The organism is Daejeonella sp., assembly GCF_030695525.1.
In the GTDB taxonomy this organism is placed as follows: Bacteria; Bacteroidota; Bacteroidia; order Sphingobacteriales; family Sphingobacteriaceae; genus Daejeonella.
This window is the reverse complement of the sequence record NZ_JAUYSS010000048.1, coordinates 1-81,295: the sequence shown is the minus strand read 5'-3', so window position 1 is coordinate 81,295 and position 81,295 is coordinate 1. Positions and strand designations below refer to the sequence as shown.

Here is an 81,295-nt window from a genome sequence, read left to right as displayed (position 1 = left end):
CTTTAAGCTTGAGGGGGGGGGGGACTTAACTGAAAAGAAAATTTCAAAGGACCATTTGAAGAGGAGGGTTCTTCCCACCGGACTCTGGTGTTGGAGAAAATTCATCAAAACCCTCCTATCCTACATCGCTACTATTAAAATTTCGGTGGTATAAAACCTGCCGGCCCTGACCTTCCATCCCGACAACTTTTAGCAGAAAAATTTAGAAAAAAATTCTGCTTTTTTGTAAATTTAATCCTGGTGTTCCGAAGATCAAAAACAGGGAGCTATTTTACGATTTCAGGCTAAAATAAGGCCGCCAGAAACAAGATCTCAGCGCCTACGTCAATCTGTTCAGTTAGAGCCCGAAAATTCAATAGAATCCTTTATTCAAGTCTTAAATCAAAACATTGCGTTTCCAGCGAGTTTCTTCGAGAAACTTTAGTATTTGTTCATGCAGTCTACTTAAAAACACATTTTTTCTTCATTTTCTTCGGAAAAATATTCAATTCCTTCGAGTCCGATTCGACTAGCCTTCGACTGTTGTTCGACTGGCCTTCGACTCGGATTCGAGACAGATTCCGGACAGAATCGGGACAGATTCCTGACAGATTCGGGACTTGTTCGGAAACTGTTTGACAGGGCTTCGGCGGCAAGCGAACAGCTCCCGAAGAACTGCCGAAGTACTGCCGAATCAGGTAGGACTCTGTCTCCTTTCTGTTATCCAGCAGAGTGGCAGGAGACCCTAATTCAGGCAAAATTGCGCGGAAATTTTCGTTTTAGTTAAATTATGGATAATGAAGAGTCCAACATATGCTGTTGTCTGAACTATGATTAAAATGATTTATTTGATTATTTTGAATCAATAAATCATGCTAATCAAAAAAATCAGAGTTCAGACAAAATGCTGAAAGCTGCGTTTACCAAAATTGACTTTTTAACATCTCATCATGACAAATGGTATATTAAAAAGGAGGTCGTGGCCTACGCCACGATGACCTATCGATTTTAAGAAAACAGGAGAATACGGCTCGGAGGCCGGAATCGGATTGTAATAAATGCTAACAGAAAAAATGGTTTACTAAATCAATTCAGCAGTGTTGTCAGATTCCGGCCTTGAGCCGGAATCTGCTTTCGCCCACCAATCGGCTGTCATGGCGGGCTTGAACCGCCACCTACCAAATCTCTGCCCGTACAGTTTCCTTCAATTACCAAAATTAATTTTTCCTGTACAACTTAAACCGCTATTGTACAGTTTAAGACATCACACTAGTGCGGTCGGTCAATAGGCTCCAGCTTTAGCTGGAGCTAAGATTTTGCTCGTTCTGGGGCTTCAGCCCAACATTTAGAAAGCTAGGAGGAAAATTACATGGGGCTTTAGCCCGATAATTGGAACTTCTCAACTGTCCTTAGAGTTTCCAGCGTTTACCTAAATTAATATTATAACACAACATCAATTAACTGTTGTACACGCTGTCCATTAATTACCCCCGTATCTCCCGCCTCATAAACAGGTAATAAGCCAGGGCAAAGCAGGCTATAGTTGATGCCAGTAAACCACTTATCTGGGGCCAGACAATCATTAAACTCTCTTTAAAAGGGAGCGGCGAAGGAATAGCTCCTGCCATTTGTTCCATGGTGATCGGGCCAAGGCTGCGCACAGATGGCATCAGCAAGGTGGTTATTCCATCTGTAAACAACTGGTTAGGAGCAATGCGCGACAGGTTTAAAATAAGTTCATTGTAATAAATCACCTGGGCCTGAGAGAGAAAATTCGGATCAGGCAAAATGGATTTTATGAACAGATTGATCACAATCTGGTAGAATATGGTGAAGAATAGCCATATACCAATTGCTACAAGGGCAGAAGTTGCGGCTTGCTTAAAACGAACGGACAAAGTAATAGATAGGCTTAACCAGAAGGCGACATAGGCGATACTTAAGGCAATAAAGCCTAAGATCCGGAGGACCTCCTGTGGTTCAATGCGGACACCTGTTAAAATCAGTCCGCCCCCTATCATTAGCAGGGCCAGGGCGACAAACAAGCTGCTGACAATAACCATAGCACTTGTAAATTTTGCCAGCAAGAGGTTATCCCGATATACGGGCTGAGCCATTAAGCGGATTAAGGTGCCGTTATTCTGCTCAGAATTAATCGCATCAAATCCTAAACTGATGCCCAGCAATGGCGCCAGAAAGCTCAGAAATACATGGAATGGAGGAATAGAATTATCGGTGGTTGTAAGCAGCTTAAGGTATAAAAATATATGGTCCGGGTCATTCGTATTGCCTGTTGCCGGTTTGATATTTGAAAGCGACACATACATGGAGGCAATAAAAGTCAGTACAATCAGGGCAATAAGAACAGCAAAGCGCCAGCTGCGGATATGATCAGCAATTTCCTTGTGTACCATCACGCCAAAAGGCTTCCGTAAAGCAGGTTGACTTTTCATGGTTTTTTGTGGTTTATGCTATTGGATTCAAAATACTTTTGATAGATATCATCCAGTCCGTAGCTTTTCTGTTGTACCCCCAGAATGTCATAGCCCTTTTGAACTAAAAAGCGAACTAAAGGGGCGGTAAACTCAGAACTGCATGTAAATTCTAATTCTTTATCGTTGATCATGATATCCTTTATGGCATCGAATTGCTTTAATTCGGCTTCAAGCGGCCATGGTTGCGGAACAGTCTGTGCTAAATTGACAGTGGTGATGAAAGCATCACTACCAAATAAACTCTCCGAAAGTGTATTAATATTCCCTTGCGCGAGCAATTTCCCATTGACGAAAATCCCCACCCGATCACAAACCTGCTGTACCTGATGCAGATGATGCGATGAAAGGAGTACAGTAAGTCCATGTTGTTTACTTAACTGTTTGATTAATGCGAGAAAATCCCTTACCCCGGCAGGATCAATACCCAGGGTAGGCTCATCCAGAATAATCACTTCCGGTTCTTTAATCAGCACATCGGCCAGGCCAAGGCGTTGCTTCATCCCCCTGGAGAAGGTGCCGGTTTTTTTATGCATCGCATCCGCCAGACCAAGCAGCTCCAGAAGTTCGATGGCACGTGCTTTAACTTTAGTCTCGGCCAGGCCATTCAGCCGGCCTATGTAAACCAGGTTTTCGAGTGCCGACATCTGGTCGTAGAAGCCAAGGTTATCCGGCATGTACCCCACTTTTCTCTTAACCGCAATCGGGTTATTCGTTGCGATATATCCACAAACCCAGGCTGTTCCACTGCTTGGCTCGGTAAGTCCCAGCATCATTAAAATACTGGTGGTTTTCCCGGCCCCGTTCGGACCGAGCAAGCCGAAGATCTCAGCTTTTTGGACATCAAGATTCAGATCATCGACCGCTTTAAGGGAACCATAGTGTTTGGTTAAACCCTTGAGGCTTATGATAGGACTGCTCATACCGATACTTATCTTCTGCCGTATTTTCGAATCAGATAATAAACTAAGCCTATGGAAAGCAGGATGACCAAAACCCCTATCCAACCCGCAAGCAAGGAAGTTTTTACAACAAGCCGGAAAGCGGCAGCAGAATTTGTATTCGTATTTGCTGCTGTAAATGTAGCTGCATAATCTCCGGCTATGGTCTTGTCGGGAACCTTTAATGCAGCGCTCACTTCGATCGATTTTCCGGGTTCCAGTTGCTTGATCTTTGCCGGTTCATAAGATGCTTCCCAGCCGGAAGGCATTTGGGAGGTCATCTCCACATCGTTTAAGGGAAGTGTCCCGGTGTTTTTCAGGATAAAATTCAATTTCTTCTGGCTGCCTGAAGTTACTTCATCACTTAACCTTCCGCTAGGGGTACTTAAGCTTAAGCCATAAGAGCCTTTTACGACCGCTTCAATAGTTGTTGATAAGGTTTCGGAAGCGGAGATGGCCTTTAGAGGGATGATGTATTTTTTGGGAGCTGCAGTTGCGGTTGTATTAATTTCGATGGCAATGTCCTGCACTTTACCGGCATCCAGGCTAAGTGAACCAACCTGACTGCCCTCTACCCGGTAAGTGATTATCCAGCCTGCCGGTAAATCTGCCTTCAATTCGTAGACACGATTCTCTGCCGAAGCGTTATAAAGGCTGGTGGTGTACCTGAAGGTTTCGTTTGCCGCTGCTTCAATATTCATGAGCTTGGCCGTAAAACTTGATTTAGCACCTTTCCTGGTCGCCGCCGGTTGGGCATGTAAGATCTGGTTCGAAGCCAGCAGGCATAATAAAAGAATTGTCAATTTGCGCATTGCGCTAAAACGGGGAGCTAATACTTGAGACAACATAATCTAACCACTAAAATTTTAAATAATAGCTTTCAAAAAATGTCTGAATTAAATGTTTTTAAGTTTCTAAAATGATGGTTCAAATAAAAAAAGTTGGATAAAAATTTCAAAAAATTTTAACATTTTTTAACAAATTAAACTGTTGGGTATGATGAGATGGGTTTGCAGGGATTGGGAAGGTGGGGGTGGGGATTATTTGTATGGGACTGGAGGAGGTTATTAGAAATAAAGTTTTTAGCTTATTAATTATAAACGAGTCTGTCCCGTATGTACGGGAGAACATTTAATAATCCGCAGAGACGCTGCAGTAACCGTAAAGGCAGATGAGCTAAATATTATAATAGAATCAAATTTTTTAGCCATTTTTATGCATCAAACAGTTCAATATGTGGGTCAATAAACTGGGCATATTCTTTTTTGTGATTAGTAGCTTTTTAATGACAGAAATTGGGTTTTCCGCACTGTCCGTAGAGTTTAGCGAAGCGCCTCTACGGATTGTCCAATGATTAGGAGTCTTCTGACTCCTCAAAATATCAAATCATAAAACTAAATCAGTTAATAAAACATAATTGTATAAGTACTATTAGAATCTCACAATTCGTACTTTTTGATACTAAAAAAATCACACAGATTAGAAATAATGTCTCAACATGATTATTTAATTTTCAATGAATTTAAAGACTCCTGATATTGTAATAATCCACAAGGCACAACACTAAATTACGGACGATGTGGGATAATGCCAGTTTTTTTGTAAACGAGTCTTAAGACTCTTGGCCATTTATTAATCCGTAGAACGCTGCGCTAACTCTACGGACAGTTGAGCAATAGCTACAGGCTTTGAGCTTTCGGCTTTAAGCTTTAAACTTAATCCACCTATCGCTGAATTCAGGGTCTATTTGGTATATTTGCCCTGAATTAATTAAAGATGCCCGAATTAATTATCCTTGTCCTCGCGCCAATTGTTTTCCTGCCCCAAATTGCAGCAGCCGTGCTGGCTAAACAGATGGGCCGCAAGCCAAAATTCTGGTTTTGGATTTCTTTTCTGATCCCTATGATTTCCCTGATTATTTTGCTTTGCCTGGAGGATAAGAACAAAGAAAGCAGCAGAAATTATATTGATCTGAACAAAGGTTAGTTAAAATACTAAACTCTCTCTAAGACGTTTCCATTGATTGGCCCCCATAATGGAATATGCACCCTTTATAAGTATCTTAGTGTTACACTTATTATGAAACGACTACTGATATTACTCTTCGTTTTTGGCCCATTATCTTCCTTCGCTTGTTCCTGCGCGACATCTCCCTTAACTGCAGATGGTCTGAGAAATCAGGCTTATGTAGCTCTTGTCAGGATAAAGGAGCAATTGCCCTTTAATGAAGCGAACTATAGAAGTGGGGATCCAAATTTCCCAATTCAATATGAAGTATTGGTTGATGAAATCGTCCTTTTAAAAGGCACTTCCTTACAAAAAATTACAGTAAGTGGTGCACCTCCAAAGTCCACTACAGTCCATACATCCTGTGATATTGACGTTTCTGCCGGTCAGGAGTGGCTGATAATTGCGAATGCAGGATCTGAGGGCACAGTGGGTATCGGCATGTGTGGGTACAGCATGCTTTACCGTAATAAGGATGGGTTTAGAAACTTGCAATATGCTTCGGCGACAAAAAGGCTTATTTGGGTTAATGAGAACTTAGGCAATGCTCCATTAGCTCAGGTATTAGATACTGAGAAGCCTGTTATATATTACGCCAACGGTCAAATCGAACGTACTGTATCCTACAAGAATAATAAAAAGCATGGCATTTCAATGTATTATTATCCGGATGGTACGATCTATGGACGTATAGAATATAAGAAGGATAGTCTCAATGGCAAAAGTATTTGGTATGATAAAAAGGGGCAAATCCAGACAAAAGCTAATTATCGCATGGGAGTTCCTGTCGACTCGATGATATCTTATATGTATCCGAATGCGCCTATGTTTGTGAGTATCCGCTCAAAAAAAGGGATCATGCAAAAATTTCAGGAATACCAGAGTAATATAGCCAGCAGAACTTTCAGTTATCTGTACAGCGAATCTGTTTATAAAAAAGGCGAAAGAATCTCTAGCACCTATTTCCACGACAATGGAAAAGTAAAGTTTAGTGTAAATTATCATGATCGGGGAACGACAGATCTTCAATACAATGAGTCAGGAACCTTAATTCGAAAAAGGGAATTTGACAAGGAGGGGAAACTTTACTAATTGATATAATTTAATCAACTGATTTACTCTCTGTATCTTTTCTCAAGCAATGAAGGTCAAAAAACATATTTATGAAAGCATTTGAAATACATTTAAACGATATTAAAGTCTGCACAGCCGGACTGAAATCCGGAAAAGGAGTACTGAGTACAATCATTAATTTGATTGAGGGCCTGGATAATCAACCGGACACAATCAGCATTTCCGTAAGCGGTTTAAATTCCGCAAGTAGTGAAAGTATGAAATGGGTACAGGAAGATTTGAAAATTGGAGACAGGATACTCTTAGAAGTCGTGGACACGAAAGATTCGGATGCACCGCAGACTACTAAATCGCACCGGGAAGAACTATCTGTTGAATATAAATTAAAAATGTACCATAGGCTTAAAGGGGAGTTATCAGAACATCTTGATCCAAAACATCGGTAAACTTATTATTAACTGCCTGAGCTTAGAACATATTCAATGTGATTTGGTGTCCTTTTTTTACCCATGACATGTTATAGAGGTTTATTAATTCTCTCCTCTAGAACTTCTCAAAATTTTTACTCTCGCAGAGACGCCAAGACGCAAGGGATACAGATTATATAATCATTCAATTAGGTATATTTCGCGTCTCTGCGTCTTAGCAAGATCCTTTGTAGGCTGAGGGCTTGTAATGATAAATATTTGTAATTTTAATTATGAAAAGACCTGCAAAAGATCGAAGACACTATAGATGCTGGGGATTGATTTACTATAATCCTGATGACCCTTCATTATTTGTGGACAAACAGTTCGGATATGGGCAAACTATGAATTTCGCTCATCGCTCGTCCTGGTACCTTATGTTATTCGTAATCTTGTTTCCTCTTTTAGCTGTGCTTATACCCGTTTTTTTGATTTAATAATCAAGGCTAACCTTTGCCTGCTAAGGTCCGCACCTATTACTCTCATCCCAGTCTCCTTCAGTAATTGATAATCCAAAAGACAAATAATTTAATTCCTTTGTTTTGGTAACTCTGAACATTATGGGATAGGTTCCATCAGATTTTTTCCATCTGGTGTCTAAAATGATTTTTAATTAAACAATAATTTGGAAATTATGGTCATGCTGTGGTTTTTGCTCAAACTATGCTCAAACCAAATAGCTTAAAAAGGAAGGAATTCTATTGAAGAAGAAAAATCTCTAAAATAAAAAAGCCCCACCAGGACATTGGTGGGGCATTACTAGTCATTCAACTAGCTCCCGAAGCTGGGCTCGAACCAGCGACCCTCTGATTAACAGTCAGATGCTCTAACCAGCTGAGCTATTCGGGAATTTCTGGTTATAAAACTTGTTTAAAGTTCCCCCCTTTCGGGAGTGCAATATTCGGGATTTTAAATTATTAATGCAATATTTGTATCAAAATTTTTTAAAATAAATATGAGTCTAGTTATTATTGGTTCCGTTGCCTTCGATGCAATTGAAACTCCTTTCGGGAAAACAGATAAAATAGTGGGCGGAGCAGCCACCTACGCAAGTTTAGCCGCATCCTATTTCTATAAGAATGTAAAAATCGTTGGTGTGGTTGGTGAAGACTTTCACCAGGAAGATATCCAAAATTTCAATGATCATGGCATCGATACCGAAGGACTTCAGATAAAAAAGGGAGAAAAATCCTTTTTCTGGTCGGGAAAATATCATAATGACATGAATAGTCGCGATACTTTAATCACTGAACTGAATGTTCTTGGTGATTTTGATCCGATTATTCCGGAAAGCTATCAGGACTGTCAGTTCCTGATGCTGGGTAACCTTACTCCGCAGGTTCAGCAGACTGTGATCAACCGTTTAAATAAGCGTCCAGCACTGATTGTTTTGGATACGATGAACTTCTGGATGGATATCGCCCTGGAAGATCTTTTAGCGGTAATCAAAAATGTGGATGTTTTAACCATTAACGATGCTGAAGCAAGACAATTGTCGGGTGAGTATTCATTGGTTAAAGCCGCAAATAAAATTCTGGCCATGGGACCGAAATACCTGATCATTAAAAAAGGTGAACATGGTGCTTTATTATTCCATGAAGATCTGATCTTCTCTGCCCCTGCTTTACCGCTTGCCGATGTATTCGATCCAACCGGTGCCGGTGATACCTTTGCCGGTGGTTTCATCGGGTATCTTGCCCAGGTAGGAACGATCAATTTCAATAATATGAAGAATGCAATTATCTTCGGTTCTGCGCTAGCCTCCTTCTGCGTTGAGAAATTTGGTATCGAGCGTATCAAAAACTTAAGTCAGGAAGAAATTAAGGCGAGAGTACAGCAATTTGTGAGGTTGAGTAGTTTTGTTATTGAGAAGTAGTAAGTTATAAGTTGTAGGTTATAAGTTTTAAGGGTGCTCCAGATGAATGGGGTGCCCTTTTTGTTTGGGGGAATTGATCTGCTATTACCCGGGAAAGCCTGTCTTTGGGAATGATTCTACTCTGCTCTAAAATTAAATGAGAAAAGATTAAGCCTAACATTCTGCTTAAAAATATTTTGATCTAAAAGGAACAGGCCCATTTTTAATTGCACTGTCAGCTGGACTTAAACCTGATTGGAGCGGATACCGGCCTGTGCATAAGGCCTGTGGAGTATGAGCGAAAAGCAGGACTTACAATAAAATATACACAACAGCATATTTCCAAAACCTAATTAAACTATTATATAGAACTCAGTAAACAGTTTGAAAGTACTGATGTGTATAATTAAATTCCTATTAACCTTCTGGGCAGCCGTTCTATTCTAAAAATTCCACAAGCCCAAGCTATTCCCATACCTCAGAATTCTTAATCCCCAAAGCTTTGGCGTCAAAAACCGGCTCTTTGCTGCCTTGTTTTCGCTGTGCCTGGTAATCTTTCAATGCTAACAGTGCAGGCTTGCGCAATAGAATTATGGCAATCACATTTAACCATGCCATAATACCTACCCCGATATCTCCGAGTGTCCAGGCAGATTCTGCAGTTTTTATTGTTCCATAGAAAGCCGCAAAAAGCAGTAAAAAACGAAGTGCCCATAAAGCCCACTTACTGCCTTTTTTATCCAGGTAGCTTAAATTGGTTTCGGCAATATAATAATAGGCCATAATGGTGGTGAAGGCAAAGAACAAAAGCGAAAAAGCTACGAAACCTGCTCCTAAGGTCGGAAATTCGGAGTTTACTGCATTCTGCGTATATTCTGCACCAATTTGTGCTCCCGGAATATTCTCCATCAGGAAGCCACCTTCCGGATTTATGACATTGTATTGTCCGGTAATCAATATCATAAATGCAGTAGCGCTACATACAAAAAGTGTATCTACATAAACAGAAAAAGCCTGCACAAGGCCCTGACTAACCGGATGCTTTACCTCTGCAGCTGCTGCAGCATGTGGTGCTGTACCCTGGCCCGCCTCATTGGAATAAATCCCTCGTTTAACGCCCCATGCGATTGCCAATCCAAATACACCGCCAAAGAGCGGCTCCAAATCAAAAGCTGAACTAAAAATCAGGCTGAACATAGCAGGCACTTGCTCAATATTCAGGGCAATAATGCTAATAGCAACAAGAATATAAGCCCCGGCCATAAAGGGAACTACGATCTCAGCAACCTTCCCAATACGCCTAACACCCCCAAAAATAATCATGGCAAGCAGAACAACTATAACTATGCCGGTATAAGCAACGGGCACATTAAATGCATTTTGCATACTTAAGGCTATACTATTACTCTGAACTCCCGGCAAAAAGAAAGCCGTACTTAATATTGTAGCCACTGAAAAAACAATAGCATACCATCTGATGCCCAAACCCTTTTCAATATAAAAAGCCGGTCCACCGCGGTACTGCCCATTATTTACCTGCTTGTAAATTTGGCCAAGGGTAGCTTCAATAAAGGCGGATGCACTTCCCAGAAAGGCGATTAACCACATCCAGAATATGGCCCCGGGGCCTCCCATAGCTATTGCGGTAGCTACTCCGGCAATATTTCCGGTACCTACCCGCCCAGATATAGCTATTGAAAAAGCCTGGAATGAACTGACTCCTTTATCTGATGATTTACCCTGAAAAAGCAGCTGGATCATATGCTTAAAATACCTGAGCTGTACAAAGCGGGTAACCACTGAAAAATAAATTCCTGCACCCATACATAATACGATGAGTGCATTACTCCAAACTAAATCATTAACGTAACTGATAACACTTTCCATAAACAAGGTGAATTTCTACTCTTTTCTTTTGTTAAATATTAGCCTTTTGAAGAATGCAAAATCAGTAAAAAAAACGCTAATCACTAATGAAGCTTAAAAAAGATCTGATTATTTAAGTTGAGTTCAACCCTGCCGATTGCTTTTTAGATTCGAAATTTTCTCTGCCGCCCCCCGAAGAAGGCCGCATATTTAGAGATGACCCAGAATGGGTCACATGTTTATAGAACAATTTTCAACGAAAAAATCCCGACCCCGAAATTGGGGGTATGTCTACAATTAGCACATACGACCACCGGGGTCGGCTAACCTATGACATGTGGACTCTACAGCGCAAATGGGCAAAGCGGTGCCAAACAGAAATCTTGAATGCTTAAATAATGACATTGCGCGCGCAGCAGCAGCGCCGGGGCTGCCAGTCCCAATGAAAAACAGCTGAGAGTAAAATAAACCTTGCCGGAGGAGGTATCTTCCGGCAGTTTCCCTGTGTTTGGTGTTATCACCACTTGATATGATCGTGCTTGGTACGTTGAGAACACCGACCAGAGGGGAATGCGATTTCTTGCCGGAAATACTCCGGAGGAAAGGGCTGAACCAGCCTATAACACACAGGAATTGGTTTCCAAAATCAAATCACTTGGCCCCAAAGCCTTATCTGGATAATTATATCCCTATAATTTAACCTTTCTTATATCCAAATCAGGTTATTTAAGCTTTCCAATAGCATTAAATTTCAAAAATACTCCTTCAGCGTGTGGTGCATCCTTCAATTCATCCGTCAAATCCTGCCCGGCCCAATGTTCATAATGCTTCCCGTTTTTCCATAGGCGGCTATCAGTGACATCATAAATAATGCCTTTGAATGCGATCCATATCTGAGGCTTATCCTGTCCGTTTCTCAGGGCGAGGTAAGATTTACTGTATTCCGGAAGCTTATCCATGGACTTTCTTTGCCCGATTGCGGAAGTACTCGAAGAACATGATATTAAGCAGGAGCATCGCCATTGAATAAAAATGATCCTCAAATGGAATCGTCCCTACCCTGAATGACATATTCTCTTCATTATTATACATCACCACCGGAATTGAAGTCAGTAGTCCGTTAACGATATAAAATGGAATTAAAGAAACCAGGTAAGCAAGGTAAAACCTGCTTAAATAGGATGATTTGAATACAAATTGAGCAAGCATTAAAATCACGAGCAGCAAGCCGAAAGTGATCAAAGAATAAACTTTATCGTAAAACAGAATTAATAAAACTGCACATAAACCCATCAGGAAGTATGTGATATAAATAGATATCTGTTTTAACAGATCGCGCTTTATATAATAATTAAGGCATTCATATATAAAAATACAAGCGAATGGAACTGTTATAAAAAAGAGTATTTCCTCAAGCGGCAGATTCAGAAAATAGATGCCTCTTACATAATCAGGATTGAAAGACCATACCCCGTAAATGGTAAACAGATAATCCCAAAACAGGAACAGTAAACCACTGAGAAAAAGACCCGGAAATATATACTTCCAGTTCTGGTAAAATCTAACACGCTTATCAAAGGAAAGTATGACCGGAAACAAGACAGTCAGGAAATTGATCAGCAGATAGGTGTTCTCCATAAACAAATATCAGATATACTTTTTAAATAAGATCAGCTCCTCTTTCAAACATCTGTCAGAATCGATCATAAAGGCGGCCATATTCCTGATCAAGGCGGCATCGGCCAGGCCAAACTTCCTGTTCTTGAATTGTCTGACAATTGCTTTCCGGTCTTCCTCAAGATCCTTGCTAAAGCCCAAAAAGGATGGTGTATGATGCTGTATAGAAAAGCGCATGAAGCGGATTTCCAGATTAGAAGGTTCCTGTTCTACAGCTTTCTTCATCGTCTTTTGGGATAAGGATACATACCTGATCTTATTGTATGGATTCCAGCTATGTTTTGCTTTCAAAGCTTCCAGAGTGCCTATATATGCTACAATGAGTGGACTTTCGGTTTTACCCGACTTAAGGGCACGATACAATGAATCGGTTACAGATGAACTTTCAATTGCCCGGTAGACGGCTATTTTGATATTTTTGACATCTTCCTTCACAACAGGTTCTGCCCGGGACTGAACAAATAAGAATATGAATAATAATAAAAATCTGAATTTCATCTGTTTAATATGGTTTGCAAAATTAAGAAAAATGAGCGGGGTAGAGCTATAATTTTCATATAACAAAGCTGCTCTAAGCTTTAAACATGAAATAGAAAAAGATATTGCAATTAGCATAAATAATCATAACTTAATATAATATAAAGCACTAACTATGAAAGCATTACGAATTATTGGTGGTATTCTGCTCATACTGCTGGCCATTTTCTTTATCGGGGGCACTTTACTCCCCAAAACCTATACTATACACCGATCGACTCTTATCAATGCTACAGACAGTGTGGTTTATATGAATGTGGCCGATTTGAATAATTTTCTGAAATGGAACCCATGGACTAAAATGGAACCTTCTGCAAAAGTCACAATCAGCGGAACTACAGCACAACCGGGGCATTTATGGGAATGGTTGGGTAAAGAAACAGGACAGGGTCAAATGGAGCTAATCACGGCAAAACCTTATTCTTTACTTGAATTTGAACTCAAATTTTTTGAACCATTTGAAAGTTCAGCCATCTCCTTTTTTAACTTTGAACAAACTAACGAGGGAACGAAGGTAACCTGGGGATTACAGGGAGAAGCCAAAAATATGGGTGACCGCTGGATGGGATTATTCATGGATATGATGATGGATAAGGATTTCAACAACGGGCTGCAATCGTTGAAAGAACTTTCAGAAAAATAATTGAGTGATTAACCTGAGATAATATTAACCTCCCGTTCCAGTTGGATACCGAATTTGGCATTCACACTTTCAATAATTGATTCTGAGAATTCAAAAATCTCTTTTCCTGTCGCATTGCCATGGTTTACCAATACCAGAGCCTGATTTTTCCATGTTCCGGTATTGCCAACAACTTTGCCTTTCCAACCACAATGCTCAATCAGCCACCCTGCTGAAATCTTGATATGACCCGTTTGTGCCGGGAAGTGAACCAGTTCAGGGAAATCAGCTTTCAATTTTAGAAACTGATCTTGCGGGATTACCGGATTTTTAAAAAAACTACCGGCATTGCCGATTGTTGCAGGATCGGGTAATTTGCTTACTCGGATATGAGAAACTACAGTAGAAAGATCTTTAATTCCGGGATTACTGATCCCCCTTTTAAGAAGTTCATCGCTGATAGCCCCGTAGGTAAGCTCAGGCTTAAATATTTTTGAAAGTTTAAAACTTACTTCCGTGATGATATAAAGTCCCTTCAGGGCCGACTTAAATACGCTGTCGCGATAACTAAATCCGCAATCTTCCTTATCAAACACCCTGATTTTGCCACTTGCAATCTCAAAAGCCCTGCATGAATGGAAAAAGTCCTGCAGTTCAACCCCATAGGCACCGATATTCTGTACCGGTGCTGCACCTACCGAACCGGGAATCAGACTCAGGTTTTCGATGCCTGCAAATCCATTATCTACACAATAATTAACCAGATCATTCCACACAACACCTCCACCGGCGGTCACTAAAATATCATCCTCTATTACCTCATATCTGATACCCTGAATTTTGACATGAATAACAAGGCCGGTAAAATCGGAAGTAAAAAGCATATTGCTGCCTCCTCCCAAAACCAAACGCGGGCTATTTTTCCATCGATCCTGTTCAAAAAGAGCCTTCAAATCATCCTCATGTTTTATTTCAACATACCAGGATGCATGGGCTGCAACTCCAAAAGTATTCAGGTTCTTAAGAGGGAAGTTTTCGATTACCTGCATTTGCAATAATTTATAGGGAAAATAGCATTTATTTCTGTCTGAAATACTTTTTGGATGCAAGCAGCAGACCAAATTCTTCGGAAGGATTCTTTTCGGTTGATTTGTGATGGATCTTATGCGCCCTTCTGATCCCTAAAAGGTATCGGTTGCCTGATTTAAAACTCTTCAAACGGTTGTGTATGAACCAATCATGAAAAATGAAATAGATCATTCCATAGACCGAAATTCCAAGCCCGATCCAAAAGCTATAATTTAAATCCAGCCTTCCCTCCCACATCAGATAAAGGGAAATTATTGCAAAAAACAGACTAAACACATCATTAAATTCAAACCAACCATGCCGCTCAGTGTGATGGCTTTTATGAATAAACCATAAGGGACCGTGAAACAGATACTTATGAATAAACCATGAAAAAGCCTCCATAGCTGCAATGGTGAGTAGGATTATTGCAATATGGAGCAGAATTTGCATTTCTGTTGTCAGTTGTCAGTTACCTGTTGTCAGTAATAACTAATTAAGAAAAAGATCTCTTCATTGGGCTTTTGGCTTTGAGCTTTGAGCTTTCTGCTTTGAGCTTTGAGCTTTCAGCTCAAATATGTATTGCCCTATTCTCCGTAGCCGCCATACTTGCCTCCTTAAATGCCTCAGTATAGGTTGGATGTGCGTGAGATATTCTTGCAATATCTTCTGCAGATGCCCTGAATTCCATCGCCACAACTGCTTCTGCAATCATATCAGCAGCTCTTGGCCCGATCATGTGTACTCCCAAAATTTCGTCAGTAGCTTCATCTGCAAGCACTTTCACAAATCCATCTGAATCATTACTCGCACGGGCTCTTCCGCTGGCTTTGAAGGGGAAGGACCCACTCTTGTATTTAGTGCCGCTTTCTTTCAACTGCTCTTCGGTATAGCCTACACTTGCCACTTCAGGCCAGGTATAAACTACTCCTGGAATTAAATTATAATTGATATGAGGTTTTTGTCCGGCTATAACTTCGGCCACAAAAGTTCCTTCATCTTCGGCCTTATGAGCCAGCATAGCACCTTTGATCACGTCACCAATCGCATAAACTCCCGGAACGGATGTTTCAAGCTGCTCATTAACCGGAATCTTTTTACCACGCTCATCCAAAGTGATTCCAATGTTTTCAAGACCCAGGTTCTCAGTATAAGCTACACGACCTACAGCTACGAGGCAATAATCACCTTCCAGGGTAACTTTTTCACCTTTCGGATTATCCGCCGTCACAGTTACCTTGTTTCCTTTTACACTTGCTCCGGTAACTTTATGGCTCAATAAGAATTCCATTCCCTGTTTAGCCAAAACTTTGTGCAGCTCTTTACCCAGACTCTTGTCCATTGTGCCGATAATAGAATCCATAAATTCTACAACCGTAACTTTCGATCCCAGACGGGCATATACAGAACCCAGCTCGAGTCCGATAACGCCACCACCGATCAGGATGAGGTGTTTTGGAATTTCGGTTAAATTCAATGCCTCTGTTGAAGTAATGATCCGTTTACCATCAGTTTTAAGGAAAGGAAGCTGAGTTGGCTTTGAGCCTGTTGCGATGATCACATTTTTACCTGTCAGGGTTTCTGATGTTCCATCAGCCTTACTAACCTTTACTGTATTTTTATCAACCATTGATCCCATACCCTGATAGGCAGTGATCTTATTTTTCTTAAAAAGAAATGCAATGCCACCGGTAGTATGTGCTACCACCTCATTCTTACGCTTAACCATTTGCTTCAGGTCGGGCTTAAGGTCCTTCAGATTGATACCATGTTCCTTAAATGTATGAAGGGCATTATGATAGTGTTCTGAAGAATCTAACAAAGCCTTTGATGGAATACAACCCACATTTAGGCAGGTGCCACCATAAGTACTATATTTCTCAACAACTGCTGTTTTTAAACCCAGCTGGGAACAACGAATGGCGGCAACATAACCACCCGGACCACTACCTATAACTATTACGTCGAATTGCATTTTGGATATTTTTAAATTTCAATCAAAGTTAATAAATATTAGGATTATTAGGATTATTAGGATTAATAGGATGATAGGATGATAGGATGAAAGGATTTTAGGATTTGGAAAGCTGCTATAACGAAATCTATTATGCAGTATGAATCACGCTAATCATAGAATAGGATTGATAGGATTGATAGGAATGATAGGATGATAGGATTAGAAAGGCTGCTTTAAGAAAAACTAACACGAATTATAAATCAATAGCATCAAATATGAATCAAACAACCATCCTAATCCTATTAATCCTTTCATCCTATTAATCCTAATTAATCCTAATTAATTACATTTGATATTCTTTGCCCAATTATTACAAGCTATATTCAAGATTAAGCAGCATGTTCAAATTAAAGACTCTGATCCTCCTAATTCTATCCCTGACTATCTTCATTACAGGCAGCCAGGGCCAAAGCAATACCTTTACAAGGGCAGATACGCTAAGAGGAACATTAAGCCCTTTAAGAAGCTCATATGATATCAATTACTATCATCTGAATATCAAACTCGATATCGAAAACAAGAAAATCAGCGGATCAAATCTATTCAGATTCACGGCGGTACAGGATCTTAACCGACTTCAGTTTGATCTTTTTGAAAATATGAACGTCGAAAAAGTGAGCTATAGGGGAAAAGAAATACCATTTAGCAGGGAATTCAATGCAGTTTTCATTGATTTCCCAGAAAGTATAAAAAAAGGGAGCAAGGCTGAATTCACCGTTCATTACAATGGAAATCCAACGATTGCGATAAATGCACCCTGGGATGGAGGATTCACTTTCTCTGCTGACCAAAACGGTAAACCATGGGTTAGCGTAGCCTGCCAGGGCTTTGGAGCAAGTTCCTGGTGGCCTAATAAAGATCATCAATCGGATGAGGTAGACAGCATCCTTATCAGTATTGCAGTCCCCAAAGGATTAATGAATGTAAGCAATGGCCGACTTCTCTCTGTAAAAGACCTTAAAGATAGTTATACCCAATACAACTGGTTCGTTTCTTATCCGATAAACAATTACAATGTAAGCCTCAACGTGGCCGATTATGTCCACTTTGATGATATTTACGAGGGAGAAAATGGGAAATTAAGCCTTGATTATTATGTTTTGAGGGAGAATCTTGAGAAAGCAAAAAAGCAATTTAACGCCAATGTAAAGCCCATGCTCAGTGTCTTTGAAAACTGGTTTGGCCCCTACCCATTTTACCGCGATGGCTATAAACTGATTGAAACCCCCTATTTGGGCATGGAGCACCAGAGTGCAATTGCCTATGGCAATAAATACCTTAACGGATACAGGGGGCGGGATCTTTCGGGTACCGGGCTAGGTTTAAAGTGGGATTATATCATCATACATGAGACAGGCCATGAATGGTTTGGGAATAATATTACCGCTCAGGATATTGCAGATATGTGGATTCATGAAGGGTTTACGATGTACTCAGAAGCCTTATATGTTGAAAGCAGAGAAGGAAAGGCTGCCGGTGCGAAGTACATTGCCGGTATCAGGTCAAATATCATGAACAACAAACCTTTGATCGGCCCCTACAATGTCAATAAGGAGGGATCAGGGGATATGTATTATAAAGGTGCCAACCTGATTCATATGACCCGGGTATTGCTGGATGATGATAAAAAATGGCGGGAATTATTGAGAGGGATGAATAAGGAATTTGGCCTTAAAACCACTAATACAGAGGAAATTGTGAATTATATCAACCGGATTACAGGAAAAAATATGAGCAAAATTTATGATCAGTACCTCCGGTTTGCCCAAATTCCTATTCTTGAGTATAAACAGCAAGGAAATCAGGTTTCATATCGCTGGCAGGCTGATGTGAAAGATTTTGACATGCCAATCCGGATTAAACGCGGAAATAAAATGGAATGGATAAACCCGGAAACTGAATGGAAAAAGATAAAAATGAATGCTGCCTTTAGCCCTGACACCCTGAATTTCTATATCAGGCTTAAGCAAATTGAAACAGAAATCAGCCAATCAGAATAAAATCTGAAAATATATTTATAACCATGCAACTTTATTTGTAAACCTGCGTCTCATCTTAATAAATAAAAATTAAAAGACCGGTACACCTTACCGGTAAATAATTAAAAAATATTTAAGATGAAGCACCTTAGAATATATCTCATAATGGCATTATTTATTGCCATTGGATCAGAATACACAACAGCTAAGATCCCAACAACAGCAGTAAACAGTAAAATGCACCTGAGAGACGATGAACGTCAGGTATCAGGATTCTCGGGGATTACTGTTTCCGGAAGACACCATGTCTACATCACGATGAGTAATACCGAGAGTTTACGTTTGGAAGGCGATTCCGATGTGATTAATGAGATCGAAACCAAAGTGGAGAATGGTATTTTAAAAATACGCGACAAAAAGCAACTCAACAAGCGCAGCTGGAATAATAGTGGAAAAGTTAATATTTATATACAAGCCAAAAGCCTCAACAATCTTGTGCTTAGCGGTTCAGGAAATGTAGAGTTGAAGGGCAAAGTGAAGTCGGCTAACCTAAATAATACCATCAGCGGTTCAGGTAGTATGACAGTGAATATTGAGGTGGAGAATTACATTGCTGTTATCAGCGGTTCAGGAAAAATCAGTTCAAAAGGCTATGCAAAAAATGCCAGAATCACTGTTGCAGGTTCAGGTGATTTTGATGGCCGAAATTTGAAAACTACCAATACCAGTGCAAAAGTAAGCGGCTCAGGAGAAATTTCAATTATTGCAGATAAAGAACTGGAAGCCGTGATGAGTGGCTCAGGAGATATCAGATACGGTGGTAACGCCACGGTGAACAGCAAGAAAAGTGGTTCAGGCAATATCTCAAAAGGACTGTAATTACAGCAGCCAACACTATATTTTAAACATTAAAAAGGGTACTTCATTTAAAATGAACTACCCTTTTTACTTACAACGTATAACTTACAACTTATAACTCCAAAGCTAAACCCCCAGCAACAACCTCGCCGGATCCTCCAGCAATTGTTTTACCCTTACCAGGAAGCCTACCGACTCACGTCCGTCAATAATTCTGTGATCGTATGACAATGCAACATACATAATTGGTCTGATCACTACCTGACCATTCAGGGCAACTGGTCGTTCCACAATATTATGCATACCCAAAATTGCCGATTGAGGTGCATTTATGATCGGAGTTGACATCATGGAGCCAAATACACCACCATTGGTGATGGTAAATGTTCCACCGGTCATCTCTTCGATAGTTAATTTACTGTCGCGGGCCTTAACAGCTAATTCCATTACAGAAGCTTCAATTTCTGCAAGAGATTTTGATTCAGCATTTCGGATTACCGGGACCACTAATCCCTTGGGCGCTGAAACAGCAATGGAAATATCTGCAAAATTATTAAATACGACCTCTTCCCCTTCAATTCGGGCATTCACTGATGGGAAATCTTTCAGGGCTTCACATACAGCTTTGGTAAAGAATGACATGAAGCCTAAACCCACACCAAATTTTTCTTTAAACTTATCTTTGTATTTGGAACGCAGTTCCATAATTGGCTGCATATCTACTTCATTAAAAGTAGTAAGCATTGCTGTCTCGTTCTTAACAGTAACCAATCTTTTAGCAACTGTTTTACGTAATGAAGACATCTTTTCACGTCTTTCATCCCTTGAACCTGCGGCTGCTTTTACTACAGGAGCGCTGCTGGCAGGTTTTGAAGCAGTACTTTCAGTTTTAGCGGCTGGTGCTGCCTTCAAAGCATCTTCCTTGGTCAATCTACCTCCCACTCCGCTGCCATTCACATCAGCGGGGTTAACACCCTTTTCGGCTAAAATCTTAGCGGCAGATGGTGATGGAGCTCCTGAAGCATAAGTACTTGCTTTGGCAGCTTCTACTTTTACAGCAGGACTTTGTTGTTCATTTGGAGCCTCTGCAGCAGGTTTTGCGGCGGCGGGACTACCGCCTTCCTCAATGCTGCATACAGCTGCGCCGATCTCAAGTGTATCACCTTCCTTTGCAATGGTTTTTAAAGTTCCGGCTTTCTCTGCTGTAAGTTCAAATGTTGCTTTATCAGATTCTAACTCCGCAATAATTTCATCCATTTCAACATAATCGCCGTCTTTTTTGATCCACTGGGACAATGTAACTTCGGAAATAGATTCGCCTACAGGCGGAACTTTGATCACTAAACTCATAATGGTTTTTCTTAATTCTATTAGTCAATATCAACAACTTTCTTCGTTGTTCTTTCTATCCGTTTTTTTACCTCAGAACCTGCAGCTTTCGCTTCAAATGCAGTGGCAATAACATATAATTGTTGGGCAATATGCTGCTTAGCATAACCTGTTGCTGTACTACTGCTTTCTTTACGTGAAACCAAATCAAAATTAATTGATGAATTCCGGTATTTTCTGGAAATGTATGGCCATGGACCCATATTTTCAGGTTCTTCCTGTACCCATACATGCTCTTTGGCATGTTTGTATTTGCTTCTGATGGCTTCAATCTGGTCAAAAGGTAATGGATATAATTGTTCCAGACGAACAATCGCTGTATCCTTTATTTTGTCGGTCTGTTGCTTTTCAAGAAGATCATAATAAATCTTACCACTACAGAATAACACCCTTTTTACATCAGCAGCCTTAACATAGGTATCATCAATCAGTTCCCTGAACCGTCCATCAGTAAATTCATCCAGCTTGCTTACACATTGTGCGCTTCTCAACAGGCTCTTTGGTGTAAATACAACCAGAGGCTTGCGGAAATCCCGTTTCATTTGCCTGCGCAAAACATGGAAGAAGTTTGCAGGTGTGGTACAATTGGCAACTTGTATATTGTCTTCAGCACAGGCTTCCAGGAACCGCTCAATCCTTCCCGAAGAATGCTCAGGACCCTGTCCCTCAAAACCATGAGGAAGAAGCATCACCAAACCATTGGATCGCTGCCATTTCGTTTCAGCACTGGTTATAAATTGATCAATTACAATCTGAGCGCCATTCACAAAATCACCAAACTGAGCTTCCCATATCGTAAGTGCCATTGGATTTGCCAATGCGTAACCATATTCAAAACCCAAAACTCCATACTCAGATAAGTGTGAATTATAAATTTCGAATTTGGCTGCTCCATTGTCAAGCATTGCCAATGGGATATATTCCTCTGCCGAATCCTCCAGGGTAATTACGGCATGTCTGTGAGAGAAGGTACCGCGCTCTACGTCCTGTCCGCTCACACGTACTCTGAAACCCTCCTGAAGCAAGGTTCCATAGGCAATCAACTCAGCCATAGCCCAGTCGAATATTTTGGTCTCAGACATCTTACTACGCTCTTCAAAAAGCTTTTCAATTTTCTTGAAAAACTTCTTATCTCCCGGCAGAGTGCTTATTTCCTTTGCAATGGACAGAATATTCTCTGCTGGCAGGGCTGTATTAACCGGCTCATATAAGGCACCTGCCTTTGCAAGCCGCAAACCTTTCCATGAACCACCGAATATTTGATGAACAGCCGAATAACTTTGATCTTCTTTAGCCTCATTCAACCTTTCCTGAAGCAAGGCACGGAAGTTCTTTTCCATCTCCTTCGCGAGATTGGCGTCAACGCTACCCTGCTCCATTAATTTCTTATTATAGATCTCGCGTGGATTCGGGTGTTTCTCAATCGCTTTATATAAAAGTGGTTGTGTGAATTTTGGTTCATCCGCTTCGTTATGACCGTAACGGCGATAACATAAAATATCAATAAATACATCATTATGATATTTCTGACGGTATTCTACTGCCATATTGATCGCATAGATAATGGCCTCCACATCATCTCCATTCACATGAAATACCGGAGATAGTGTCACCTTAGCCAGATCGGTACAATAGGTGGAAGACCTTGCATCCTTATAATTCGTTGTAAAACCTACCTGGTTATTGATCACAAGGTGAATACTTCCACCTGTTTTATACCCATCAAGTTTCGCCATTTGCAGGACTTCATAGGCTATACCTTGCCCGGCAAGTGATGCATCACCATGAATCAGAATTGGGGCAATACGCTTATAATCACCATCATATTTGAAATCAATCTTGGAGCGAACCATGCCCTGAACAACTGAATCTACTGTTTCGAGGTGTGATGGATTAGGACATAAGCTTAGATGAACCTTTTTACCCGATCCGGTTTCAACATCAGTTGAATATCCCAAATGATATTTTACATCCCCGCCATAGGGTGTATTTGCATCAAAACCTTTACCCTCAAACTCGGAAAAGATATCTTTATAGGTTTTCTGCATAATATTGGCAAGAACGTTCAAACGTCCACGATGTGCCATACCGATCACAAACTCATCGATACCAAGATCAGCTCCTTTACCGATGACAAAATCCAAAGCCGGAATAACTGTTTCTGCCCCTTCAAGTGAAAATCGTTTCTGGCCTAAGAATTTAGTTCCCAGAAAGTTCTCGAAAACAACGGCTTCATTCAGTTTCTTCAGAATTCCTTTTTTGGTCTCAATGCTGAAATTTGGCGTATTACGCTCAGATTCCATTCTTAACTCAAACCATTTCAGTTTTTCAGGATTCCTTACGTATTTATATTCAACCCCTATCGATTGACAATAGGTTTGCTCAACAAGAGCCACGATATCTTTTAATTTGGCAGGGCCGATACCTACTTCAACACCTGCATTGAATACTGTTTCCAGATCCCCATTATCCAAACCGAAGGTTGAAAGTTCCTTACCGGGAAAATATGCCCTTCGTTCCTGAACAGGATTGGTTTTAGTAAATAAATGACCCCGCTGTCTGTAACCGTTGATAAGATTTAATACTTTAATCTCTTTAAAGAAATGATCAGGAGTTTCAGTGCTAACAACTCCTGCATCAGAGCTTCGGCCAAAATCGAATCCTTCAAAGAATTTCTGCCAGCCAAACTCAACCGAAGCCGGATCTTCTTTATATAGCTGATATAGAGAATCGATATAAGCAGAATTAGCGTTATTGAGGTATGATAAATTTTTCATTAGTATATTATTGCTCTATAATGGCCATGAAGCTTGCATGAGCTTAAATTCTTTATATTTATGTGAGCGGTAAGCTCATGCAGGTTTCATTTAAAACTAAGTGTTTGCGACACAAAAATAAGATTTTAAGGATAGAATCGTGTAAAAGTGTATGCTAAATTGATTTTTGGGGCATACAGGAACGCACGTAATATCCACGCCGGAAAATTAAAAAAAATATTCAGTAAAACTGTCGAAATATGCTTTAAAAGCCATTAATTAACGTTTTTATTTATTTGATTTTTTCACAATTTCCAATTCAGGTGCATATGGAGGTGCAGCAAGATAGTTTATCAATTGATATTCAGCACGTTCAGTTTGCGACAAATTCCAGGGCTGATGAACATTCAATCCATATACCTTGGAAAGTTCGGGGATCCATAACCTCACATATTCTCCATGCGGATCATATTCCATCGCCTGTTTGAGTACATTAAAATACCTGTATTCTTTTGGATCATTTCCGACACCGGCAACATAAGCCCAATTTCCCCAATTATTGGCAGGACAATAGTCAATTAATTTTTCTTCAAAATAGGAGGCTCCCCACATCCAGTTAACCTTCAAATCCTTCACCAGGAAACTAGCCACGTTCTGACGCCCCCTGTTACTCATGAATCCGGTTGTATTCAATTCAGTCATATTAGCATCGATAAAAGGAATACCCGTTTGGGCATTTTTCCATAGTTCGAAAAGCTCTTGCTGATTTTCGCCTTCTTCAGGAGCCACCCCCTTGAATCCAATTTTCTGAAAAAATTTATTCCCGTATTTTTTGAACATGAAGCGGAAATAATCACGCCATAACAGCTCCAGAAAAAAACTGTAAGTCGAATCACCTGTACCATGTACCTGCTCATACTTTTTTATTTCCCAGTAAACCTCCCTTGGTGAGAGACATCCCAAAGCTATCCAGGCAGAAAACTTGGATGAATAATCAGAACCTAAAAGACCATTACGTGTTTGCTTATAATTCTGAATGGCATTTTTCTCCCAGAAATAATCCTGAATCCGCTTCAAGGCCTCGGTCTCTCCACCATGGAAATTCATCACGGATCTCACATCAGCAGGTTCATTCTCATCAAACCCGAAGTCAGAAAGATCCGGAAGAATACTTGTTTCCAGATTCTCAGGAAAACTCATACTATGCGGAGTTTCATGACAAGTTCTAACCGAACCGTCACGCTCAACTTTCTTTCTAAAACTGGTAAAGATGTCGGGGATACTATTAATTGGAAAAGGCAAGTCCTCTTTGTGATAGAGTGTATGCCCAATAAAATGCTTCAGATTAATTTTCAGCTTCCAAAGTGCATTCTCTACATCCGCTGAGACCCTTGTTTCTTCAGATGCTACTTCACGGTGGTGATAAACTTCAGTTATCTGGTACTTTGCAACAAGCTCAGGAATGACAATTTCAGGCCGCCCAAATTTAATAACAAGATCTCCTCCTGCCTTTTTAAAGGAGTCGCGTAGATCAGCCACACTTTCCAATAAAAAACGGGTACGAATCAGACCGGTTTTCCGGGTTTGAAATGAGGTCATTTCAAACTGTCGCGGATCAAAACAATATACAGGAACAATCCTGCCACCTTTTCGAACCGCTTCCGCTAAAATCTCATTATCGTGAATCCGTAAATCTTTTCTAAACCAAACTAAAATGGTTTTACCGCTCATATTTATTTAAGGCTCCCCCATAATACCTTCACACTAGTAAATATTAATTATAACTAGCAAATTGAGGCAAATTACGGGCATAAGATTGACTTTATTGATCATTTTCATGTAAGATTTTAAATAGATAAGGATTTTTACAGGAACAATGAGAATTTTTAATTCAAACATTCTTATATATAGCCCTTAATCAATCAGGTCTTCCGAAAAAATCCTAATCATTTTCAATGATCAAAATTCCAGGATAATATCAATTGAATAATTAACTATATTTAATAGATAAACCATCTGTAATGAAAAGAGTAAGTAATATTTTCCAGACTAAATCCAATTCAATTTATTTTGTTAACCCGGATGCCTCTGTACTGGATGCGCTGCAAATTATGATGGATAAAAATATCAGCGCTTTGCTGGTAATGGAGGGGCCTGAATTAAAAGGGATTTTTACAGAACGGGATTATGCCCGGAAGATTATTTTGCAGGGTAAATCATCAAAAGAAACAAAAATCAAAGATGTAATGACGGCCAAACTGGAAGTTATCAATCTGAATTCCAGTATTGATCAATGTATGCAGATTATGACTGATAAGCACATCCGCCACTTACCGGTAATAGATAACGGAAAGGTTACAGGAATGATTTCTATTGGCGATCTGGTTAAATTTGTAATTGAAGATCAAAAACAGACGATTGAGCAGTTGCAGAATTATATTAGTGGTTGAGTCCGGGTCAAGCCCGGACTGACAGGTCAGGTCAATCCCAATGTCATTAATTAAAGTGAGTTCGATAGAAAATCATTCTGAGGGTAAATTTAGATTGAAGATTTTTTATTGTTTTAGAAAGCAGGGTCAGATTCTCTTCGGTCCTGCTTACCCGTGTTCTGCCATAGTTTTTGCCTGGAAATTCCTCTGAAGTATAACAATCTGCCTGGGCAAAAAGGTACAGCTGCCACCCGGGTTTATTTCAAAAGGCAAATGGTCCTTCTGCCGGGCTGCCCGTCCCAATGAAATACAGAACCGGGTAAAATAAACCTTGCCGTAGGAGGTATCTTCCGGCTATTCCTAATTTGAAGTAGAACGCGATTTCTTGCCGGAAATACTCCGAAGGAAAGGGCTGAATTAACCTATAACACACAGGTATTGCTTTCCAAAATCAATTATTGTGGCTCCAGAGCTTTATCAGATCAAATATAAAGTATTTTGTGCCCTTACTTATACCGAACTCAGGTTAAATTAAGGAATTTTGTCATTCAGAGCGTAGCGAAAAATCTAATTTACACTTCAAAATAGTTGCCTCAATCCTTCGGCATGACAGATTGCCAACGTAAATAAAGCTAATAACATTGGGCTCAAGCCCGGACTCATAAGGCAGGAAATGTAGAGGTTAGATGTTTACTTTTCAATTATTTGTAAGCGGCTGACAATTCTGTCATTTTCCAGGTGTTCGAAAACGATTTCTTCGACATCGCTTAGCTGTACTTTACCGTAGAACACTCCTTCAGGATAAATTGCAACAGTTGGTCCTTGCTCACAAATATCAAAACAGCCTGTCCGCTGTGCTCTCATCTCAACATCAAGTCCCTTGTTCTTTATCAATTTTTTAAATTCTGCGACAAGCGCTGAACCATGCTCCTCTCCGCAACAAATTCTTGCACCGGATGGGCGCTGATTTGTGCAAATGAAAATATGCTTCTTATAAATCATCCTAATGGAAAGATTTGATTTCTGAAGAGTATCAGCTTCTCAGGAAATTGCAAGAAAACTACTTGACATCAGTAACATTGACCTCAAAATCAAGACAGGAAAATGGTGGAATAGATGGCGAACTGCCCTCCATACCATAGCCGAGTGTTGAAGGAATGATCATACGAATATTTCCGCCCTGATTAATCAGGGGTATTGCCTGCTGCCAGCCTTTTATAACTGAAGTCAGACTAAAAGTAGCCTCACTTCCGGGTAATACCCGATCAAACAAGGTGCCATTTAGCAATTTTCCCGTATAATTTGCAACCACCGTGGAATCAATTGTAATCGGGCTTCCTGTGCCCGGCTGACCAATTTTATAATAAATACCGCTGGGAGTTTTAGAAAATCCTGTCAAGGCATTCTTTTCCAGATATTTGGTTATGGTATAATCATCATATTGTGGAATTTTATCCTTTTCCATAACCTTCACAACAATATCGAGCGAAGAATTTCCGGGTATTTGTGCAGTACCATTCCTTCCAAATGCCAGGCGTGAAGGTACAATTATCCTGAGCGTTCCATTTGATTTTTTCAGCACCTCCTTAATTCCAACACGAACTGCTTCCGGACTGAAATATCCAAGGTAGTTATAATATCTGCTCACACTGCTGAACGTATCAACAGCTACATATTTACCATCCAATGAGCGGATCGTAATTATTGCGGGAGTAAGTTCTGAGTACTGTACTTCTGCTCCAAGACCCGGACTCACTACCTGATAATAAACACCTGTACCATTGTACTCCTGAACAGATAAATTATTTTTCTGTATGTATTCCTTAACATTACGGTCATCAATTACTTCGATTGACTCGTATTCCTTTACACAAGAAACAAGGATACCTGCCAAAAATATAACCGCTAAAGTGTATTTAAAAAATTGTTTCATTTTGTGTTTTTATTATTGAACATCCACCAATTCGATATCAAAATCGAGTACCGAATTTGGGGGAATCGGGCCTGAACCCTGAGGTCCATATCCATAACCAGAAGGAATGAATAATCTGATCTTACCTCCCTTTTGGATCAGGGGAACACCGATCTGCCAGCCTACAATAACCTGACCCAGCTTAAAAGCGAGTGGTTGAGTGGTTGATTTATCAAAAACCTGGCCCGATAATAATCTTCCGGTATAATTAGAGGTGACGGTTGTATTAACAGTATAAGTGATATTGCCGGAACCTGATTGAATAATCTGATAATACAAGCCACTGGAATGTTTTATTGCAGATATATTATTGTCAGTCAAAAATTTGACAATGATTGCATCATCTTTTTGTGACTGAACAGTTGGGTCAACATAGTCATCTTTAAGGCACGAGCTTAATCCAAGCACCATGACAATAGAGAACAGTAATAGGTGAATTTTCATATTGCAGCAAATTTATCCTTTTAAACGTTAAAAAGTAAGGATTAACATTTTTTAACAAAATATTTTAATTTATAAAGCTTTTATTGAAGGCGATGAAGACACAAGGCTTTGATTAATTTGATTTAAACAGCAATCTCTAAATGCGGATACCAGGTATCAGTTCTCACAATTGCACCCAGATCATGAAGCATGTTATATAGGCCAAAGTTTGTCCGGTTTACATAAATAAAATGCTTAACACCCCGGGCCTGTTTGAATTCAGGCATTCGGGAAATCTTCTCACCATAGGAATAAAGCTTATCAAAAAATTCAGATTTGCTAAAATCAAAGGTATTCGACATGTATGGTTGTGCAAACAATTCAATCATTTCCTTATAAATACGGTAATAAAATTCGATTTGCGTCGCATCATCATTCTCTCGAATCATTTCCAGTTGACGAAATGCCTTGATAGTCCGGGCCTTATCCTTTAGCATATCTGTAGAAGTAAGCGAAAAGAAAGGATAGTAGAAGTCGTCTGGCATTTCTTTAATACATCCAAAATCAATAATCCCCAGTTTTCCTTCTGAGGTGATCAGAAAATTTCCGGGATGTGGATCTGCATGTACTGCTCTTAATTCATGCTGCTGGAAATTATAAAAATCCCACAGAGCCTGGCCAATTTTATTCCTGAGTTCCTGTGAAGGATTCGTCTTCATAAATTCCTTCATGTGCTGGCCTTCAAGCCAATCCATGGTGATAATTCTTTTTGAGGAAAGTTCAGGATAATAGGCAGGGAAAACCACATTCGGTATGTTTTTACAAGCATCCGAAAACTCAATGGATCGCTTAATTTCGAGATCATAATCTGTTTCTTCAAGAAGCCGTTCTTCTACTTCCGTCATGTAAACTTCCAGTTCTTTCTGACTCATTCCCAACAAGCGGAATGCAAATGGCTTTACCATTTTTAGGTCTGAAGATATACTGTCGCCAACCCCAGGATATTGAATTTTAACTGCTAACTTTTTGCCATTTAAGCTCGCCTGATGTACCTGTCCGATAGAAGCGGCATTGGTTGACCTGATGTTAAATTCATCGTAAATCTCGGAGGGGGTTTTACCAAAATATTTACTGAAGGTTCTTACTATGAGCGGCCCCGATAATGGTGGGGCATTATACTGAGAGAGTGAAAACTGATCGACATATGCTTTAGGTAATATGTTCTTATCCATACTAAGCATCTGGGCTACCTTGAGGGCACTACCCTTCAACTCACTCAATGATGCATAGATATCTGTTGCATTATCGAGATTTAACTCATCATTGTTAAGTGAGGGATTGAATAACTTTTTAGAGTAATGCTTTATATAGTTGCCGCCAACCTTAAGACCAGTTTTTACAAATTTTGCAGAGCGTTCTGTTTTTGATGTGGGAATACTGTCTTGTTCTTTCATTTAGCAATCGAAGTTCTATTTGTATGAATGGCTATTTAAAACTTGACATTTGGTTTCATGCCGCCATTATTCATCATGAACTTCCCATAATCAAACAAGCTATCTAAAGGTGATTTACCAAAAAGATCGAAAGTAACATTAATTCCTTTTTCAATTGCTTCATCAGTTTTTTCAAACCCTGGGCTGTTATCCTTAGCCCAAAAATTCAAAATGACACCAAACTGAATCCAAAGTGCGTCCTTATATTTCGAGGTTAGAAAGCGCCTGTTTGCCAGTTCACCCGACTCCACTCCCTGTTCCACCAGCCCTGAAGCAAATCCTTCAAAAAGCACTTTTACTCCTTTTAGTATTGCAGGTGTCCCGATGCTTTGCCCCGATTGCTTTAAACTATATAAGACAAAACTTCTTTTACTTTTCAACAACTCAATAAAGGCATAAAAAAATGCAAGAGTTTTCTCCCTTGATGAGTATTGCTGCCAGATTTCCTGATTTTGTACTTCAGTCAATGCTTTATTGAATAGCTCAGTCCAGATAGAATCTTCAATCCCTTCAAAAGAAGCGTAGAAATTATAGAACTCCTCTTCCGTTAGATTATTCTCTTTTGCAAATACATAAACAGACGCAGGTTTAATGCCCTTTGTCAGGACATAATCTATATAAGCATTTTGAATTTCTTCGGCAGTATACATAACATTGTTCATTTTGGAATTTTAATTGTCATTAAGACTTTTTCCTGGTCTTGTCCTGGTCAGAAACACGCAGAGGAATATAGATCAATTGCTTTTTATTTGATTCCTGAGGATTAAGATCAGGAAGAAAATCCTGTAGCTTCTCCTTCAGGGCCTTTAATTTGTCCATCAGTCCGGACATTTCAAGGATTGCTATGGTGATTACATTAACTAAGTTCATACACTTTAACATTAATAACCTTTTTCTAACTAGAATATACGATATTTCCATTCAAAGAGTTTGCCAGAAATCTTCCGAATAGTTTACATTTTGTCATATTTTCTAATAACAATACTTATTTGCTTCAATCAATTGCTTAGCGACACGTTGTCTGGTTTCTTTAATATTGAAAGGCTCTGATTTTGTAAAACGTCTCAGCCCAACCAGCATCATTCTTAGTTCATCACCTTCAGCGAATGAATAAAGTGCTTCTTTACCTGCTACAGAGACCTTATCAACAGTCTGATAGAGGTAGATCCGCATCATATCAAGCTGTCCTGAACATGCTTCTTCACCTCTTAATTTCACCAGTTTTTCAACTCTAAGAATAGTTGATTCGGCTACATAGATATAACCGATGATGTCTGCAATATTCATCAGAATCTCCTGCTCTTTTGACAGGGTCATCATCAATTTCTGAACTGCGGCACCAGCTATCATCAAACCGGCCTTTTTCAGGTTAGCTAAAAGTCGCTTTTCTGCCGCGAAGAGTGAATTATCTTCCTCCCCAAAGTCAGGGATTGACATTAATTCAGCCGCAACGGCCTGTGCCGGAGTCATCAGATCGAGTTCACCCTTCATGGCACGTTTCAGGAGCATGTCAAGGATAAGCATCCTGTTGATCTCATTAGTACCCTCGAATATCCTGTTGATCCTGCTATCGCGATAAGCGCGCTCCATGGGTGCTTCTGCAGAATAACCCATACCACCATAGATTTGCAGACCTTCGTCTACGATATAATCCAAAACTTCAGATCCCCAAACCTTGATAATTGCACATTCCACAGCGAATTGCTCTGTAGATTTCAATTTAGCCTGTGAAGGGTCCATACCTTCTGCTACCAAAGCATCATATGCATCATCGATATTCTGTCCGGCACGGTAAGATGCACTTTCAAGAGCAAAATTACGGGTAGCCATTTCGGCAAGTTTATAGCGAATAGCACCGAACTTTGAAATTGGCAAATTGAACTGTATACGTTCATTTGAATAATTTATCGCCTGGTTCAAGACCATACGTGAAGAACCGATAGCCGCAACACCAAGTTTAATCCGGCCGATATTCAGAATATTTACGGCTATTTTAAAGCCATTTTCACGCTCTGAAAGCAGATTTTCGACAGGAACCGGACAGTCGTTAAAGAACACCTGTCTTGTTGAAGATCCTTTAATACCCAGTTTATGTTCCTCAGGGTTCATCGTAATTCCGCCAAAATCCTTTTCAACAATAAATGCAGATAGGTTTTTATCGTCATCGATTTTTGCAAAAACAATAAATATATCTGCAAAACCACCATTGGTGATCCACATTTTCTGACCAGTGATCAGGTAGTGAGTACCCTCTGCATTCAGTACCGCTTTTGTTCTTCCTGAATTAGCATCAGAACCTGAATTGGGTTCGGTAAGGCAATAAGATGCTTTCCACTCGCCGGTAGCCAGTTTGGGGATGTATTTATCCTTTTGCTCTTTATTACCATAATAAAGTATAGGCAAGGTACCGATTCCAGTATGTGCCGAAAGTGCAACAGCGAATGAACATCCTGCCCCTACTGAATCTGCCACCAGCATGGAGGTATTGAAGTTTTTTCCAAAGCCCCCATACTCTTCAGGGATAGAAACAGCCAATAAACCCAGTTCACCTGCCTTATCCATCAGGTTTACCATTAATCCTTCTTCCTGGTTATCGATCCTGTCGAGATTAGGAAAAACTTCTGCCACCAAAAAATCCTCACAGGTTTTTTTGATCATCAACTGCTCTTCATCAAACTCCTCCGGGATAAAAATATCCTCACATGCCGTTTCGCGGATAATAAATTCTCCGCCTTTGATTGATTTGGTTTTTGCTGTGCTCATGTTATTAATTGATTAAGGAATAAGGAGCAAAGAATTGCTCTTTATCTTTTATTCTGTTATCAGTTATGTGTTGTCTGCTGTCTGTTGTCTGCCGGTAATTTATACCTACATTTTAAAATTAGTAGTAATTATTTAGCTGTTTTTGCTGCCTATCAACTTTCTCCACTTTCAATTCCATTCTGGCTGTCATCCCTGCCTGCCGGCAGGCAAGGCCGACGCAGGAGGGACCTTAGAACATATTGACCTCTATTCTCAATATCAAACTCCTCATTCCCTTTCGCTAAGTTCCTTCGTTACACTCAGGATGACATCCTGCTAAAATTTAAATACTAGTAGTATCCATTATCCCTATTCCATTCTCAATTCTAAATTCTCCACTCTCCACACTCCACTCTCCATAGCTACATCAACTCAAATATCCCCGCTGCTCCCTGACCTGTTCCAACACACATGGTCACCATTCCAAATTTCTTATCCCTTCTTTTCAGTTCATTGAAAAGCTGAACGGATAGTTTTGATCCTGTACAACCAAGAGGATGGCCAAGTGCTATTGCCCCTCCGTTAACATTTACTTTTCCCTGATCTAAGTCAAGTGCTCTGATTACAGCAAGAGATTGAGATGCAAAGGCTTCGTTCAGCTCAATAAGATCAAGATCCTGCTGCTTCATCCCTGCTTTTTTTAATGCCAAGGGAATAGCTTCTATCGGACCGATGCCCATGATTCTTGGTGGAACTCCGGCAACACCGTAACTTACCAGTCGGGCAATGGGTTGTACATTTAATTTTTTCAACATTTTTTCAGAGACCACCAATACAAATGCCGCTCCATCAGATGTTTGAGATGAATTTCCGGCAGTTACCGAGCCTCCGGCGGCAAACACCGGCTTAAGTTTTGCGAGCTTGTCAAGGGCGGTGTCGGCACGCGGACCTTCATCTGTATCCACAACAAATTCCCTTGTTTTCTGCTTTAAATTTTCATCCAGATAAGTCTCTTTAATGGTAATCGGAATCAGCCCGTCTTTGAGGTGACCATTCTTAATTGCCGCAATAGCTTTTTGATGCGAGTTGAATGAAAACTCATCCTGATCTTCCCTGCTTACCTTAAATTCTTTTGCAACGGCTTCGGCTGTAAGACCCATACCCCAATACCATTCAGGATTATTTTTCGCCACATCTGCATTAGGAACCAGTTTCCAACCTCCGAATGGCATGCCCGACATCACCTCAACACCGCCGGCTACGATACAATCGGCCATACCCGACCTGATTTTGGCAGTCGCGATGGCTATGGTCTCCAATCCTGAAGCACAGTAACGATTTACTGTAACACCCGGAACTTTATCCGTATCCAGTCCCATCAAAGAGATCATACGGGCAATATTCAGTCCCTGTTCTGCCTCAGGGGTAGCATTACCGACAATCACATCATCAATTTGATTCTTGTCCAGATCAGGTACCGAGGCCACCAGATGTCTGACCACTTCAGCTGCCAGATCATCAGCCCTGGTAAAACGAAATACACCACGGGGTGCCTTTCCAATTGCGGTTCTGTATGCGGCTATGATATATGCTTCTTCCATTCCTATAGTATTGAGTAGAGAGTATTGAGTATTGAGACCCAACCCAACTACAATTTAAGTCTTATTGATTTTTGAAGATTAAAATTCATTTTTTGAAGTTCATCTATGCATTCGAGTAATTCATTACATATTTTAGTATCAACAAATCCAAGACGTTCTGTTATCACCAATTGAGTTTGCAGTTCATATGATGATCCATTCGCAATACCCAAGAATTGCAAAAATTCTTTATTGGAGTTTCTTCCGGCTCCCTCCGAAATATTGGATGGTATAGATACTGCACACCGGCGAATTTGAGATATCAAACCATAACGCTCATCTGCCGGAAATTTTGCGGAAACATCATAAACCTTTATTGCCAGGTCTATACTCTTATTCCATATTTTCAGATCTTTAATATTATGCATTTCCGCCTTGATATCTCAATACTCAATACTCAATACTCAATACTCAATACTAATTCCTCAACGGCTTACCCTTAGTCAGTATACTCTGTATTCGTTCAAGTGTTTTCTTCTCTGCGCAAAGCGAAAGGAACACTTCACGCTCCAGGTCAAGCAGATATTGTTCAGAAACTAATGTTGGAGCTGAAAGATTACCACCGCAGAGCACATAGCCCAATTTTTCGGATATCTTTTTATCGTGTTCTGAGATAAAGTTCCCGGCGAACATGGAATTTGCTCCTGCATAAACAATACCCATCCCCTGCTTACCTAATACCCTGATATCCTTGCGTTGAACCGGCTTTGTATATCCTCCATCTGCAAGTTCAATTGCTTTTTCTTTTGCGTCAATGATTAATCTGTTACGGTTCATGCTCATACCGAACTTCTCCTTTTGCAGGTAGCCTAGTTCAACTGCTTCAACAGCCGAGGTCGAAACTTTAGCCTGCCCGATAGTTAAAAAACGCTCCCGGAGTGCTGCCTGCTCTATTTGACCCTCTTTAAACTCATCTGATAAACGAAGGGCAAATTCTTTTGAACCTCCTCCTCCCGGAATCAATCCCACGCCAAATTCAACCAATCCCATATAGGTTTCGGCATTAGCCTGAACAAAATCAGCATGAAGACACAATTCACAGCCGCCTCCAAGGGTAAGATTATGCGGAGCGGCCACAACCGGAATACTTGAATAACGCATCCGCATCATTGTATTCTGAAACATCTTAATGGCTATGTTGATCTCATCCCAATCCTGTTCAACGGCAGCCATAAATATCATTCCGATATTTGCGCCCGCCGAAAAGTTGGCTCCATCATTCCCAACAACCAGACCCCGGTAATCTTTTTCAGCCAGATCAATCGCTTTATTTAATCCCTGAATCACTTCACCACCAATGGTGTTCATTTTGGTGTGAAATTCAAGATTCAGTATTCCATCGCCCAGATCGGTAATTGTAGTTCCTGAATTTTTCCAAACTGTATTTGTTGAACGAATATTGTCCAGAATAATGAAAGATTCGGTTCCTGGAACCGCTTTATACGACTTTGATGGAATATCGTAATACTTCTTAACCCCGTTTTCTACCTTATAGAATGACTCATTTCCGGCCTGAACCATCTCATGAACCCATGCTGATGCCTCATTACCATATTTCTTCATTCCTTCGAGCGCGTTTTTCAGTCCGACAGCATCCCATACCTCAAAAGGACCCAGTTCCCATCCAAAACCAGCCCTCATTGCATCATCAATACGGTATAGTTCATCAGAAATTTCAGGAATACGGTCTGAAACATATTCAAAAAGCCCGAAAAAAGAATGGCGGAAGAAATCACCGGCCTTATCAGTCCCATTAGCGAATACTTTCATCCGCTCAGGTAAATTTTCGATTAGTTTAGTCGCCTCAAGTGTTGAAGATTTTATTTTCTGCTGAGGTTTATATTCTAATGTTTTGAGATCAAGAGCAAGGATTTCTGAATTCCCATCAGCACCTTTTACCTTTTTATAAAAGCCCTGCTGTGTTTTATCCCCAAGCCACTTATTCTCCTGCATTTTCTTGACATATGCAGGGAGTTCAAACAGATCATGCGCTTTATCTTCAGGAAGATTGCTATACAAGCCTCCCGCAACATTGATCATTGTGTCCAGTCCGACAACATCCGTAGTACGGAAGGTCGCCGACTTAGGTCTGCCCAAAGCGGGCCCGGTATATTTATCAACCTCTTCAACCGAGAGATCCATCTTCTCAACCAGATGAAGGAGTGCCATGATGGAATAAACACCAACACGATTTGCGATAAAGGCGGGGGTATCTTTACATAATACAGTGGTTTTTCCAAGAAATTTATCACCGTAGTACATCAGGAAATCAACAATCTCAGGTTTTGTCTGAGTAGTGGGGATGATTTCAAGTAAACGAAGGTATCGCGGTGGATTAAAGAAGTGGGTACCGCAAAAATGGGATCGAAAATCTTCTGAACGTCCTTCAGCCATCAAATGAATCGGAATTCCGGAAGTATTTGAACTAATCAGAGTTCCCGGAGTTCTGTATAATTCAACCTGATCAAAGATCAGCTTTTTAATTTCCAGCCTTTCAACAACAACCTCAATCACCCAATCGCAGGCTGCAATATCTTTCAAATTGTCATCGAAATTGCCTGTACTTATATTGCCTATAACTTTTTTGGAGTAAACCGGGGAGGGATTGGCCTTTAAAGCACTTTCAAGTGCAAGATTTACAATTCTATTTCTAACTGCTTTAGAATTAAGATCAGCACCTTTTGACTGCTCCTCAGCGGTCAGTTCCTTTGGAACGATATCCAGCAGCAGCACTTCAACTCCAACATTGGCAAAATGGCATGCAATACGGGAACCCATGATGCCCGAACCCAATACCGCTACTTTTCTGATGACTCGTTTCATCTGTTTATTTTTATTTATTATCCCGCAGTTGCCGGATGTAAGCTAAGATGATTAAATACCGAAATCGGATTTGTACTAATTTTTTCAAGTTTTACTACCCGGAATTTCCGGGTAGCAAAACTGAGGTTTATAATCAGTGGTTAGTTGATTTATTTTGTTTAACGTATTAATCAGCTTAAGCCGATCCTTGTCAGAAATATGTGCATTGAGATACTCATTAAATTTCCTCACTACATCTTTTGCAATCTGACGCTTTTCAATACCTGATGGAGTTAAAAATATCTTTACAGAACGCTTATCATTCGGATCTGTCTCCCTGTAAATGAGACCAAGTTCTTCCATATTCTTAAGCATTCTGGACAGACTTGTGGATTTCACACCTGACAATGACGCAATTTGTGAAACCGCAGTACCCTCCTCATGTATATTAATAAGCATATAGCCCAGAGCCTGTGTTATACCATAATCTGCAGCAATCTGATTATATTTATTTGCTACTGTTTGCCAAACGATTTTTAAAAAATAATCTACTGTTTCTTCTGGCTTCATTCAAATTTACTATGCTTGCATAGCAAATGTATAAAATAGATAAATATAAAACAAGAGTAATTTTGCTTTTATTTTGATGAGTCATAAACCATCATTTGCATATTAAAGCTTAGATTTGGTAAGAAAATGAAAAAATATAAAGTCTACATCCTTATTTTATCTGTTTTGATAATCACTGCGATAATATGGAACACGATTGCAGAAACGGGAATAAAAGACCTGAAAAGTGACTTTAAAGAAGTGGCATTTATTCGCAATGAACAGAACACAGGTCCGGTAATCAGAATTTATGCGGTAAGCGTTAATACTGAAAATTGGGAGGAAATGGAACAATATGGTCGTTACATGCCTCATACCAAATACGGCACAACGAAAATTTACTTTTTTCTGAACAAGGCTGAACTTCCTAAAGAATTGAATTTCGGCGAAGTAAATATTGCAGAGCAATACAAGGAACATTGTATAGCAATATATGAAAAAGACGGAATGAGTCAGAGCTCAATCCGTAAGTATCCCTTTAAAAATTGAATCAAAAATATATAAACCGATGAAAAATAAAGGATTAAGATTCACTATTCTATTACTGATCGCTTTGGGATGGATTATCCTGATGCGTAATATGACTACACCCCTAAATCAAAGCAGCATTCTCTCATTTGAATTTATTGGAACAGCCGCAAATGCAGAAATATTTCTTAATAACCTGGAAACATTAGGCCATACAGAATTGATGAAACTCAGTATCTACCTTGATTTCATTTTCCCGCTTCTGTATGGAGCCGCCTTCTTTTATGGCAGTGCATGGGCTTGTGGAAGGCTGGCTAATGATCATCCTTTAAACAAGTTCAGAATTTTGAGTAACATGGCTGTGATTGCAGTTGCCTGTGATTTTCTGGAAAACCTTGCCTTGCTTCAACTAATCAATTCAGGTCCAGACGACACCTATGCCGGGGCAGCTTTCATCTTTGCAGGAATAAAATTTTTACTGTTAACAATAATATTGCTCCACTTTCTGGTCACAGTTATTATTACGGCTAAAGAGAAGCAAAAAGCTGAACCTGAGCTTTAAACACGGGTATTTCATTTCAGAACATCACCATCCCATCTTCGTATCATCTCCACGGGGGTCGGCACCCCCCTCATAATAACCCCATTGGGTTTTAAGGATTGCATCAACACGACCAATTGCTTTACGTTCTTTAAAAATGTATCCCTTCTTCTCCAGCTTATTCCTGACCAGGGTATCCAATCCACCCTGTTCAACAGTAACAACATCCGGATACCATTGATGATGGAATTTCTTCGCATTTACAGCGGCCTGCATTCCCATATCAAATTCAATCACATTTAATATAGTTTGAAAGACAGAGGTAATTATGGTTGAGCCACCGGGGGTTCCAACAACCATAAACAGTTCTCCGCCTTTTTCAAGGATGGTTGGAGTCATTGAACTGAGCATTCGCTTTCCTGGAACAATGGAATTAGCTTCGCCTCCAAGCAGTCCGTACATATTAGGAGTGCCCGGCTTAACTGAAAAATCATCCATCTCATTGTTCAAGAGGAATCCCGCACCTTTCACAAATACCATTGAGCCATAACCCCCATTCAGGGTTGTAGTCACTGAAACAGCATTTCCCTCACGATCAACGATTGAAAAATGCGTAGTTTCTTCATTTTCTTTTGGCACTTCACCTGCTTTAATATCAGTACTGAGTGTTGCTTTCTCCCAGTTAAAGTCTTTCATTCTGTACTTTGAATAAATCGGATTAACCAGGTATTTCTGCGGAACTTTATAAAAATCCGGATCGCCAAGATGGCTTGCCCGGTCGGCATATACCCTTCGCTCAGCTTCAACTACCACCTGGACTGTTGAGTCGGAGTTATGCCCCCACTTACTGAGCGGAAACTCTTCAACAGAATTCAAAAGTTGTAGTAATGCAATTCCACCGCTGGAAGTTGGCGGCATAGTGATTACCTTGTAATCCTTATAATTACCAATTAGGGGTTCGCGCCATTGTGACTGATAATTTTTCAGGTCCTCCTTGCTGATCAAACCACCTCCACTAATCATCTCCGCTTCTATATGATCAGCCACTTCACCGGCGTAAAATCCATCCCGGCCTTTATCCCTGATCAATTCCAAGGTTTTAGCGAGATCCTCCTGAATCCAGGAATCACCTTTCGCCCATTTCTCTTTAATAAAATAAGATTTTCCGGGATTATATTTTTTAATATTTTCCTGTAATTCTGTAAATTCTTCTACCTGACTATCTGTAATGGGAAATCCCTTTCTGGCAAGATCCAGTGCTGGCTGTACTACTTCAGCCCAACTCAGTTTACCAAACTTTTCATGAGCCTTAACCATACCGTCAACACTTCCGGGTACACCGGCCGCGAGATGCCCGAATAAACTCATTTCCGTAACGGCATTGCCGGAAGAGTCCAAATACATATCACGACTTGCCTTTCCGGGCGCCTTTTCACGAAAATCGAGTGTCGCGAGTTCTCCGCTTGCAGAACGGTAAACCATAAATCCTCCTCCTCCTAAATTGCCTGCACCGGGATAAACCACCGCCAGTGCAAATTGAACCGCGACTGCAGCATCAACTGCATTTCCGCCCTTTTTGAGAATATCCAAACCTACTTTTGATGAGGATGGATGTGCAGAAACAACCATCCCTTTTTTATACTCACCGGAATTATTTTTGGAAAGACTTCCGCGAAGACATCCTGAAAACAGGACACTTAAAACAATTAAAACTACTTTGCCTTTGATAAAACCCGTGGCTGTGATACTATGCATTTTTATATATATTTTCAACCTTCTCTTTGTATTTCTGCAAAATTGCCTTCCTTCTCAAACTCAGTTTTGGCGTAAGTTCCCCACCGTCAATACTCCAATCTTCTGTCAGCAGTTCAAATTTTTTAATTTGCTCCCAATGCCCGAAATCTTTGTTGAAATGATCAATTACTGACTGTATTTTATCTATTACCCTTTGATCCAAAATCATTTCCGGATTATTAGTATAAGCTATTCCAGATCGTGTACACCAGGCTGATAGTGCCGGATAGTTGGGCAGGATCAATGCTGCCGGGAATCGCTCATTTTCCCCGATTACTATCATTTGCTCGATATATGGCGATTCCTTGAATTTATTTTCAAGAATCTGCGGGGCAATATATTTTCCGCCGGCTGTTTTAAATATCTCCTTTTTACGGTCGGTTATTCTGAGGTACTGACCATCTACCCATTCACCGATATCGCCGGTATGGAAGAAACCATCCTTATCAATTACCTCATCACTTAGATCGGGGCGATTATAATAGCCTTTCATTACATTTGGGCCTTTACATAAAATTTCTCCATCTTCTGCAATTTTTACTTCCACATCCCGGATAGCTTTACCAACAGTCGTAAATTTTGCTGCACCTAAATCAAGTCCGTTTACTGCAATTACAGGCGAAGTTTCTGTAAGTCCATATCCCTCCAGAACAGGCATGCCAGCAGCCCAAAATACCCTTGCAAGTCGCGATTGCAAAGCAGCACCACCCGAAACCACAGCCAAAATATTACCACCCAAAGCATCACGCCATTTATTGAAAATGAGCTTATTAGCTAGTTTAAGCTGAATTTCATACCATAATCCATTCGCTCCATTCATTTCATATCTAAGTCCGAGGTTCAATGCCCAAAAGAATAAAGATTTTTTTACCCCTGTCAACTCAGAGCCTTTAGCCACTATCCTGTCATATACTTTTTCCAGTAGGCGTGGAACTGTGGTAAATCCATGTGGTTTTACTTCTACCAGATCAGCAGCAATGGTTTCCATACTTTGGGCATAATACACTGATACTCCGAGGTAGAAATACATATAGAGCACCATGCGCTCAAAAATATGTGAGAGAGGAAGAAAACTCAGTGCTTTTTTGAAACCAACCGGGTACAATCCAGAAGAGGACATTACATTACTGACCAGATTACTATGAGTCAGCATAACCCCTTTTGGTGTTCCGGTAGTACCTGAAGTATATATCAGGGTTAGCAGGTCATCCGGGAGGATCCGATCACGATAAACCTGCAGATTAACAGGTTCGGCCCTTTCTCCAATCTCAATCAGTTCCTGCCAGTGTGGTACCCCTTCAATAGTGTCAAAACTGAATATCTTAAAGTCAATTCCCTCTGTTTTTCTGACATTGTTAAGTTTTTCATAAAGTGCCAGATCAGAGACAAAAACAATTTTTACTTCTGCATCCCGAAGTATAAACTTGATATCATTTTCGGAGAGAGTTGGATACATAGGCACCTGTGTAGCCCCGATTTGCATGATTCCAAAATCACAAATATTCCATTCAGGACGGTTCGGCGACATAATTGCAACCTTGTTATCCTTAATTATTCCCGAAGCGATCAAGCCCTGACTTACTGAATTTACCTGGGCTACAAATTTTTCTGTAGAATATTTATTCCAGATACCATTCTGCTTTGCTGCCACCATATCTTCTTTCCGGTGTTTTTCAAGGGAGTGCTCTAAAAGATCAAATACACGAGTAATTGCTGCCATATCTTCTTTTCATTAAAACTGTAATTTAGCAAAATAGCTAAATATAAAAAGGGTATGATTAAGAATAAATACATTGTCATGTAAAAAATGTCAACTTCATGAAATTTCCAATGTTGTAGTTGAAATTTATCTGACAGTATTGAATTTCTGTCAGATAAACGTTTCTATGGCATTATATTTGAAATGTCCACCTGATAAATATTATGATTATGAAAAAGCTATTACTACTTTGTTTAACTGCAGGATTTGTTTTTCTTGCCAATTCGAACTCACAAGCACAGACTTATGAGAATGCCGTCGGGGTAAGACTTGGGTCTTATAATGGCTTAAACTACAAAACATTTTTGAACTCAAACAAGGCCTTAGACCTTAATTTATCATTCAGAAATAATAATGATCTTCAACGGTTTCTGTTCACCGGACTTTATGAAGTCCACCATCCAATTGAAGGAGCATCCGGCCTGTTATGGTATTATGGTGGTGGCGGTAGTATCGGTTCTTATAAAAGAAAAGATTTTGATGGTGATCTTTGGTTAAGCGCCGATGGTGTACTGGGTCTAGATTATAAAATCGAAGGTGCCCCCCTAAACCTTGCCCTCGATTGGAGGCCCCGCTTCGAATTAACTCCGAACACAAATTTACGTACAGGTGATGTTGGTCTGGCAATAAGACTTACTTTCTAAACATAAAGATTTCCCAGTAATAATCTGTTGCTGTCCCGTCGGCATTTTGCAATAACCCTGCTTTTGCTTCTCTGTCGGGGTACTTTAACAAGAACCTGAGCTTCTGCTTCTATTGCTTTAAACTTAATGTATTGAACTTAAGACAAAACATTCTGTTTTTTAACAGCTTAAAAATGAAAATTATAAGACTTAGACAGGGGACTTAGCCAGGCTTTAGGACAGCTAGTTGTATAGTATTTTACGTTCAGTAGTATTAGAATGGAGGTTTTAGGTGACGAAATTGAGAACTTGGGTACCGGCCTTCTCAAATCTCATATCTCAATTCTCATATCTCATATCTCATATCTCAATTGTCAAAGTTTCAACCACCTCTTCCTTACCGCAAGCTGTTCTTGGGTAAGATTTGGAACAGAGGCGATTCTAAATCTATGATTCGGATTCCTGACCAGTGTTAACTCAGTTTTTCGGAAAATACCATCACGACTGAATGAGATTTCAATTTTTTCACCTGGCTTTTTACTTGAAATAAATTTCTCAACTTCTGATAGTCTGGGATCTGATACATTATTTATCCGAGATCCATCTATAGCTATTATCTCATCGTTTACATTTAAGCCACTCTTCCAGGCAGGGCTTTGCCGACTTACATTTGTCACTATAATCTTACCATCTTTTAGCGCAGTTACTGCACCCAGATATGCGTCATTACCTTTAGCCGCATCATCAATCAGTGTAAAACCGGCATACCCAAAATATTTATTGTAATCTATGGTCTTTACCCCGTTGACATAATCCCTGTAAACATCATCAAAAGATTTTCCTGCCACCTTTTCCAGCATTGACTTGAACTCGGCATCAGTAAACCCACGGTCCTTTTTTGTATAATACTCATCATACATTGCCTTCATAAGCTCATCCAATCCTGCTTTGGACTGAGTTGAATGAATAATTTCAAGATCAATGATCAGAGCCAGCAAAGCGCCCTTACTGTAATATGAAATAGTAGAATTAGCAGAGTTTTCATTTGGACGATATTGCTTAATCCAGGCATCAAAACTTGCATCGCTCAGTGCCTCAACCCGGTTCCCGGGCTGATTTTCCACAGAGCTAATTGAAGCAGCAAGGGTCATCAGATAACGTTCAGGGCTTTGTAAACCAGCCCTCTTAGTATAGATATCCTGATAATATGCAGTGAAGCCTTCAGCAATCCATAGGTTTCTGGAATAGTTTTCCTGTTCATAATTAAATGGCCCTAATGCTATCGGACGTAAACGCTTTACGTTCCACAGGTGAAAATACTCATGAGAAACAAGTCCAAGGAACCTCAAAAGGCCTGCTTCTGTATTGTATGAATTGCGGCTGGCTCCTAAAACAGTTGAATTCAAGTGCTCAAGTCCGCCACCACCTGAATTAAAATTATGAACTATAAAAACATATCGCTTGTTGGGATTAATGCCAAAAGTTTTGGTTTGCTCTATGACGATCTTTGACATATCCCGCTTAAGGATTTCTTTATCATAATTTCCTCCTCCATACATCGCAACTTCATGCTGTACTCCCTCAGCAACAAATTCAAAAATATCCTGATTCCCAACTTCAAAAGGCGAATCATAAAGCACATCGAAGTTCGGAGCATAAAAAGTGTTGGGCTTTGAACTGACTTTCTCAAGACCAGTTGAAATTTTAGACCATGTTTCATGAGGGTTAATTGTTATCTCGGATGCTTCATTTAGCTGGCCATCGGGGTACATAAAAATTCCAGTTGGAGATAAAAAAGCATGTGATTCGTCTACAAAACTTGTCCTGACAGATATTTCGAATGAATATATCCTATAACTTACTTTTACTTTCCCAGAATTTGCAGTACTAATTCTCCAGGTATTTTTACTGATCTTTTCAAATGGAAGTTCTTTGCCTCCCTGGTCAAATGCTTTAAATCCTTCCACATTTTTGGAAAATTCCCTGATCAGATAAGATCCAGGTGTCCAAACAGGCATTTTTAAATCAATATGAGCCGATTTAACTCCGGAAATATTCATCTGCACCTCTGCATAATGAGCCTGAGGCTCAGTAAAAGAAAGCTCAAAGGCGATTTTATTTTGGGCAAGAAGAGAGCTGGACATAAAGACAACAATAATTAAAGAGATCAAATATTTCATTTTCCTATATATAATCGTTCACTGCAAAAGTAAGTTTTCGATTCAATTTAATTAGGGCTTGCAGTCAATGTCCGGTAAAATAGTTGCTACATCAAACTAATTTCAAAGTTTAAAAATAGATTTGTACTACTAATATGATTGAACCACTTGCTAATCCATTTATTGCTGTTTCTAAGAAATATCTGAGCGCCCTTTCAAAAATGGTCCCTCAGTTACCAATTGATAGGTATCATTATGTTCTGCTATTAATCGATTCACATGATCGCATTTTAACACAAAAGGCACTTTCAGAAATTTTGCATATCGACAAATCCTATATGGTCACTATTTTGGATTATCTGGAAGAAAAAGGCTATGTGAAGCGAGAAAAAAATCCACAGGACCGCAGGGAGCAGCTAATCAGATTAACCTCCTCTGCTAAAAGCAGTCTTCCAATCATTAGAGCGGCCATAAAAGAACTCAATGCGATAGCATTTCAGAATATTTGTGATTCAAACAAGCTTTTATTTACGGAATTACTGACTACCATTCAACAGAATCTATTAGATATTTCAGCTGATTCGCTGGAAAAAACACATCCCATATTAAAAAATTATAATTAATTACATGAAAACAAAATATATCGTTTACACAATTCTTGTAATCCTGCTGGCTGTATTTGTGGCTTACCGTATCAACAAGAATAAGGTTCAAAAGGCAGGTGCTGCTGCAGGTCGTGGACCCGGAGGCCCGGCTTCTGTGTTAACTGTTAACGGTATAGTAACAAAGGCTGAGAATTTTTCGAACTCCCTGGCCATCGCCGGGACGATAGAGGCGAACGAACAGGTTGATATACGCAGTGAGGTTTCCGGTCTTGTTACTCAGATCCTGTTCAACGAAGGAACTACAGTGCCCAAGGGAAAGGTATTATTAAAAATCAATGATCTTGAATTACAGGCTCAGCTTTCTCAAGCTTTAACCAAACAAAAATTAGCACAGGAAACGGAATTTCGTGCCGGTAAGTTGCTTGAAAAAGAGGCAATCAGTAAAGAAGAGTATGATGTGGCCTTGTCTGAACTGCGATCATTAGAATCTCAAACACAACTTATACGTGCTCAATTGGCCAAAACCCTGATCCGCGCGCCATTTAGTGGTAAAATTGGTTTAAGAACTATTTCTGCCGGAGAATATATTACCCCTTCAAGTAATATTGCACGATTAGTCAGTACTGACCCTGTTAAGATTTTATTTTCAATACCTGAAAAGTATTCAGGCACTATAAAACTAAATACGAAAATCTCATTTACAGTAGCCGGATCAAATAACTCCTACACCGGTTCAATTTATGCAATTGAACCAGGAATAGATATGTCCACCAGAACATTACAATTAAAAGCCAAAGCTTCCAATTCAAATGGGATACTGCTTCCGGGATCTTTCGCTAAGATTGACCTGCCTCTAAGCAATATAAATGATGCGATTTTGATACCAACAGAATCGATAGTCCCGGTACTTCAGGGTAAAAAAGTATATGTCAGTTCAAATGGAAAAGCCAGGGAGGTTATGGTTGAGACAGGGACCCGAACTGAGAAATCAGTTTTAATTCTTTCCGGATTAAGTATTGGAGATACTGTATTAACTACCGGCATTATGTCATTAAAAGATGATATGCCTGTTAAGGTGACGATTACAAATTAATTCAAGATTATTCGAATAATTTACCCGATTAAATAATCAAAAAATTGTCCTATGAGTTTATCAACCACCAGCATAAAAAGGCCAGTACTTGCAATCGTAATGAATCTGCTTTTGGTTCTTTTCGGTGTCATTGGCTTTAGTTTTTTAGGGGTTAGGGAATTCCCCTCTATTGACCCACCGATAGTTTCGGTACGAACAAGTTATCCTGGTGCAAACTCAGACATCATTGAGTCTCAGATAACTGAACCTCTTGAGAAGGCAATAAATAGTATAGAGGGGATTAAAAACATGTCTTCTTCGAGTAATCAGGGCACGAGTAATATAAATATTGAATTCAACCTTGACAAAGAGCTTGAAGAAGCTGCCAATGATGTCAGAGACAAGGTTTCTCAGGCAGTAAGATCATTGCCAAAAGATATTGATGGCCTGCCGGTAGTATCAAAAGCAGATGCAAATTCGGAAGCAATTTTATCAATGACTATACAGAGTGAAAGCAGAAACCAGCTTGAACTTAGTGATTATGCAGAAAACGTAATTTCACAGCGCCTTCAGACCATTCCCGGAGTAAGCGGTATACAGATCTGGGGACAAAAACGCTATGCCATGCGTATCTGGATTGACCCGGCTAAGTTGGCCGCATACAAGCTTACTGCACTGGATGTAAAGAATGCCCTCGACAGGGAAAATGTGGAACTTCCTTCGGGAAAGATTACCGGAAATTCAACCGAATTGTCGGTGAAAACTCTTGGTAATCTTACCAATGAAGAACAATTTAACAATCTGATTATTCAAAGTTCAGGAGACAATATTGTTCGGCTGAGGGATATTGGTACTGCGATGCTTGGGCCTGAAAATGAAGAAACTATGCTTCGTTCATCAGGAAAACCTATGATAGGAATGGGCTTAATCCCACAACCGGGGGCCAATTACCTGGAAATATCCAATGAGTTCTACAAACGCTATGAACAATTAAAGAAAGAGCTTCCGGAGGACTTAAAGCTTGATATTGCGCTCGACACTACAGTATTCATCCAAAGATCAGTAACAGAGGTTGCTGAAACGATTTTAATCGCTCTAATTCTGGTAATTCTGATCATATTTCTTTTCTTCCGCGACTGGAGTATTGCATTCAGACCATTAATCGATATACCGGTATCACTGATATCCACATTTTTCATTATGTACCTTTTTGGATTTTCTATTAATGTACTTACCCTTCTCGCAATTGTACTGGCTACCGGTTTGGTTGTGGATGACGGGATTGTTGTAACGGAAAATATTTTCAAGAAGCTCGAAGAGGGTTACAGTCCGATTGAGGCCGCCATAAAAGGGTCGAATGAAATATTTTTTGCTGTAATTTCAATATCAGTAACCCTTGCTGCAGTATTCCTTCCTGTGATCTTTCTGGAGGGATTTGTTGGCCGGCTATTCAGGGAATTCGGGGTAGTTATTGGTGCGGCTGTTTTAATCTCAGCATTTGTCTCTCTTTCATTAACACCGATGCTGAATGCCTACATGATGAAGGCAAATAAAAAGAAAACCCGATTCTATAATTGGTCTGAACCTTATTTTGAGAAAATGACTTCCGGTTATTCAGAATCCCTGACCAGTTTTATGAAAAAACGCTGGATCGCTTTTCCGATCATCTTTATCTGTATCGGCCTTATCGCGCTATTCTGGGCTATTCTTCAAAAAGAAACTGCTCCATATGATGACCGTGCTGCAGTAAACATGCAAGTCACAGCTCCTGAGGGCTCCTCATTCGATTATACAGATAACTTCATACTTGAACTTACCAAACTGGTAGAGGATTCTATTCCTGAAAAAGAATTTCTCCTGACAGTTACTTCTCCGGGCTTTAGTGGTTCAGGAGCGGCAAATACCGGCTTTTTAAGATTACGTTTAAGTGACCCATCGAAAAGGGAGACTTCACAGGCACAGGTTGCTGAGAAGTTAACAAGAATTACCAAACCTTATACAGAAGGCAGGGTATTTGTTATTCAACAGCCTACAATTTCAGTTACCAGACGAGGAGGCTTACCGGTAAATTATATCATTCAGGCTCCTAACTTTGAAAAACTCCGTGAAAAGCTTCCGTTGTTCATTGATGAAATCAGTCAGGATCCAACCTTTACAGCTGTCGATGCAAACCTGAAATTCAATAAGCCTGAAATAAATGTCACTATTGACAGGGAAAAATCCAGAAATCTGGGCGTTTCGGTATTGGATGTCGCACAAACCTTACAATTTGCACTCAGTGGACAACGCTTTGCGTACTTCCAGATGAACGGCAGGCAATATCAGGTCATTGGTCAATATGACCGTCCCGATCGAAATGATCCGCTGGATTTAACCTCAATTTTTGTACGAAATAACAAGGGTGAGCTCATTCAGCTCGACAACCTGGTTGCAGTACAGGAAACAAGTACTCCTCCACAGTTGTACCATAATAATCGTTTTATGTCAGCTACTGTATCTGCTGGTTTAGCCCCCGGAAAAAGTATTGGTGACGGAATCGAGGTTATGGATCAGGCTGCGGCAAAAATTCTGGATGATACATTTTCTACTGATCTGGGAGGAGAATCACGTGATTACCGGGAAAGTTCTGCAAATACACTTTTTGCATTTGCTCTCGCTTTGTTACTGGTCTACCTAATCCTGGCAGCGCAGTTCGAGAGTTTCATCGATCCATTTATTATTATTCTAACGGTGCCAATGGCGGTGGCAGGTGCCTTCCTTTCACTCTGGCTTTTCGGACAAACATGGAATATCTTTAGCCAGATCGGAACAATCATGCTCATTGGGCTAGTCACGAAGAACGGTATATTAATTGTAGAATTCGCAAACCAATTGAAAGAGCAGGGAATGCCCTTAGGTGATGCAATAATCGAAGCATCGGTAGCACGACTAAGACCAATCCTGATGACAAGTCTGGCGATTGCTTTAGGTGCATTACCAATTGCTATGGCACTGGGTGCGGCTGCAAAAAGCCGGATGAGCATGGGGATTGTAATTATTGGAGGAACACTCTTCTCATTGATTCTTACACTTTACGTAATTCCTGCTGTTTATTCCATGTGGTCGAAGAAACACAAGCCGCTTCCGGAGATAACAGGAAAAGCAGAACCGGTTCTTGAAGCAGAATTGATTAACGGCTAATAAATACACTAAGATCAGGCCGGATAAAGAGGCTCTATCATTAGGTTATTAATATATATGAACAGAAAAAAAGTTAAATTCAGTATTCTTCTCTTTTTTGCCTGCCTGGTGCATATCTCAAGTATCCAAGCTCAGGAACGACTTAGTCTAGAACAGGCAGTACAGACTGCATTGGAAAACAACTATGATATCAAGTTGAATAAAAACGAAGTTGAACAGGCAAAAAACAATGTAAACAGGGCTAATGCGGGAATGCTTCCTATAATTACGGGAAATTTGAGCACGAACAATACAGTTTCAAATACGAAACAAACATTGTCGAGCGGAGTATCACAGGAACGAAACGGAGCTAAAAACACCAACCTTGTTTATGGCCCGGTACTTAATTGGCAGGTGTTTGACGGTTTTCAAATGTTCGCCCGATATGACAGACTTAAGGAACTCGAAAACCTTGGTGAAGCCAACTTTAAACTGTCAATTCAGACCACCCTGGCTGATGTCATTAATAATTATTATGATCTGGTGCAACAACAGCAACAAATCGAAGCACTTAGTGGTGCACTGGAGATATCCAGAATCAGACTACGGAATTCTGAAAGCAGATATACCATTGGCAAAGCTGCGAAACTTGAAGTGCTTGCCGCTTCAGTAGACCTGAATACGGATACCACCAATCTTTTGAGGCAAATTGACCTTTATCGCAACACAAAAATTAAGCTAAATGAAATTCTGGCGAGAGATATTAATACCGATTTCTCCGTCTCGGATACCATTATTATAGGCAACAGTCTGATGCTTCCCGAATTGCTAAGCTCTGCCGCTCAACTAAATCCAGCCCTACAAACGGCCCTGATCAATAAACGAATTTCAGAAATCAATCTCAGGGAAGTTAAGGCAAACCGATATCCCGGAATTAACCTGAATACTGGCTACAACTTCAATAAATCAACATCTGAACTTGGTTTTGCCAGAAACTCGGTAGGCAGAGGTCTCAATTATGGCCTAACAGCCTCAGTAAATATTTTTAATGGACATTTGCAGAAAAGGGCAGAGAAGAACGCAAGTCTTCAAATAGAGAACAATCAATTACAATATGAAAGGCTGAATCAGTCAATCACTTCACAATTAAGCTCTTTGTACCAAACCTTTCAGACTAATCTGCAGTTGGTTAAGCTTGAACGTCAGAACCTGGAAGTAGCAAGGCAAAATATGAATATCACACTCGAAAAATTCAGGCTGGGAAGTGTTGCGCCACTTGAGTTCAGGGAAGCCCAGCGAAACTATATTGACGCAAATGCTCGTTATACCAATGCACAATTTGAAGCCAAACTGGGAGAAGTAGCATTAATGCAGCTTTCCGGCAGACTTAATCTGCAATAAAATTCCTATAATTCTAATTCGCTTGCTTAAGTGTAAAGAATTAGTAATTTTGATTTGATGATTTCCTTCAAATACAAAAGTGTATTACTGGTAGATGATAGCTACATAGACAATCTGATCAATCGAAAGATATTAGATAATAGCGATTTCGCAGAGTCTATTACCGTAATAGAATCTCCAAAAGAAGCATTTAACTATATAAGGGATTTATACCTTGAAGGAAAAGAACTTCCCGAAGTAATATTTTTGGATCTGAGAATGCCCATAATGAATGGATTTGAATTTCTTAAAGCATTAATGGAACTGCCTGATCTGGGACCCGATAAAGTTAAAATTTATGTCCTCACCTCATCTTTGGATCCAAAGGACATCAGAAGGGTAAAAGAAAATCACCTGGTATCCAAGTTTATTGGTAAACCACTTACAAGTCAAATTCTTCAGGAACTTTAATTATGTTATTAGTAGCAGACAGCGGCTCAAGCAAAGCCGACTGGATATTAACACTCTCAGATACTGAAAATATATCATTCAGAACCAGTGGTATCAACCCATTTTTCCTATCCGAAAAAGATATTGTCAAAATATTCCAGAATACCCCGGAAATACAGCCCTACAAAGATCTGGTAACGGAGATATACTTTTTCGGAGCAGGCTGTTCAAGTCCCGATCGACGTGAGCACATATCCAATGCATTATCTAAAATATTTAAAAATGCATTTGTCAGTGTTGATATAGATATCATTGCATCCATTTATGCCACTTCAGGCAATTCTAAGGGAATCTGTTGTATTATAGGTACAGGTTCTAACATCACTTATTTTGACGGAACAAAAATTCATCAAAGTAAACATGGTCTGGGCTATATTCTCGGAGACGAAGGCTCGGGGTCATGGCTTGGTAAACAATTAATAACCAGTTTTTTATATGGGACCATGCCCCCGGACCTTTCAGAAAGATTTTATGCAAAGTACAAAATCGATAAAGAGTCGGTTATAAAACATGTCTATCAGGAACCTTCGCCGAATTTCTATCTGGCCTCATTCGCTCCTTTTCTAAGCGAACATATCAGTCATCCGTTTATCATTGAAATCATAAAAAAAAGCTTCAGTGAATTTATAGAGACAAATATCAAATCGTACCCTGATTTCAGGGAGCAAACCTGTCATTTTGTTGGCTCAATTGCATATCACTTCTCTGACATACTGAAGGAACTATGTATTGTAAATGGTATTAGAATAGGTAAAATTCTGAAACATCCCATCGAAGAACTATCCAGATTTATCTTAAAGAACGGCATTTAAAATTTGTACAATGACCGGATAGTTCAATACCTAAATCGGCATTTCGGGGCTGAAGGATTTAGAATCCTGATAAGCATCTATCAAATCTTTAAGGGAGCTTACTTCAAAATCAACTCCCCAGGGATTCCAGGAAATAAATCGCAGTTTAGGCTCCTTTGTGCTTCCAGCCAATTTTTTAATTGATATTTCCTCATAAATACCAAAATTACCTAAACTGTAGTAGTTAATCTTAACTTCTTCGCCACTCAAATTATGTGATTTTACTAATTCAAATCCCATGGTTTTGATCCAGTCCTTTATCGCGGCTATTTTACTTTTTACCATTTTGCTATAATTAAAACAGATTCATTACTTATACTCGAAAATCAGACCAAATGTTCTTAATCAAATTGAGCTTAATAACATAGGGAGCTTTGCTTATTAAAATGGCTCTAAAAAGCATTAGGCAGGAGCATAATCTCAGTTTATTTCAAGCTAATAACTTAAACCATAAGATCTTAGCATGAATTTCCTTAGAAAGAATGTAGAAAATAAAGGACATACAAGTGTACTATTTTGCACAATATTCATTAAAGCAAACTATTTCCCTAAAAGGTTTGTGACTAATGTTACAAATACCCATCGCTAGGCATGCTAACTTGCAGAAATCATAAAAGAGAAACAATGGAATTGTTAAAATCTGTCAAATCAAATATCAGCAATATTCTATTTGTGCTTTTAGCGGGTATTATGTTCTTTAGTGCAGATGCGAGAACACTATTGATTCAGGGGCTTATGAAGACCGGGCTTTATAATGCCGATGCTCCAAGTTCAGGCCTTGAAATCAGTAAAACAATTCCAGCTGATTTGACTTTCAGATCAGAGGATGGAGAACTGCTTACACTGTCAGATAATAAAGGCGAAGTTTACTTTATAAATTTTTGGGCAACCTGGTGCCCACCTTGTCGTGCTGAAATGCCTTCAATAAATTCATTATATTCAAAAATTAAGAATAAGGATAAAGTCAATTTTATTATGGTAGATGTTGACAATAAAATTGCATCTTCTGTCAAATACATGAAAAAACACGCTTACCAGCTAAAAGTCTATTCGAGTGAGTCGGCCATTCCTGAAAATATTTTTAACGGAACCCTCCCCACAACAGTGATCATAGGGCCAAAGGGTAATATTGTTTTTCAGCATAGCGGAATGGCAGATTATGATAATGCTGAAATGCTTAACTTTTTAAATGAACTTAGCCGATAAAACACCATTAAATTAAGTTTTTAGAACTCCGGTGTAAAGAATTACCTATTTTTACAATTATAATAAGCTGAAAAATCATGAGAATCCTACTTTACATCATACTTATTTCCCTATCAAGTACAAGCATTAGTCTGTCCCAAACTACAGTCAAAGCCAATCAGGCATTAGACAAAAAAGATAACTGGACTCAAAAAGACCTGATAGCCCCCTCCGAATTGGCAGCAATTATCGCCAATCCTAAAGCTAATCAACCTAAAATATTTAACATTGGAGTAGTTGAAAATATCAAAGGTTCAATAAATCTTGGTGGAGTTAGTGAACAAGCGAATCTCCTGAAGTTGAAGAGTGCTTTATCAAAATTGCCTAAAAATACCTTTGTGGTCGTTTACTGTGGATGTTGTCCATTTGAAAGATGCCCAAATATCCGTCCTGCAGTTAATATGTTAAAAACCATGGGCTTTACTAAGGGCAAACTGCTTAATCTGCCAACTAATTTGAAGCAGAACTGGATTGATAAGGGATATCCATTAGAAGCGAAATAAATCTATTTATTCTGTTGCCTGTTATCGGTTGCCTGTTTCAGATTCTGATAAAAGGGGAATTTTGTTTTTAGTTGATGTACTATTAATGAATCATTTTCCAATTCTCAACTTCCAATTCCAATTACCCGAATATCCTTAAAAGGATTACACAAAGCCACCTCATGGGAATTTCGGTTAAAATTTTGCCATAATTGTGGAATTTATTCTACACTACTTTGGCAATAATTTCCCCAATACCATTGTTATCCACTGATAAGCAGATTATCCCGATTGGCACTTTCATTGTAAAGTTAGAGGTTAGATATTTATTAATTTTGCTTAAATGGCAATATATTTTCAATAAATAAGTACTTTTAATACCTGAGATAAAAACTTGAATTACCTGTTAAACAGGTAATTATTGATTGTTTACCTATTCAGGTTGAATCAGGCAATTTGAACTATGAAGAAACAAATTCTGGTTGTGGATGATGAGTTGAGTATCCTCAAGCTGCTCAATTTCATACTGTCAAAAGACTACGACCTTGTGATTAAACAAAATGGTGCTGATGCTATAAGCTGGCTTGAAGATGGCAATGATCCTGCACTGATTATATCGGATTTGGAGATGCCTTATATAGATGGAGGATCATTTATTAGAAACCTGAAAATCAGTGGATATTACCGAGACACTCCGGTGATTCTTTTATCAGGTGCAGATAATCTTGAAAAGAGAGTTGAGCAAATGCCATTCAGGGCCGATTGTTATTTTAAAAAGCCATTCAACCCTACTGAATTAAAATTGTCAATAACTGAAATACTACTAAAGAATAATGTCGCAATTAACTAGGCACAGGGACGCAATTTATTCCGTGCATCATTTAAGCATTGCTTATATGGGCACTGATTCTACTGCCTGGCTTTTAAAGGAATTACCAAGCGAATTTCATATAAATAAACATCAGAATCTGGAAGAGCTTCAGGATTTTCTTGATAATCAGTCTATTTTAACTTTACCAGATGTAATACTGATCGAAACTGATTCAGAGGGTAAATGTTTTAAATATATTGAAAAGATTAAAAAGAATCCACTTTACCGTGAATTGATCATTGTGCTGATTGCATCCCAGGAAGATAAAGCGTGGAAAGCGAGTGCATTAAAATCAAAGGTGCATGACTTTTATGTAATGCCCTTTCCTATAGAACATCTGATCGAGAGACTCCATTTTTTAGTTAAATTCAAGCTTATAAAACCACAGCTTTCTGTACTGGCAAACTCAGATGTAATTTACAAATTGCCTCAGATGAAGCGCATTTTTGATGTAGTTGTTTCCGCAATATGCATCCTGCTTTTCTCTCCGGTTCTAATTTTAACTGCAATAATAATACGTTTGGATTCGAAGGGCCCAATTATCTATAAAAGCAAAAGAGTAGGAACGGGTTACAATATTTTTGATTTCTACAAATTCAGATCTATGCATATAGGAGCCGAAAGCCAGTTGGAAGATTTATCTGACCGTAATCTATATAAGAGCGATGAACAGTCAGACGTTGAGGTTGATGATTCAAAAAAACGAACAACTTTTGTAAAATTGATTAATGATCCACGAATTACCCGATTCGGATCCTTTATCAGAAGGACCAGTATAGATGAACTGCCCCAGCTTTTCAATGTATTAAAAGGAGATATGTCATTGGTTGGAAACCGGCCATTACCACTTTATGAAGCTGAAATGCTGACATCAAATGATTGGTCACAGCGTTTTATGGGTCCGGCAGGTGTTACAGGATTGTGGCAAATAAAAAGCAGAGGAAAAAAAGATATTTCCGAGCGGGAACGAAAAAAATTTGATAACTTCTACGCGTCAAAATATTCGTTCTGGTTCGATTTTGAAATATTAATTAAAACATTGCCGGTAATATTGCACAAGGAAAAATTTTAAAATATGTTCAGGAAATTCTTTTTTTTAACAACGTTTGTTTTACTTCTAATAAATAATTCTGTTAAGTCGCAGGAAACTATGATGACAGACATTTCATATGTTTTCCTTGAAAAACTTATTGCTACAGCCAAAGAAAATTATCCCAGGATGAATAGTTTTGAGGGTCGTATCAAGGTTGCTAAAACAACGGTAGGTCAGGAACAACTATCCTGGCTCGACGCGTTTTCCTTCTCTTATATTTATAATCCTAACAATACATTAGACATTGCAGTTCCCAGATTTTTTAACGGATATCAGGTTGCCTTCAATTTCAACCTTAGTTCAATACTCCAGAAACCAGGAAATGTAAAACAGGCTAGAGAAAGTGTAAAACTCGCACAACATGATCTTGACGAATACCATTTAACTCTCGAAACTGAAGTAAAACGACGATATTTTACCTATGTCCAGGCACTTTCAAATTTGCGACTCCAAACAAAATTGAGTTCAGATGCCCTAAATGTCAGTAATGATGTCAAAACCAAATTTGAAAAAAGCGAGATCACATTTGAACAATATACATTAATGCAAATGTCCTACTCAGGAGCATTACAATCTAAAATTGCAGCGGAATCAAATTTTCTGATCGCCAAGGCATCTCTGGAAGAATTATTGACTAAAAAGATCGAAGAAATTCAGTAGCCGATACTATGGAAGAATTAAAAAAATTCATCGATTTATTATTACGCTATAAAATAGTTTTAATTACTGTGCCGCTAATTACGGTAATGGTAACTTATTATATTGTAAGAAATCTTCCTGATGTTTATCCTGCCCAAGCCCAGATTGCAACAGGGATTGTTGACGAAACTCAGCAAATGGCACTTTCGGAGGCCAGTGTTTTACAGGAGTCAAGAATCAATCAGAAATTCGTCAATATGGTGCAGGTCATGAATTCAAAAAGCATGATTGACCTTGTTTCTTACAGGCTTATCATTCATGACCTAACTACCAAGCCTTTCAGAGAACCCAGTGAACTTCTGAAAACATTGAATCTTGAGGCTAAAAAACATGCATTAAGTGTGTTCAAAGAAAAATTGAGTAAAAAAGAGGGTCTGAACCTTAGGGAGCAGGATGAAGAAGGATTGCATCGGATACTGGGATCGATGGGTTATGATTATCAATCTTTATTGTATGATTTACTGATTTACCGTGCCGGAACGACAGATTTTATTTTTATTGATTTTCAATCTGAAAATTCAGAATTATCTGCTTTTGTGGTCAACACCTTATCTAACATTTTTACCGACTATTATACCGTTCTGGTAAAAGAAAATCAGCGTTCTTCTGTAAACTTTCTAAAGAACCTTTTGAAAATAAAATCTGACACTCTTCAAGCCCGAATCAACGGTTTGCGTGAATATAAAATTCAGAATAGAATACTTAATCTGAATGAGCAATCATCACAGATCTATACCCAAACTGCAGATTATGAGTTGAGAATGCAGCAGGCTGAGAAAGATATTGTGGCTATTAAAGGAACCATTGCCAACATTGATAAACGTTTCGATCCGGTTGACCGCCGCTACATGGAAGCGACCTTTACGGATATTAACCAAAGGATAATTGGTACAAAGGCTCAAATGAATGCCTTGCAGGATAAGTATATTCAGAGTGATTTTGATGAGCGATACAAGACTTCAATAGATTCGCTGCAAAAGATTGTAAGTGCCCAAATCAATACAATGTCGGATAAATACACAGATAATCCCCTGAGTTCAAAAACCGCACTTATCCAAAAGAAGCTTGACCTTCAGATTGAACTTGACCGGACTGTTTATGGTTTGAATTCGCTGAAAAATCAGCTTGCCATCATGAGTAAAAAATTCGAGCAACTGGTTCCTCATGAAGCTGTTATTCAAAGCTATGAACGGGATATACAAACAGGAAGTGAAGAGTACCAGGATTTACTGGCACAATACAATAAAGTAACGATGGAAGCTGAGTTTCCTGTCAAACTCAGACAAGCGCAGGTAGCTATGCCTGGTCTACCTCTCCCATCTAAAAAAATGCTCTTGGTAATTATCAGTGGCATACTAAGTGGGGTGTTTTGTGTAATTATCCTGTTCATCATGTTCTTCCTGGATAACCGCATCCGCCGCCCGGCAGACCTTGTATTACTTACCAAATCTCCGGTACTTGGGTACCTCAACCTCGTGGGCAAGTCGACACTTGATTTGAAGGGTATCTGGAAAAATCTGCATGGAACCGCAGAAATGCGTGAGTTCAAAAAGCAATTACGTTCTACACGCTTCGAAGTGAACCGTGAACTCGCCCGAACATCAGACCGTGGCCAGGTCTTAAGTATTACAAGTATCAGTGAAGGAGAAGGGAAAACACTAATTTCTGCCTGCATCGCCTATACTTATGTTATGGTGAATAAGAAAGTTTTGCTTATTGACGGAAACTTCGACAATCCTTCTATTACCAAAAACTCCAATACTAAATTGTTTCTCGAAGATTTTCTGCACTCAGGTGATCTGGGTGGGATTAATTTCAATTCCGGGATAATGGTCATGGGAAACCGGGGTGGTGATAAATCATTGCTGGAAGTAAGCGACGAAGAAACTATTCTGGAAAGACTGGAACAATTGCGTTCACACTTCGATGTTATTCTTGTTGAAACCCCTCCACTTGAAGCCCTAAACAAAGCAAAAGAATGGATTTTATTGACCGACAAAACTTTAAGCGTATTTGAAGCCGACCAAACTTTAAATGAAGTAAAAAATCAGCATATTAATTACCTGACTACACTCAATGGCCAGTTTATTGGCTGGATACTGAATAAAGTCAAGCAACAGGGAAAACCTGAAGAACACATTGACCATGCAAATGTATTAGAATGATATGCTGTATCATATCACATTGTATTTTTGGATAATAATCCAGGCATTAATAGGATATAATCTTCTTTTACCACTAATTTTTCTATTTTTTTACAAAATTACGAGCTTACTTAAAAAACAGTCATTAGAAGTTAAGCCGGAGGATGAAATTGATTATGCCGTAATAGTCACTGCATATGAACAGACTGATCTTATTCCGGCGGCCGTAAATTCAATCCTGAAATTAAATTACAGCAAATTTCTTGTCTATGTTGTTGCAGATAAATGCGATATATCCAATCTGCATTTCAACGATGATCGGGTGATTCTGCTCAGGCCTGAGCAAACCCTGGCAAGTAATACCAGTTCACATTTCTATGCGATCAGAAATTTTAGAAGGGAACACACTCATCTAACCATAATTGATAGTGATAATATTGTCGACAGGAATTACTTAATTGAGCTCAATGAATATTTCAATATGGGTTTTCACGCAGTACAAGGAAAAAGAAAAGCCAAGAATCTGGACACCAATATAGCGGCTCTTGATGCTGCAAGAGATCTTTTCTATCACTTTTACGATGGAAAAGTTTTATTTAGTCTGGGCTCATCTGCAACGCTTTCCGGATCGGGGATGGCATTTACAATCGGGCTTTTTCGCGACTGTCTGGAAAACAAGGAAATACAGGGTGCAGGATTTGACAAAGTTCTCCAATATGCCATTGTAAAACGCAGACAAAGAATTGCCTTTGCAGAAAAAGCAATCGTTTATGATGAAAAGACCTCTGAATCAGATCAACTGGTCAAGCAAAGGTCAAGATGGATAAATTCCTGGTTTAAATACTTTTCAAATGGATTTAAGCTACTGGCAAGTGGCCTTCAGAATTTCAGTCTTAATCAGTTCCTGTTTGGATTAATATTAATCAGACCACCCCTTTTTATCTTCCTTATTCTCTCATTGATTTGTTTGATATTCAATATCTTTCTGAATCCAATCTTAGCTTTTGCATGGTTCGGGGCATTTTTTTGCTTCTTGGCCAGTTTCGGTATTGCATTATACCAAAAAAATACAGATCCGAGAATTTATAAAGCCTTAATAAACATTCCTGAATTCATGTTCCTTCAGGTGTTGTCATTACTTAAAATAAAGTCGGCAAACAAAATTTCAGTAGCTACTAAACATCTTCCAAAAAAATATCCTGAAGATTAGCATTTGATGACTTTAATATAATTAGTTAATATTGATCATAACGTTTTAAATATGAGATATAACCACATAAAGGATAGAAAAACAAGCAAAGAAATATTCCTTCTTTTCAGTAAATATGGCTCCATGGCGCTGGCATTTATTACTGTGTTTTTCTTTTTCTTAAAAATCCTTTTTCTCTAATTTTAATAAAAACCTGATTTAATTGATACGATCTGGACTAAATAGCATAACATCATTCGCAAAAACCCTGGGTAAACCTGCGGGCTTTATCGTCTTGCTTGCTATTTCTATATTGTTTGCATATATCATAAATGTTGCCCAAATCAAAGGTGCGGCTATTATATTAATTCTTTTAATAGGCCCGATCATAGCCTTTGCTGTAATATCCAAACCCAAATTTGGGATTACGGCCCTATTAATCGCTGCTTATTTAATCATGTTAATACTAAGGCTTAATCTGGTTAAGTTCCCAATGGGTACTTTGATGGATGGCCTTCTGGCCTTATTAATTATTGGACTGTTTATTCAACTTAAATACCATCCCGACTGGTCGTTCCTAAGTAGCCCGATCAGCCTGATGATATCTATTTGGATTATTTATAATTTCATACTGGTTGCAAATCCGGTAGCTCAATCCAAAATGGCCTGGCTCTATACCATAAGAAGTATGGCTATTGTCATGCTGACTTATTTTATATTCAGTTATCATATCCGGGATTTAAAGTTTATCAGATTCATAATTAAGCTATGGTTGGGCTTAAGTATTTTTGCAGGAATCAATGGATACAGACAACAATTTATAGGTTTTGCGGGATATGAAGAGGCTTACCTGTATTCTGACCCATTAATCAGAGATCTGCTATTTATTAATGGAGTTTGGCGAAAATTCTCCATTTTCTCTGACCCAACAGTATTCTCTTATAACATGATCCTTAGCAGTCTGCTTTGTATCGGTATGATGTTCGGAAAGATATCAATGAGAAAAAAGATATTCTTGTCGGTCTTGGCAATGTTTTTTATATCAAACATGCTCTTTTCCGGGACCCGAAGTGCCTATGTTTTATTACCGGCGGCTATGGTAATGCTGACCATATTGGTTTTCAACCGGCAGATTATGCTGATTACCACCGGGGCAGCCCTTTTTATGGCCTTTATTATTTTCGTGCCAACAAGTAATCCCGTTTTATACCGGTTTCAATCGGCATTTAAACCATCTAATGATGCATCCTTCAATGTAAGGGCGCAGAATCAAAAGATGATCCAACCTTATATCTGGTCGCATCCTATTGGGGGGGGGCTTGGCTCCACCGGAGTGTGGGGGGCAAAGTTTTCCCCCGGTTCTTTTTTGGCATCATTTCCACCTGATAGTGGTTATGTCAGGGTAGCTGTTGAAACCGGCTGGATCGGCCTGTTTATTTTCTGTGCTCTGCTATTTATCATTCTGCAAAAGGGTATCTCGAATTACTTTAAAATGGAGGATCCGGAACTCAAAAGCTACTGCCTTGCGATGGTATTGATGGTGTATGCTATTACCATCGGTAATTACCCACAGGAAGCTATTACACAGTACCCTCTTAATGTTTATTTTTTCCTTGTAGCAGCATTGATTGATGCAACCTATAACCTGGATAAGGAAAAGAAAGAAGAAAATCAGAAGATATTGAATGTCTAAAAAAAAATGACAGAAATGAATATGGATTGGATTGAAATCTTAAAATGTCCGCTTAGCGGACAAGACCTTCGATTATTGACGGACGAAGAAATTGTGATGCTCAAGGCCGATGCAGCCAGCCAAAAGCTTTGGCAAGCTGATGGCGAATTGGTGAACAAGGAATTGGAACAGGGTCTGATTGCAACTGATCAATCCTACATCTATCCTATCATAAATGGCATTGTGATTTTATTGAAAGAGCTTGCATTGACTCGTTCCGCTGATAAATTCATTAAGGAAGAAAAAGATAAGGACAAACAATTAGTTCAAAATTTTTATAACCAGAAGGGTTGGTTTGTAAATGAAGAAGGCAATTATGAGGATGCGGTTATTTACGAAGACCTGAGGGAGGTTTCTAAGGAATATTTAAAAAAATGCCATGACCGTGTTTCCCGCTATCTGAATCCATCAGGAACCTTTATGCTGGATGCCGCTTCCGGGGCATTGCAATATGCCGATTATCTGCAGTATTCTGCAAATTACACGTATAGGGTATGTGTAGATTTTTCATTTCAGGCATTGTCAGAAGCAAGAAAAAAATTAGGGGAAAAAGGAATCTATGTTCTTGCCGATATGTGTAATATGCCTTTTAAGGATAATGTAATGGATGGTTTTGTATCCCTGAATACCATTTATCATATCCCCAAAGATGAGCAGTCACTTGCAATCCGGGAATTATACAGATTACTGGCAAAGGGAGGTAAAGGGGTGGTAGTTTACGACTGGTATAAACATTCAGCCTGGATGAACCTCTTTCTGCTTCCATTTCGTGGCTTTGTTTTTATAAAGAATCGTTTATTAGGCCTGATCGGTAAGCTTCTCGGAAAGGGTGAACCTGCAAAAAGACTTTATTTCTATGCTCATACGTACAATTATTTCCGGGACAATCTGCCTCCTTTTAAACTTGCTGTCTGGAGATCCCTGAGTGTACCCTTCATGCGTTACTATATACATCCAGCCCTTTATGGAAAGCAGATTTTAAACTGGGTTTATTCTAAAGAGGAAAAAGAGCCGGAACTTTGCGGTAGAAAAGGGGAATATCCAATGTTTATATTTGAGAAATAAAAATCCATAAAATGTCGCTCACATCCCTGATCAGATCTAATGATTCATTGAAGAAAGTTGCCCGCTGGGCACTTATTTCACCCAATCAATATCGTCCTCGTTTATGGGTAAGAATGTTTCTCAACCCATTCAAACATACCAGGGGTAAAGGCTCTATCATACGTTGGAGGACCAAAATGGATTTGTTTCCATATAAAAACTTTGAATTGGGTGCTTATTCAGTTATCGAGGATTTTACAACAATCAATAACGGTGTTGGGGATGTGTTGATTGGTAGCAGGTCATTTATTGGGGTTTCAAACGTTATTATCGGACCTGTAGAGATCGAAGATCATGTGATGACGGCTCAAAATGTAGTCATTTCAGGAATGAATCATAGCTATGAGGATATTGAGACCCCTCCTACTATGCAAAAGGTTAGTACTTCTAAGATCAGCATTGCAGAAAATGTGTGGGTAGGTGCAAATTCTGTGATCACCGCCGGAGTCAGTATCGGCCGGCATACCATTATTGGTGCAGGAAGTATTGTAACCAAGGATCTTCCGGCATATTGTGTTGCCGTTGGGAATCCCGCCAGAATCGTGAAACAGTACAACCCTGAAACGAGGGTATGGGAAAAAGTTAAACCATGATTCTGAAAGGTAAACACATTTTTATTCTGGGTGCGACAAAATTTGATGGTCCTGATCAGTCAACAAGTTTTAATATTGCAAGAGAACTTTCCAAAAACAATTTTGTTTATTACATAGACTACCCCATCACCTGGAAAGATTATTTCAACAAGAAGAACAGTAAACTGATAGAGGCACGCAAAAAATACTTTTCTCCATTTTCAGATGGCATCATTTCAGACAAGGATGAAAATCTAAAAATCATCATCAGTCCGCCTTTAATTAGCATAAATTTCCTTCCCGAAGGAAAAATATACCGCTCGATTCTTCGATTTAATGAATTTCTTATCCGGAAGCGGATGAAAATGGCCATCAGAAAAAACAAGATCAGGGATTATATATATATCAATTCATTCAACTTCCATTATCCGGGAATTGCTGATCCACTCAAACCGGCACTTAGTGTATATCACTGTGTAGATCCGATGATCATCCCCTATGATATGAAGCACGGAATTATCTCCGAGAATGAACTTGTATTAAAAAGTGATCTGGTCATTTGTACAAGCAGAATGCTCTATGACGACAAGAAACAACAGAACCCCAACACCTATTTCATACCCAATGCGGCCGATATTGAGCATAGTTCAAAAGCCCTGGACGATGGCCTTAAAATAAATCATCATTTAGATAGAATAAAAAGACCAGTAATTGGATACGCAGGAAGCATTGAAAGACGATTTAATTATGATCTGATCAAGCAAGTTATTGATGCTAACCCTGACAAGAGCTTTGTATTTGCTGGTCCGCTGATGCCAGAATTTGTGCCTGAATGGTTCCTTAAAACTCCAAATTTGCATTACATCGGGCGATTGCCTTTTCAGGATATGCCCGGATTAATTAAGGGATTCGATATAGCCATTATCCCCTTCAAAAAAGATGAAGTCAGCAGGACAATTTTCCCGTTAAAATTATTTGAATATCTGGGAGCCGGAAAACCTGTCATTGCTACTGATTTCAATCCTGATCTTGAAGAATTCACACATGGTATGGTTTCATTTTGCAGGGATTCTATTTCATTTTCCAATGCCATTGAAGATACCCTTAAAACAGATAACCTTCATTTAAAACAGGCCAGAATTACTGTTGCAAAAGAGAACACCTGGGAGAAACGGGGAGAGGAGATTGCGGAACTGATGTATAATGCACTTAAAAACAGAAAATCCTAAGCCGCATTATCTTCGAAGCACCTTGCTTTTAAATACCGAGCGGCATATATCAAGAAATGCTGAAAAACTCGACAGAGCTTCCTTACCTAAAGTCCGCTTGTATAAAAACCTGTTGCAAGCTTCTTCGTCCCATGGCTTGGTGAAAAAATCGCGGTAATAAGAACTGTCGGGGTTCACCAGAATTTCAAGATCATCTTGCCATTCATATTTCATCATGGTCAACTCGCTATGAGTTTGCTGCATGATTTTGAACCCTAAAGAATTTTTTGGCAGAAACTCCTGAAACACGTAGCCAAAATCCATGATTGGTCTAAATCCGATCTGCTCTTTATCGTACATTACGATCTTATTATCAATTTCCTGCAAAATCCAGCGATGGGATTCCTTTGGGATTAAAAATTCGCCGATAATGGAAGGGGTTTCCATATAGCCCATTGAAGAAACCCTAACCTGCTCCTTTACAAAACGGATTGGATCATCGACATGTTCCAGCACCTGGGCACATATTACGTAGTCAAAGGACTTATCTTCAAATGGTAGCTCCTCACCATCAGCACTTAGAAATTGCTGGTGGATTAAGACTTTTATATCGCCACTGCGGTGATAATTGGAATCAACAAATTTATCAACAACAACATTCGCACGGGGATGAGGATTGTGCCCCCCACCAACTTCAAGTACCCTGTCTGTAGGTTTTATGGAGAGGTCAAATCTTGAACTGGGATTCCTTAATTTCATCGTGATATTATCTCATAAAGATACGTTAATTAATAAATTTAAAAAATAAATAAAGCGTCACAGGGGATTGTAATACTCCATAAACTACTTGGTGTCAGCCACTGAAGCTGCCCTCTGATAAAGATCAAGTAATTTTGGCCTGATCACATCCGGATGAAATTGTTCCTCATAACAACGTCTTGCATTTCTGGCCATTTGCAGGTACTCCTGATCCGAAAGCGCAAAAATAAAAGCAATAGCATCTGCGATTTCTGTCAGACTATCTACCACAATACCAGCCTTATAATCTCTTATAACATCCGAAGTCGGAACCTGTTTAGAAACTATCACAGGCTTAAATGCCGATAATGCCTGAATTACACTCAATCCAAAACCTTCAAATCTTGAAAGATGAATATATACCTTCGATATGCTAAGAATCCTGTTCCGCTCTACTTCCTGAACTTTACCTGCAAACACAACCTGCCTGCCTATTTCAAGCTCAAGATCCCTGCAAAGTTCCTGTCTTAATTGATCTGATTCAGGATCAGCCGGTCCAACAATTGTTAAACTAATCGATGAAGCGACATTTTGTGACTTAACAAACAGGCTGAACCCTGCCAAAACCCGGTCAATTCCCTTCTGGTAAATATCAGACCGGCCAATAAAACATATCCGGTCTTCCATGATATTCATGTCCAAAGTAAGGTGCATATCTTTCACCTGATTACCAACCGCCATAATCGGACGGGAAGTAAGCAATCGTAAACAAGGAATACATTGATTAGTTAATGCATGAATATAAGATGCATGATCAAATACATATTTATCGATGAAGTATACAAAAAGATCCCGATATAACCTTTTGACTAAAGGCCGATTCGATCTGAAAACTTTACAATAAACATAAGCATCATGAGGTGTTATCAGGTAAGGAATCTTATAATGAACTAATAATCTGGCAACCAAATAGTTATTAAAATTATAAATATGATTGAGATGAAAAACTGAATTTTTCACAGTCAGTTCACTTAGCCATCTCTTAAACTCACCGGAGAGCTTCAGGGCAAGAAATCCTTTTGAGCCAAATCGATGAATCCGGATCTGATCAATAGTGCTTGAATCGTAAAAGCCAATCTCTACTGAATCATCAAATTCTACAAAATGAAAATCAATGCTATCTTTCAGCGCATTAACGTTTTGGAAATTGAATTCGGCCAGTCCATCGGCCATGCCAGGCCTGTAATTACCTAAAATATAAACTGAAAGATTTGGCAACATAACATATTTTTCTCTTTGAACTATAGGACCAATTGAAAAACAAAATAAACTTTTTAGATTGAAAACTCTTAATTGAATAAAATATTTATAGATTAACAATATATGTGAATAAAATATTTCAGAAATTAATGAGTTATTGGTCTTATCAATAAAATTATCTTTATAGGTAAATTTTACAATGCAAGATGGTAAGGTTTTTGCAGGTAATAAGAGCCGGATTTTTTGAATCAATGAAGAAATTACACCTAAGAATGTTATTTCTTTGGTTTCAGTTTAGGATAAGGTACCAGCTTTTGATAGCTATTCAACATAAACCCTATTAAATGGATGTAGATAATGAATTTTTTTAAGAATCCAGATTGGTTAAATCAGTTTCAATACTCTTTTGCGACTTTTAATGAAATACCCGCTGATGTATTTGAATCTGTGAACATTGATCTTGACAGAATTCAAAGTAAATCCCCTTTAGTTAGTATAGTAATTGCCGCATGGAATGAGGAAGTAAATATCCTTAGATGTATCGCAAGTCTTTCAAAATTAAAAAGTACTATTCCTTTCGAAATCATTGTAGTTAATAATAATTCCACTGATCAGACACAAAAAACCCTCGATCAATTACATATAAAATCATTTTTTGAAGAAGTACAGGGTTGCGGACCCGCAAGGCAACTCGGACAGGAAAATGCATTGGGTAAGTATATCTTAATGGGTGATGCCGACTGTCTGTATCCTGATAGCTGGCTTGATGAAATGATCAGCGTTCTATCGCAGCCTGAAGTGGTGTGTGTATATGGCCGGTATTCCTTTATTAGTGAACCAGGGTATCCGCGCTGGAAACTGAGCATTTTCGAATTGATGAAAGATATCATTGCAGAATTCAGGCATGTTAACAGACCCTATTTCAATGCTTACGGAATGAGCATGGGATATCTTAAAGAGTATGGCCTGAAGGTTGGTTTTATAAAAATTAACCGGAGAGGTGAAGACGGGCAACTCTGCCTTGACCTGATGAAATACGGAAAGATCAAACAGGTAAAAGCAAAAAAAGCCAGAACCTGGACAGGGATCCGAACCCTTCGGCTTGATGGAAGTATCTCTGGCGCGCTTATTATTCGCTTCTTCAAAGAACTTAAACGTTTTTTTTATAATTTGCATTCAAGATTACCAGATAATAAAAAATCCTAAGGAAACTCCTGATCTGCAGATACTATGACTTCAGACTACTTTTTTAAAGACGTCAGTTTACTCATTACCCATTATAATCGCAGCAGCTCACTCGAGCGTCTACTGCAAACCTGCAGAGACCTTAAATACAATTTTGAAGAAATTATTGTTTCAGATGATGGAAGTTTAGACGAACATTTGGATGCTATCAAAGAACTTCAAAGCCACTTTGATTTTAAACTGGTTACAACTGAAGTTAATAGTGGGCTGGGGAATAATATCAATAAAGGGCAAGCTGCGGTTACATTACCCTATACACTCTACGTTCAGGAAGATTTCGTACCTCTACCCACTTTTGGGGAGCCGTTTAAAGATGCACTGGAAATCATAGAGAAAAATAAAGATCTGGATATCATCCGCTTTTATTCCTATATCAAATACCCGCATCTCGTTCCGTTTGAAAAAGGTTTTTCTCAAATGCACTATAAACCCTGGTCATTAAATTACCGTAAAATCTATTTTTACAGTGACCATCCACACTTGAGAAGATCAAATTTTATTGAAAAATTCGGTCCTTACACTGAGCAGGTGAGTGTTGACCGTTCTGAGTACCGAATGTGTATAGCCTTTCTCCAGCAGAGGGGCAAAGGACTTTTCTATAACGAATACAAGAGCCTGTTCAAACAAATAAATCCGGAGGAAGAGCCAAGTACAACAATTCGGGGGACATTGACGCTGAGCAAAAATCCCCTGATAAAATTTGTCAGAGATATCTATCGCCAATTCAGGTATAATTATGACCTCCGTTTTCTTAGAACCAGCCATGGTTTTGCTATCCAATCAGATATTGCAAAACTCAGAAAAGAAAGCAACAGTTTTATTGACCTTTCCAAGGCAGTACTAAATAAGTTTTTGAGTCTTTATGTCAGAATCAGGTATTCAGGTGTTTCCAGAGAGTACATGCAATTTTATAAGGATACTTATTATTGTCAGATTGTCCAACTAAGGTATTTGGTCAAGGATTTTTTTATCCGCAAGAACTATAAAACCATTTCGTTCAATGGCGAATTTGCTCCTGAATTACAGTTCGTCCTTCCATTCGCTTACTGGCATTTTAAAAATGGCACACTGGATAAAACACGTTCATCAAAATATTCTAAAGAGTTATACTTTTTTTCAAGGGATCATGAAGAGGCATTTGAAGAACGCTCAAATGAAGGAAATTACAATTTCGAAATCCCCCGTATACTCTACAGCCAGGATTACAATATTAAAAAATGGGAAAAGGTGCCATTTAAACAAACCTATCAGAATACAATTTACGTGTATGATAAACCAATCCTGATTATTGCAAACCGTTATAATATGGAATGGGATGATGTTCCTGTCAGCTTCCTCAGTATTCCTGTACTGGACAAAATCATTAAAAGGCTAAGAGACCAATATACAATCATCTATAATCGCCCGAGATCACAAAATATTACAGTCGATGATAGTGTAATTTATGACCTTCATGAATTTGAATGGCTTGAGGAGGAACATCCGGAGGTCATCCTTATGGAAACTTTATTTAACGAAAATAAGGCCAATGCAACTAACTTCAATCATCTGCAACTGATGGTTTATGCAAATGCCAGCCATTTTATTTCAACCCATGGGGGAACAGCAACTCTGGCAAGTTATTTTGGAGGTATAAACCTGATCCTTTCAAAAAAAGGCCCTGAACATCATTTTAAATGTTATCAGAAACTATACCCAAAACTTTCAGGTGCAATAATCTACCATGCAAAAAGCGATGATGAACTGTTCAAGCATATTGATACTTACCTGTATGTTGAAAAACCCCAATCCCGGTAATGAAGATCTTCAATAAGGATCTTTACTGGATCAGAGCAGGTTTTTTTTCACTGCTACAGAATCTATCCGGCGTTTTTTTTAGTATAGGAAGTTTTTATATACTACTTAGAATTCTGGGGCCAAATGATTACGGGGTTTGGGTACTATTCATGGTAACTACCACGATCATAGAGACCGTCAGAGGAGGACTGCTTCAAAACGCATTGATCAGGTTCATTGCAGCCGAGGATAAAAGTGAGCATCATAAGATTACAGCAGCCTCATTCACTATCAGTGGAATTCTAAGTCTGATTTGCATCATGTTCATTCTTGGATTTGGAAGCATTCTTTCAGCAATTTGGAAAGCTCCCGAACTGGTTAAAATCTTCAATACCTATTGTATAACCTTTGTCATTTCTGGTATACTGACCCAATTTAACTGTATTCTTCAGGCGAACCTCAAATTCAGAAGCATTTTTCTGAGCTCTTTCATCATGCAATTGGGTTTCTTTTCTTATGTGGCTATTTGTTATTTTTACAATCTCAATATCAACCTCATCGATCTGGTCTATGTACAGATAGGCACCAACCTTACGGGGACACTTATATCTTTTTTCCTGGTCAGACCCTATCTATCCATTTCTTTTAGAATCTATACCGACTGGATTAGAAAGTTATTTAATTACGGGAAATATGCTTTTGGAACCTCAGTAAGTTCTATTCTTTCGGTTACTGTTGACCAGATGATGCTGGGGGCAATTCTTTCGCCTGTTCAGGCAGGTGCTTTTAATGTGGCTGTCAGAATCACTAATCTGCTCGACATACCAACCAATGCAGTTGCAGTAATTGTCTTTCCTCAAAGTGCAAAGCGTATGGTGACCGAAGGAAAAGTTGGCATTAAGTACCTGTATGAGAAATCAGTGGGAACCCTGATCGCATTGCTGATTCCGGGGATTATATTTCTTTACCTGTTTTCGGATTTTGTTGTCACACTGGTTGCCGGCACAAACTATAAGGATACTATTCCACTGCTTCATATTACGCTACTTTACTGCCTTTTTACTCCTTATGGCAGGCAATTTGGGAATATACTGGACTCCATAGGGAAAACCCGGCTGACATTTTTTGTGGTATTGGTGGTTACCTCTATAAATATAGGATTAAACTATATTTTCATCAGCAGATTTGGGGTACTCGGGGCTGCCTATGCCACCCTGGCGGCGCATATCATCGGTTTTTTCATCGGTCAAAGTATCCTGAAGAAAGAACTGAATGTGAGTATCAGGAATACGTTTATTTATGCCTGGCAATTCTATCCTGAATTCTTCAGGAAATACCTGAAAGGATCGTGATTAAGGTGGGTTCGTTTAACAGGAAATCTGACTTGCGAATTTACATAGGCGTCATGCAAGATAAATTCGTCAGTCGCCCAATTAACAAGCGAAGGCGAAATCTACTTTCAGATCGGTTAGGTGATTTCGCGAGTCGGGGAATCTGACTTGCGAATTTACATAGGCGTCATGCAAGATAAATTCGTCAGTCGCCCAATTAGTATGTGACTGACGAAATCTACTTTCCGCTCGGTTAGTGATTTCGCAAGTCGGGATTTCAGACTTGCGAATTTACTTAGGCGTTATGCAAGATAAATTCGTCAGTCACCTTTAATTATCAACTTATGTGCCTCAATGAAGCTGTTAATTCCCCCAAACCATTCTAAAACCTCCTCTTTTTTTAGACTGGTTTTTTCATTTAACAAATATGCCTTGTACGATGAGAATCGATATTCCTCCATTGATTTTGACAATCCCGCAACCAAGGGATTTTGGTGGATATAAGTTATAATTCGTGTAAAATAGGTATTGGTTTTTATTTCTGATAGCTTATATGTTCCTTGAAAAAGAGAACCAACTCTTCCATACTTTTTATTAATTGTTTTGGAATATGAGATAAGAAAGTTCTTAATCCCTATGTCAAATCTGGAACTATCGTTTATTCTAATGAAAAAGTGGAAGTGATTAGGCATTAAACAATATGCAAAAACATCAATATGAGGAGCCAAATATTTATAGAATTGTTTCAGAAAATAGTTATAATCACTTATTTCTAAGAAAATCTTTTCTTTGTTATTACCCCGATTGAACAGATGATAATAACCTCCATCATAATTGTTAGGCATATTTATAATATTTTATTTTTCAAACATTATAAAAATTAAGGAAGTAAAAGGAAAAACTTAGTTAACGGTAGGAGTATTCAGACTTACGAATTTTACTTAGGCATCATCCAAGATAAATTCGTAAGTCGCTTCATTAATATCCATGTAGTATGCGACTGACGAAATCTACTTTCCGCTCGCATAGGTGATTTCGCAAGTCGGGGAATCAGCTTTGAAGCGACAAATTTCAGATTCCGGGCAATGTAGTTGCAGCTGTTCTCTTTAAATTCAATACTAAATCCAATCGAGCGAAGGTGATCAAGTAGTTCACTGAGATCATAAACACTCTCAGTAGACTCAAACAGAATGATTTCAATTTCAGAAACCAAACCTACATCAAGCGCTTTGATTATTTCATATTCAGCTCCTTCACAATCCATTTTAATTAAATGGATGCGTTTATTGTTAAGGTTCCTGATTAATTCAGAAATTCCCTCTATATCAATGGTAATAAATTCATTGCTTCTGGCTTTCAGCTTTAACATGATTGGGCCATCGTAAATCTCCGGAAAGAATTTTAAAATCAGGGCAAGCCAATACTTCCAGGGTGAAACAAGAACCTGTTGTTGGCTTCTGTGAAGATTTGGTTAATTGCCCATTTAAACCGCCAGGATCTAAAGAATTTCATAGGTTAGGATTATTATCAAAGAATAATTCAAAGAAGATAAGGATTACCAAAATCTGAGCTTATTCTGAGCGTTTCAACTGAGTAAATTAGGGCAGGAATAGATTCCCATTATTCCGGTAACCTGATTGGGTATTGGAATACCAATCTACAAACTGTGTGCCTCCTGATTCTGCCCATGCCTGAAACTTAAGATAACCACCTGTAATGTTCATGTATTCTACCGGGTAATTAAACGGTTTAATTGGGATATCAATTGCCCATGGCAAACCAGTGCTTGTGACATAATATCTAGCTGCAGAAACACTTGAGTTGTCATCTCCGGTTCCAAAAAGAGAGGTAGTACCTAAACTTGTTGGCGTTTTCCCGGGTAGATGAATTTCATGATTTCGCCCATTTCCAAGTCCGCCATTCCAAATAAATGGATTATAAGAGCCTAGACCAAAGGTATTTAGTGCAGGGCCGTTACTTACATTAAAACTTACCGAGTAATTTTTTAGTGGAGAAACAGGCTTCCCTGGAAGAGTATTCCACTCTTGCATTTCATCCCGTATATCATTAAATATTTTTATTACCGCTTTAGTTTGCCCGGCCTCAAGTATTCCACCGCTAACTCCACTTACACTTGATCGCAATGTTGGAAATTCTACACCAAAACCCGTTTCATAACCTGAGCCTGTGGCATGAAGAGTATAGTCGCCATTTACCTGAACAACCCTATTCTGAGCGTTCGTCACAATTTTATAACGATAAGATACCACCACATCATTCAAATCGTAATCCCCTTTAACTGGCCATTGGTCTTCAAAAGCCACGGTTGCTCCTGAACTTGGCGAAGACGACGGATAATAATTATTATAAGCCTTAGTCGGATCATTCGGATACTCGTCAAGTGCATCCATTACCCCATCACCATCAGAATCAGCCGGTGGCGCTGTACCATTTCCTTCGGTATTACAGTTCGTTACCGGAATATACAAGGTGCAAGCCTGAACGGCCCCTCCTGTGAACTGCGCATTATTATTGGTTTCAATCCCATTCAGATCACAAAACTGAATGGCATTTTCTATCTTTCCGCTATTGATGGTAGTATTAGCTGAAACTTTTACTAATGATGTCGTACCATAACCTTTTATCTTATTATTGATGGTCAAATTAGTGGTTCTAAGCATAGCCCCATTGTAAAGAGCCAGCTCTCCGCTACTACCATTTAAGGTAGTTGTGTTGTTTACTTTTATCAGGCTATAGTTCTTTAAAATTGAATTATTATTATGATTATAATTTGCCTTTACCCATAAAAAACAATTATTGACAAAATGACTATTTTCATTTAACTGAAAATTTTGAGCAGTTGTGATTGACCCATTATTAGAAGTTACATTAACTGTATTCACATTCATTGTTCCACCCACATTCATAATTCCATGATTCATAAAATTAGAATTCGAGTTCAGACTAAAATCACCAGTTGTGCTGAATGTGTTTTCATTCGTAAAAGAACCTCCTGGTGAAAAAGACCCATTAACAGTCGCAGTTCCATAATTAATAAATGTGCTGTTTGAGCCATTCATATTAAGATTGTTGAAAGTTGCCGAACCGGTTTTGGTAATGATTAATAAAGCACTATTATTTAAAGATGCATTTTGTACAGTTACATTTGTGCCGCAAATTCTTATTGTTCCGCCATTTCCATTAAAACCCACGGTAATATTACTTCCGGTTATACATATTAAATCGCCGTTATTTACATTAATATTTGTATTAGATGTGGTGATTGTTTGTGTACAGCCAGTAGTGCAAGTCGGACTATCATCGATTCCGGCAAGGGTATTCGTACCGGCAAGTGTATTAAGATCAGCCTTAAGTGTGGAACTTAACTGAACACTTAATTTAAGTCCGGAAATTGCCACCTTTTGCATACTGCTTGTATTATCAGGTGCAGTTTTGACCACAAAAACCTCCTTCACCGTATTCGGTAAATAGACTTTTGTTGTAAATGGTAATTTCAAAGAAGCAGAACCTTTGGAAAGCAGCTTTCCGTTTAATGCCGGATCCGCATCATATATGGATACCACGTGCAAAGCATCATTAAACCTCGCATCAGTTATTGTAATATCGAAATAAATATCCTTTGAATTCTCCCAGGTAAAACCCACAGGGACTTTGAGATCACTCATATTACTCACAGTGCCTTCAACCGCATTATTCTCCTTTTTGCAGGATGACAATCCAACAAAAATAGTTAGAATGATCAAACTCAGAACTTTTCTCATAACATCTTAATTTTCAGTTCGCCCAATGAAAATGACGACTCACCATTTATACTCAAATATTGTTCTCCTATAACAATATTCCTTATTCTTTACAATTCAGTTGGGTGATATTAACATCATTCAGAATAACCTCAAATTCTGTTCTTCTGTTCATCTGCTGCTCAGTTTCAGGACAGTTAGCACCCTCCACACATGAATTTACCAACCTGCTTTTACCGTAGTATCTTACTTCAATACGTCTTCCATCTATCCCTTTTGAAATCAAATAGGACCGGGCAGCTTCTCCCCTTCTCAATGATAGTTGTCTGTTATAATTATCGGTAGCCCTGCTATCCGTATGACTTGCAGAAATAATACTGATTTCAGGGTTTTTCTGCATAATCAGTGCAATTCTATCCAGTGCAGCAATCGCATCCGGACGGATTTCTGCCTGATCAAGATCATAATAAATATTATCCAATTTGAATGTACTCTTCAATGTCTCACAATTGTCGGTCACCCATTGCTGAAGGTTCTCGGCCCTGTTTAATTTTACCAGAACGTTTATGGTTGAATCAGTAGTAATACCAGTAGTACTCAGAAAGCTTTGACGGCTTACATAAGATATCCGGCTACCACTTAATTCATAATCTGTTTCCTTTGAAAGAACCCTCGTGAATTCACCCAGACTATTTGCCAAAAGTGTATCTGTTACTCCGTTCCTACGCAAAATTACCCTGCTGCCGGGAAGCGGAGCATTTGTACCTGCATCAATAACCTTACCCTTCAGTACCACCGTATATGCCATTCGGGTAAACTGATAGATATCATCATTCCCTCTTCTATTTGAACTGAAAAAACCGTTCTTCGCGTATTCATCCATGATGAAACCAAAATCGTCGGAAGAAGAATTAATATCAGTACCCATATTTTGAGGATTGCCAACTGCTTTAAGATCTTTCAACACCACCTCAAAAATATCAAGTCCACCTAAGCCAGGATGTCCGGTTGAAGAAAAATAAAGCTTACCATCTTTATGAAGAAATGGAAACTGTTCATTGCCTTCAGTGTTAATCTTAGGGCCTAAATTTGTTGGTCTTCCCCATTTCTTTCCATCTCCGGTACGAACACAATAATAAAGATCTGTACCGCCAAATCCTCTGGGCATATCAGAAGCAAAGATCAATATTCTGCCGTCCTGTGAAATAGTTGGATGCCCGGTAGAATATTCATTATTGTTATATGGGAAAGGAGTTATTTTATTCCATCCCGGCCCTGAAGCTGTATAAAGCTTTAGTTTATTGACTCCGTTATTGCTTCTTGAAGCCTTTCCACCGACAAAATTATTCCTTGTAAACAGCAGACTTCCCTCAGGCAAAAGAACTGAAGGGCCTTCATGAAAGCTACTTTTAACTTTCCCTCTGAGCAAATAAGGTTCAGAGCCCTGGTCTTTAGTTACAAGTTTACTTGAAGCAAATAAAGATAAGATAGATCGTTCAGAGTCTGAATTGGAGGCGATATATTTGGAAGACTTAGAATCTTCAACTGATTTACCCACACTGTCGGGATCAGCCTCTGTAATATCCTCCAGTTTGTCAACAATGTACAGGTCAGAATAGGAAGTTCTATCCCACTGAAAAACAAACCTCGTTTTTTGAGATCGGTTACTAACGAAGATCAATCCATCTTTGTAATACATTGGTGAATATTCAGACGCATCTGTGTTAATACTTGAATAAGTTACCCTGTACTCCCCGGCATTTCTGGAGAAAGAGTTGAAATTTGTTTTTGAGAATGCATCTGCCCGGCGGTCGCCCGGCTTCATGCTTAAAAATTTACGATACCACTGCTCGGATTGCTCGTACTTTTCTTTGTTAGCCAATGCTTCTGCATAATATAAAGCCCACTCCGGTTTAATATTTTTAAGTTTACAAAGCTCTCCATACCAATAGAGCGCTTCATCGTAATCCTTAATATTTCGGTTACTTCCTGCCATCATTTCCTGGGCTGAAACATTCTCAGGATCCTTATCTAAAACTTTTTTTAGTTCTTTGATGGCATCTGTAAAACGCAAAGACTGATATTCAATTATGGCTTTTCTTAACAAGGGGCTATTGTCAACCTGCTGCGCTTCTGCAAATGGCATAGCAATAAGCAGCATAACTGATAAGCAAATGATTGTCAATGGTTTCCTTAACTGCATATCTTAAATCCTCTTCATTAAAAATATCTGGGTGATAAAATTCTGTCACGGTCAAATGAAAACTCATACCTCAACATAAACTCATGACTACCGGAGTTATATGTTCTTAAACTTGTTATGCTTTTATCAAAAGCATAGCCTAAACTCACTCTCGGACTAACCTTTATTTCCATCATTGCTGATATATCTGCACTGGTACGATATTCAGCACCAATTGCGAGCACCTGCTTTATCCAGAGTGTAGCATTAAAATCACCCTGAACAGGAGCCCCTTTAACCCCCTTAACAAGTACAGACGTCTTAAGGTCAAAATCAAAACCCAATGGAAAAACATACCCTGTTGCAAGGTAGGCATGAGCAGATTGCCTTGCAGTAATATCACCTGGATTTATATCGTTAAAATTGAGTCTGTTTCTAACAAAATCCTGAACTGAAAAACCGGCATAAAAGCGGCTATTTCTATAGTAAGCACCCGAACCAAAATTATACAGGGTTTTATTGACATCTGCTGCGAATGCCATATCTGGCACCGGCCCTGAAGGATCAAGATTGACATTTGAAAAGCCTGCAAAATAATTATTCATACTTCCCTGTAAACCAAATGATAGGCTACCCTCATTTATTGGAATGCGGTAAGCACCGCTTAACACAATTCCGGTTGTTTTTGTTATTCCAATCTTATCACTCATTAACTGTATTCCCAGTCCCAAACGTTCATTTGCAAAAGGAGCATCCATAGTAAATGTACCGGTTTGAGGTGCTCCATCGATACCCACCCATTGATTTCTGTAAAGTGCTGTAGCTGCTGCCACGTTCCTGCTTCCCGCATAGGCGGGATTGAAAGCAAGAGTATTAAACATGTATTGTGAAAACAATGCATTTTGCTGTGCAAACAATTCAGCAAATTGTAATAACAAAACAACTATAACAATTAATCCTTTAAATATTTTGCGCATCATTACCGTTAATATTCTCATTTAATTACCTGTTCACAGTAATAAAACCCGCGTATTTATCCTTTCTATCTATTATAATAATATAATAATAGGTGCCATCTGGAATGTCCCTGCCAAGAAAAAATCCTTCAGTTACTTCGCCTCCCCAGTCATTCTTATAATCGTCAGACTTATAGACACGGTTACCCCATCTGTTATACATTTCAAGAGATACATGCTTACCATCAGCATTCTGTACAACAAACTTATCGTTCATACCATCTCCATTCGGTGAGAAACCGGCAGGAACATAGGTGGGAAATGCATCAAGTTTTATTGGTGTGGTCTCTGAGGGACTCACATCTCCGGTTGTATTTGGATCAGGTCTCAATCCGTTGGTTGAAACATCCGTAACTTTGAAGCCGGTTAATGATGAGATAGCTTCGGCAGTAGCCGTGTTTTGAAAAACACCGGATGTTAACAACAACCTCACATTTATCAGCAATTCAACTTTTGCTTCCTCACCTGCTACCAAACGACTGGTAGGAAGCAGCAATTCTGTATCCGTCGTACCATTAAAAGAATTATTGGCTTTCAGATTTCCAAAGGCAGTTATTGTTTTAACCATCACTTCTGCACCACCAAATGCCAGAGCTAAATTATCTTTTATGCTAATATTTTCTAAACCATTAGGACCGAAATTTATCGCTGTAAAAACAAACTTAACATCGTAAGTACCATTCAAAGCCGGAGTAACAGAAGCCAGGTTCTTAGCCAAACCTATCTTGGCATTCGGATCACTAGGTGCAATAACAGTAAGGGCTGCATTTGCCGGACTTGTTGCGTAAACATCACCATCAGAACCATTCCAGGTAAAGTTTGTTGTTCCGCTCCAATTCAGGGCAGGCTCGAATGTTAGCCTGGCTAGGTCAGCAACAGGAATCTCCTGATTTAGCGTAACCGGAACACCATTCAATTTCAAGACTCCATTTGGAGGCAGGGTTTGGATCCTGACCTTTACTAAAGGATCACTATCAGGGTCGGTATACTTACTTGTAAAATCGTTAACTGTAAACGTTATCGGTAAAAACCCGGTACTGCTTTTGGTAATATTACTAACTACCGGTGGTCTGTTCGGATTTGCAGAACAGAATGGAGTTGCCGGAGGATAATTTACAGTAACTTCAGTTTCAGGATTTATACTGATGTGTAACCTCATTTGAGGACGCAAACCATCTGAAATCTGAACCCACTGCCCCCCTGTAAAATTCCAACCCGGCCATGCCGTTGGGATACCGTTTGCATCAACAGCTGCTCCGGGCCATAATAACTGGCCTGTAAGTGCCTGATTGGTCAATTCCCTGACCACTGTACCATCCATCTTTTTCCACTGGATTCTCACACTATTTGCTGCCGGTGTAAAACCCTGGGCTGAAACAGTGTACTGCACCCATGGCACATCACCTATACATACCTCGGTTACATTAATTGAAATTGAAGTTGGATCAATAGTAATGTTAACATTTCTTGGAGAACTTGCATAGTCAGTTCCATCTGAACCGTTCCATTGGAACGAAATAGGACCACCAGAAAATCCTGCTGGTGGAATAAATGTAATTTTAGAAAGATCTGCCAAAGGTATTTCCTGTCCTGCTATGATATTTACTCCATTGAGCCTCAAGGTTCCCGTACTTGGTAAAGTGACAACCCGTATTTTATTTAATGCGTCTCCATTCGGATCGGTAAACTTGCTGGTGAAATCGCCTGCAGTGAACGTGACCGGTTGATCAATAACACCTGTTTTAGGAATGTCTACAATAACAGGGGGCGTATTGGAGGCATTAATTGTGATACTTACTGTAACTGAATTCCCATCAACAATTCCATCATTAACTTTATAGGTAAAACTATCTGAAGTGGATGTTCCGTTATTATGGACATAAGTAAATGAACCGTTGGAATTTAAAGTTAAGGTTCCATTGGCTGGGTCAGTTACTTTGATTGCATTGATCGGGTTCGAATCCGGGTCTGAATCATTGTTTAAAACACCTGGCGCAGAAACCGTTAATGTTCCTCCTTTAACTGTGCTGTAAGCATCCGCCACTGCCACCGGAGGAGAATTAGTAGCTGATATGGTGATGTTTACATCTTTAGGCGTTACTGCATAATCAGTCCCGTCAGAACCATTCCATTGGAAGCTGACCGGTCCGCCGGTAAAACCGCTTGCCGGGACAAAGGTAATTTTTGCAAGATCAGCTACCGGGATTTCCTGACCTGCAATAATATTTACCCCATCCAGTTTTAATGTACCACTTGGTGGTAGAGTAACTACCTTTATCTTGACCAAAGGATTATTGTCTGTGTCAGTAAATTTTTCTGTAAAGTTTAGAGCGGCAAAAGCAAGAGGTTGGTCTTTAAGACCACTTTTGCTTATGTCTGCTACTATAGGTGGGTTATTACCCGCTGGCGCCGCAGTGATCGTAATAGATTTTGTAGTACTTGCAGAACATCCGGAAGACGTTACTGTATAAGTTATTGTAGCCGTGCCTGTTGCCACCCCGGTGACTATTCCGGAAGTACTTACAGTCGCTACTGAAGTGTTACTGCTGCTCCATGTACCTCCTGATGTTGTGCTGGAAAGCTGTGTAGTTGACCCGACCGTTGTACCCGAAGCACCTGTAATAGACGCTACAATTGGTTGAGCATTTACTGTAACCGTTACTGACCGAAGCGTACCACCTGCATTCTCACATTTCTCTGTACCACTTACCGCTACATAATAAGTATGTGTTCCGGCTGCTAGACCTGTAACGGTCAATACTCCGTTAACTGCTACTGTGAAAGCTCCGCCTGTGGTAATCGGACCCGTTTTATCTGCATTGGCGTACCAGGTGTAAACCGGACTCGTTATACTATTCGCTACCGCTAATGATGGGGTGAGAACCGCACTGCTGCCAAAACATACCGCTGGAGCACTAACCGCAATATCAGCTGCTACCGCTAAGGGTTTTACCGTAACCGTGACTGACTGAAGTGTGCCACCTGCATTCTCACATTTCTCTGTACCACTTACCGCTACATAATAGGTATGG

The 81,295-nt window shown here is 39.2% G+C and carries 69 protein-coding genes and 1 tRNA gene; 32 read left to right on the top strand and 38 right to left on the bottom strand.

Translation table 11 applies throughout. The features are described from left to right. Positions 1–1,463: 1,463 nt before the first annotated feature. Genes Q8S11_RS11700 through Q8S11_RS11690 form a run of 3 tightly spaced genes read right to left on the bottom strand, consistent with a single transcriptional unit; the run spans position 1,464 to position 4,260 of the window. Positions 1,464–2,432: an ABC transporter permease gene (locus tag Q8S11_RS11700; protein WP_305662288.1), complete on the bottom strand. Its 969-nt coding sequence runs from the start codon at positions 2,430–2,432 to the stop codon at positions 1,464–1,466. Then, positions 2,429–3,394 (bottom strand): ABC transporter ATP-binding protein, encoded by a 966-nt coding sequence (locus Q8S11_RS11695; RefSeq protein ID WP_305662287.1) that lies wholly within the window; start codon positions 3,392–3,394, stop codon positions 2,429–2,431. The genes Q8S11_RS11700 and Q8S11_RS11695 overlap by 4 nt, the downstream gene beginning before the upstream one ends. 8 nt (positions 3,395–3,402) lie before the next feature. Continuing rightward, positions 3,403–4,260 (bottom strand): NEW3 domain-containing protein, encoded by an 858-nt coding sequence (locus tag Q8S11_RS11690; RefSeq protein WP_305662286.1) that lies wholly within the window; start codon positions 4,258–4,260, stop codon positions 3,403–3,405. 928 nt (positions 4,261–5,188) lie between these two features. On the opposite strand from Q8S11_RS11690, the gene Q8S11_RS11685 reads away from it, so the two are divergent. From Q8S11_RS11685 to Q8S11_RS17875, 4 genes are all read left to right on the top strand, one after another. Then, positions 5,189–5,398, top strand: a complete 210-nt coding sequence (locus tag Q8S11_RS11685) for a hypothetical protein (protein ID WP_305662285.1) — start codon at positions 5,189–5,191, stop codon at positions 5,396–5,398. A 93-nt stretch (positions 5,399–5,491) separates the two neighbouring features. After that, the gene (locus Q8S11_RS11680) at positions 5,492–6,511 is read left to right on the top strand and encodes a toxin-antitoxin system YwqK family antitoxin (protein ID WP_305662284.1); all 1,020 of its coding nucleotides are present in this window, start codon (positions 5,492–5,494) and stop codon (positions 6,509–6,511) included. A gap of 71 nt (positions 6,512–6,582) precedes the next feature. Beyond that, on the top strand, positions 6,583–6,939 hold the full coding sequence (locus tag Q8S11_RS11675; protein ID WP_305662283.1) for a hypothetical protein: 357 nt from the start codon (positions 6,583–6,585) through the stop codon (positions 6,937–6,939). A gap of 254 nt (positions 6,940–7,193) precedes the next feature. Continuing rightward, the gene (locus Q8S11_RS17875) at positions 7,194–7,397 is read left to right on the top strand and encodes a DUF5808 domain-containing protein (protein WP_371135152.1); all 204 of its coding nucleotides are present in this window, start codon (positions 7,194–7,196) and stop codon (positions 7,395–7,397) included. A 23-nt stretch (positions 7,398–7,420) separates the two neighbouring features. Here the strand turns inward: Q8S11_RS17875 and Q8S11_RS17870 are convergent, their stop codons facing one another. Together Q8S11_RS17870 and Q8S11_RS11670 are read right to left on the bottom strand one after the other, a co-directional pair. Next, positions 7,421–7,564: an Arm DNA-binding domain-containing protein gene (locus Q8S11_RS17870; protein ID WP_371135153.1), complete on the bottom strand. Its 144-nt coding sequence runs from the start codon at positions 7,562–7,564 to the stop codon at positions 7,421–7,423. A gap of 171 nt (positions 7,565–7,735) precedes the next feature. Then, positions 7,736–7,809, bottom strand: a tRNA-Asn gene (locus Q8S11_RS11670). Between the two features lie 106 nt (positions 7,810–7,915). On the opposite strand from Q8S11_RS11670, the gene Q8S11_RS11665 reads away from it, so the two are divergent. Further along, on the top strand, positions 7,916–8,836 hold the full coding sequence (locus tag Q8S11_RS11665) for a PfkB family carbohydrate kinase (RefSeq protein WP_305662282.1): 921 nt from the start codon (positions 7,916–7,918) through the stop codon (positions 8,834–8,836). Between the two features lie 444 nt (positions 8,837–9,280). On the opposite strand, the gene Q8S11_RS11660 is transcribed toward Q8S11_RS11665, so the two are convergent. The 4 genes from Q8S11_RS11660 to Q8S11_RS11645 all read right to left on the bottom strand — a co-directional run bounded on the left by Q8S11_RS11660 (position 9,281) and on the right by Q8S11_RS11645 (position 12,856). Continuing rightward, entirely contained in the window at positions 9,281–10,702 is a 1,422-nt protein-coding gene (locus Q8S11_RS11660; protein WP_305662281.1) for a sodium:alanine symporter family protein, read from the bottom strand. A 701-nt stretch (positions 10,703–11,403) separates the two neighbouring features. Beyond that, positions 11,404–11,640, bottom strand: a complete 237-nt coding sequence (locus Q8S11_RS11655; protein ID WP_305662280.1) for a cytochrome b5 domain-containing protein — start codon at positions 11,638–11,640, stop codon at positions 11,404–11,406. Further along, on the bottom strand, positions 11,633–12,319 hold the full coding sequence (locus tag Q8S11_RS11650; RefSeq protein WP_305662279.1) for a lycopene cyclase domain-containing protein: 687 nt from the start codon (positions 12,317–12,319) through the stop codon (positions 11,633–11,635). The genes Q8S11_RS11655 and Q8S11_RS11650 overlap by 8 nt, the downstream gene beginning before the upstream one ends. 9 nt (positions 12,320–12,328) lie before the next feature. Beyond that, the gene (locus Q8S11_RS11645; RefSeq protein ID WP_305662278.1) at positions 12,329–12,856 is read right to left on the bottom strand and encodes a hypothetical protein; all 528 of its coding nucleotides are present in this window, start codon (positions 12,854–12,856) and stop codon (positions 12,329–12,331) included. Between the two features lie 154 nt (positions 12,857–13,010). Here Q8S11_RS11645 and Q8S11_RS11640 point away from each other — a divergent pair, with 154 nt between their 5' ends. Next, on the top strand, positions 13,011–13,538 hold the full coding sequence (locus Q8S11_RS11640) for an SRPBCC family protein (RefSeq protein WP_305662277.1): 528 nt from the start codon (positions 13,011–13,013) through the stop codon (positions 13,536–13,538). Positions 13,539–13,546: 8 nt separating this feature from the next. Here Q8S11_RS11640 and murB read toward each other — a convergent pair whose 3' ends face one another. The 3 genes from murB to lpdA all read right to left on the bottom strand — a co-directional run bounded on the left by murB (position 13,547) and on the right by lpdA (position 16,560). Further along, positions 13,547–14,566 (bottom strand): UDP-N-acetylmuramate dehydrogenase, encoded by a 1,020-nt coding sequence (gene murB, locus Q8S11_RS11635; RefSeq protein WP_305662276.1) that lies wholly within the window; start codon positions 14,564–14,566, stop codon positions 13,547–13,549. 28 nt (positions 14,567–14,594) lie between these two features. After that, entirely contained in the window at positions 14,595–15,038 is a 444-nt protein-coding gene (locus tag Q8S11_RS11630) for a sterol desaturase family protein (protein WP_305662275.1), read from the bottom strand. Between the two features lie 118 nt (positions 15,039–15,156). Then, complete coding sequence (gene lpdA / locus Q8S11_RS11625) at positions 15,157–16,560, bottom strand: dihydrolipoyl dehydrogenase (protein ID WP_305662274.1); 1,404 nt, start codon at positions 16,558–16,560, stop codon at positions 15,157–15,159. 380 nt (positions 16,561–16,940) lie between these two features. Between lpdA and Q8S11_RS11620 the strand changes: the two genes are divergently transcribed. Next, a complete protein-coding gene (locus tag Q8S11_RS11620; RefSeq protein ID WP_305662273.1) occupies positions 16,941–18,602 on the top strand; it encodes a M1 family metallopeptidase in 1,662 nt (553 codons plus the stop codon). 117 nt (positions 18,603–18,719) lie between these two features. After that, entirely contained in the window at positions 18,720–19,460 is a 741-nt protein-coding gene (locus tag Q8S11_RS11615) for a head GIN domain-containing protein (protein ID WP_305662272.1), read from the top strand. Positions 19,461–19,565: 105 nt separating this feature from the next. Here Q8S11_RS11615 and odhB read toward each other — a convergent pair whose 3' ends face one another. The 3 genes from odhB to Q8S11_RS11600 form a co-directional block, all read right to left on the bottom strand. Continuing rightward, positions 19,566–20,789 (bottom strand): 2-oxoglutarate dehydrogenase complex dihydrolipoyllysine-residue succinyltransferase, encoded by a 1,224-nt coding sequence (odhB, locus tag Q8S11_RS11610; RefSeq protein ID WP_305662271.1) that lies wholly within the window; start codon positions 20,787–20,789, stop codon positions 19,566–19,568. A gap of 20 nt (positions 20,790–20,809) precedes the next feature. Next, positions 20,810–23,605: a 2-oxoglutarate dehydrogenase E1 component gene (locus Q8S11_RS11605; protein WP_305662270.1), complete on the bottom strand. Its 2,796-nt coding sequence runs from the start codon at positions 23,603–23,605 to the stop codon at positions 20,810–20,812. A gap of 267 nt (positions 23,606–23,872) precedes the next feature. Continuing rightward, the gene (locus Q8S11_RS11600) at positions 23,873–25,315 is read right to left on the bottom strand and encodes a DASH family cryptochrome (RefSeq protein WP_305662269.1); all 1,443 of its coding nucleotides are present in this window, start codon (positions 25,313–25,315) and stop codon (positions 23,873–23,875) included. Positions 25,316–25,605: 290 nt separating this feature from the next. Between Q8S11_RS11600 and Q8S11_RS11595 the strand changes: the two genes are divergently transcribed. Further along, positions 25,606–26,034, top strand: a complete 429-nt coding sequence (locus Q8S11_RS11595) for a CBS domain-containing protein (RefSeq protein WP_305662268.1) — start codon at positions 25,606–25,608, stop codon at positions 26,032–26,034. A 669-nt stretch (positions 26,035–26,703) separates the two neighbouring features. Here Q8S11_RS11595 and Q8S11_RS11590 read toward each other — a convergent pair. The 11 genes from Q8S11_RS11590 to Q8S11_RS11540 all read right to left on the bottom strand — a co-directional run bounded on the left by Q8S11_RS11590 (position 26,704) and on the right by Q8S11_RS11540 (position 37,655). Beyond that, positions 26,704–27,015, bottom strand: a complete 312-nt coding sequence (locus tag Q8S11_RS11590) for a ferredoxin (RefSeq protein ID WP_305662267.1) — start codon at positions 27,013–27,015, stop codon at positions 26,704–26,706. A 58-nt stretch (positions 27,016–27,073) separates the two neighbouring features. Next, complete coding sequence (locus tag Q8S11_RS11585; protein ID WP_305662266.1) at positions 27,074–27,946, bottom strand: FKBP-type peptidyl-prolyl cis-trans isomerase; 873 nt, start codon at positions 27,944–27,946, stop codon at positions 27,074–27,076. 12 nt (positions 27,947–27,958) lie between these two features. After that, positions 27,959–28,429, bottom strand: coding sequence for an FKBP-type peptidyl-prolyl cis-trans isomerase (locus Q8S11_RS11580; protein ID WP_305662265.1), 471 nt, complete (start codon positions 28,427–28,429; stop codon positions 27,959–27,961). A 122-nt stretch (positions 28,430–28,551) separates the two neighbouring features. Continuing rightward, positions 28,552–29,862 (bottom strand): AarF/ABC1/UbiB kinase family protein, encoded by a 1,311-nt coding sequence (locus tag Q8S11_RS11575; RefSeq protein WP_305662264.1) that lies wholly within the window; start codon positions 29,860–29,862, stop codon positions 28,552–28,554. Positions 29,863–29,897: 35 nt separating this feature from the next. Further along, a complete protein-coding gene (locus Q8S11_RS11570; protein WP_305662263.1) occupies positions 29,898–30,563 on the bottom strand; it encodes a TetR family transcriptional regulator C-terminal domain-containing protein in 666 nt (221 codons plus the stop codon). A gap of 19 nt (positions 30,564–30,582) precedes the next feature. After that, a complete protein-coding gene (locus Q8S11_RS11565; protein WP_305662262.1) occupies positions 30,583–30,771 on the bottom strand; it encodes a hypothetical protein in 189 nt (62 codons plus the stop codon). A 102-nt stretch (positions 30,772–30,873) separates the two neighbouring features. Next, entirely contained in the window at positions 30,874–32,664 is a 1,791-nt protein-coding gene (locus Q8S11_RS11560; RefSeq protein ID WP_305662261.1) for an acyl-CoA dehydrogenase family protein, read from the bottom strand. 401 nt (positions 32,665–33,065) lie between these two features. Beyond that, positions 33,066–34,244 (bottom strand): acetyl-CoA C-acyltransferase, encoded by a 1,179-nt coding sequence (locus tag Q8S11_RS11555; protein WP_305662260.1) that lies wholly within the window; start codon positions 34,242–34,244, stop codon positions 33,066–33,068. A gap of 47 nt (positions 34,245–34,291) precedes the next feature. After that, positions 34,292–34,651, bottom strand: a complete 360-nt coding sequence (locus Q8S11_RS11550; RefSeq protein WP_305662259.1) for a four helix bundle protein — start codon at positions 34,649–34,651, stop codon at positions 34,292–34,294. Positions 34,652–34,700: 49 nt separating this feature from the next. After that, the gene (locus Q8S11_RS11545; protein WP_305662258.1) at positions 34,701–37,106 is read right to left on the bottom strand and encodes a 3-hydroxyacyl-CoA dehydrogenase/enoyl-CoA hydratase family protein; all 2,406 of its coding nucleotides are present in this window, start codon (positions 37,104–37,106) and stop codon (positions 34,701–34,703) included. Positions 37,107–37,190: 84 nt separating this feature from the next. After that, positions 37,191–37,655 carry a MarR family winged helix-turn-helix transcriptional regulator gene (locus tag Q8S11_RS11540; RefSeq protein WP_305662257.1) on the bottom strand — a complete coding sequence of 155 codons (465 nt, stop codon included), beginning with the start codon at positions 37,653–37,655 and terminating at the stop codon, positions 37,191–37,193. Positions 37,656–37,781: 126 nt separating this feature from the next. Between Q8S11_RS11540 and Q8S11_RS11535 the strand changes: the two genes are divergently transcribed. Beyond that, entirely contained in the window at positions 37,782–38,183 is a 402-nt protein-coding gene (locus Q8S11_RS11535) for a hypothetical protein (protein ID WP_305662256.1), read from the top strand. A gap of 19 nt (positions 38,184–38,202) precedes the next feature. Then, positions 38,203–38,724, top strand: coding sequence for a hypothetical protein (locus Q8S11_RS11530; RefSeq protein ID WP_305662255.1), 522 nt, complete (start codon positions 38,203–38,205; stop codon positions 38,722–38,724). A gap of 24 nt (positions 38,725–38,748) precedes the next feature. Here the strand turns inward: Q8S11_RS11530 and ggt are convergent, their stop codons facing one another. Continuing rightward, complete coding sequence (gene ggt, locus Q8S11_RS11525; RefSeq protein ID WP_305662254.1) at positions 38,749–40,458, bottom strand: gamma-glutamyltransferase; 1,710 nt, start codon at positions 40,456–40,458, stop codon at positions 38,749–38,751. After that, the gene (locus Q8S11_RS11520; protein WP_305662253.1) at positions 40,451–42,217 is read right to left on the bottom strand and encodes a long-chain fatty acid--CoA ligase; all 1,767 of its coding nucleotides are present in this window, start codon (positions 42,215–42,217) and stop codon (positions 40,451–40,453) included. The genes ggt and Q8S11_RS11520 overlap by 8 nt, the downstream gene beginning before the upstream one ends. A 209-nt stretch (positions 42,218–42,426) precedes the next feature. Here Q8S11_RS11520 and Q8S11_RS11515 point away from each other — a divergent pair, with 209 nt between their 5' ends. Next, on the top strand, positions 42,427–42,900 hold the full coding sequence (locus Q8S11_RS11515) for a hypothetical protein (RefSeq protein WP_305662252.1): 474 nt from the start codon (positions 42,427–42,429) through the stop codon (positions 42,898–42,900). A 353-nt stretch (positions 42,901–43,253) separates the two neighbouring features. Here Q8S11_RS11515 and Q8S11_RS11510 read toward each other — a convergent pair whose 3' ends face one another. Further along, positions 43,254–45,059, bottom strand: coding sequence for a M61 family metallopeptidase (locus Q8S11_RS11510; RefSeq protein ID WP_305662251.1), 1,806 nt, complete (start codon positions 45,057–45,059; stop codon positions 43,254–43,256). 134 nt (positions 45,060–45,193) lie between these two features. On the opposite strand from Q8S11_RS11510, the gene Q8S11_RS11505 reads away from it, so the two are divergent. From Q8S11_RS11505 to Q8S11_RS11480, 6 genes are read left to right on the top strand one after another with little or no spacing between them, the layout of a single operon-like run. Then, positions 45,194–45,661, top strand: coding sequence for a MarR family winged helix-turn-helix transcriptional regulator (locus tag Q8S11_RS11505; protein WP_305662250.1), 468 nt, complete (start codon positions 45,194–45,196; stop codon positions 45,659–45,661). A 4-nt stretch (positions 45,662–45,665) separates the two neighbouring features. Further along, the gene (locus Q8S11_RS11500; RefSeq protein WP_305662249.1) at positions 45,666–46,736 is read left to right on the top strand and encodes an efflux RND transporter periplasmic adaptor subunit; all 1,071 of its coding nucleotides are present in this window, start codon (positions 45,666–45,668) and stop codon (positions 46,734–46,736) included. A 51-nt stretch (positions 46,737–46,787) separates the two neighbouring features. Next, positions 46,788–49,895 carry an efflux RND transporter permease subunit gene (locus Q8S11_RS11495; protein WP_305662248.1) on the top strand — a complete coding sequence of 1,036 codons (3,108 nt, stop codon included), beginning with the start codon at positions 46,788–46,790 and terminating at the stop codon, positions 49,893–49,895. A gap of 57 nt (positions 49,896–49,952) precedes the next feature. Beyond that, a complete protein-coding gene (locus Q8S11_RS11490; protein ID WP_305662247.1) occupies positions 49,953–51,275 on the top strand; it encodes a TolC family protein in 1,323 nt (440 codons plus the stop codon). A gap of 57 nt (positions 51,276–51,332) precedes the next feature. After that, positions 51,333–51,725 carry a response regulator gene (locus tag Q8S11_RS11485; RefSeq protein WP_305662246.1) on the top strand — a complete coding sequence of 131 codons (393 nt, stop codon included), beginning with the start codon at positions 51,333–51,335 and terminating at the stop codon, positions 51,723–51,725. A 2-nt stretch (positions 51,726–51,727) separates the two neighbouring features. Beyond that, entirely contained in the window at positions 51,728–52,576 is an 849-nt protein-coding gene (locus Q8S11_RS11480) for an N-acetylglucosamine kinase (protein WP_305662245.1), read from the top strand. Positions 52,577–52,606: 30 nt separating this feature from the next. Here the strand turns inward: Q8S11_RS11480 and Q8S11_RS11475 are convergent, their stop codons facing one another. After that, the gene (locus Q8S11_RS11475; RefSeq protein WP_305662244.1) at positions 52,607–52,900 is read right to left on the bottom strand and encodes a hypothetical protein; all 294 of its coding nucleotides are present in this window, start codon (positions 52,898–52,900) and stop codon (positions 52,607–52,609) included. Positions 52,901–53,239: 339 nt separating this feature from the next. On the opposite strand from Q8S11_RS11475, the gene Q8S11_RS11470 reads away from it, so the two are divergent. The 11 genes from Q8S11_RS11470 to Q8S11_RS11420 all read left to right on the top strand — a co-directional run bounded on the left by Q8S11_RS11470 (position 53,240) and on the right by Q8S11_RS11420 (position 64,975). Then, the gene (locus tag Q8S11_RS11470) at positions 53,240–53,821 is read left to right on the top strand and encodes a TlpA disulfide reductase family protein (RefSeq protein ID WP_305662243.1); all 582 of its coding nucleotides are present in this window, start codon (positions 53,240–53,242) and stop codon (positions 53,819–53,821) included. A gap of 77 nt (positions 53,822–53,898) precedes the next feature. Beyond that, positions 53,899–54,363, top strand: coding sequence for a rhodanese-like domain-containing protein (locus Q8S11_RS11465; protein WP_305662242.1), 465 nt, complete (start codon positions 53,899–53,901; stop codon positions 54,361–54,363). Between the two features lie 442 nt (positions 54,364–54,805). Further along, the gene (locus tag Q8S11_RS11460; RefSeq protein WP_305662241.1) at positions 54,806–55,192 is read left to right on the top strand and encodes a PleD family two-component system response regulator; all 387 of its coding nucleotides are present in this window, start codon (positions 54,806–54,808) and stop codon (positions 55,190–55,192) included. After that, positions 55,176–56,285, top strand: coding sequence for a sugar transferase (locus tag Q8S11_RS11455; RefSeq protein ID WP_305662240.1), 1,110 nt, complete (start codon positions 55,176–55,178; stop codon positions 56,283–56,285). The genes Q8S11_RS11460 and Q8S11_RS11455 overlap by 17 nt, the downstream gene beginning before the upstream one ends. A 78-nt stretch (positions 56,286–56,363) precedes the next feature. Continuing rightward, a complete protein-coding gene (locus Q8S11_RS11450; RefSeq protein WP_305662239.1) occupies positions 56,364–56,966 on the top strand; it encodes a TolC family protein in 603 nt (200 codons plus the stop codon). A gap of 8 nt (positions 56,967–56,974) precedes the next feature. Then, on the top strand, positions 56,975–59,170 hold the full coding sequence (locus Q8S11_RS11445; RefSeq protein WP_305662238.1) for a lipopolysaccharide biosynthesis protein: 2,196 nt from the start codon (positions 56,975–56,977) through the stop codon (positions 59,168–59,170). Position 59,171: 1 nt separating this feature from the next. Beyond that, on the top strand, positions 59,172–60,359 hold the full coding sequence (locus Q8S11_RS11440) for a glycosyltransferase (protein WP_305662237.1): 1,188 nt from the start codon (positions 59,172–59,174) through the stop codon (positions 60,357–60,359). A 202-nt stretch (positions 60,360–60,561) separates the two neighbouring features. After that, positions 60,562–62,031, top strand: a complete 1,470-nt coding sequence (locus Q8S11_RS11435) for an O-antigen ligase (protein ID WP_305662236.1) — start codon at positions 60,562–60,564, stop codon at positions 62,029–62,031. Between the two features lie 21 nt (positions 62,032–62,052). Next, on the top strand, positions 62,053–63,135 hold the full coding sequence (locus Q8S11_RS11430) for a class I SAM-dependent methyltransferase (RefSeq protein ID WP_305662235.1): 1,083 nt from the start codon (positions 62,053–62,055) through the stop codon (positions 63,133–63,135). An 11-nt stretch (positions 63,136–63,146) separates the two neighbouring features. Beyond that, on the top strand, positions 63,147–63,767 hold the full coding sequence (locus tag Q8S11_RS11425) for a DapH/DapD/GlmU-related protein (RefSeq protein ID WP_305662234.1): 621 nt from the start codon (positions 63,147–63,149) through the stop codon (positions 63,765–63,767). Further along, entirely contained in the window at positions 63,764–64,975 is a 1,212-nt protein-coding gene (locus Q8S11_RS11420; protein ID WP_305662233.1) for a glycosyltransferase, read from the top strand. The genes Q8S11_RS11425 and Q8S11_RS11420 overlap by 4 nt, the downstream gene beginning before the upstream one ends. Positions 64,976–64,981: 6 nt before the next feature. Here the strand turns inward: Q8S11_RS11420 and Q8S11_RS11415 are convergent, their stop codons facing one another. Beyond that, the gene (locus Q8S11_RS11415; RefSeq protein WP_305662232.1) at positions 64,982–65,713 is read right to left on the bottom strand and encodes a class I SAM-dependent methyltransferase; all 732 of its coding nucleotides are present in this window, start codon (positions 65,711–65,713) and stop codon (positions 64,982–64,984) included. Positions 65,714–65,797: 84 nt separating this feature from the next. Continuing rightward, a complete protein-coding gene (locus Q8S11_RS11410) occupies positions 65,798–66,973 on the bottom strand; it encodes a glycosyltransferase (RefSeq protein ID WP_305662231.1) in 1,176 nt (391 codons plus the stop codon). Between the two features lie 336 nt (positions 66,974–67,309). Here Q8S11_RS11410 and Q8S11_RS11405 point away from each other — a divergent pair, with 336 nt between their 5' ends. The 3 genes from Q8S11_RS11405 to Q8S11_RS11395 are packed head-to-tail and all read left to right on the top strand — an operon-like array spanning position 67,310 to position 71,325. After that, complete coding sequence (locus Q8S11_RS11405) at positions 67,310–68,158, top strand: glycosyltransferase family 2 protein (protein WP_305662230.1); 849 nt, start codon at positions 67,310–67,312, stop codon at positions 68,156–68,158. 24 nt (positions 68,159–68,182) lie between these two features. Next, complete coding sequence (locus tag Q8S11_RS11400; RefSeq protein ID WP_305662229.1) at positions 68,183–69,994, top strand: glycosyltransferase family 2 protein; 1,812 nt, start codon at positions 68,183–68,185, stop codon at positions 69,992–69,994. Continuing rightward, positions 69,994–71,325 carry a flippase gene (locus Q8S11_RS11395; RefSeq protein ID WP_305662228.1) on the top strand — a complete coding sequence of 444 codons (1,332 nt, stop codon included), beginning with the start codon at positions 69,994–69,996 and terminating at the stop codon, positions 71,323–71,325. Before Q8S11_RS11400 ends, Q8S11_RS11395 begins: the two co-directional genes overlap by 1 nt. Positions 71,326–71,624: 299 nt before the next feature. On the opposite strand, the gene Q8S11_RS11390 is transcribed toward Q8S11_RS11395, so the two are convergent. The 6 genes from Q8S11_RS11390 to Q8S11_RS11365 all read right to left on the bottom strand — a co-directional run. Beyond that, a complete protein-coding gene (locus Q8S11_RS11390; protein ID WP_305662227.1) occupies positions 71,625–72,149 on the bottom strand; it encodes a transposase in 525 nt (174 codons plus the stop codon). A gap of 92 nt (positions 72,150–72,241) precedes the next feature. Then, the gene (locus Q8S11_RS11385) at positions 72,242–72,673 is read right to left on the bottom strand and encodes an FkbM family methyltransferase (protein WP_305662226.1); all 432 of its coding nucleotides are present in this window, start codon (positions 72,671–72,673) and stop codon (positions 72,242–72,244) included. A gap of 229 nt (positions 72,674–72,902) precedes the next feature. Next, a complete protein-coding gene (locus tag Q8S11_RS11380) occupies positions 72,903–75,086 on the bottom strand; it encodes an LruC domain-containing protein (RefSeq protein WP_305662225.1) in 2,184 nt (727 codons plus the stop codon). 82 nt (positions 75,087–75,168) lie between these two features. Continuing rightward, positions 75,169–77,268 (bottom strand): OmpA family protein, encoded by a 2,100-nt coding sequence (locus Q8S11_RS11375; RefSeq protein ID WP_305662224.1) that lies wholly within the window; start codon positions 77,266–77,268, stop codon positions 75,169–75,171. 17 nt (positions 77,269–77,285) lie between these two features. Continuing rightward, positions 77,286–78,245 carry a type IX secretion system membrane protein PorP/SprF gene (locus Q8S11_RS11370; protein ID WP_305662223.1) on the bottom strand — a complete coding sequence of 320 codons (960 nt, stop codon included), beginning with the start codon at positions 78,243–78,245 and terminating at the stop codon, positions 77,286–77,288. A gap of 4 nt (positions 78,246–78,249) precedes the next feature. Then, on the bottom strand, positions 78,250–81,295 hold a 3,046-nt coding region (locus tag Q8S11_RS11365), incomplete at its 5' end, for a tandem-95 repeat protein (protein WP_305662222.1).

Excerpts from the sequence above, each read along its gene's own strand:
- Q8S11_RS11475 (WP_305662244.1), bottom strand. The coding sequence starts at position 52,900 with ATGGTAAAAAGTAAAATAGCCGCGATAAAGGACTGGATCAAAACCATG.
- Q8S11_RS11685 (WP_305662285.1), top strand. The coding sequence starts at position 5,189 with ATGCCCGAATTAATTATCCTTGTCCTCGCGCCAATTGTTTTCCTGCCC.
- Q8S11_RS11485 (WP_305662246.1), top strand. The coding sequence starts at position 51,333 with ATGATTTCCTTCAAATACAAAAGTGTATTACTGGTAGATGATAGCTAC.
- Q8S11_RS11400 (WP_305662229.1), top strand. The coding sequence starts at position 68,183 with ATGACTTCAGACTACTTTTTTAAAGACGTCAGTTTACTCATTACCCAT.
- Q8S11_RS11680 (WP_305662284.1), top strand. The coding sequence starts at position 5,492 with ATGAAACGACTACTGATATTACTCTTCGTTTTTGGCCCATTATCTTCC.
- Q8S11_RS11465 (WP_305662242.1), top strand. The coding sequence starts at position 53,899 with ATGAGAATCCTACTTTACATCATACTTATTTCCCTATCAAGTACAAGC.
- Q8S11_RS11600 (WP_305662269.1), bottom strand. The coding sequence starts at position 25,315 with ATGAGCGGTAAAACCATTTTAGTTTGGTTTAGAAAAGATTTACGGATT.
- Q8S11_RS11375 (WP_305662224.1), bottom strand. The coding sequence starts at position 77,268 with ATGCAGTTAAGGAAACCATTGACAATCATTTGCTTATCAGTTATGCTG.
- Q8S11_RS11390 (WP_305662227.1), bottom strand. The coding sequence starts at position 72,149 with ATGCCTAACAATTATGATGGAGGTTATTATCATCTGTTCAATCGGGGT.
- Q8S11_RS17875 (WP_371135152.1), top strand. The coding sequence starts at position 7,194 with ATGAAAAGACCTGCAAAAGATCGAAGACACTATAGATGCTGGGGATTG.
- Q8S11_RS11530 (WP_305662255.1), top strand. The coding sequence starts at position 38,203 with ATGAAAAATAAAGGATTAAGATTCACTATTCTATTACTGATCGCTTTG.
- Q8S11_RS11505 (WP_305662250.1), top strand. The coding sequence starts at position 45,194 with ATGATTGAACCACTTGCTAATCCATTTATTGCTGTTTCTAAGAAATAT.
- Q8S11_RS11590 (WP_305662267.1), bottom strand. The coding sequence starts at position 27,015 with ATGATTTATAAGAAGCATATTTTCATTTGCACAAATCAGCGCCCATCC.
- Q8S11_RS11450 (WP_305662239.1), top strand. The coding sequence starts at position 56,364 with ATGATGACAGACATTTCATATGTTTTCCTTGAAAAACTTATTGCTACA.
- Q8S11_RS11415 (WP_305662232.1), bottom strand. The coding sequence starts at position 65,713 with ATGAAATTAAGGAATCCCAGTTCAAGATTTGACCTCTCCATAAAACCT.
- Q8S11_RS11460 (WP_305662241.1), top strand. The coding sequence starts at position 54,806 with ATGAAGAAACAAATTCTGGTTGTGGATGATGAGTTGAGTATCCTCAAG.
- Q8S11_RS11535 (WP_305662256.1), top strand. The coding sequence starts at position 37,782 with ATGAAAAAATATAAAGTCTACATCCTTATTTTATCTGTTTTGATAATC.
- Q8S11_RS11630 (WP_305662275.1), bottom strand. The coding sequence starts at position 15,038 with ATGCAAATTCTGCTCCATATTGCAATAATCCTACTCACCATTGCAGCT.
- Q8S11_RS11565 (WP_305662262.1), bottom strand. The coding sequence starts at position 30,771 with ATGAACTTAGTTAATGTAATCACCATAGCAATCCTTGAAATGTCCGGA.
- Q8S11_RS11490 (WP_305662247.1), top strand. The coding sequence starts at position 49,953 with ATGAACAGAAAAAAAGTTAAATTCAGTATTCTTCTCTTTTTTGCCTGC.
- Q8S11_RS11470 (WP_305662243.1), top strand. The coding sequence starts at position 53,240 with ATGGAATTGTTAAAATCTGTCAAATCAAATATCAGCAATATTCTATTT.
- Q8S11_RS11665 (WP_305662282.1), top strand. The coding sequence starts at position 7,916 with ATGAGTCTAGTTATTATTGGTTCCGTTGCCTTCGATGCAATTGAAACT.
- Q8S11_RS11675 (WP_305662283.1), top strand. The coding sequence starts at position 6,583 with ATGAAAGCATTTGAAATACATTTAAACGATATTAAAGTCTGCACAGCC.
- Q8S11_RS11430 (WP_305662235.1), top strand. The coding sequence starts at position 62,053 with ATGGATTGGATTGAAATCTTAAAATGTCCGCTTAGCGGACAAGACCTT.
- Q8S11_RS11510 (WP_305662251.1), bottom strand. The coding sequence starts at position 45,059 with ATGAAATATTTGATCTCTTTAATTATTGTTGTCTTTATGTCCAGCTCT.
- Q8S11_RS11385 (WP_305662226.1), bottom strand. The coding sequence starts at position 72,673 with ATGTTAAAGCTGAAAGCCAGAAGCAATGAATTTATTACCATTGATATA.
- Q8S11_RS11695 (WP_305662287.1), bottom strand. The coding sequence starts at position 3,394 with ATGAGCAGTCCTATCATAAGCCTCAAGGGTTTAACCAAACACTATGGT.
- Q8S11_RS11555 (WP_305662260.1), bottom strand. The coding sequence starts at position 34,244 with ATGGAAGAAGCATATATCATAGCCGCATACAGAACCGCAATTGGAAAG.
- Q8S11_RS11560 (WP_305662261.1), bottom strand. The coding sequence starts at position 32,664 with ATGAGCACAGCAAAAACCAAATCAATCAAAGGCGGAGAATTTATTATC.
- Q8S11_RS11425 (WP_305662234.1), top strand. The coding sequence starts at position 63,147 with ATGTCGCTCACATCCCTGATCAGATCTAATGATTCATTGAAGAAAGTT.
- Q8S11_RS11380 (WP_305662225.1), bottom strand. The coding sequence starts at position 75,086 with ATGAGAAAAGTTCTGAGTTTGATCATTCTAACTATTTTTGTTGGATTG.
- Q8S11_RS11585 (WP_305662266.1), bottom strand. The coding sequence starts at position 27,946 with ATGAAACAATTTTTTAAATACACTTTAGCGGTTATATTTTTGGCAGGT.
- Q8S11_RS11405 (WP_305662230.1), top strand. The coding sequence starts at position 67,310 with ATGAATTTTTTTAAGAATCCAGATTGGTTAAATCAGTTTCAATACTCT.
- Q8S11_RS11520 (WP_305662253.1), bottom strand. The coding sequence starts at position 42,217 with ATGGCAGCAATTACTCGTGTATTTGATCTTTTAGAGCACTCCCTTGAA.
- Q8S11_RS11500 (WP_305662249.1), top strand. The coding sequence starts at position 45,666 with ATGAAAACAAAATATATCGTTTACACAATTCTTGTAATCCTGCTGGCT.
- murB (WP_305662276.1), bottom strand. The coding sequence starts at position 14,566 with ATGCAGGTAATCGAAAACTTCCCTCTTAAGAACCTGAATACTTTTGGA.
- Q8S11_RS11570 (WP_305662263.1), bottom strand. The coding sequence starts at position 30,563 with ATGAACAATGTTATGTATACTGCCGAAGAAATTCAAAATGCTTATATA.
- Q8S11_RS11700 (WP_305662288.1), bottom strand. The coding sequence starts at position 2,432 with ATGAAAAGTCAACCTGCTTTACGGAAGCCTTTTGGCGTGATGGTACAC.
- Q8S11_RS11690 (WP_305662286.1), bottom strand. The coding sequence starts at position 4,260 with ATGTTGTCTCAAGTATTAGCTCCCCGTTTTAGCGCAATGCGCAAATTG.
- Q8S11_RS11605 (WP_305662270.1), bottom strand. The coding sequence starts at position 23,605 with ATGAAAAATTTATCATACCTCAATAACGCTAATTCTGCTTATATCGAT.
- Q8S11_RS11615 (WP_305662272.1), top strand. The coding sequence starts at position 18,720 with ATGAAGCACCTTAGAATATATCTCATAATGGCATTATTTATTGCCATT.
- Q8S11_RS11440 (WP_305662237.1), top strand. The coding sequence starts at position 59,172 with ATGCTGTATCATATCACATTGTATTTTTGGATAATAATCCAGGCATTA.
- ggt (WP_305662254.1), bottom strand. The coding sequence starts at position 40,458 with ATGCATAGTATCACAGCCACGGGTTTTATCAAAGGCAAAGTAGTTTTA.
- Q8S11_RS11515 (WP_305662252.1), top strand. The coding sequence starts at position 42,427 with ATGAAAAAGCTATTACTACTTTGTTTAACTGCAGGATTTGTTTTTCTT.
- Q8S11_RS11420 (WP_305662233.1), top strand. The coding sequence starts at position 63,764 with ATGATTCTGAAAGGTAAACACATTTTTATTCTGGGTGCGACAAAATTT.
- Q8S11_RS11550 (WP_305662259.1), bottom strand. The coding sequence starts at position 34,651 with ATGCATAATATTAAAGATCTGAAAATATGGAATAAGAGTATAGACCTG.
- Q8S11_RS11645 (WP_305662278.1), bottom strand. The coding sequence starts at position 12,856 with ATGAAATTCAGATTTTTATTATTATTCATATTCTTATTTGTTCAGTCC.
- Q8S11_RS11620 (WP_305662273.1), top strand. The coding sequence starts at position 16,941 with ATGTTCAAATTAAAGACTCTGATCCTCCTAATTCTATCCCTGACTATC.
- Q8S11_RS11455 (WP_305662240.1), top strand. The coding sequence starts at position 55,176 with ATGTCGCAATTAACTAGGCACAGGGACGCAATTTATTCCGTGCATCAT.
- Q8S11_RS11660 (WP_305662281.1), bottom strand. The coding sequence starts at position 10,702 with ATGGAAAGTGTTATCAGTTACGTTAATGATTTAGTTTGGAGTAATGCA.
- Q8S11_RS11650 (WP_305662279.1), bottom strand. The coding sequence starts at position 12,319 with ATGGAGAACACCTATCTGCTGATCAATTTCCTGACTGTCTTGTTTCCG.
- Q8S11_RS11495 (WP_305662248.1), top strand. The coding sequence starts at position 46,788 with ATGAGTTTATCAACCACCAGCATAAAAAGGCCAGTACTTGCAATCGTA.
- Q8S11_RS11655 (WP_305662280.1), bottom strand. The coding sequence starts at position 11,640 with ATGGATAAGCTTCCGGAATACAGTAAATCTTACCTCGCCCTGAGAAAC.
- Q8S11_RS11545 (WP_305662258.1), bottom strand. The coding sequence starts at position 37,106 with ATGAAACGAGTCATCAGAAAAGTAGCGGTATTGGGTTCGGGCATCATG.
- lpdA (WP_305662274.1), bottom strand. The coding sequence starts at position 16,560 with ATGCAATTCGACGTAATAGTTATAGGTAGTGGTCCGGGTGGTTATGTT.
- Q8S11_RS11445 (WP_305662238.1), top strand. The coding sequence starts at position 56,975 with ATGGAAGAATTAAAAAAATTCATCGATTTATTATTACGCTATAAAATA.
- Q8S11_RS11410 (WP_305662231.1), bottom strand. The coding sequence starts at position 66,973 with ATGTTGCCAAATCTTTCAGTTTATATTTTAGGTAATTACAGGCCTGGC.
- Q8S11_RS11370 (WP_305662223.1), bottom strand. The coding sequence starts at position 78,245 with ATGAGAATATTAACGGTAATGATGCGCAAAATATTTAAAGGATTAATT.
- Q8S11_RS11540 (WP_305662257.1), bottom strand. The coding sequence starts at position 37,655 with ATGAAGCCAGAAGAAACAGTAGATTATTTTTTAAAAATCGTTTGGCAA.
- Q8S11_RS11640 (WP_305662277.1), top strand. The coding sequence starts at position 13,011 with ATGAAAGCATTACGAATTATTGGTGGTATTCTGCTCATACTGCTGGCC.
- Q8S11_RS11480 (WP_305662245.1), top strand. The coding sequence starts at position 51,728 with ATGTTATTAGTAGCAGACAGCGGCTCAAGCAAAGCCGACTGGATATTA.
- Q8S11_RS11395 (WP_305662228.1), top strand. The coding sequence starts at position 69,994 with ATGAAGATCTTCAATAAGGATCTTTACTGGATCAGAGCAGGTTTTTTT.
- Q8S11_RS11580 (WP_305662265.1), bottom strand. The coding sequence starts at position 28,429 with ATGAAAATTCACCTATTACTGTTCTCTATTGTCATGGTGCTTGGATTA.
- Q8S11_RS11595 (WP_305662268.1), top strand. The coding sequence starts at position 25,606 with ATGAAAAGAGTAAGTAATATTTTCCAGACTAAATCCAATTCAATTTAT.
- Q8S11_RS11575 (WP_305662264.1), bottom strand. The coding sequence starts at position 29,862 with ATGAAAGAACAAGACAGTATTCCCACATCAAAAACAGAACGCTCTGCA.
- odhB (WP_305662271.1), bottom strand. The coding sequence starts at position 20,789 with ATGAGTTTAGTGATCAAAGTTCCGCCTGTAGGCGAATCTATTTCCGAA.